At 68.6% G+C, this 113,718-nt stretch carries 102 protein-coding genes, 2 tRNA genes and 1 pseudogene (1 of these 105 only partly in view); 55 read left to right on the top strand and 50 right to left on the bottom strand.

Translation table 11 applies throughout. The annotated features are described in order from the left end of the window. Positions 1-1,320 carry the 3' portion of a serine hydrolase gene (locus E4V01_RS10865; protein WP_060772014.1) on the top strand. 165 nt of this gene lie to the left of the window's left edge, so only the last 1,320 of its 1,485 coding nucleotides appear in the window; its start codon lies off the left edge, out of view; it ends in the stop codon at positions 1,318-1,320. A gap of 127 nt (positions 1,321-1,447) precedes the next feature. Here the strand turns inward: E4V01_RS10865 and E4V01_RS10860 are convergent, their stop codons facing one another. Then, a complete protein-coding gene (locus E4V01_RS10860; protein ID WP_135298344.1) occupies positions 1,448-2,143 on the bottom strand; it encodes a DnaJ domain-containing protein in 696 nt (231 codons plus the stop codon). Positions 2,144-2,212: 69 nt separating this feature from the next. Further along, positions 2,213-3,367 carry a S1C family serine protease gene (locus E4V01_RS10855; RefSeq protein ID WP_135298343.1) on the bottom strand — a complete coding sequence of 385 codons (1,155 nt, stop codon included), beginning with the start codon at positions 3,365-3,367 and terminating at the stop codon, positions 2,213-2,215. A gap of 509 nt (positions 3,368-3,876) precedes the next feature. Here E4V01_RS10855 and E4V01_RS10850 point away from each other — a divergent pair. Continuing rightward, positions 3,877-4,092, top strand: coding sequence for a hypothetical protein (locus tag E4V01_RS10850; protein WP_003600916.1), 216 nt, complete (start codon positions 3,877-3,879; stop codon positions 4,090-4,092). 8 nt (positions 4,093-4,100) lie between these two features. Here the strand turns inward: E4V01_RS10850 and E4V01_RS10845 are convergent, their stop codons facing one another. Further along, positions 4,101-5,030 (bottom strand): DUF817 domain-containing protein, encoded by a 930-nt coding sequence (locus E4V01_RS10845; protein WP_135298342.1) that lies wholly within the window; start codon positions 5,028-5,030, stop codon positions 4,101-4,103. 115 nt (positions 5,031-5,145) lie between these two features. Here E4V01_RS10845 and E4V01_RS10840 point away from each other — a divergent pair, with 115 nt between their 5' ends. The 3 genes from E4V01_RS10840 to E4V01_RS10830 all read left to right on the top strand — a co-directional run bounded on the left by E4V01_RS10840 (position 5,146) and on the right by E4V01_RS10830 (position 9,557). Continuing rightward, positions 5,146-5,646 carry a hypothetical protein gene (locus tag E4V01_RS10840; RefSeq protein ID WP_135298341.1) on the top strand — a complete coding sequence of 167 codons (501 nt, stop codon included), beginning with the start codon at positions 5,146-5,148 and terminating at the stop codon, positions 5,644-5,646. Positions 5,647-5,751: 105 nt separating this feature from the next. Next, positions 5,752-7,917 carry a methylmalonyl-CoA mutase gene (gene scpA / locus E4V01_RS10835; protein WP_135298340.1) on the top strand — a complete coding sequence of 722 codons (2,166 nt, stop codon included), beginning with the start codon at positions 5,752-5,754 and terminating at the stop codon, positions 7,915-7,917. Positions 7,918-8,123: 206 nt separating this feature from the next. After that, positions 8,124-9,557, top strand: coding sequence for a mannose-1-phosphate guanylyltransferase/mannose-6-phosphate isomerase (locus tag E4V01_RS10830; RefSeq protein ID WP_135298339.1), 1,434 nt, complete (start codon positions 8,124-8,126; stop codon positions 9,555-9,557). Here the strand turns inward: E4V01_RS10830 and glpD are convergent. From glpD to E4V01_RS10810, 4 genes are all read right to left on the bottom strand, one after another. Beyond that, the gene (gene glpD, locus E4V01_RS10825; RefSeq protein WP_135298338.1) at positions 9,545-11,059 is read right to left on the bottom strand and encodes a glycerol-3-phosphate dehydrogenase; all 1,515 of its coding nucleotides are present in this window, start codon (positions 11,057-11,059) and stop codon (positions 9,545-9,547) included. The two genes, E4V01_RS10830 and glpD, sit on opposite strands and share 13 nt — an antisense overlap. Beyond that, positions 11,056-11,358: a hypothetical protein gene (locus tag E4V01_RS10820; RefSeq protein ID WP_135298337.1), complete on the bottom strand. Its 303-nt coding sequence runs from the start codon at positions 11,356-11,358 to the stop codon at positions 11,056-11,058. Before E4V01_RS10820 ends, glpD begins: the two co-directional genes overlap by 4 nt. Before the next feature lie 8 nt (positions 11,359-11,366). Next, a complete protein-coding gene (locus E4V01_RS10815) occupies positions 11,367-11,552 on the bottom strand; it encodes a hypothetical protein (protein ID WP_015824797.1) in 186 nt (61 codons plus the stop codon). A 99-nt stretch (positions 11,553-11,651) separates the two neighbouring features. Next, complete coding sequence (locus E4V01_RS10810) at positions 11,652-11,861, bottom strand: hypothetical protein (RefSeq protein ID WP_003600907.1); 210 nt, start codon at positions 11,859-11,861, stop codon at positions 11,652-11,654. A 327-nt stretch (positions 11,862-12,188) separates the two neighbouring features. On the opposite strand from E4V01_RS10810, the gene E4V01_RS10805 reads away from it, so the two are divergent. Then, positions 12,189-13,829, top strand: a complete 1,641-nt coding sequence (locus E4V01_RS10805) for an inorganic phosphate transporter (RefSeq protein WP_135298336.1) — start codon at positions 12,189-12,191, stop codon at positions 13,827-13,829. A 12-nt stretch (positions 13,830-13,841) separates the two neighbouring features. Here the strand turns inward: E4V01_RS10805 and glcE are convergent, their stop codons facing one another. Further along, entirely contained in the window at positions 13,842-15,032 is a 1,191-nt protein-coding gene (gene glcE, locus E4V01_RS10800) for a glycolate oxidase subunit GlcE (protein WP_135298335.1), read from the bottom strand. 100 nt (positions 15,033-15,132) lie between these two features. Further along, a complete protein-coding gene (locus E4V01_RS10795; protein ID WP_135298334.1) occupies positions 15,133-16,593 on the bottom strand; it encodes a lipopolysaccharide biosynthesis protein in 1,461 nt (486 codons plus the stop codon). 176 nt (positions 16,594-16,769) lie between these two features. On the opposite strand from E4V01_RS10795, the gene E4V01_RS10790 reads away from it, so the two are divergent. Further along, complete coding sequence (locus E4V01_RS10790; RefSeq protein ID WP_135298333.1) at positions 16,770-17,411, top strand: MarC family protein; 642 nt, start codon at positions 16,770-16,772, stop codon at positions 17,409-17,411. Positions 17,412-17,453: 42 nt separating this feature from the next. On the opposite strand, the gene E4V01_RS10785 is transcribed toward E4V01_RS10790, so the two are convergent. Beyond that, entirely contained in the window at positions 17,454-18,458 is a 1,005-nt protein-coding gene (locus E4V01_RS10785) for a magnesium transporter CorA family protein (RefSeq protein WP_135298332.1), read from the bottom strand. 214 nt (positions 18,459-18,672) lie between these two features. Here E4V01_RS10785 and groES point away from each other — a divergent pair, with 214 nt between their 5' ends. From groES to E4V01_RS26160, 3 genes are all read left to right on the top strand, one after another. Continuing rightward, positions 18,673-18,963, top strand: a complete 291-nt coding sequence (gene groES / locus E4V01_RS10780) for a co-chaperone GroES (protein ID WP_060772000.1) — start codon at positions 18,673-18,675, stop codon at positions 18,961-18,963. Positions 18,964-19,054: 91 nt separating this feature from the next. After that, positions 19,055-20,695 (top strand): chaperonin GroEL, encoded by a 1,641-nt coding sequence (gene groL, locus E4V01_RS10775; RefSeq protein WP_060771999.1) that lies wholly within the window; start codon positions 19,055-19,057, stop codon positions 20,693-20,695. Between the two features lie 260 nt (positions 20,696-20,955). Then, the gene (locus E4V01_RS26160) at positions 20,956-21,177 is read left to right on the top strand and encodes a hypothetical protein (RefSeq protein WP_245517505.1); all 222 of its coding nucleotides are present in this window, start codon (positions 20,956-20,958) and stop codon (positions 21,175-21,177) included. Between the two features lie 73 nt (positions 21,178-21,250). On the opposite strand, the gene E4V01_RS10765 is transcribed toward E4V01_RS26160, so the two are convergent. Next, entirely contained in the window at positions 21,251-21,775 is a 525-nt protein-coding gene (locus tag E4V01_RS10765; protein WP_135298330.1) for a hypothetical protein, read from the bottom strand. Continuing rightward, positions 21,765-22,670, bottom strand: coding sequence for a ParA family protein (locus E4V01_RS10760; protein ID WP_083530952.1), 906 nt, complete (start codon positions 22,668-22,670; stop codon positions 21,765-21,767). The genes E4V01_RS10765 and E4V01_RS10760 overlap by 11 nt, the downstream gene beginning before the upstream one ends. Before the next feature lie 294 nt (positions 22,671-22,964). Here E4V01_RS10760 and E4V01_RS10755 point away from each other — a divergent pair, with 294 nt between their 5' ends. Next, positions 22,965-23,363 (top strand): MAPEG family protein, encoded by a 399-nt coding sequence (locus tag E4V01_RS10755; RefSeq protein ID WP_135298329.1) that lies wholly within the window; start codon positions 22,965-22,967, stop codon positions 23,361-23,363. A gap of 18 nt (positions 23,364-23,381) precedes the next feature. On the opposite strand, the gene E4V01_RS10750 is transcribed toward E4V01_RS10755, so the two are convergent. Both E4V01_RS10750 and E4V01_RS10745 read right to left on the bottom strand, forming a co-directional pair. Then, positions 23,382-24,449, bottom strand: coding sequence for an adenylate/guanylate cyclase domain-containing protein (locus E4V01_RS10750; RefSeq protein ID WP_043767055.1), 1,068 nt, complete (start codon positions 24,447-24,449; stop codon positions 23,382-23,384). 396 nt (positions 24,450-24,845) lie between these two features. After that, positions 24,846-27,029 (bottom strand): transglycosylase domain-containing protein, encoded by a 2,184-nt coding sequence (locus E4V01_RS10745; protein ID WP_135298328.1) that lies wholly within the window; start codon positions 27,027-27,029, stop codon positions 24,846-24,848. 439 nt (positions 27,030-27,468) lie between these two features. Between E4V01_RS10745 and E4V01_RS10740 the strand changes: the two genes are divergently transcribed. Beyond that, a complete protein-coding gene (locus tag E4V01_RS10740) occupies positions 27,469-28,770 on the top strand; it encodes a PepSY domain-containing protein (RefSeq protein WP_135298327.1) in 1,302 nt (433 codons plus the stop codon). A gap of 2 nt (positions 28,771-28,772) precedes the next feature. On the opposite strand, the gene E4V01_RS10735 is transcribed toward E4V01_RS10740, so the two are convergent. The 3 genes from E4V01_RS10735 to E4V01_RS10725 form a co-directional block, all read right to left on the bottom strand. Further along, the gene (locus tag E4V01_RS10735) at positions 28,773-29,555 is read right to left on the bottom strand and encodes a restriction endonuclease (RefSeq protein ID WP_135298326.1); all 783 of its coding nucleotides are present in this window, start codon (positions 29,553-29,555) and stop codon (positions 28,773-28,775) included. Between the two features lie 301 nt (positions 29,556-29,856). Continuing rightward, positions 29,857-30,372, bottom strand: coding sequence for a MucR family transcriptional regulator (locus E4V01_RS10730; RefSeq protein ID WP_060771993.1), 516 nt, complete (start codon positions 30,370-30,372; stop codon positions 29,857-29,859). A 590-nt stretch (positions 30,373-30,962) separates the two neighbouring features. Next, positions 30,963-31,613, bottom strand: coding sequence for a class II aldolase/adducin family protein (locus E4V01_RS10725; protein WP_135298325.1), 651 nt, complete (start codon positions 31,611-31,613; stop codon positions 30,963-30,965). 339 nt (positions 31,614-31,952) lie between these two features. On the opposite strand from E4V01_RS10725, the gene E4V01_RS10720 reads away from it, so the two are divergent. Continuing rightward, positions 31,953-34,655: a bifunctional acetate--CoA ligase family protein/GNAT family N-acetyltransferase gene (locus E4V01_RS10720; protein ID WP_135298324.1), complete on the top strand. Its 2,703-nt coding sequence runs from the start codon at positions 31,953-31,955 to the stop codon at positions 34,653-34,655. Between the two features lie 109 nt (positions 34,656-34,764). Here E4V01_RS10720 and E4V01_RS10715 read toward each other — a convergent pair whose 3' ends face one another. Further along, positions 34,765-35,292, bottom strand: coding sequence for a Dps family protein (locus E4V01_RS10715; protein ID WP_003607126.1), 528 nt, complete (start codon positions 35,290-35,292; stop codon positions 34,765-34,767). 147 nt (positions 35,293-35,439) lie between these two features. Further along, positions 35,440-37,188 carry a L,D-transpeptidase family protein gene (locus tag E4V01_RS10710; protein ID WP_135298323.1) on the bottom strand — a complete coding sequence of 583 codons (1,749 nt, stop codon included), beginning with the start codon at positions 37,186-37,188 and terminating at the stop codon, positions 35,440-35,442. 437 nt (positions 37,189-37,625) lie between these two features. Here E4V01_RS10710 and ruvB point away from each other — a divergent pair, with 437 nt between their 5' ends. From ruvB to ybgC, 4 genes are all read left to right on the top strand, one after another. Continuing rightward, the gene (gene ruvB / locus E4V01_RS10705; RefSeq protein ID WP_060771989.1) at positions 37,626-38,696 is read left to right on the top strand and encodes a Holliday junction branch migration DNA helicase RuvB; all 1,071 of its coding nucleotides are present in this window, start codon (positions 37,626-37,628) and stop codon (positions 38,694-38,696) included. Then, the gene (locus E4V01_RS10700; protein WP_135298322.1) at positions 38,689-39,630 is read left to right on the top strand and encodes a metallophosphoesterase; all 942 of its coding nucleotides are present in this window, start codon (positions 38,689-38,691) and stop codon (positions 39,628-39,630) included. Before ruvB ends, E4V01_RS10700 begins: the two co-directional genes overlap by 8 nt. 305 nt (positions 39,631-39,935) lie before the next feature. Beyond that, positions 39,936-40,652, top strand: a complete 717-nt coding sequence (locus E4V01_RS10695) for a DUF4142 domain-containing protein (RefSeq protein ID WP_060771988.1) — start codon at positions 39,936-39,938, stop codon at positions 40,650-40,652. 188 nt (positions 40,653-40,840) lie between these two features. Then, entirely contained in the window at positions 40,841-41,272 is a 432-nt protein-coding gene (gene ybgC / locus E4V01_RS10690) for a tol-pal system-associated acyl-CoA thioesterase (RefSeq protein WP_135298321.1), read from the top strand. Here the strand turns inward: ybgC and E4V01_RS10685 are convergent. Continuing rightward, a complete protein-coding gene (locus E4V01_RS10685) occupies positions 41,259-42,422 on the bottom strand; it encodes a methyl-accepting chemotaxis protein (RefSeq protein WP_245517503.1) in 1,164 nt (387 codons plus the stop codon). The genes ybgC and E4V01_RS10685 overlap by 14 nt on opposite strands. A gap of 539 nt (positions 42,423-42,961) precedes the next feature. On the opposite strand from E4V01_RS10685, the gene tolQ reads away from it, so the two are divergent. The 4 genes from tolQ to tolB all read left to right on the top strand — a co-directional run bounded on the left by tolQ (position 42,962) and on the right by tolB (position 46,987). Continuing rightward, a complete protein-coding gene (tolQ, locus tag E4V01_RS10680; RefSeq protein ID WP_003602810.1) occupies positions 42,962-43,678 on the top strand; it encodes a protein TolQ in 717 nt (238 codons plus the stop codon). 34 nt (positions 43,679-43,712) lie between these two features. Further along, positions 43,713-44,162, top strand: a complete 450-nt coding sequence (locus E4V01_RS10675) for an ExbD/TolR family protein (RefSeq protein WP_060771985.1) — start codon at positions 43,713-43,715, stop codon at positions 44,160-44,162. 14 nt (positions 44,163-44,176) lie between these two features. Then, on the top strand, positions 44,177-45,568 hold the full coding sequence (gene tolA, locus E4V01_RS10670) for a cell envelope integrity protein TolA (protein ID WP_135298319.1): 1,392 nt from the start codon (positions 44,177-44,179) through the stop codon (positions 45,566-45,568). A 78-nt stretch (positions 45,569-45,646) separates the two neighbouring features. Continuing rightward, positions 45,647-46,987: a Tol-Pal system beta propeller repeat protein TolB gene (gene tolB, locus E4V01_RS10665; protein WP_003602805.1), complete on the top strand. Its 1,341-nt coding sequence runs from the start codon at positions 45,647-45,649 to the stop codon at positions 46,985-46,987. A gap of 853 nt (positions 46,988-47,840) precedes the next feature. Here the strand turns inward: tolB and E4V01_RS10660 are convergent. After that, entirely contained in the window at positions 47,841-48,476 is a 636-nt protein-coding gene (locus E4V01_RS10660; RefSeq protein WP_135298318.1) for a glutathione S-transferase N-terminal domain-containing protein, read from the bottom strand. Positions 48,477-48,848: 372 nt separating this feature from the next. Between E4V01_RS10660 and E4V01_RS10655 the strand changes: the two genes are divergently transcribed. The 7 genes from E4V01_RS10655 (at position 48,849) to E4V01_RS10625 (ending at position 54,927) form a co-directional block, all read left to right on the top strand. Next, on the top strand, positions 48,849-49,130 hold the full coding sequence (locus E4V01_RS10655; protein WP_060771983.1) for a hypothetical protein: 282 nt from the start codon (positions 48,849-48,851) through the stop codon (positions 49,128-49,130). A gap of 162 nt (positions 49,131-49,292) precedes the next feature. Further along, entirely contained in the window at positions 49,293-49,727 is a 435-nt protein-coding gene (locus E4V01_RS10650) for a DUF4345 domain-containing protein (protein ID WP_135298317.1), read from the top strand. Beyond that, positions 49,724-51,760, top strand: coding sequence for an FUSC family protein (locus E4V01_RS10645; RefSeq protein ID WP_135298316.1), 2,037 nt, complete (start codon positions 49,724-49,726; stop codon positions 51,758-51,760). Before E4V01_RS10650 ends, E4V01_RS10645 begins: the two co-directional genes overlap by 4 nt. 8 nt (positions 51,761-51,768) lie before the next feature. Next, entirely contained in the window at positions 51,769-51,963 is a 195-nt protein-coding gene (locus tag E4V01_RS10640) for a DUF1656 domain-containing protein (protein ID WP_060771980.1), read from the top strand. Then, on the top strand, positions 51,960-53,039 hold the full coding sequence (locus E4V01_RS10635; protein ID WP_135298315.1) for an HlyD family secretion protein: 1,080 nt from the start codon (positions 51,960-51,962) through the stop codon (positions 53,037-53,039). Before E4V01_RS10640 ends, E4V01_RS10635 begins: the two co-directional genes overlap by 4 nt. Positions 53,040-53,095: 56 nt before the next feature. Further along, entirely contained in the window at positions 53,096-54,445 is a 1,350-nt protein-coding gene (gltX, locus tag E4V01_RS10630) for a glutamate--tRNA ligase (protein ID WP_135298314.1), read from the top strand. A gap of 137 nt (positions 54,446-54,582) precedes the next feature. Next, entirely contained in the window at positions 54,583-54,927 is a 345-nt protein-coding gene (locus E4V01_RS10625) for an HIT family protein (protein WP_135298313.1), read from the top strand. Between the two features lie 158 nt (positions 54,928-55,085). Here the strand turns inward: E4V01_RS10625 and E4V01_RS10620 are convergent, their stop codons facing one another. The 5 genes from E4V01_RS10620 to E4V01_RS10600 form a co-directional block, all read right to left on the bottom strand. Then, positions 55,086-55,865, bottom strand: a complete 780-nt coding sequence (locus E4V01_RS10620; protein WP_135298312.1) for a class I SAM-dependent methyltransferase — start codon at positions 55,863-55,865, stop codon at positions 55,086-55,088. Next, the gene (locus E4V01_RS10615) at positions 55,862-56,353 is read right to left on the bottom strand and encodes a VOC family protein (RefSeq protein ID WP_135298311.1); all 492 of its coding nucleotides are present in this window, start codon (positions 56,351-56,353) and stop codon (positions 55,862-55,864) included. Before E4V01_RS10615 ends, E4V01_RS10620 begins: the two co-directional genes overlap by 4 nt. 79 nt (positions 56,354-56,432) lie before the next feature. After that, on the bottom strand, positions 56,433-57,647 hold the full coding sequence (locus E4V01_RS10610; RefSeq protein WP_060771975.1) for an MFS transporter: 1,215 nt from the start codon (positions 57,645-57,647) through the stop codon (positions 56,433-56,435). Between the two features lie 70 nt (positions 57,648-57,717). Beyond that, on the bottom strand, positions 57,718-59,844 hold the full coding sequence (locus tag E4V01_RS10605) for an OmpA family protein (protein WP_135298390.1): 2,127 nt from the start codon (positions 59,842-59,844) through the stop codon (positions 57,718-57,720). 163 nt (positions 59,845-60,007) lie between these two features. After that, entirely contained in the window at positions 60,008-61,108 is a 1,101-nt protein-coding gene (locus E4V01_RS10600) for a DUF2865 domain-containing protein (protein WP_135298310.1), read from the bottom strand. Between the two features lie 73 nt (positions 61,109-61,181). On the opposite strand from E4V01_RS10600, the gene E4V01_RS10595 reads away from it, so the two are divergent. Next, the gene (locus tag E4V01_RS10595) at positions 61,182-61,736 is read left to right on the top strand and encodes a CreA family protein (protein ID WP_135298309.1); all 555 of its coding nucleotides are present in this window, start codon (positions 61,182-61,184) and stop codon (positions 61,734-61,736) included. A 13-nt stretch (positions 61,737-61,749) separates the two neighbouring features. Here the strand turns inward: E4V01_RS10595 and E4V01_RS10590 are convergent, their stop codons facing one another. Beyond that, a complete protein-coding gene (locus tag E4V01_RS10590) occupies positions 61,750-62,073 on the bottom strand; it encodes a hypothetical protein (RefSeq protein WP_060771972.1) in 324 nt (107 codons plus the stop codon). A 328-nt stretch (positions 62,074-62,401) separates the two neighbouring features. On the opposite strand from E4V01_RS10590, the gene cysS reads away from it, so the two are divergent. Continuing rightward, positions 62,402-63,790, top strand: coding sequence for a cysteine--tRNA ligase (gene cysS, locus E4V01_RS10585; protein ID WP_060771971.1), 1,389 nt, complete (start codon positions 62,402-62,404; stop codon positions 63,788-63,790). A 56-nt stretch (positions 63,791-63,846) separates the two neighbouring features. On the opposite strand, the gene E4V01_RS10580 is transcribed toward cysS, so the two are convergent. Continuing rightward, entirely contained in the window at positions 63,847-64,638 is a 792-nt protein-coding gene (locus tag E4V01_RS10580; protein ID WP_135298308.1) for a class I SAM-dependent methyltransferase, read from the bottom strand. Next, positions 64,638-65,240 carry a TIGR00730 family Rossman fold protein gene (locus E4V01_RS10575; protein ID WP_135298307.1) on the bottom strand — a complete coding sequence of 201 codons (603 nt, stop codon included), beginning with the start codon at positions 65,238-65,240 and terminating at the stop codon, positions 64,638-64,640. The genes E4V01_RS10580 and E4V01_RS10575 overlap by 1 nt, the downstream gene beginning before the upstream one ends. 216 nt (positions 65,241-65,456) lie before the next feature. Between E4V01_RS10575 and E4V01_RS10570 the strand changes: the two genes are divergently transcribed. The 7 genes from E4V01_RS10570 (at position 65,457) to E4V01_RS10540 (ending at position 75,038) form a co-directional block, all read left to right on the top strand. Beyond that, positions 65,457-67,007, top strand: coding sequence for a LysM peptidoglycan-binding domain-containing protein (locus tag E4V01_RS10570; protein ID WP_135298306.1), 1,551 nt, complete (start codon positions 65,457-65,459; stop codon positions 67,005-67,007). 109 nt (positions 67,008-67,116) lie between these two features. Beyond that, positions 67,117-69,051: an ABC transporter ATP-binding protein/permease gene (locus E4V01_RS10565; protein WP_193763189.1), complete on the top strand. Its 1,935-nt coding sequence runs from the start codon at positions 67,117-67,119 to the stop codon at positions 69,049-69,051. Between the two features lie 242 nt (positions 69,052-69,293). Further along, positions 69,294-70,229 (top strand): sensor domain-containing diguanylate cyclase, encoded by a 936-nt coding sequence (locus E4V01_RS10560; RefSeq protein WP_135298304.1) that lies wholly within the window; start codon positions 69,294-69,296, stop codon positions 70,227-70,229. A 20-nt stretch (positions 70,230-70,249) separates the two neighbouring features. Then, positions 70,250-71,002, top strand: a complete 753-nt coding sequence (locus E4V01_RS10555; protein ID WP_256371252.1) for a phosphatidylserine decarboxylase — start codon at positions 70,250-70,252, stop codon at positions 71,000-71,002. A 74-nt stretch (positions 71,003-71,076) separates the two neighbouring features. After that, entirely contained in the window at positions 71,077-71,919 is an 843-nt protein-coding gene (locus E4V01_RS10550) for a phosphatidylcholine/phosphatidylserine synthase (protein ID WP_135298389.1), read from the top strand. Positions 71,920-72,205: 286 nt separating this feature from the next. Next, positions 72,206-73,822 carry a hypothetical protein gene (locus tag E4V01_RS10545; RefSeq protein WP_135298303.1) on the top strand — a complete coding sequence of 539 codons (1,617 nt, stop codon included), beginning with the start codon at positions 72,206-72,208 and terminating at the stop codon, positions 73,820-73,822. A gap of 160 nt (positions 73,823-73,982) precedes the next feature. Next, complete coding sequence (locus E4V01_RS10540; protein ID WP_135298302.1) at positions 73,983-75,038, top strand: nitronate monooxygenase family protein; 1,056 nt, start codon at positions 73,983-73,985, stop codon at positions 75,036-75,038. Positions 75,039-75,102: 64 nt separating this feature from the next. Here the strand turns inward: E4V01_RS10540 and rpsD are convergent, their stop codons facing one another. Next, positions 75,103-75,720, bottom strand: coding sequence for a 30S ribosomal protein S4 (gene rpsD, locus E4V01_RS10535; RefSeq protein ID WP_060771962.1), 618 nt, complete (start codon positions 75,718-75,720; stop codon positions 75,103-75,105). A gap of 287 nt (positions 75,721-76,007) precedes the next feature. On the opposite strand from rpsD, the gene E4V01_RS10530 reads away from it, so the two are divergent. Continuing rightward, positions 76,008-77,204 (top strand): lytic murein transglycosylase, encoded by a 1,197-nt coding sequence (locus tag E4V01_RS10530; protein ID WP_060771961.1) that lies wholly within the window; start codon positions 76,008-76,010, stop codon positions 77,202-77,204. 846 nt (positions 77,205-78,050) lie between these two features. Here E4V01_RS10530 and rplS read toward each other — a convergent pair. The 4 genes from rplS to E4V01_RS10505 form a co-directional block, all read right to left on the bottom strand. Then, entirely contained in the window at positions 78,051-78,458 is a 408-nt protein-coding gene (rplS, locus tag E4V01_RS10520; RefSeq protein WP_056198127.1) for a 50S ribosomal protein L19, read from the bottom strand. Between the two features lie 196 nt (positions 78,459-78,654). Next, positions 78,655-80,055: a L,D-transpeptidase family protein gene (locus tag E4V01_RS10515; protein ID WP_135298301.1), complete on the bottom strand. Its 1,401-nt coding sequence runs from the start codon at positions 80,053-80,055 to the stop codon at positions 78,655-78,657. Between the two features lie 147 nt (positions 80,056-80,202). Then, positions 80,203-80,916 (bottom strand): DUF1796 family putative cysteine peptidase, encoded by a 714-nt coding sequence (locus tag E4V01_RS10510; RefSeq protein WP_135298300.1) that lies wholly within the window; start codon positions 80,914-80,916, stop codon positions 80,203-80,205. After that, a complete protein-coding gene (locus E4V01_RS10505; RefSeq protein ID WP_182567907.1) occupies positions 80,913-81,866 on the bottom strand; it encodes an acetyl-CoA carboxylase carboxyltransferase subunit alpha in 954 nt (317 codons plus the stop codon). The genes E4V01_RS10510 and E4V01_RS10505 overlap by 4 nt, the downstream gene beginning before the upstream one ends. Before the next feature lie 214 nt (positions 81,867-82,080). Here E4V01_RS10505 and E4V01_RS10500 point away from each other — a divergent pair, with 214 nt between their 5' ends. Next, a complete protein-coding gene (locus tag E4V01_RS10500; protein ID WP_060771957.1) occupies positions 82,081-82,866 on the top strand; it encodes a 3-hydroxybutyrate dehydrogenase in 786 nt (261 codons plus the stop codon). A 154-nt stretch (positions 82,867-83,020) separates the two neighbouring features. Here the strand turns inward: E4V01_RS10500 and E4V01_RS10495 are convergent, their stop codons facing one another. The 3 genes from E4V01_RS10495 to E4V01_RS10485 all read right to left on the bottom strand — a co-directional run bounded on the left by E4V01_RS10495 (position 83,021) and on the right by E4V01_RS10485 (position 85,317). Then, entirely contained in the window at positions 83,021-83,377 is a 357-nt protein-coding gene (locus E4V01_RS10495; RefSeq protein ID WP_060771956.1) for a CsbD family protein, read from the bottom strand. A 135-nt stretch (positions 83,378-83,512) separates the two neighbouring features. Further along, a complete protein-coding gene (locus E4V01_RS10490; RefSeq protein WP_135298299.1) occupies positions 83,513-84,922 on the bottom strand; it encodes a malonyl-CoA decarboxylase in 1,410 nt (469 codons plus the stop codon). Positions 84,923-85,113: 191 nt separating this feature from the next. Continuing rightward, complete coding sequence (locus tag E4V01_RS10485) at positions 85,114-85,317, bottom strand: hypothetical protein (protein ID WP_060771954.1); 204 nt, start codon at positions 85,315-85,317, stop codon at positions 85,114-85,116. Positions 85,318-85,723: 406 nt separating this feature from the next. On the opposite strand from E4V01_RS10485, the gene E4V01_RS10480 reads away from it, so the two are divergent. Beyond that, positions 85,724-86,908, top strand: coding sequence for an MFS transporter (locus E4V01_RS10480; protein ID WP_135298298.1), 1,185 nt, complete (start codon positions 85,724-85,726; stop codon positions 86,906-86,908). On the opposite strand, the gene cobD is transcribed toward E4V01_RS10480, so the two are convergent. Continuing rightward, complete coding sequence (gene cobD / locus E4V01_RS10475) at positions 86,901-87,896, bottom strand: threonine-phosphate decarboxylase CobD (protein WP_135298388.1); 996 nt, start codon at positions 87,894-87,896, stop codon at positions 86,901-86,903. The genes E4V01_RS10480 and cobD overlap by 8 nt on opposite strands. 26 nt (positions 87,897-87,922) lie before the next feature. Here cobD and cbiB point away from each other — a divergent pair, with 26 nt between their 5' ends. Beyond that, positions 87,923-88,921, top strand: coding sequence for an adenosylcobinamide-phosphate synthase CbiB (cbiB, locus tag E4V01_RS10470; RefSeq protein WP_135298297.1), 999 nt, complete (start codon positions 87,923-87,925; stop codon positions 88,919-88,921). A gap of 192 nt (positions 88,922-89,113) precedes the next feature. Continuing rightward, positions 89,114-90,106: a DUF3616 domain-containing protein gene (locus E4V01_RS10465; protein ID WP_193763188.1), complete on the top strand. Its 993-nt coding sequence runs from the start codon at positions 89,114-89,116 to the stop codon at positions 90,104-90,106. A 94-nt stretch (positions 90,107-90,200) separates the two neighbouring features. On the opposite strand, the gene E4V01_RS10460 is transcribed toward E4V01_RS10465, so the two are convergent. Together E4V01_RS10460 and E4V01_RS10455 are read right to left on the bottom strand one after the other, a co-directional pair. Further along, entirely contained in the window at positions 90,201-91,658 is a 1,458-nt protein-coding gene (locus tag E4V01_RS10460; protein WP_135298295.1) for a cobyric acid synthase, read from the bottom strand. A 151-nt stretch (positions 91,659-91,809) separates the two neighbouring features. Next, a complete protein-coding gene (locus E4V01_RS10455; protein ID WP_135298294.1) occupies positions 91,810-92,631 on the bottom strand; it encodes a cobalt-precorrin-6A reductase in 822 nt (273 codons plus the stop codon). A gap of 56 nt (positions 92,632-92,687) precedes the next feature. Here E4V01_RS10455 and E4V01_RS10450 point away from each other — a divergent pair, with 56 nt between their 5' ends. Next, positions 92,688-93,965: a DNA polymerase IV gene (locus E4V01_RS10450; RefSeq protein ID WP_135298293.1), complete on the top strand. Its 1,278-nt coding sequence runs from the start codon at positions 92,688-92,690 to the stop codon at positions 93,963-93,965. Positions 93,966-93,975: 10 nt separating this feature from the next. Here the strand turns inward: E4V01_RS10450 and E4V01_RS10445 are convergent, their stop codons facing one another. Then, positions 93,976-94,842, bottom strand: a complete 867-nt coding sequence (locus E4V01_RS10445; RefSeq protein WP_135298292.1) for a cell envelope integrity EipB family protein — start codon at positions 94,840-94,842, stop codon at positions 93,976-93,978. Between the two features lie 510 nt (positions 94,843-95,352). Between E4V01_RS10445 and E4V01_RS10440 the strand changes: the two genes are divergently transcribed. Beyond that, positions 95,353-95,892 (top strand): GcrA family cell cycle regulator, encoded by a 540-nt coding sequence (locus E4V01_RS10440; RefSeq protein WP_060771947.1) that lies wholly within the window; start codon positions 95,353-95,355, stop codon positions 95,890-95,892. 228 nt (positions 95,893-96,120) lie between these two features. Here the strand turns inward: E4V01_RS10440 and phoB are convergent, their stop codons facing one another. The 6 genes from phoB to pstS form a co-directional block, all read right to left on the bottom strand. Beyond that, a complete protein-coding gene (phoB, locus tag E4V01_RS10435; RefSeq protein ID WP_003600784.1) occupies positions 96,121-96,825 on the bottom strand; it encodes a phosphate regulon transcriptional regulator PhoB in 705 nt (234 codons plus the stop codon). Positions 96,826-97,010: 185 nt separating this feature from the next. Continuing rightward, complete coding sequence (gene phoU / locus E4V01_RS10430; protein ID WP_060771946.1) at positions 97,011-97,724, bottom strand: phosphate signaling complex protein PhoU; 714 nt, start codon at positions 97,722-97,724, stop codon at positions 97,011-97,013. A 131-nt stretch (positions 97,725-97,855) separates the two neighbouring features. After that, positions 97,856-98,671, bottom strand: a complete 816-nt coding sequence (gene pstB, locus E4V01_RS10425) for a phosphate ABC transporter ATP-binding protein PstB (protein WP_060771945.1) — start codon at positions 98,669-98,671, stop codon at positions 97,856-97,858. 39 nt (positions 98,672-98,710) lie between these two features. Continuing rightward, entirely contained in the window at positions 98,711-99,604 is an 894-nt protein-coding gene (gene pstA / locus E4V01_RS10420; protein ID WP_060771944.1) for a phosphate ABC transporter permease PstA, read from the bottom strand. A gap of 37 nt (positions 99,605-99,641) precedes the next feature. Continuing rightward, positions 99,642-100,616: a phosphate ABC transporter permease subunit PstC gene (gene pstC / locus E4V01_RS10415; protein ID WP_060771943.1), complete on the bottom strand. Its 975-nt coding sequence runs from the start codon at positions 100,614-100,616 to the stop codon at positions 99,642-99,644. A 113-nt stretch (positions 100,617-100,729) separates the two neighbouring features. Beyond that, complete coding sequence (gene pstS / locus E4V01_RS10410; RefSeq protein WP_135298291.1) at positions 100,730-101,770, bottom strand: phosphate ABC transporter substrate-binding protein PstS; 1,041 nt, start codon at positions 101,768-101,770, stop codon at positions 100,730-100,732. A 425-nt stretch (positions 101,771-102,195) separates the two neighbouring features. On the opposite strand from pstS, the gene E4V01_RS10405 reads away from it, so the two are divergent. Beyond that, on the top strand, positions 102,196-102,471 hold the full coding sequence (locus E4V01_RS10405; protein ID WP_060771942.1) for a hypothetical protein: 276 nt from the start codon (positions 102,196-102,198) through the stop codon (positions 102,469-102,471). Between the two features lie 43 nt (positions 102,472-102,514). On the opposite strand, the gene E4V01_RS10400 is transcribed toward E4V01_RS10405, so the two are convergent. Both E4V01_RS10400 and E4V01_RS10395 read right to left on the bottom strand, forming a co-directional pair. Then, a complete protein-coding gene (locus E4V01_RS10400; protein ID WP_060771941.1) occupies positions 102,515-102,721 on the bottom strand; it encodes a hypothetical protein in 207 nt (68 codons plus the stop codon). A gap of 897 nt (positions 102,722-103,618) precedes the next feature. Further along, positions 103,619-103,813: a PilZ domain-containing protein gene (locus tag E4V01_RS10395; protein WP_245517499.1), complete on the bottom strand. Its 195-nt coding sequence runs from the start codon at positions 103,811-103,813 to the stop codon at positions 103,619-103,621. Between the two features lie 602 nt (positions 103,814-104,415). Here E4V01_RS10395 and E4V01_RS10390 point away from each other — a divergent pair. From E4V01_RS10390 to E4V01_RS10380, 3 genes are all read left to right on the top strand, one after another. After that, on the top strand, positions 104,416-104,670 hold the full coding sequence (locus E4V01_RS10390; RefSeq protein WP_003600804.1) for a hypothetical protein: 255 nt from the start codon (positions 104,416-104,418) through the stop codon (positions 104,668-104,670). Between the two features lie 27 nt (positions 104,671-104,697). Continuing rightward, entirely contained in the window at positions 104,698-104,973 is a 276-nt protein-coding gene (locus E4V01_RS10385) for a hypothetical protein (RefSeq protein ID WP_003600805.1), read from the top strand. A 134-nt stretch (positions 104,974-105,107) separates the two neighbouring features. After that, the gene (locus E4V01_RS10380; protein ID WP_060771939.1) at positions 105,108-105,482 is read left to right on the top strand and encodes a DUF4440 domain-containing protein; all 375 of its coding nucleotides are present in this window, start codon (positions 105,108-105,110) and stop codon (positions 105,480-105,482) included. Between the two features lie 291 nt (positions 105,483-105,773). Here E4V01_RS10380 and E4V01_RS10375 read toward each other — a convergent pair. Further along, a tRNA-Asn gene (locus tag E4V01_RS10375) sits at positions 105,774-105,849 on the bottom strand. A 243-nt stretch (positions 105,850-106,092) separates the two neighbouring features. Between E4V01_RS10375 and E4V01_RS10370 the strand changes: the two genes are divergently transcribed. The 7 genes and pseudogenes from E4V01_RS10370 to E4V01_RS10340 all read left to right on the top strand — a co-directional run. Next, positions 106,093-106,166, top strand: a tRNA-Cys gene (locus E4V01_RS10370). Positions 106,167-106,333: 167 nt separating this feature from the next. Then, positions 106,334-106,984, top strand: coding sequence for a protein-L-isoaspartate O-methyltransferase (locus E4V01_RS10365; RefSeq protein WP_060771938.1), 651 nt, complete (start codon positions 106,334-106,336; stop codon positions 106,982-106,984). A 436-nt stretch (positions 106,985-107,420) separates the two neighbouring features. Further along, complete coding sequence (locus E4V01_RS10360) at positions 107,421-108,914, top strand: TolC family outer membrane protein (RefSeq protein WP_245517498.1); 1,494 nt, start codon at positions 107,421-107,423, stop codon at positions 108,912-108,914. A 125-nt stretch (positions 108,915-109,039) separates the two neighbouring features. Further along, positions 109,040-109,636: a PopZ family protein gene (locus tag E4V01_RS26625; RefSeq protein ID WP_286161816.1), complete on the top strand. Its 597-nt coding sequence runs from the start codon at positions 109,040-109,042 to the stop codon at positions 109,634-109,636. A gap of 132 nt (positions 109,637-109,768) precedes the next feature. Beyond that, positions 109,769-112,489 carry a valine--tRNA ligase gene (locus tag E4V01_RS10350; RefSeq protein ID WP_135298290.1) on the top strand — a complete coding sequence of 907 codons (2,721 nt, stop codon included), beginning with the start codon at positions 109,769-109,771 and terminating at the stop codon, positions 112,487-112,489. Further along, positions 112,486-113,223, top strand: a complete 738-nt coding sequence (locus E4V01_RS10345; protein ID WP_135298289.1) for a DUF2459 domain-containing protein — start codon at positions 112,486-112,488, stop codon at positions 113,221-113,223. Before E4V01_RS10350 ends, E4V01_RS10345 begins: the two co-directional genes overlap by 4 nt. Positions 113,224-113,337: 114 nt before the next feature. Continuing rightward, positions 113,338-113,718: pseudogene (locus tag E4V01_RS10340) on the top strand (serine peptidase); the annotation flags it as partial.

The raw sequence follows: 113,718 nt of genomic DNA, 5'->3' as shown, positions 1-113,718 counted from the left end.
GTGGACGTGAAGTCGGGCCGCACGCTGCATGCGGTCAACGAGGACGCGCTGCGCCACCCGGCTTCCATCACCAAGGTGATGACCCTCTACATGCTGTTCGAGCAGTTGGAGAAGGGCCGCTACGACCTCGACTCACCGCTCTCGATCTCGGCCAACGCCGCCGCCCAGGCGCCGTCGAAGCTGGGGCTGCGCCCCGGCTCGACCGTCACGGTCGAGGAGGCGATCAAGGCGCTCGTCACCAAGTCGGCCAACGACGTGGCCTGCGCCATCGGCGAGAACATCGCCGGCTCCGAGCCGCGCTTCGCCGAGATGATGACGCGCAAGGCCAAGGCGCTCGGCATGAGCCGCACCCACTACGCCAACGCTTCGGGCCTGCCCGACCCCGACCAGATCACCACGGCCCACGACCTCACCCTGCTGGCCCGCGCGATCCAGGATCGCTTTCCGCGCTATTACCGCTACTTCCAGACCCGCTCCTTCGCCTTCCGCGGCCGGACCATCGGCAACCACAACCGCCTGCTCGGCAATGTCGAGGGCGTGGACGGCATCAAGACCGGCTACACCCGCGATTCCGGCTTCAACCTGATGACCGCGGCCAAGCTCGGCGACCGGCAGATCGTGGCGATCGTGCTCGGCGGCAAATCGGGCGCGAGCCGCGACCGGATCATGGCCGACCTCGTCCGCGCGAATCTGCCCCGCGCCTTTGCCGGCAGCCGTCAGACGGCACCCGTGGTCGAGGTGGCCGAGCGCGGTCGCCCGGCGGTCGTCGCCGAGGCCGATTCCCGCACCCGGACAGTCCTCGCCTCGGCGGATGACGAAGACATCGAGACGACGAGCTCCACGAGCAACGCCCCGCTCGACATCCGGCCGGCCACCACGACGCCGGGATCGCGCCGCACCACCCTCCAGGCGCTGCCGGGCGGCGCCCAGGCCTATGCCGGTCCGGCGGGGCAGGCGCCGTTCCCGGGCACGGCCGGCAAGTCGACCGCCCGCTTGCCCGCCGTGGAGGGCGTCGCCTCCCGGGCCGAGGGCCCGCCGAAGGATGCCCGCGGCGACAGCGCCAAGCCCGTGACGCCGAGCCCCTGGGTGATCCAGCTCGGCGCCATGGACGACGAGGACAAGGCGAAGTCGATCCTCGCCGATGCCCGCAGCCGTACCGGCATGCTGTCCAAGGCCGCGCCCTACACGGTCCGCGTCACCCATGGCGGCACCACGCTGTTCCGCGCCCGCTTCTCGGGATTCGCCGAACAGAGCACCGCGCAGGATGCCTGCGCCGCGCTGAAAAAGAACGGCTTCAACTGCTTCGCGACCCGGAGCTGATCGTCTCCGACAACCTTCCTCGGTGCGGCTGCCGGCGCGTTCGGCCGGCGGTCGCCCGATGACAAGAGCCGCATCAAGCGGCTTGGACGACCTTCGACATATCGACCCTGACAACGCGCGTGGAGTTCTAGCGATGTCGGTTCACCAGTCTGTCACGCGCCGCGTTCACGCGCGCCGCCCGCTCGACGCTGCCGCCCTGGTCGGGATGCAGCCGCTTCATCAGCGTGCGATGAGCCGAGCGGACGTCCTCCAGGGACGCCCCGCGCTCAAGCCCCAGGATCTGATAGGCCTCCTGCTCCGTCATAGACCCTGGCTTCGCCGGGCCGCCCGTCCGCGGGTCTCCGTCGACATCAGCGTCTACACGCCAGCCGGGCTGCCGGCGGTCGAGATACGCCTCTAGCCCGCGGGCGCCCTCGGGATCGTCGGCATTCAACAAAGCGGCAAGCTCGATGAGCACCTCCGACGGCACCGCCGACAGGCGGCGGCCGGCGAAGGGCCCGACGAGCACGGTCCCGTCCATCGGCTCACCGTCGGTGCCGAGGTCGAGTTCGAGCGCGGCCGTCCGCACTTGCCGCGGATCCCGGTATCCGCGCCACGCGCGGACCCGCCGGATCACGCCCGCCTCACCCTCCGAGAGCCAGACGCCTCCTGCACCGAGCAGCAGGGCCAGGATGAAGCTGCCGCGCAACGACAGCGCGAAGGCCGTCGCCAGCAGGGCGTAGCCGGCGAGCAGGCGCGGCGTCAGGCCGAAGGGCAGGCGTCCGTTGCGGCGGCCGAGCCACCAGAATCCGATGAGCGCCAGAAGGCCGAAGGCAATGAGCATTCCGCGGTCATCGGCCGGTTCGGTGCGCGCGTAAAGCGCTCATCCGGCGCACGCCTACGGGAAGCGGGATTACAACCGCGTCTGCGCCACGTCCGCGGTCTTCACCCGCACCGTCCGCACGCGGCCGTCGCGCTCCACCAGGAGATTCACCGGGCGGTCGAGCCCCGCTTCTTCGACCACGGCGGTCAGGTCCGACAGGCGGTGGACCGGGCGGCCGTTGGCGCCGACGATGACGTCGCCGATCGTGCCGGTGCGGGGATCGACGCCGCGCAAACCGGCCTGCGCCGCCGGCGACCCGGGCAGCACCCGCAGCACCACGACGCCGTCGATGCCGAGCCGGGCGGCGGTCGCCTCCTGGCCGGCGATGATGCCGATGCCGGGATTGCGCACCCGCCCGTTCTTGATGAGATCCGGCACCACCCGGTTCACGACATCGACCGGCACGGCAAAGCCGATACCGGCGCTGGCGCCCGAGGGCGAGAAGATCGCGGTGTTGACCCCGATCAGACGCCCGGCGGAATCGAGCAAGGGCCCACCGGAATTGCCCGGATTGATCGCCGCATCGGTCTGGATGACGCCCGACAGCTCCCGGCCCTCCTGCGTCGGCAGCCGCCGCTGGAGCGCGCTGATGACCCCGGTCGTCAGCGTGTGATCGAGGCCGAACGGGTTGCCGATGGCGAAAGCCGACTGGCCGACCTTGAGGTCGGCCGAGGTGCCCACTGCGAGGGGAGGGGGCATCTTGGCCACGCGGCCGAGCTGGAGCACGGCAAGATCGTAGCTCGGCGCCGTACCGACGACCCGCGCGCCGACCACTTCGCCGGAGGCGAGCCGCACGGAGATCGAGCCGCCGCCCTTCGTCGCGGCCTCGACAACGTGGTTGTTGGTGACGACGTGGCCCGCCGCGTCCCAGACGAAGCCGGTGCCGGTCTGCGTGCCGGAGCCCTGCTGCTCCCCCCCTCCCGGTCCTTGGCCGAACTCATCGTCCGGCTCCATCAGCGCGCGCCCCTGCGCCGCGGCCTGGGCGAAGACGTGGACGACGGAGGGCGAGGCGCGGGCGAACAGATCGACGGTGGTCTTCTCCGCCGCCGAGAGATCGCCGCGCGCCGTCACCGAGCGGGGTGCGTCCGCAGAGTAGAGAAAGGCGAGGATGTAGGGCTGCGCGACGAAGGCGATCAGCAGGCCCAGCGTCACGCCCAAGGCGACGCGCACGAAGCGATCCGGCACCGACAACCTCAGCTCTTGCCCAGCCATGACCCGCGCCGCGTCGGCGGTACGGGCTACGTTCAGGTTCTCTCCACCAAACTCCTGAAAGTCAGGTCCGTCGCGCTGCCAAGCGCGCGAGTCCGGCGATTGAGACTTAGCTGTGTCCGGTGTGGCGTCCCGTCAACAAATCCCCGCTTTCCTGCACAGGGAAGCTCCGTGCGGCACCGCACCGAGGGATGCCCCTACGAAGAGTAACCAATTGCATACTGTTTCACACGCAGTGTCGTCCTACTGATGAAAAGGCATCGGTGGGCGGGTCTGGACCAATTCTTGGCGAAACCAAGGCAAGGTTCAGGCGAGGAACTGCGACGAAACGGTGATCGTTTGGCTATCGAGCACTCGAATTGATCGCAAAGCCGCCCCAGAGATGCTTCGATCGCCCTAGAACTTTGTACATACCGGCCCAGCGACGTCAGTCGTCGCCGCGATCCTTTCGCGAACGGGACCGGTTCGAACAGGAAGAGCAAGAGATGGAAACCGAAGCTCTCGAACGTCCTGCCGACCTGACGATCTGGCGCACCCTGCCGGCCTCGTCTCCCCTGGCCCAGCCGGAGCGCTACGATACCCTGCGCGAGGCGCTCCTCGCCGCGAAGGGCGCCCTCGGCGACCCCTCGAAGCAGCCCTGGATCATCACCGAGGAGGGCGAAATCCTCTCCCCGAACTGGATCCGCACCTACGTCAACTGATCGGGGCTTCAGCGTGCGGGTCGCGGCTGCGCCGGATCGGTGGGCCGCGCAGGTGCCGCCTCGGGGCAAGGCTCCGGCCGGCTCACCAGCGTGACGAGCACGTAGGACACGATCATCAGCAGGAACCACGAGCCGAGCTTGGCCGCCGAGACCGGCGACCAGCCGGCCGCCTGGTTCGGGTAGAGCCAGACCCGGCTTGCCGTGCCGATGTTCTCGGCCAGCCAGATGAAGAGCGACACGAGAACGAAGCCGAGCAGCAGCGGCATCTGCCGGTATGCGTGCCAGACCTTGAAGTGTACGACCGTGCCGCCGAACAGCACGCCGGTCGCGATGAACAGCATCGCCCGCATGTCGGCCATGTAATGGTGGCTGAAGAAGTTGAGGTAGATCGCCCCCGCCAGCGGGAGCGTGAACACCAGCGGCGGATGCCGGGTGAAGCGGAAGTCGAACAGGCGCCAGACACGGGCGATGTAAGAGCCGATGCTGGCATACATGAAGCCGGTGAACAGCGGCACGCCCATGATGCGCAGCCAGCTCGCCTCCGGGTAGATCCACGAGCCGACGCCGGTCTTGAAGATCTCCATCGCCGTCCCGACGACGTGATAGAGCGCGATGACCTTGGCCTCCTCCCAGGTCTCCATGCCCAGCGCCAGCAGCGCGACCTGGATCAGGATCGCGGCGAGCGTCAGGAAATCGTAGCGCGAGAGCGGCGCGTCGGACGGGTAGAACAGGTGCGTGCCGATGAGCAGCGCGCAGATGAGGCCGCCGAACAGGCAGGCCCATCCCTGCTTCACCCCGAACCTCAGAAATTCGTAGGCGAAGGCCGGCAGCCGGCCCGCGGCCTGGGCGCGCTCGCCGAGCCGACGCTCGGCCACGACGAAGCCCGCCAGGAACGGCCAGATCCGCGCCGCACTCGGCGCTCTTCGCCCTGTCGCCATCCCGTCCAACCGTCCGCCTCGCGTTTCCCACGACCCGAGCCGGAGAAAGCGGCGGTTTGACGGTCACGCTCGCCTCGCCGCACATTCGGCACGGCAAGCGCAACGGGGAGAGGGCGTGCGGGCGAACGCGGTGGAGGATCGGGCGCAGGCCCGGCGGCGGACGGAGCGCGAATTGCGCCGGCTCGAAGCGCTGGTCGCGCGCAAGCGTTTCCGCAGGCGCAGTCTGCGGGCGTTACGCGGATCGGGCGGCGCGGCGGCGACCTTCGGCGCTCTCCTGAAAGTGAAGGTGGTCGGAACGCTGGCGGGCAAGGCCGCCATCGCCGTCCTCGTCGGCCTCGGCTTCGCGTGGCCGGCGCTGGTGATCGGCGTGATCGGCATCGTCGGGATCGTGTTGGCGGTGGTCAGCCTGTTTTCCGGCGAAGGCGGCCCCCACGGCTTCGACGCCGGCTGCACCTCAGACTGCGTACGCAAGGAAAAGCGGGCCGAACGGCTCAAGGCGCTGATCGCGCAACGCAGGGCGTGGCTCGCCGCGCCGTCGGGGCCGGCGCCGAACGTGCGCTGGGATGCGCGCGGGCGCCGTTACCTGACAGGAAGCCAGCGCAAGCAAGGACGGTAAGCCCGGCCTTATGGACAGTAGCCGCGTTTGGTGGCTTGCCTATAATGCTCAAAAAAAATCATCGTCTCCGCCGACGCCGAGACGGACGCCAGGAACCGACGCACGATGAGCTCCCGCATCCCCGATTTCGCCTCCGTCGCCTATGCGGCCGACGGCTTCAAGGCGCCGCCCCCGCCGGCCGGGGAGCCGTGGATGACGCCCGAGGGCATTCCGGTGAAGGGTTTCTACGGACCCGAGGACCGCGAGGGCTGCGAGGGCATCGACTCGTTCCCCGGCCTGCCGCCCTATCTGCGCGGCCCCTACCCGGCGATGTACGTGACCCAGCCCTGGACGATCCGGCAATATGCCGGCTTCTCCACCGCCGAGGATTCGAACGCCTTCTATCGGCGCAATCTCGCCGCGGGCCAGAAGGGCCTCTCGGTCGCCTTCGATCTCGCGACCCACCGCGGCTACGATTCGGACCATCCGCGCGTCTCGGGCGATGTCGGCATGGCGGGCGTCGCGATCGACTCGATCTACGACATGCGCACGCTGTTCTCCGGCATTCCGCTCGACGAGATGACGGTGTCGATGACGATGAACGGCGCGGTGCTGCCGGTTCTCGCGCTCTACATCGTCGCGGCCGAGGAGCAGGGCGTGCCGCCCGAAAAGCTCGCCGGCACGATCCAGAACGACATCCTCAAGGAGTTCATGGTCCGCAACACCTACATCTATCCCCCCAAGGGATCGATGCGGATCATCTCGGACATCTTCGGCTACACCTCGAAGAACATGCCGAAGTTCAACTCGATCTCGATCTCCGGCTACCACATGCAGGAGGCCGGGGCGACGCAGGATTTGGAGCTCGCCTACACGCTCGCCGACGGCGTCGAGTACATCAAGGCCGGCCTCGCAGCGGGCCTCACCATCGATCAGTTCGCCCCGCGCCTGTCGTTCTTCTGGGCGATCGGGATGAACTTCTTCATGGAGATCGCCAAGATGCGGGCCGCACGCCTGATCTGGGCGAAGCTCGTCAAGGAGTTCGAGCCGAAATCCGACAAGTCGCTGCCGCTGCGCACCCACTCGCAGACGAGCGGCTGGTCGCTGACCGCGCAGGACGTGTTCAACAACGTCACCCGCACCTGCATCGAGGCCATGGCGGCGACGCAGGGCGGCACCCAGTCGCTCCACACCAACGCGCTCGACGAGGCGCTGGCGCTGCCGACGGACTTCTCGGCACGGATCGCGCGCAACACCCAGCTCTTCCTGCAGCAGGAGAGCGGCACGACCCGGATCATCGATCCGTGGGGCGGTTCCTACTACGTCGAGCGGCTGACGCGGGACATCGCCGCGCGGGCCTGGGAGCATATCCGCGAGGTCGAGGCGCTCGGCGGCATGGCCAAGGCCATCGAGGCCGGCATCCCGAAGCTGCGCATCGAGGAGGCCGCCGCCCGCGCCCAGGCGCGGATCGATTCCGGGCGCCAGACCATCGTGGGCATCAACAAGTACAAGCCCGACGACGAGATGAAGATCGACCTGCTGCGCGTCGACAACGCCGACGTGCGCGCCAAGCAGATCGACAAGCTCAAGCGCCTGCGCGCCGAGCGCAACCAGGACGACGTCGATGCGGCTTTGGCCGCTCTGACGAAGGCCGCGGATGGCGAGGGCAACCTGCTCGAACTGGCGGTGAACGCCGCGCGGGCCAAGGCCACGGTCGGCGAGATCTCGGAAGCGCTGGAGAAGACCTGGGGCCGTCACCGCGCCGAGATCCGCTCGATCTCGGGCGTCTACAAGCGGGAGGTGGGCGGCATGTCGCCGGTGGTGGAGAAGGTCCGCGGCCTCGTCGAGGCCTTCGAGGAGAATGACGGGCGCCGTCCGCGCATCCTGGTCGCCAAGATGGGCCAGGACGGGCACGACCGCGGCCAGAAGGTGATCGCCTCGGCGTTCGCCGATCTCGGCTTCGACGTGGATATCGGGCCGCTCTTCGCCACGCCCGACGAGGCGGCACGCCAAGCGGTGGAGAACGACGTGCACATCGTCGGCGTCTCCTCACTGGCGGCGGGCCACCTGACGCTGGTGCCGGAACTCAAGGCCGCGCTGAAGCAGGAGGGCCGCGACGACGTGATGATCGTGGTCGGCGGCGTGATCCCGCCGGGCGACTACGATGCTCTCTACGCCGCGGGCGCCTCAGCGATCTTCCCGCCGGGCACCGTGATCGCGGACGCGGCGGTGAAGCTTCTGGGCGAACTCAACATTCGCCTGGGCTACGGCGAGCGGCAGGCGGCCGAGTAGCGTTTCCAAAGGCCGGGCGGAGGCTCATGCCTCCGCCGTTCCTCATCCGGGTTTCTCGCGGATTTACCTGAATCGCAGGCCCCATGGCCTGCATCGTGGTGGCGTGCGGGTGGATCGGCTAAGACGGCAGGGTCACTTTTCGCGCCCGCCGCTCCCGCATCTGTGTCCAACCGGCTGGCGCCTCTCGATACGCGACGGACTGGGCAATGGCCGAGGCAGACCACGAAAAGATCCTGCCCGTGATCCTGTGCGGCGGCTCGGGCACGCGGCTATGGCCGGCCTCGCGCGAGAGCATGCCGAAGCAGTTCACGCCGCTGGTCGATCCCGCGACCTCCACCTTTCAGGCCACCGTCCGCCGCGTCGCCGATGCGGCCGTGTTCGCCCGGCCGACGGTCATCGCCTCGGCCGAGTCCCGCTTCATCGTCGCCGAGCAGCTCGCGCAGAGCCGCATCAGCGCCGACATCCTGCTCGAACCCGAGCGGCGCGACTCCGCGGCGGCCGTCGCGGTGGCCGCGCTCCACGGCGCGCGGCGCGGGCCGGAGACGGTGGTGCTGGTGATGGCCGCCGACCACGTGATCGAGGACGCCGCCGCTTTCGCGAGAGCCGCGCAGGCGGCCGCCGTCGGCGCACGACTCGGCCAGATCATGACGCTGGGCATCACCCCGACCCGGCCCGCGACCGAGTACGGCTACATCCGCACCGGCGGCGCGCTTCCCGATGCGCCGGGTCTTCACCGGGTCGAGCGCTTCGTCGAGAAGCCGGACGCGGCCGGCGCCGAGCGTCTGATCGGGGAGGGCGCCCTGTGGAACTCGGGCTACTTCCTGTTCCGCGCCGACGTGATGATCGCCGAGCTGGAAGCGCACGCATCGGAAGTGCTGGAAGCCGCCCGCGGCGCCCTCGACCACGCCGCGACCGATCTCGATTTCGTGCGGCTCCAGGCCGAATCCTTCGCGCGGGCGCCGAAAACCTCGATCGACTACGCCGTGATGGAGCGCACGACCCGCGCGGGCGTGCTCGCGGTCTCCTTCGCGTGGTCCGATGTCGGCACCTGGGAGGCGGTTTGGCAGGTGCTGGAGCGCGACGCCCAGGGCAACGCCGTGCGCGGCCGCGTCGAACTGGTGGAGACCACGGGCAGCCTCGTGCACAGCGAGGGCGACGGGCTGACGACGGTGGTCGGACTCGACGACGTCGTGGTGGTCGCGACCCCCGACGCGGTGCTGGTCGCAGCAAAGGCGAAATCGGGCAAGGTCAAGGATCTCGTCACCGTGCTGCGCGAGAAGGCGCATCCGGAGGCGGATGCCCACCGCCGGATGTACCGCCCCTGGGGCTGGTATCAGCGTATCGATATCGGCGAGCGCTTCCAGGTGAAGCGGATCATGGTGACGCCGGGCGGGCGGCTCTCGCTGCAGAAGCATTTCCACCGGGCCGAACACTGGGTGGTGGTGAAGGGCACGGCCGAGGTGACGCTGAACGATTCGATCGTGCTCGTGCATGAGAACGAGGCGGTCTACCTGCCGATCGGCTCGATGCACCGGCTGACCAATCCCGGAAAGATCCCGCTCGAACTGATCGAGGTACAGGTCGGCTCCTATACGGGAGAGGACGACATCATCCGCGTCGAGGACGTTTACGGGCGCTGAGCGCCGGGATCGGCCGACCGGGCGGCGAGAATGCGCCCGAGCCGCGCGACGTCGGCCCGGCCGATCCTGAGCCCGAGCTTCGAGCGCCGCCACAGGATGTCGTCGGGGGTGAGCGCCCATTCGTGCCGCACGAGGTAATCGACCTCGCGCACGCTGAGATCGCCGCCGAAGGTCTCGCCGAGGTCGGACAGCGCCCGCGCATCGCCGAGCAGATGATCCAAGCGGGTGCCGTAGGCGCGTGCGAGCCGGCGGGCGGTCGCTTCCGGGAGGAAGGGACGCTCGGCGACCAGTCTTGCCAGGAACCTCTCGAAATCCGCGCCGTCGATGTCACCGCCGGGCAGGGGGGCGGTCCCGGTCCAGGCCGGCTTCAGGCCGGGCAGGTGCGGCCCCAGCCGGTCGAGGGCGTGCTCGGCGAGCCGGCGATAGGTCGTGATCTTGCCTCCGAACACCGAGAGGACCGGAGGACCGTCCGTATCGAGTTCGAGCACGTAATCGCGGGTGACCGCCGAGGCATTCGCTGCGGCGTCGTCGTAGAGGGGCCTGAGCCCCGAAAAGCTCCAGACCACGTCGTCCGGGCCGATCTGCCGTTCGAACGAGCGGTTGATGCAGGCGCAGAGGTAGCGTGTCTCCTCGGCCGAGATGGCGACCGGGCCAGGGCCGCCCTCATGCGCCACATCGGTGGTGCCGATCAGGGTGAAGTCGCGCTCGTAGGGGATAGCGAAGACGATGCGCCGGTCGGGCTGCTGCAGGATGTAGGCCTGATCGCCCTCATAGAGCCGCCGGACGACGATGTGGCTCCCCTTGACGAGGCGCACCTTCGGCCGGGCTTCGATGGAGAGCGTCCGCAGCAGGGTCTCGCCGACCCACGGTCCGGCGGCGTTGACGACGACCCGCGCCCGCACGCTCTCCCGCCGCCGCTTGTCGGAATCGTAGAGGGTGACGGTCCAGGCACCGTCATCGCGACGGGCGGATTCGACGGCGGTCCGGGTGCGGATCTGCGCACCGTGCTCGGCGGCGTCGAGCGCGTTCAGCACGACGAGGCGGCTGTCCTCGACCCAGCAATCGGAATAGGCGAAGCCCCGCGTCAGCCGTTTCTGGAGCGGCGCGCCGGCCGCGTCGCGATCGAGGCGCAACGATGTCGAACCCGGCAGCGTCTTGAGGCGGGTGAGGTGATCGTAGAGGAAGAGCCCGAGCCGCAGCATCCACGCCGGCCGAAGCCCCGCATCGTAGGGCAGGACGAAGCGCAAGGGCCAGACGATGTGGGGTGCCAATCGCATCAGCCGCTCGCGCTCGGCCAGTGCCTCGCGCACCAGCCGGAACTCGTACTGTTCGAGGTAGCGCAGGCCGCCATGGATCAGTTTTGTCGAGGCCGACGAAGTGTGTTCGGCCAGATCGCCCCGCTCGCACAACAGGACGCGCAAGCCCCGGCCGGCGGCATCACGGGCGATCCCGGCGCCGTTGATGCCGCCGCCGATGACGAGGAGGTCGAACGGGTCGCTCACAGGCGGCCCAGACCGCTGACGCTCACGACGATCCCGATCAGCACGATGGCCCCGAGGCAGCGGCGCCACGGATTGACCCCGCGGACGATCTCATCGACCGCCCAGACGGTGAGGCTCAGGAGCGCGACGATGCGAAGGCCCGCAAAGACCGGAGCGGGCAGGCCGGGCGTCACCGCCTCGAGCAGCCATTCCAGGGCCGAGGCCGCGGCGAAGATCCAAAGCGGGAGGTTCGGCCATTGGCCGATCACGACGGCGCCGCTACGCCGGTCGCGGAAGAACCAGTCGAAGGCTCGGCGCAAGCGGGGCCTCAGATCGCGCTCGTGCCTCGTGCGGCCCGGATCGGCTCGCAGATCTTCGGGCTGATCCGGTCGAGATGCGGGCAGGCATTGGTTTCGTACCAGCCCCGCAGTTCGGGCTGGTTCGGCGCGACATACATGGCCGTCAGCACGAAGCCGCCTGCGAGCACGATCAGAAGCAGGAGAAGGTTGCGCAAGGGACGTCTCCAATCCGACGAGCCTCGGAGCGGAGGCCGGTTCATCGCGGCAGACGCGCGAAGGCCGGGAGAGTTCCCTGGCCGCCCTCCGCAGCGCCGTCATCGGTGGCTGTCATCCAGCGTCAGAGGCCGGGTGTGAGTCAACGGGCCCTGTGAGCCGGGCAGGAGCCCGAGATCCTGCAGCCAGAGCATGGCGAGCAGGGCCGCGATCAGGCTGCCCAACCCCATGAGAAGGGTGAGGTGGCGCCGCCGGACGATGATGAGGATCACCACGACGAGGAGAGCGAGCGAGAGCGCGAGCGTCAGCATGAACGTACTTCTACGATGATCCGAACCCCGGCGTCTCATGGCTTGATGCCACCGTGAATGCCGCCATGCGCAGCGCCCGTCATCAGTCCAAGATCAGCCGATAAAGGGCAGGGAGGTCGACGACCGGAAGAGATTGCGGCCCAAATCTGCTTTTGATCCGTGTCATCGAAACTTCACGGAACCTCCCCACTGAGCGGCATTTGTAAGCCTGACGTTGTGTCGGTCGATGGGCGGGCGCCGCTGCACCACCGGCCGCGACCGGGTCCGAGACCGGATGGCCCGGTGCCCGGCATCGTCGAGGGCCGGGGTCGATTCCTTCGAGGTTCAATGTCAGACGCGCTCAGCCTGCAGGACCGGGGTCCGGCACCGATCGAAGCCCGCGCGCCACGGGGCCCCGATCTCGACGGCCAGATGCATCCGGGGGGAACCGCCCTCTTCCTGCTCGTCTTGGTGGGAGGGCTCGGCTACGCGCTCTTCAACCTGATCACGGACATGCAGGCCGCCGGCCAGCCACCGCTGGCGATCGGTGCCTTCGCCCTGCTCGGCCTCGCACTGTTCATCGCCCTCGGCTTCGAGTTCGTGAACGGCTTCCACGACACCGCCAACGCCGTCGCGACGGTGATCTACACCCACAGCCTGCCTCCGGTCGTCGCCGTGGTCTATTCCGGCGTCTTCAACTTTCTCGGCGTCCTCGTCTCGACCGGTGCCGTCGCCTACAGCGTCGTTACCTTGCTGCCCGTGGAACTGGTGCTGAAGTCCGGCTCGTCTGCCGGTTACGCGATGATCTTCGCGCTGCTCATCGCCGCAATCGTGTGGAACCTGGGGACATGGGCGCTCGGCCTGCCGAACTCGTCCTCGCACGCGCTGATCGGATCGGTCCTCGGTGTGGGCCTTGCCAACCAGCTCCTCGCCACCGAAGGCTCGGACACCTCCGGCGTCCCGTGGGATCAGGCGTGGAGCGTGCTGCGCGCCCTGCTGTTCAGCCCGCTCGTCGGCTTCGTCATGGCGGCCCTGCTGCTGCTGACGATGCGGTTCGTGATCCGCAACCGCACCCTCTACCAAGAGCCGGAGGGCGACACGCCGCCCCCGCTCTGGATCCGCGCTCTACTGATCCTCACCTGCGGTGGCGTCTCCTTCGCCCATGGCGGCAATGACGGGCAGAAGGGGATGGGCCTGATCATGCTGATCCTGATCGGCGCCGCGCCCACCGCCTACGCGCTCAACCGGACCATGTCCGAGTCGGCGACGCCGCATTTCGTGCAAGTCTCGGAGCGCGCCCGGACGGTGTTCCAGAACCGGGCGGACCAAGCCCCGATGCCGAGCCCGGCCGAGGGGCGCGCGCAGATCACCGGGGCGTTGGGGAAGAAAGACCTCGACCGGCCGGAGACCTACGCGGCCCTGGCCGCGCTCTCGGACGACATCGCCACGAAGGTGAAGGAGTACGGCGCGATCCGCCACGTTCCGGCGGCGGCGACGCCGAACTTGCGCAACGACATGTTTCTCACCTCGGACGCCATCCACAGCCTGAAGAAGCGGGAGGCCCTCTTCGTCGGCGAGGAGGCGGAGGTGCTGAAGACCTACGAGACGAGCCTGAACGATGGCACCCGCTACATCCCGACCTGGGTGAAGGTCTCGGTCGCCCTGGCGCTCGGCCTGGGCACGATGGTGGGCTGGAAGCGCATCGTCGTCACGGTCGGCAGCCGCATCGGCAAGAAGCACCTGACCTACGCGCAGGGCGCGTCCGCCGAGATCACGGCCGCAGGCACGATCGGCCTCGCGGAGGCCTACGGCTTGCCGGTCTCGACCACCCACATCCTGTCGAGCGGCGTCGCCGGCACCATGGCCGCCAACGGCTCGGGCCTGCAATGGGCCACCATGCGCAACCTCGCCGCCGCGTGGTTGCTCACCCTGCCGGCGGCGATCACCCTGGCCGGGCTGCTCTATGCCGGCCTGCGCTTCGTGTTCTGAGGCCGCATTCGGTCACACGCCCGCATACATCCGGCCGGGGTTGAAGATGCCGGCCGGATCATGCGCGGCCTTGATGCCGGCGCTGATGCGCATCAGCGGCTCGGGCAGCGGCTCGAAGACGGGGACAGCCGCGCGCAGGGTCTCGGGCGCGCGCACCAGGGTCGCGTGACCGCTGCCGGCGGCCTTCACCGCGGCGCGGATCACGGCGGCGCCGGCATCGTCGGACGCATCGGTGGCGAGCCAGATCAGGCCGCCGCCCCAATCGTAGAACCAGCGCGCCGCGCGCTCGGCCGCGATCGCCGCGGCGACCGCCGGCCCGCGGGTCGGAGCGACGGAGATGCGCCAGATCGCGGACTCGCGCGGCTCGGCGAGCGAAGTCGCGTCGCGCACGGCACGCCAGAGCGCAGCGCTCTCCTCGCCCTCGACGACCCGGGCCTCGCCGTAGCGGCGCAGCAGGCGGCGCAGCTCGCCGAGGCGGTAACCGACCGACTTGGCAAAGCCTTCGACGCGCATCAGCGTGCGCGGCTCCGGCCCGCCGACACCGGCAGGCCAGTGGGCGGCGCCGGTCAGCTCGAACGGTGAGCCGAGGGCGGTGGCGAGCGCCTCGACCGCGGCGGCATCGGCAAGGCCCGGCAGCACGAGGGTCGCGACCTGCTCCTGCACGGGCAGCACCTTGAAGGTGACCTCCGTCAGCAGGCCGAGCGTGCCCCAGGAGCCGGCCATCAGCTTCACAAGGTCGAGGCCGGTGACGTTCTTCATCACCCGCCCGCCGGACTTGATCGGCTGGCCGCGGCCGTTGACGAAGCGCACGCCGATCAGGCTGTCGCGGGCTGCGCCCGCATTGATGCGGCGGGGGCCGGAATTGTTGGCCGCCGCCACCGCGCCGAAGGTCAGCTCGCCGCTGGAGCCGAGGAGAGGGCGGTGATCCATCGGCTCGAACGGCAGCATCTGCCCGCGCCCGGCCAGCAGTGCTTCGACTTCGGCGAGCGGCGTGCCGGCACGCGCGGCGACAACCATCTCGGCCGGCTCGTAGAGCGTGATGCCGGTGAGCCCCGTCGCGGCGAGCGTCGCCTCATCCTGCGGTGGGCGGCCGAGCGCCGCCTTGGTGCCGCCGCCGACGAGACGCAGCGGTTCCGACCGGCCGGCGGCCTGCGCCACGATGGCAGCCGCCTCCTGCTCGCTCGCCGGCGCGTATGAGGTCATCGTTTCCGTCCCGTGGGATTTTTCTGGAGCTTCGAGAAGCTCCCGGACTCAAACCCCGTTTGGCCTGAGGTGGCAAGCCGAGTCTGCGCCAGGTCCGCGCCTATCGCGCGGCGGCCGGCAGCCGCTTCGGGAAACGCTGGCGCACGGCGCTGCGCAGGCCGGCGATGTCGAGGAACCAGACGAAAGCCCCGTAGACGAGCATTCCGGCCGCGATGCAGGCGGGCAGGGCAAGCGCCGGCTCCAGGCCGCGGAACGGCAGCACGGCCAGAACCATGGCGAGGCAGGCGGCGGCGGTGAGGGCCAGGTCGCGACCCGGCAGGCGTAGGCGCTCGATCCCCGTCAGTGCCCGCAGGCCGAGCACGGCGACCGCCGCGACGAGGCCCAAGGTCTGCGCGACGGCGACGCCCTGCGGTCCCATCATCCGCGGCAGCAGGACGAGGCCGACGGTGTTGACGGCCAGCCCGATGAGCGCGGCGGCGACCACCGGACTCGTCCGGCGTCGGATCTGGAAGATGGGATTGAGGGCGAAGTTCATGATCGAGAGGCAGAACAGGCCCGGGATCAGCAGGTCGGTGTAGTCCGCGAACGGCCCGCGAAACTCCTCCGGCACGATCAGTGCCTGGAGTGCCGGCGTCACGGCCCAATAGCCGGCGGCGCAGGGCAGGAGCAGCGCCACCACGATGGCGATGTTGCGCGCGACCTGGGTCTCGGCGGCCTCGCGGCCATGATGCTCCTCGGCCTGCACGGCGATCTGGAACAGCAGCAGGTCGAGCGCAGCCCCAAGCGTCGAGAAGGCCCGCGAGCCGAGATCGGCGGCGAGCGCGAAATAGCCGGCCTCGGCAAAGCCGGCGGTGCCGGCGATGGCGGCGCGGTTGAGGAAGGGCATGATCTGATAGACGGCGTTGGCCGCGATCAAGGGCAAACCGTAGGCCGCGAACAGCCGCAAGGTTTTTCGCGCCCGGTCAGGCGTGATGGCGGGCGGGTGCCCCAAGAGCCCGTCGCCCAGGATCTTGCGCATCGGCAGCACCGCCAGGAACTGGCTCAAGCCCCCCGCGATCAGCACCCAGACCGGCTGCGGAAACAGCCATGCCGTGCCGGCCATCAGCACGAAGGCCAGGACGTTCTTCCACACCACGAGCCGGAGATAGGCGCTGCCGATGAAGCGGGCGCGGGCGAGCGCCGCGTGATAGTCGAACAACCCGATGCCGATCGCCGCGACCATCGTGCCGGCGGTCATGACCAGACGTCCCTCGGGGGTCGGATTGACGGCGATCCCGAGCCCGGCGCAGAGGGCGGCGGTGGCAAACAGCGCCAGCGCGACGACCCAGTAAGCCCGGTCGAGACCCTGGCGGATCCAGGGCTCGGCCTCGCGCACCCGCGCCGAGTAGAACCGCGTCGCGGAGAGCCGCAGCCACTCGAACAGGATCGTGTTGAGCACGACCGCACCGGCCGTCGCCAGGGCGAACCGGCCGAAATCGGCCGGCCCCAGCATTCGGGCGATGGCGATGCCGAGGATGAAGTTCAGCCCGGCATTGAGGACGAAGGCGGCGATGACGGCCATGGGACGGGGTGCGCTGCTCGCTCAGCCTGGAGCCTGAGGACAAGACTCGCAGCTAGCCGCCAACAAAGCCTGAATTGTGGGGCGACGGCGTGACGACCCATCGCGGCCTGCGGGCCCGGCGCCGGGCCGAAGCCAGAGCCGTGCTATGGAGCTGGAGCTTGAAACCGGGGTGCGCGATGTCTGTCGATCTGTCCTTCGCCACGAAGGTCTTCGCCGCGCTGTTCGCCATCATGAACCCGATCGCGAATGTGCCGGTGTTCCTCTCCCTGACCGATGGCGCTTCCGACGCCGTGCGGCGGCGCGTTGCCGTCACGGCCGCTGTCGGGACCACGATCGGCTGCCTCGTCTCGATCGTGGCCGGGCAGGCCGTCCTGGATGCCTTCGGACTCAGCGTCGACGACTTCCGTCTCGCGGGCGGGCTCATCGTTCTGATGATCGCGCTCTCCATGCTGCAGGGCTCATCGAACCAGACGCACGGCCGCAGCCCCAAGGAAAAGGAAGATCGGGTCGAGGCGGAAAGCGTCGCCATCTACCCGCTGACCATCCCCCTGCTCGTCGGTCCGGGGACGATCGCGACGCTCATCGTGTTCGGCCACACCGCCAAGGCGCAGGCCAAATGGCCGGAACTCGCGCTCGGTGTCGGCGCCTTTCTCACGCTTCTGACGGTCGCGCTGATCTCCGCCCCCTGGCTGGGCCGCCACCTGTCCGCGACGGCCACCTCGATCACGCGCCGTCTGATGGGCATGATCCTGGCCGCGGTTGCGATGGAGATGATCGTGACGAGCCTGCGGAACCTGTTCCCCGGCCTCAGCCACTGAGTCGCGGAGAGCCCCCGCGACGGCGGCGCCTCTCGGCAACCGTTACAGCCAGCCCCTCGCCTTGAAATAGAGCAGCGGCACGATCGCCGAGATCACGATCAGGGCGAGGCCGTAAGGGTAGCCGTAGGCCCAATCGAGTTCGGGCATGTGCTTGAAGTTCATGCCGTAGAGCGAGGCCACCAGGGTCGGCGGCACGCCGACCACGGACACGACGGTGAGAACCCGGAAGGCGTTGTTCTGCTCGATGTTGATGAGCCCGAGCGTCGCGTCGAGCAGGAACTGGACGGTTTCGGAGAGTCGCGTCTCGAACTCGTCCAGCGAGGCGATGTCCTGCGCCAGCGTGTCGAAGCGCGGCGCGTCGCCCTCCTTGAGGGTCTGCCCGCACTCGCTCTTGGCGAAGACGATGATGCGTCCGAGCCCGAGCAGGCTGGCGCGGACCTTCGACAGGGACTTCCCGTGGCGCCCGACCGAACGGAGCAGGCGGCGGAGCGCGAGGTCGCGCCGCTTCGGCGCGGTGGTGTCACCCTTGCGGGCACCCGGCCGGGCGCCCGAATCGAAATCGAAGATGCGGGTGGAGAGCGTATCGAGGTCGCTCGACATCTCCTCCAGAAGGTCGGCGAGGTTGTCGACCAGTTCCTCGACCACGAGCAGGAACATGCCCGTGCTGGTGCTGCCGTCGCCGTCACCCTCGTCCACACGCTTCCGGACCGCCGCGAAGGCGCGCATGTCGTGGAAGCGCACGGTGACGAGATGGTCCGCGGTGAGCAGGAAGCCGAGCGGCTTCAGGCTGAAATCGGAGCGGTCGAAGGTCACCATCGGCGTCGAGAGCGAGAGGCCGTCGCGGTTGCGGCGCAAGCGGCTCGACGACTCGACCTCGCTCAGCGCCGCGCGCGATGGCACGCGGATGCCCGTCTTGCGTTCGACCTGCGCGGCCTCCTTGGCCGTCGGATCGTTCAGGTCGATCCAGACCGCGTGATCGGGCAGGCTCGCGCCACCTCCGGCGCCGCCGTGCTCGACCGCGCCGTTGGCCCCATGAAGGCTCATCATCGGGAGAATGTGTCCCCGTCCGTCCCAGCCGCGCGAGAAATTCGCGCGAAACCGCCGCAGCCGGGAAGAAGCTGCGCCTTGACTCGAAAACGCCGCGCGCCTATCTCGCCAGCGTCGTTAGCACTCACTTGCTTGGAGTGCTAACAATCAGGTGGAGCGCGGTCGTCCCGACCGCATGAAGACCAACCGCCATTCCGAAGCAAGAGGGCAGCTCATGAAGTTCCGTCCGCTGCACGACCGCGTCGTCGTCCGTCGCATCGAGAGCGAAGAGAAGACGAAAGGCGGCATCATCATCCCGGATACCGCCAAGGAGAAGCCGCAAGAGGGCGAGATCGTCGCCGTCGGCCCCGGCGCTCGTGACGAGCAGGGCCGCATCAACGCCCTCGACGTGAAGGTCGGTGACCGCGTGCTGTTCGGCAAGTGGTCCGGCACCGAGGTCAAGATCGACGGCCAGGATCTCCTCATCATGAAGGAATCCGACATCATGGGTGTCGTCGCCCTCTAAGGCGCGAAATCCCTCCACCGCCCTTCGAGGCCGCCAGGGCTCCGCCCTCGGCCGGCTTCAGGGCCCCTTCCATCATTCGAGGTAAACTCACATGGCAGCGAAAGACGTACGTTTCTCCGCCGATGCTCGCGACAAGATGCTGCGCGGCGTCGACATCCTCGCGGATGCCGTCAAGGTGACGCTGGGCCCGAAGGGCCGCAACGTCGTGATCGAGAAGAGCTTCGGCGCGCCGCGCATCACCAAGGACGGCGTCACCGTCGCCAAGGAGATCGAGCTCGCCGACCGCTTCGAGAACATGGGCGCACAGATGGTGCGCGAAGTGGCCTCGAAGACCAACGACATCGCCGGTGACGGCACCACCACCGCGACCGTGCTGGCCCAGGCCATCGTCCGCGAGGGCGCCAAGTACGTGGCCGCCGGCATCAACCCGATGGACCTGAAGCGCGGCATCGACCTCGCCACGGCCGCCGCGGTGAAGGACATCACCGCCCGCGCCAAGAAGGTCGCCTCCTCCGAAGAGGTCGCCCAGGTCGGCACGATCTCCGCCAATGGCGACAAGGAGATCGGCGAGATGATCGCCCACGCCATGCAGAAGGTGGGCAACGAGGGCGTCATCACCGTCGAGGAGGCCAAGACCGCCGAGACCGAGCTCGACGTCGTCGAGGGCATGCAGTTCGACCGCGGCTACCTCTCGCCGTACTTCGTGACCAACGCCGAGAAGATGGTCGCCGAACTCGAGGATCCCTACATCCTCATCCACGAGAAGAAGCTCTCCTCGCTGCAGCCGATGCTGCCGGTGCTCGAGGCCGTGGTGCAGACCGGCAAGCCGCTCGTCATCATCGCCGAGGACATCGAGGGCGAGGCGCTCGCCACCCTCGTCGTGAACAAGCTGCGCGGCGGCCTGAAGGTCGCGGCCGTGAAGGCTCCGGGCTTCGGCGATCGCCGCAAGGCGATGCTCGAGGACATCGCGATCCTCACCAAGGGCCAGACCATCTCCGAGGATCTCGGCATCAAGCTCGAGAACGTCGCCCTGCCGATGCTCGGCCGCGCCAAGCGCGTCCGCATCGAGAAGGAGACCACCACGATCATCGACGGTCTCGGCGAGAAGGCCGACATCGAGGCCCGCGTCGGCCAGATCAAGGCGCAGATCGAGGAGACCACCTCGGACTACGACCGCGAGAAGCTCCAGGAGCGTCTGGCCAAGCTCGCGGGCGGCGTCGCGGTGATCCGCGTCGGCGGCGCGACCGAGGTCGAGGTCAAGGAGAAGAAGGACCGCGTGGACGACGCGCTCAACGCCACCCGCGCCGCGGTGGAAGAGGGCATCGTCCCCGGCGGCGGCGTCGCACTGCTGCTCGCCAAGAAGGCGGTCGCCCAGCTGAAGTCCGACATCCCGGATGTCCAGGCCGGCATCAAGATCGTCCTCAAGGCGCTCGAAGCCCCGATCCGTCAGATCGCCAGCAACGCGGGCGTCGAGGGCTCCATCGTCGTCGGCAAGATCACCGACAACGGCGGCGAGACCTTCGGCTTCAACGCGCAGACCGAAGAGTATGTCGACATGATCCAGGCCGGTATCGTCGACCCGGCCAAGGTCGTGCGCACCGCCCTTCAGGACGCGGCCTCGGTCGCCGGCCTGCTGGTGACCACGGAAGCCATGGTCGCCGACGCGCCGAAGAAGGACAGCGGCGCCCCGGCGATGCCGGGCGGCGGCGGCATGGGCGGCATGGACTTCTAAGTCCACGCACCCGGTCGAAGAACGGAAGAGGGGTCGCCGAAAGGCGGCCCCTTTTTCGTCGGTGGAGCTCGCGGACCGCCCCTGATGAAGTGACGCTGCACGGACGTTTCCCCGGGAAAGCGGGCAGGGTTTATCCTATGCAGTGGCCGGAGGTGCCGAGCCTCGGGCAGCGTCGGAGCGTTGTCGGCCTGACCTTTGCGAGTACCGTGACGGATCGTATACCTGACCCATCGACGCCTTCGATCCACGCCCGTGAGACGATGCTGCGTCTGATGCAGGTGCTGACCGAAGGAATACGGATCGATAGCCTGATGGCCGATCAGATCTCCCAGATCTCGGATCGTGCCCGGCTCTGCGGCGAGGCCGAGATGGCCGACGGGCTGCTCGACGTCACGCGGCGCCACCGGGTCGCGGTCCTGGAAGGGCAGGGCCGGCTCGCCGCCCTCGAAACGCGTTACGCGGTGCTGTTTCCGGAAGCTTAGAGCGTATTCCGACGAAGTTATCACCGGATCGTTGAAAGAATGCGCGTCACAACAACGCTTGGACGGAAGGGCTTCAGCCCTTCTTCTTTTTTCCTTTTCGCTCCTTCTCCTTGTCCTTCTTCTCCCGGCTTTCCTTCACGGGCGGCGCATCGTGGTCCTTGCCGTCCCACACTGCGGAGAAGGGACGGCTGGCAAGGGCGCGCTCCGGGGGCGTCTCGCCCGCACGCGGCTTCGCCGGACTGCCTTCGGCACGGGTCTCGCCCTTGCGGAACGGCGCGTCGCCGGCGGCCAGAGCGCTGAGGCGGTGGCGGTGCCAGCCCGGCGTCGCGGTCTTCAGCGAGGGGTGATGCGGATCGAGGCGGGACACCACCCCCTTCACGTCGGCCTCGGACATCCCATCGGCGATCAGGGCAAGGGTCTCGCTGCCCAGCACCTCGCGGATCAGGCGCAGCGATGCCGCGCGCAAGGACCGGGCCTTGAGCTGCTTCACGACGAGGGCACGGGCGGCTTTGGGAATCTCGGTGCGGATGTCGGGAAACGCTTCCGGCGCAGAGGCCATCGCCTGCAACACGGCATAGCCATCGACATCAAGGGCCATGGAGGATTTCCTTCACTTCCGCGACCAGCGGGATCAGCACGTTGGGGACATGGGCGCCATACTTGGCGGTGAAAGTCGGGGGCGCCCCGTCGGCCGGGACCAGCGCGTCGGCGAGCGCCGCCGCCTGAGGAATGCGGGTTTCGAGCAAACGGAAGCCGGCATCCTCGGCCCGCGCCTCCGCCTGGAGCCGCGCCAGGGTTCGCTGATGCTGGCGCACCTGGGCCTGGAAGCGGGTGACGAGGACGTAGGGTGCGCTCTTCGGGGCGATATGGCTCGCCTGCCGGCTGGTGCGCCGCCAGACCGTCTCGACGAAGGCGTTGAGCCCGTAGGTCGAGAGAAAGTCCGGTATCGAGGTGACGAGGACGAGGTCGGCCGCGCGCACCGCCACCTCGGTGATCGGCGAGATACCCGGCGCGCAATCGAAGAAGACGTAGTCGTAGTTCGCCGCCAGCGGCACGAAGTCGTCGTGAAAGACCTTCCACAGCTTCTCGTCGATGGCGTGCATCGAGAATTTCCGCTCCGTCAGTTCGTAAAGAATCTCCCGCTCCACGAGCCGCAGATGCGGGCCGGACGGCAGCAGCGAGAGCGCGAGCGGCGCGTTCTTGTGGATGGTCAGGCTCACACCGGGCTGGATACGGGCGGAGAGATTCGGCTTGTGGCGGGTGATGAGCTTGAGGGCGAGATAGGCCTCCAGCGTGCGCCCGTGGACGATCATCTCGCCGAGCAGCGCATCGCCCGCGAGGCAGACCGATACGCTCGCCTGCGGATCGAGATCGACCACGAGCACCCGCGCCCCGTCGGCGGCCAGCGCCTCGGCGAGCATGACCACGGTGGTGGTCTTGCCGACCCCGCCCTTCATGTTCGCCACCGCGATCAGCTTGCCGCCCACCGACATCCTCCTGAGCGGCCCTCTCGCCAGCAACGCTCCGCCGCCGGGCCGAGCCGCATCACGCCATCCTAGCGCATCGCCTTCCGCCACAGGCCGACGACACTTTTCGGTAGAATGCTTAATGTATCCCATCGCCCGCCGCGCCGAGCGGCGTGGGGGCCCGTCGGCGACCGTCGCGTCGGGGATACGCCTTCGTGATCGCCCGTATGGGCGGAACACGGCGCCGACAATCCTATCTTGCGAAGGGCCAACGACATCCGCCACACGGCGGGTCGCCCCTCCGATCCAAGGGTTGTCCCTGTGATTTTTCCGACCACCACGGCCTTCTACGCCGCGATTCTGGGCCTGATCTATGCCGGACTGACCGGATGGGTGATCGCTGGCCGGCTCACCGGCAGCGTCCTGTTCGGCGATGGCGGGCAGGACGCGCTCCAGCGGCGCATCCGCTCGCACGGCAACTTCCAGGAATATGTGCCGCTGACCCTGCTGCTGATCGCGCTCTACGAGGGGAGTGGCGGCTCCCATGGCTGGGTTCAGGGCCTGCTGATCGTGCTGGTGATCGCGCGCATCCTGCATCCGATCGGAATGTTCGCCCCCACGAACTCGCCGCGCCAGTTCGCCTGCCGGGGCGGCGGCATTCTCGCGACGCTGGCGATCATGACGATCGCGGCGATCCTGCTGCTGCTGCGGGTCGGCTGACCGTCGGGTTCACCCGCCCTACGGCGCGGCGGCGATCCGCGGCGCCGTTTCCTCGGCAAGCGCGGCGGTCCCGTTGCGTTCGAGGGTGGCGACGGCGAGGGGCTGACCGCGCCCGCGCAGGGCGTGGGTGCCGAGCGGTCTCACCACGACGCCCTCGGGTAGCCGCGGCAGCCGCTTCAGCAGATCCTCGGAGATCAAGGTATCGACGCCGAGCGGGCGGCACAGCGCCTCGACGCGGGCGACCACATTCACCGCGTCCCCGAAATAAGCGATCTTGTGCCGGTCCACCCCGACTTCGGCCGTCACCACCGGGCCGCCATGCAGGCCCGCCCGCAGGCGCGGCACGGTGCCGAAGCGGGCTTCCCAGCCCTCCGCTTCCGCCTCGATGCGCTCGCGCACCGCGAACAGGCACTCGACGCAGCGCGCATCCTTCAGGCCGCGCTCCATCGGCCAAGTGATCATGGCCAGATCGCCGATATAGTCGTCGGTCGAGCCGTAGAACCGGCGCACCGGCTCGGCGAGGGTCGCGAAGACGGCACTGAGATATTCCTGCGCCCGCAGGTCGCCGTGGGTCTCGGCGAAGGCGGTCGATCCGACCACGTCGAGGAACAGGAAGATGCGCTCCTCCTCCACCGGGCGATGGTAACGCCCGACGAGGAAGTTGATGAAGACTTCGCCGCCGATCAGGTCGCGCATGCGGATCACGAAGACGAGCAGGGCCGAGACGGCGAGCGCGTAGGCCAGCACCCGCGGCGTGGTGCGCACCGCCTCCTCCAGGCTGTCGCCGGTCAGGCCGAGCAGCCAGACGACGAAGCCGCCGAGCGCGTTGCCAACGACGATCATCGCCACGTAGGAGAGTTCCGCCGCGACGACGTAGAGCCCGGCGGGCAGACGCCGGATGCGCGACTGGACGCCGGCCAGCAGCACGCCACGGTCGAAGGCCAGCGCCGAGACGCCGACACACAGGCCGTAGGTAAAGCCGGCCGCCGGGCTCGCACCGCCGGCGAAGATGACGTTGTAGAGCAAACCCGCGCCGCCCGCGGCGAGCAGGATGAGAAGCCAGAACCAGCGATGGTGCGGCAGCATCAGATCGGGCTCCGGCGGCCGGCGGAGAAGGATGCGTCCGGCCCGTTCGCAGAGGCCACGGGGCCATGCGGGCAACGGTCGGGCTGGCGGGTCGACACGGAGGCTCCTTCCGTCGGCAATCAGGAGGGGGGCAGAGCCCGCGATCCTCTCCAGACTGTCGGAGGGTCATGCCTGCAACGTGGCGCGAATGTGGCGCACGGCCGCATGCCCGGTTCAGACCGCGCCGGATTTTTTTTCCAGCCGCCGCTCGACGGGAGGGATTAACCGATCCCGTCGGGTGGATCAGGCAGCGGCTAGAGCCGTATCGGACCTGACTGTATCAGGTCGGAGTCTCTGGCCTGTTGTTTTGACGCGCCTTCTTTCGACGAACCGGTGACCACTTCGTCGGAATGCGCTCTAATCGCCGACCCCGAACAGCTTCTCGAGGAAGTTGCGATCGTCCCGGCTCGGACCGCGTCCTTGAGGAACCGAGCGAGGGGGGAGGGCGGAAGCCGTCTGCTCCGGCTCGCCGAGCAGCGCGCCGATCAGGCCGCCGGGTCCGGAATCGCGCTCAGGAGCGGCCTCGGGCCGGGGCGCCCGCCAGCGGTTCATGCCCGGCAGGCCCACCGGCTTCTCGCCCTTGAGCGCCGTCGTCATGTAGGCTTTCCAGATCTCCACCGGCAGGCTGCCGCCCGAGGCGCGCTTGGTCGGCTCGCCGTCGTCGTTGCCGAGCCAGACCCCGGTCACCAGGGTGGCCGAGTAGCCGACGAACCACGCATCGCGGAACTCCTGGCTGGTGCCGGTCTTTCCGGCCAGTTCCCAACCCGCGATGTCCGCCTTCTTGGCCGTGCCCATGGTGAAGACGTCGTGCATCATGGCGTTCATCATGCCGACGGCGTTGGGATCGATGACGCGGCCGAGCCCGCCCTCGCCGCGCTTGTAGAGGACCTTGCCGGTGGCGCTCTTGATGCTGGCGATGACGTAGGGAATCACACCGGTGCCGCCATTGGCGAAGGCGCAGTAGGCGCCCACCAGTTCGAGCGGCGTCACCTCCGAGGTGCCGAGCGCGATCGAGCCGTTGGCCTGGAGCGAGGACGAGATGCCGAGCCGCTGGGCGGTCTGCACCACCGCCTTCGGGCCGACCTCCTGGCCGAGTTTCACCGCCACCGTGTTGAGCGAGAGCGCCAGCGCCTCGCGCAAGGAAACCGGGCCGCGATAGTTGTGCGAGTAGTTCTCCGGCGCCCAGTTGCCGATCCGCACGGGCGCGTCCTCGCGCATCGTGTCGGGGGTCAGGCCGCGCTCGACCGCCGCGAGGTACACGAAGGGCTTGAAGGCCGAGCCCGGCTGGCGCTTGGCGGTGGTGGCGCGGTTGAACTGGCTCTGGGCGTAGTCGCGCCCGCCGACGAGGGCACGGATCGCCCCGTCCGGCCGCATCGAGACGAGGGCACCCTGGGCGACGTTGTAGCGGCCGCCCTTGGCGTTGAGTTCGTCGGTGAGCGCCTTCTCGCCCGCCGTCTGCATGCTCGCATCGACGGTGGTGGCGACGACGATGTCGTCGTCGAACTTCGGCAGGAAGTCGTCGAGCACGTCCATCACGAGGTCGGCGACGTAATTCGGCGAGCCGCCGCCACGGGTCGAGGCCGGCCGGGCCGGCTGGGCCAGCGCGACCTTCGCGTCGGCGCTCTTGGCAAAGCCCAGTTCCTCCATCGCCGCGAGCACCTGGGCGGCGCGGGCCTGCGCCGCCTTCAGGTTGCGGTTCGGCGCGAGGCGCGAGGGCGCCTGCACCAGGCCGCCGAGCATGGCAGCCTCCGCCAGCGTCACGTTCTTGGCGGGCTTGCCGAAATAGCGCTGAGCCGCGGCCTCGACGCCGTAGGCGCCGGCACCGAAATAGACCCGGTTGAGATAGAGTTCGAGGATCTCGTCCTTCGAGTATTTGTGCTCCAGCCACAGCGCCAGGATCGCCTCCTGGATCTTTCGCGAAGCCGACCGCTCCGGGGTGAGGAACAGGTTCTTGGCGAGCTGCTGGGTCAGCGTCGAGCCGCCCTGCGCCACGCCGCGGCGGGTCAGGTTCTGGGTGATCGCGCGGGCGATGCCCACGGGATCGATGCCGAAATGGTCATAGAACCGCCGGTCCTCGATCGCGACGAAGGCGCGCGGCAGGTAGGGCGGCAACTCCTTGATCGAGACGACGCGGCCGCCGGTCTCGCCGCGGTTGGCGAGCAGGCTGCCGTCGCTGGCCAGAATCGCGATGTTGGGCGGGCGCTTGGGAACCGCGAGCTGATCGATCGGCGGCAATTGCGAGGCGTGGTAGGCGATGAGGCCGGCCAGCCCGATCGCCACCCAGATGCCGAGGACGACGCCGGCATAGACCAGACGGCCGAGCCAGGAGCGCCGCCGCGGCGGGCGCCGGCCGCTGCCGCCGCCGGAGGCCTTGCGCGCACGCGCCTTCGGCGCCGAAGCGGGGCGGCCGGCCGAAGCCCGCGGCCCACCCGCCGACCGGTCGTTGCGCGACAGGCGCACGTCGAGGCGGCCCGGCTCGCTCCCCTCCGGAATGTCGAAGGTCGGTTCGCTGCGAGGTTTGCGTCCGCGAGACTGCGCCATGCGTTCCATGCGTCCGGGGCTGCCGATCCCCGAAAGGATCTCGCCTCCCGCGACCGTGCTCCCCTGTTCGGGATCCGCGCGTCGGTATTCCGCCGGATCGATCCCCTCGGACGCACCGGCTCGCCCTGCGGCACGGCGGGTCGTCCCCTTGCGTCAGAGACAGTAAATGCGGCGGGTTTAAGGGTTGTTAAGCCCGCCGGAGCACGCCCGGCCGGCCTTCACCGGATCTTCACGCGTGATCGTTTCGCGCGCGATTCAAGAGGTGCCCAAGGGGTGGCGCATCGACGTGGCAACCGTTATCGACGGTTCTGCCCTCGGCGCGCAGGCATGAGGGCCCGCACTAGGGACTGACCGGACCGGGACTTGTTCGTCCGAGGGCCGGATCGCCTTTCCTGCTCCGCCGTCGGTGGCTCCGTCGCGGAAAGAGGCTCGAGGGTTGATGGCGCGCTCCGTTTTCGTCCTTCTCCACCGCTGGGCCGGTCTGACGATCGCCGCCTTCCTGCTCGTGGCGGGGCTCACCGGCGCGGTGATCTCCTGGGACCACGAACTCGACGATTGGCTGAACCCGCATCTCCATACGGTCGAGAGCCGCGGTGCGGCGATCCCCGCCCTCGACCTTGCGCGGCAGTTCGAGGCCCGGGATCCACGCGCCCGCGTCTCCTATCTCCCGCTCGCGTCTGAAGCGGGCGAGTCGCTATCCCTGTTCGTGATGCCGCGGGTCGATGCGGCGACCGGCAGCCTGCACAAGCTCGGATACAATCAGGTCTTCCTCGACCCTGTCACCGGGGCCGAACTCGGACGGCGGGAATGGGGTCAGGTCTGGCCGATCACCCGCGAGACGCTGATCTCGTTCCTGTACAAGCTGCACTACTCCCTGCACCTGCCGGAGATGTGGGGCGAGGAGCGCTGGGGCATCTGGCTGCTCGGGATCGTCGCCGTCGTCTGGATGCTCGATTCTTTCGTCGGCTTCTATCTGACGCTGCCGGTGCGCAAACCCGCCAACCCGGAGCGCCCGGCGGCGGTCGAGCGGCAGCTCGGACGGGGCTGGTGGTCCCGCTGGAAGCCCGCCTGGAAGGTGAAGATCGCGGGCAGCCCCTACCGCGTGACCTTCGATCTGCACCGCGCCTTCAGCCTCTGGACCTTCGCGCTGCTGTTCGTGCTCGCTTTCACGGCGTTCTCGCTCAACCTCTACCGCGAGGTGTTCCTGCCGCTGATGTCGAGCGTCTCGCAGGTGACGCCCGAACCGTCGAACACCCGCCCCTTCGTCTCACCGCTCAAGCCGATCGAGCCGGGGGTGGATTATGCCCAAATCCTCGAGGCGGCGCAGGCGGAGGGGCAACGCCGCGGCTGGAAGGAGCCGGTCGGCGCGCTCGCCTACGCGCCGATGCAGGGCTTCTACACCGCCCGCTTCTTCGAGCCCGGCGACGACCACGGCGCCGCGGGCGTCGGCCCGGCGGCGATCTATTTCGACGGTGGGGACGGCCGGGTGATCGGCGACCGCCAACCCTGGGTCGGCACCGCCGCCGATATTTTCGTGCAGGCGCAGTTCCCGGTGCATTCGGGCCGCATCCTCGGCCTGCCCGGCCGCATCCTGATCTCCTTCATGGGGCTCGTCGTCGCGATGCTGTCGGTCACCGGCGTGGTGATCTGGTGGCGCAAGCGCGCGGCGCGGCTGTCGGTTCGACGCAAGGCCGTCGCGCTGCCCGCCCGGACCGTCAGTCGGCCCGTACCGGCGGAGTAGGCTCAGCGCCCGGCCGCCAGCGCACGGCGGCCGGCCCGGCGGGTCGGAGCCAGGGTCGCGAGGTCGTCGTGATGGAGGAGCAGGACGCCGGTGGTGCCGGCGAGCTTGCGGGCGGCAGGCGTGAATCCGGCATTCGAGACCACGGCCGCCATGTCGCCCGACCAATGCAAGGTGGCAGCCGCCACCTCCTGCACCGCCGCATTGCCGACCGGGCGGCCGTAGCGCTTGCACTGCACGATCAGGCGCAGGCCCGCCTTCTCGGCGATCACGTCGCATCCCTGGTCGCCGCTCGCCCCCGTAGGCCGGGCATCCCAGCCCGCCTCGCCCAGAAGTTCGGCGCAGTATCGTTCATAGGCGACCCCGTCTTCCGGTGTCTCCATTTCGTCGGGCCGTTCGTGCGTGCAGGCCACCCGCTCGACGATCTCCACCATCTCATCGAAGCGCGACTCGGCGTAATCGGAAAAGCCGCGCTGCTCGACGAGCGGCAGGACGGTGCGCTCGACGAAATATTCGCGCTCGCGCAGCCAGCCGTCCTCGATCGTATTGCCGTAGGCGTCGAGGAAGCGCTCCTGCCGACGTCGCAGGGCGAGCGTCGCGGCGTGGCGCCGGGCGATGCGACGCACGCGTGCGCGGAAGCGGCGCGGCCGGTCGAGGCGATGGAGGAGGATCGCGAGGCAGACCGCGCCCGTGGCGGCGAGAGCCGGTGCTCCATAACGAATGGCGGCGGCGCCCCCGAGGACGACGGCCCAGAACAGGCGCGTGGCGATGGTCGACCGGCCGGACATCATGTCTCCCGCGAAAGACCGGGACGACGCCCGGACTTCGCAGGGACTGTTCCCGCCGAGCGGTTGCCCGACTTCTAACGCCGAGGCCTCATCCCGCACTCGGGGAAGAGGCGCCACTGCATCGCGTGTGGATAAGTGTTTCTCACAAGACTCCCGCTGCGCCGTCCCCGCCAAAGCGAGAACAGTCGGAGATCGGGAGTTTCGTGAGGCACGCTAAACGGCACCGGCGCAAACCCGCCGCTCGGAGGCCGGGCGATCGATGACGATCCGGCCTTCGACACCGTCGGTCGGCGCGATGCGCTCAGACCGCCTCCCCGGAACGAGCCCGGCCACGGCGACGCGGCGCCGAGGCGGCGGTCTCAGGGGCCGGTTCGGCGGCGGTCTCCGTCGCCGTCTTGGAGGGCCACTTCCGGCGCTGCTGGCCGAGGCCCATGGTCCGAGCAAGGGCAGACCGGGTCGCGGCGTAGCTCGGTGCGACCATCGGATAGTCGTCCGGCAGGTTCCAGCGCGCACGGTACTCGTCGGGCGAGAGATTGTAGCGCGTCCGCAGATGCCGCTTGAGCGATTTGAATTTTTTGCCGTCTTCGAGGCAAATGAGGAAATCCTGCTGGATCGAACGCCGGATCGACACGGCCGGCGTCGGGGCCACCTCTTCAGGCTCACTTGGCTTATTCGACAATTGTGCCAGCGCACCGTGAACCGACGTGATCAACCCGGGCAATTCCCCGACCGCCAGGGAGTTATTCCCGACATAGGCCGACACGATATCGACAACCAAGGCCACGTGATCGCCAGCGGAGCTATCCTCAAGCGACATCCTCAATATCCCTTCCGATATTTGCAAACGGCGAACTGCAATAGGCGCCGCAACGGAGACGCCAGCATTGCGGAGCACGGTGCGACTGCGCTGAATGACGCAGGACTTAACCTTTGATGGGACCGGCTGCAAGATGGATTTTGAGTGTCCTCCAAAAATCACTTGAAATTTCGTCCGTTTGACAGGGCTATTGCGATAAAAGTCGTATTAGGAACTCCACAAAATTCCCCGACATCCGGTATAATTGCGAAATGCAATACGGGATGATTACGCAGATCGATTGGATAGAGCCGTGTGCGAACGTCGCCGCGGACCCGTCTGATATTGCGAAATGCCGAGATCAAAAACCCTCAAACCATCACCATCTAAAATCGATCCAATAAGATTATAGGGAAATTGCCCGATAATCGTATTTGTCGCCGTTACCGCATTATTCGATATTTTTCCTAAAATATAAGTACTTCAATCAAAAAGAATGCCAAATCAAAATGCCCATTGTGAGATATGAATTTTATTCAGAGCCCATATCAGCGACAAGAAATCCAAATCATTTCGTATCGGCGCAAATCAAAATCGCTGGACGCACGGACTCAATGCTTGGATTTCTCGCGGGGACCATAGGACTTGAATCGCTCGACCGTCTCGGCGACCTCGGCATCGGACAGCACCACCGGTGCGCCGACCTGCAAGGCGATCGCATATTGGCGGCACAGAGCCTCGACCTCGACGGCGAGCCACATCGCCTTCGAGAGGTTCGGCCCGGTCGCGATCATGCCGTGATTGGCGAGCAGGCAGGCGCTGCGGCCTTCGAGGGCATTGAGGGCGAAATCCGAGAGGCCCTGCGTGCCGTAGGGCGCGTAGGGGGCGCAACGGATGGTCGGACCGCCGGCCATCGCGATCATGTAATGCACCGCCGGGATCTCTCGGCCGCAGATCGCGAACCCGGTCGCGTAGGGTGGGTGGGCGTGGACGACGGCGCCGATCTCGGGCCGGGCCGCCAGGATGTCCCGATGGAATCGCCACTCGGAGGAGGGGGCCAGCGGATGGTCCCAACTCCCGTCGAACTCCATGGGGACGAGGTCATCGGGGCTGAGTTGCTCCGCCGGAATCCCGGAGGGCGTCACGAGGAAGCCGCTTCCGGTTCGGACGGAGAGGTTACCCGAGGTCCCCTGACTGAGGCCGAGATCGAGCATCCGACGCATCGCCTCGACCATCGCTTGACGGGTTGCGAAAGTCGGCACGGACAACTCCTCTGACGGCAGATCGATCTGCGATGCGGAGCGCGCAAGGAACGGGCCTTGTGGTGCGCGCTCGGACCGGCAATCGCCGGGATCGGTGCACGATCCTATCCGCAGGAGCGGCCAGGTGAAACCGGGGCAGGTCGAGCCGGACGGGTATTGCCGGCACGCGACGCCTGCCGCCTGAGGCGGCAGGAACGCTCGCCGAGCACGAGTATTGGAGAGAGGTGTACTCGCGGCACGCGCTTCAGGTGCGGCCCATTCCGCCGATTGCGGTCGATCTGCTCCGTCAGTCGGCGGTTTGACGCTCGGCCTCGGGCCTTGAGATGATATAGGCGGCCCATGAGCACCTATCGATTCGAGGCTCTGCTCGCCCCGCGCCGCATCGCCGTGGTCGGAGCGGGTGATCGCCCCGGCTCCGTCGGCCGGGCGATCATCGATGGCCTGCGCGCGGGCGGATTCACCGGCGATATCGTCCCGGTCCATCCGCGCGAGACCAGCGTCGATGGGTTGGCGTGCAGCCCGCGCCTCGCCGACATCCCCCAAGCCCCCGACCTCGTGATGATCGCCACCCCCCCGGCGGCGGTGCCGGGCATCGTCGAGGAGGCGGGGCAGATCGGTGCCGCCGCGGCGGTGATCCTGTCCGCCCATCTCGGCGTCGGCGAGGCGGCCCCGGCCGGCGCCGCCCAGGCGGCGGCACGGCGGCACGGATTGCGGCTAATCGGGCCCGACAGCATCGGGTTGAGCGTGCCGGCGCGCGGCCTCAACGCGAGCCTGCTCGCCCGCCCGCCGAAGCCCGGCGATCTCGCCCTCATCTCGCAATCCGGCACCGTCGCCTCGGCCATCGCCGAATGGGGCTGGCGGCACGGGGTCGGCTTCTCCGCGGTGATGACGCTCGGCCGCTCCGCCGACATCGACATCGCCGATTGCCTCGACCATTTCGCCGAGGATTTCCACACCCGCGCGATCATTCTGTCCCTGCACCACGTCGCGGATGCGCGGAAATTCCTCACCGCAGCCCGGGCGGCGGCCCGCGCCAAGCCGGTCGTGGTGCTGCGCACCGGGCGCCACGATGCGCCCGGTCGCCGGCCGGAGACGCATACGGGCGCGCTCGCCCGGCCCGGCGCCGTCTACGAGGCCGCCTTCCGCCGGGCAGGCCTGCTCGCTGTGGACGGGCTCGATGCCATGTTCTCCGCCGTCGAGACCCTGGGGCGCCAGCGGCCCTTCCCCGGCAACCGGCTGATGATCGTCTCCAACGGGCGCGGCATCGGCGCGCTCGCGGCCGACCACCTGGCCGATCTCGGCGGCACGCTGGCGGAGCCTGCACCGGCAACGCAGGACTCCCTGGCTCCCGTGCGGCAGGGCCGGCAAGCCAACCCGCTCGATCTGGGCATCGACGCGGTGCCGGGCGATTACGTCGGCGCCCTGGAACCGCTGCTTGCCGGGCGCGACAGCGACGCGATCGTCGCGATCCATGTGCCGACGGCGCGGGCGGGCAGCCGTGAGGTCGCCGAGACCGTGGCCGGTGCCGTGGCCAAGGCGCGCTCGGCGGGGCGCCGCAAGCCGGTCTTCGCGGTCTCGATCGGCGAGGACGAAGCGATCCGCACGATCTACGCCGACGCCAAGATCCCGCTCTTTGCCACCGATGCCGACGCGGTGGAGGGCTTCCTGCACCTCGTGCGCTACCGCGAGGCGCAGAACGACCTGATGCGCACGCCGGACGCCCTGCCGCGCGAGTTCACGCCGGACATCGCCGCCGCACGCCGCATCGTGGACGAGGCGCTGGCCGAAGGGCGCACCTGGCTCGACCCCTACGCGGTGACCGAGCTGTTGACCGCCTACCGGATCGTCTCGGTGCCCGTCACGCTGGCGCCCGATCCCGACGGGGCCGCGGCTGCGGCGTGGCCGCTGATCGCGGGCGGCGGCACCGTAGTGCTCAAGCTCGTCTCGCCGGACGTGGTGCACAAATCCGAGGTCGGCGGGGTACGCCTCGGCCTCACCTCGGAAGCCGACGTGCGTGAGGCGGCCCACGCCATGATCGCACGCGTCCGAGAACTCCGCCCCGACGCGCGGGTGGCGGGCTTTGCCTTGCAGCCGATGCTGCGCCGGCCGCAGGCGCGCGAGCTGATCGCAGGCCTCGCCGAAGATCCGGTCTTCGGGCCCGTGGTCGTGTTCGGGCGCGGCGGCACGGCGGTCGAGGTCATCGACGACCGGGCCCTGGCGCTGCCACCGCTCGATCTTGCCCTGGCGAGTGAGTTGATCGGCCGCACGCGCGTGGCCCGCCGTCTCGAAGCCTATCGCGACGTGCCGGCGGCGGACCTGCCGGCCATCGCCCTGTTGCTGGTGAAACTCGCGCAACTCGCCGCCGACCTGCCGGCGGTGCGCGAACTCGACATCAACCCTCTGCTGGCCGACGCCGACGGCGTGGTCGCCCTCGACGCACGCGTCCGCATCGCACCGGAGCCGAGCCCGCCGGAGCGCCGCCGCGGCAACTGGCACCCGCGCTTCGCGATCCGGCCCTATCCGTCCGATTGGGAGCGGCGGCTCAAGGTCGGAGAGCGGCGCGTGCATGTCCGGCCGGTCCGGCCGGACGACGAGGGCATGTTCCGCGCCTTCTTCGCGCAGGTGGACCCGGAAGACGTCCGCCTGCGCTTCTTCGCCCCGGTGCGGGACTTCAGCCACGCCTTCCTCGCCCGGCTGACCCAGCTCGACTACTCCCGCGCCATCGCCTTCGTCGCCCTCGACGAGGCGGCGGAGGAGGATCGGCGCATGCTCGGCGCCGTCCGCCTGCACGCCAACGCCAACCACGACACGGGCGAGTTCGCGATCCTAGTGCGTTCCGACATCAAGGGGACGGGCCTCGGCGCCACCCTCATGCGCCTGATGATCGACTGGGCCAGGGCCGAGGGCATCGCCGTGGTCGAGGGCAGCGTGCTGGCCGAGAACCGGCCGATGCGAGCGGTCTGCCGTCACCTCGGCTTCGTGGAGAAACCGGTTCCGGACGATCCGAGTCTCGTGAAGGCGACGCTGAGCGTCGGGGGATGATCATCGCGTACGGCCCCGATCGCGACGGGCCTTTTCACGCGATGCTCCGCAGCCAAAGAAAAACCGCCGACCCTTCCGGATCGGCGGTCCCTCGGCATCGGGAGAGGGCTCAGTGGCCGCTGTCGGTGGCCTCGCGGGTCGACTCGTAGAGGAACCACGTGCGCTCCTCGGACTGATCGATCCACTCTTCCAAGAGGCTCGTGGTCGAGACGTCGTTGGCTTCGTCGGTGACGCTGTGCAGCTCGCGCATGTTGGCGGTCAGCGCCTTGTTGTCGTCGCGCAGTTCCTTCAGCATCTCCAGCGGGCTCACATAGTCCGCGTTGTTGTCGGGAACGCGCTTGAGCTGCTCGGCCTGTCCGAGGGAGCGAAGGGTCGTGCCACCGATCTTGCGGGCGCGCTCGCCCACGGCGTCGATGATCGCGAAGATCTGCTCGGACTGCTCATCGAGCAGCAGGTGATAGTCGCGGAAATTCGGCCCACTGACATGCCAATGGAAATTCTTGGTCTTGATGTAGAGCGCGAAGAGATCCGACAGGAGAACGGTCAAGCCTTCGGAGATCTTCTTGACGTCGTTCGGGTCGAGATCGGTCGGGGTGTTGAGCCGATCACTGGGGACGCGCAGCTTGGCTTTGGCCATGAGGAGATATCCTTAACACTCTGCAATCGAATTCTGATGGGCGATAACCGCGCCGGTACTCGATCGGCAGAATGAGCAAGCGCGAGGCTTTGTTCCGCTCCGCATGGCAGCGCTGCTGTGGACGGGACGCGGCGCCGCCCAGGCGCTTCAGCCCCGCCCGCCGACGAGGCCGGGCGGCATCGGGACCGGCTCGTTCTCCGGCCCGCGTGTGGGCGGCGCGGCTTTCCGGGTCTGCGGCTTCGGCGGAGCGGGCAAGGCGGTCGCGGGCGCCGGCGTCGGAGCGGACCCGACCGGTGCGGGCTTGACCGGCGCCGGCCTGACGGGCGCCCCCTGCGCCGTGGACGGCAGGGGACGCGGCGCGACGCCCGGTGCGGCCGGGCGGGGTGCCGGCGCCGTGCGGGGCGTGATGGCGCCGGTGGTCGTCACATCGGGGGTGAGCGGCGTCGCCGCGGCCGGCGCGGGTGGCGTGTCGAGGCCGTAGATGTCGTCGCGGAAATGCACCCGGCCGTCCGAGGTCGCGTAGCCGGTCAGGTAGACGAAGGCGACGGGCGTCGGCTTCACGAGCTTCGCGTCGCGCCGCTCGCCGACAGCGATGGCGGTCTCGATCTCGATCGGTCCCCAGGCGGAGCCCGGCCCGTTCGGCCCCTCGGTGCCTTGGAGCAGCCAGGCGGCGAACTCCTTCACCTGACCGACGCGCACACAACCGTGTGAATGGAAGCGCACCGACCCGGCGAATAGCGACTTCGAGGGGGTGTCGTGCATGTAGATCGCGTGGCGGTTCGGCATGTCGATGCGGACTTGGCCCAGCGAATTGTCGAGGCCGGAATCCTGGCGCAGCGTGTAGTTGGTCGCCTTCTGCGTGTTCCAGTCGATCGCGGTCGGATCGACCTCGACGCCGCCGGGGCCGAGGATGCGGATGCGGTTCTTGGCGAGATAGCCCGGATTCTTGCGCATCGTCGGGATGATCTCGTTCTTGATCACCGAAACGGGCACGGTCCAGGTCGGGTTGAGATTCACGTCGGTGATGCGGGTCTCGACCGCGGGCGTCTGCTTGTCGGGCGAGCCGACCACGGCGACGTAGCGGCGGGTCACCGCACCGTTCTCCACCGCCTCCACCGTGGCGGAGGGGATGTTCACGGTCACATAGCGCTCGCCGAAGCCGAAGCTCGACCCCATCAGCCGCTGCGCCGAGGCGCGCAGTTGCCGCTGCCGCACGTCGGCCGGCACGTTGAGGGCGTTCAGCGTCAGACGGCCGAAAATGCCGGCATCCGGCAGGCCGTGGCGGGCCTGGAACGACTTCACGGCCGCCACCAGCGGCGGATCGAAGCGGTCGGAGGGGGGCGCGTCGGCCGGAAGGTCGCCGGTCAGGGTGAGGTGATGGCGCAGCGAGGGGATCGCGGCGTGGCTGTCGCCGGGCTTCGGAGCGAAGTCGGCGGGCAGCGTCTTCCAGCCGCCGGCCTCGGCATAGACCTGATAGCGCTCGGCGGCGCGCATCGTGTCGACGAAGGTCTGCGCGGTGTAGCTCGGCAGCGGATCCTCGGACACGCGGGCGTAGACGACGGGCGGCAATTCCCGCGACGCCTTCTTGACCGGAGGCATCTCGGCCGGAACCGCCACCGTGTCGGCGGTCGGGCGCTCCAGTTTCGGCGCGGTCTTCGGGTCGGGCTTCGGGTCGACTTTGGGCTCCGGCTTGGGATCGGCCCTCAGCTCGCGTTTCGGCTCCGGCGCGGCCTCGGCCTTCGGCTCGATCCGCAGGTTGATCCAGGAATCCGGCTGCGGCTCGGGGACGGACTCGGCCCGGAGCGGACCGGCGAGCAGCAGGGCGAGGGCGGCTCCCGTGCCGCCGATGAGCCGGGCGCGGCGGGGCCTGCGCGGGGCGGGGATAACATTCGGCATCGCGGATCTCATCGGGTGCACGGTCCGATCATCGGCGGGGTTGGTTACCAACTCGCTCACCGCCTCGCCCACGGGGTGTGCCGGAGCACGCAAGCCGCTCGGGAGCGGACCGCAGGGCGATCGCTCGAAGCCGATCGAGCGGCTTTGCGGCGCGGGGTTTTCGGGGCGTGAGCCCCGGAACGCTTCGAGCCGAGCGAAGCCTGAGCCCGCGGAGGCGGGCGCCGGCGATTGTGGCCAGCAACAAACCAGGGCGATCGCCTTCGAGCGATTGCCCTGGAATGGACCGTTCTGCCGCGGTGGTGCGGGCGTGCAGGATGTGCAAAACGCGGGGTCGGAATGCCTCACGAGACGCCCCTGCCGCCGGCCGTTTTCCCTTGGGGCGACGGCGCAGCGGGCGTTTTGCGGGAGCCATTCGGCCGACGCCCCGCGAGACCCCCGTGAGCGAAGACAAGACCTCCAAGCCCGGCAAGACCCTGCTGAGCCCCGAGCGCCGGCCGGACGACGCCGACCAGTCGATCCGCCCCTTGAGCCTCTCCGAGTTCATCGGGCAGCGGGCGGCGCGCGCCAACATGCAGATTTTCATCGGGGCGGCCAAGAAGACCGGCCAGGCCCTCGATCACGTCCTGTTCGTCGGCCCGCCCGGCCTCGGCAAGACGACGCTGGCGCAGATCGTCGCCCGCGAACTCGGCGTCAATTTCCGCTCGACCTCCGGCCCGGTGATCGCCAAGGCCGGCGATCTGGCGGCACAGCTCACCAATCTGGAGGAACGCGACGTCCTGTTCATCGACGAGATCCACCGTCTCAACCCGGCGGTGGAAGAAATCCTCTATCCGGCGATGGAGGATTACCAGCTCGACCTCATCATCGGCGAAGGCCCGGCCGCCCGGTCGGTGAAGATCGAGCTACCGAAATTCACCCTCGTCGGCGCCACCACGCGCGCGGGTCTGCTCACCACGCCGCTGCGCGACCGCTTCGGCATCCCGATCCGCCTCGAATTCTACGAGATCGACGAGCTCGAACTCATCGTCCGCCGCGGCGCGCGGGTGCTCGGCCTCGGCATGTCGGAGGAGGGCGCCAACGAAATCGCCAAGCGGGCCCGCGGCACCCCGCGCATCGCCGGGCGTCTGCTGCGCCGGGTGCGCGACTTCGCCATCGTCGAGGACGCGACGACGGTGAGCCGCGCCATCGCCGACCGGGCTCTTCAGATGCTCGACGTCGATCCGGTCGGCCTCGACGTGATGGACCGCAAGTATCTCACCCTGATCGCGGCCTCGTTCGGCGGCGGCCCGGTCGGGATCGAGACCATCGCCGCGGCCTTGTCCGAGCCGCGCGACGCGATCGAGGACATCATCGAGCCCTACCTGATCCAGAAGGGCTTCGTGCAGCGCACCCCGCGCGGGCGGGTGCTGACGCCGCACGCCTTCCGGCACATGGGCTTTGCCGAACCCCGGCGCGACCCCGGCTCGCAGTTCGGCCTGTTCGGCGGAAGCGACGACCCGGATGCGTGAGGGCCGCAGCCCCGTCTCCGTCACGCGCCGGACGGTGCTGATCGGGCTCGGCGCGACGGCGCTGACCGGGGCGGGGACGGGCGCCTATGCGGTCGGCGTCGAGCCGATGCGGCTCGCGGTGACGCGCTACCGCCTGAAGCCGATCGGCCCCTGGCCGGAGGGCCTGACCCTGCGGATCGTCGCGCTGGCCGACATCCATGCCTGCGAGCCCTGGATGTCGACCGCGCGCATCGCCGGCATCGTCGCGGCGGCCAACGCTCTTCAGGGCGACGTGATCGTGCTGCTCGGCGATTACGTCTCCGGCATGCGGGTCGTCACGCGCTACGTGGACGCCGCCGAATGGGCGCCCGTACTCGGACGACTCGCCGCGCCGCTCGGCACCTACGCCATCCTCGGCAATCACGATTGGTGGGAGGACAGGACGGCGCAGGCTCGTGGCGCCGGCCCGACGATCGCGGGCGAGGCGCTTCGGCGCGTCGGCATCCCCGTGCTGGAGAACGACGCGCTGCCGCTCTCGGTCGAAGGTCACACGGTCTGGCTCGCCGGCCTCGCCGATCAGCTCGCGCTCCTGCCGGGTCGCAGGCGCCACGGTCATCCGCGCATCGGCCTCGACGACCTCACCGGCACGCTGGCGAAGATCCCCGATGGCGCCCCCGCGATCCTGCTGGCACACGAGCCCGATATCTTTCCGCAGGTGCCGCCGCGCATCGCGCTCACGCTCTCGGGCCATACCCATGGCGGACAGGTGCGCCTGTTCGGCCGCTCTCCCGTCGTCCCCTCCCGCTACGGCAACCGCTACGCCTATGGCCATGTCCGCGAGCAGGCGGATCTCATCACCTCCGGCGGGCTCGGCACGAGCATCGCGCCGGTGCGTTTCGGCGTGCCACCGGAGATCGTCGTGGTCGAGCTTGATGCCGATGACACCAAGCGATGAGACATGCATGGGATACATATCATGTGCGTCATAATCGACGAAAACATCGGCATATTTTAATCATTTCAGACTGGGTCTGTAACCGTCAGCGCGACGCAAATTGACAACAAGCCATTGTCAAAAAACGAATTATTCGAACCCTATGGGTTCTTCCAGCGGCAATCCGGCGCATCTACGGCCGTCGAAGGCGGCGCCGGCGGCATGCGGAACAGGCGTGCATCGCACAAGTTGAGGGCCCGACCACGCTCTTTAGGAGCGCCGGCCCAACGAACGATTCCAGCACGACCTTCAAGGAACCCTCCGCCATGAAGACGACCGTCCTGGCCGCCCTCGGCCTGTCCGTCGCTGCCCTCGCCACGCCCGCCCTGGCTCAGGACGCCCTGCCGCTGCGCATCGGCAGCGACGCACCGATCGGGCGCGCCGGAACCGATACCCGCGACTTCCGCGCCGAGGCTCTGCGCTCGGATGCCACCAGCATCGAAGCCAGCCGGATCGCCCTGGAGCGGTCCCGCAATCCGCATGTGCGCAACTACGCCAACCGGATTCTGGTCGAGCGTCAGGCCACCACCCGGGCCTTGCTGCCCGAGGGCACGTCGCTGACCGCCAGCGGGCGCGTCGTCTCCGACCAGCAGGGTATCCCGACCCGTCTCGACAACCCGATCGGCGTGGTGCTGGCCCCGGTGACGCTGGCTGCCAATATCGGCACCGGCATCGTCGGTGGCGTGCTCGGCGGCGTCGGCCTGATCGACAACAGTCCGGGAGAGCCCGGCCGTCGCGTCGCCCTCGGCCCGAATGGCCAGCAGCGCCTGGAGCGCCTGCGCTCGGCCCGTTCGGCCCGCGAGTTCGACCGGGCCTATGTCAGCGGGCAGGCGCGCTCGGATGCCCGCACCCTCGCGCTCTACGGGAGCTACGCCCGCAACGGCGACAGTGCCGCCGGCCGCACCTTCGCCAACGAGGCGCTGCCCTACATCGCCGACGAGCACGCCCATTCGGCCACCCTCGCGAACCGCATCGGCGGCTGATCGACGCGAACCCGCCTGCTTGACAGGGCCGCCCTCGAAAGGGGCGGCTCTTGCCGTTCGAGGCACTCTTGCCGTTCGAGGCACCGTTGCCGATGTCGCGCCGGCCCGCGGGCAAGGGCGCAGCCCGACCTCTCGCCACCCATGACGAGACCCGCTAAATGACGGGATCCCCACGAACCCGGACGTCCATGGATCCGACCCCAGGCGCCGAGGCGCACCGCCTTCCGCTGCGCATCTACTACGAAGACACCGACTTCTCGGGCTTCGTCTATCACGCGAGCTACCTGCGCTTCATGGAGCGGGGCCGCACCGAACTTCTCCGTGCGCTCGCGGGCGACCAGTCCGAGATGCACGCGGAGGGCACGGGGCTCGTCTTCGTGGTGCGGAAGATGACCCTCGATTTCCTCAAGCCCGCCCGCATGGACGATTGGATCGAGGTTCACACCCGGTCGAGCGCGTTGCGCGGCGCCTCGATGCACCTCGCCCAGGAGGTCCGTCGCGGGGGCGAGGTGCTGGTGCGCGCCGACGTCGTGGTCGCCTGCGTCAGGAACGGGCGCGCGATCCGCCTGCCGGACGGACTACGCCGCGCCCTGACGCCGGCTGGTCTCAGATCCGTCTGACCTCGACCAGGAAATCCTGAACCGCCCGCGTCACCTGCTCCATCTGCTGGTCGAGGATCGTCGTCGCGGAGAGGACCGAGCGGGCCGAGCCGGCCGAGGTCTCGGCCGTCGTGGCGACCTGGGCGATGCTGCCCCCGACGAGAGACGTCCGCTCCGCCGCCTCGCGGGCGCTCCGGCTGATCTCGCCCGCCGTGGCCGATTGTTCCTCGACCGCCGCCGCGATGGTGGTGGCGCCCTCGTCCAGGCCGCGGATCACGCCCGAGATCCGCTCGATGGCCGCGACGGTCTGCGAGGTCGCCGCCTGGATCAGCCCGATCTGCTGGGCGATCTCGCCGGTGGCCTTCGCCGTCTGCCCGGCGAGCACCTTGACCTCGGTTGCCACCACGGCGAAGCCGCGGCCCGCCTCGCCGGCCCGAGCCGCCTCGATGGTGGCGTTGAGAGCGGGAAGGTTGGTCTGGCTGGCGATCGAGCTGATCAGACCGACGACCTCGCCGATGCGTTGCGACGTTTCGGAGAGCGCCTTGACGCTCTCCATGGCCGCGCCGGCCTCGGTCACGGCCTGTCCGGTCGCCGCGCTGGAGCGGTTGACCTGCCGGGTGATCTCGCCGTTCGAGGCCGTCAGTTCCTCGACGGCGGCGGCGACGGATTGGACGTTCACCGTCGTGTCGGTCGCGCCGGTGGCGGCGCTGTCGGCCGCATGGGCGGTGGCATCGGTGGCGGAGAGGACGCGCTCGGCCGCCCCGCGCATCGCGCTCGTGGCCTCGGCGGCCTCTCCGAGCGCAGCGCGGACGGAGGCATCGAAGCTGGCAATCGAATCCGTGAAGGGGGTCACGTCGGCCCAGGACAGGACGGCGGCGACGTAGTGGCCGTCCGCGTCGCGGACCGGGGAGACGTGGAGATCGAGCGTCTTCGGTCCGAGCCGGATCTTGGTGCGCCAGGGCAGGCGGGCCGGGTCGGCGACGATACTGCGCTGATGGGCCGGGTTCTTATGGAACACATCCATGGTGAGCCCGACCATGGCATCCGGGTTCACCGAGGCCGGCAAATGCGCGCGCAGGCTGTGAAGGGTCTCGACGCTGCGCTGATTGGCGAAGGTGATCGTCGCATCGGTGGGATGCAGGACGAGCACGTTGACCGGAAGCTCGTTCAAGACAGCCGCGAAATCGACGGAAAGCCGGCCCGGCTTCTCCGAACCCTGCTGCGCCGGACCGGCCGCCGGGAAGAATCTTCTTGGGAGGATCATCAAAAGCCCACATTCATCCCAGGGCTTCAGAAGCCCGCCTCGATTTGATGGACCCTAACCTATGTTCGCTTATTATTGGTAAACGACAACGATTTTTTAAGTATGTTTCAATAATGAGCATCGAGGACGCGGATGAACCCGTGGACCGAAACTGAATTCCCGCTCTTTCAAAAATTGCAGATTATATCGCTCGCCGTTGATCAACCCATTGACGGAAGATTGATGGAGGATAGTGCGGGACCAAACGTAACGGTTTCTTAACCCTGACGCGGCCTTAGACTCCGGTGTGGGACGACGTGCGCTGCGCCGCGGCACGGGCGGAGCCGGTATCGCGTCCGACCCTTACTTTCGACAGATTCCCGAGTGATCTCAAAGTCTATCGCTCAAAGGATCAGTCGGCAGTCCGGTGCGCCTCGGCGCGGCCCTGACGACGCGAGGATCGTTCGATGACTCCAGCCGATGCCATGCAGGCCGCGCCCGTCGCAGACATGAGCCTGTTCGGCCTGTTCTGGCAGGCGCACTTCGTCGTCAAGCTCGTGATGGTGGGCCTGCTCGGCGCCTCGATCTGGTGCTGGTCGATCATCGTCGACAAGACGCTGCTGTTCCGCCGCACGGAAGCCGAGATGGACGCCTTCGAGGAGGCGTTCTGGTCCGGCCGCTCGCTGGAGGAACTCTACCGCTCCTTCAACGACCGCCAGCCCACCGGCCTCGGTGCGCTGTTCGTCGCCGCCATGCGGGAGTGGAAGCGCTCCTTCGAAGGCTCGGGCCGGCAGATCCACTCGCTGTCGCAGCGCATCGACAAGGTGCTCGACGTGACGATCCAGCGCGAGGTCGAGCGGCTCGATTCCCGCCTGCTGTTCCTCGCCTCGATCGGTTCGGCCGGCCCCTATATCGGCCTGTTCGGCACGGTCTGGGGCATCATGACCGCCTTCACCTCGATCGCGGCCTCGAAGAACACCTCGCTCGCCGTGGTGGCGCCCGGCATCGCCGAGGCCCTGTTCGCCACCGCCATCGGCCTGTTCGCGGCGATTCCCGCGGTGCTCGCCTACAACAAGCTTCAGGCCACGGTGGCGAAGTCGCAGTCGCGGCTCGAAGGCTTCGCCGACGAGTTCTCGGCGATCCTGTCGCGGCAGATCGACGAGCGCCTCTCGGTCGCCGCCTGAGCGTCCGAAGCAGATCGAAAGCGGGAGCTAATCGATGGGCATGACGCACGGCGCGGCACAGGGCGGCGGCAAGCGCCGCCGCCGCGGACGGCGCGGGCACGGCGCCATCAACGAAATCAACATGACGCCGTTCATCGACGTCGTGCTGGTCCTGCTGATCGTCTTCATGGTCGCGGCACCGATGATGACGGTCGGCGTGCCCCTCGACCTGCCGCAATCGAAGGCGAGCCCGCTCAACTCCGACGTCAAGCCGATCACGATCTCTATCCGTCGCACGGGCGAGGTCTATCTCGGTGAGATCGAGCTGAAGGACGACGACATCGTGCCCCAGCTCATGCAGACCTCCAAGACCGGCACCGAGGAGCGGGTGTTCGTGCGCGGCGACAAGCGCGTCGATTACGGGCGCGTGGCCCAGGTGATGGCGATCGTGACCGGCGGCGGCTTCAAGAAGGTCGCCCTCGTCACCGAGCCGGAATCGAATTAGCGGAGCAAGGCACCGTGGCTCTGCGCTGGCCCCATTCACTCACCGAGTCATTCCGAAAGCGCGAACCCGGCGTCTGGATCTCGGCCGCGGTCCATGCTGCCGTGCTGGGCGCCGCCCTGTTCACCATCGCCGCGCCGGTCCTGCCGGAAGGGCAGGAGGGCGTGCCGGTCGAAGTGCTGACCGAGCAGCAATTCTCCGAATTGACCCGTGGCGAACTCAACGCGGAAAAGCCCGAGAACAACCCGAATCGCGCCGATCGCGTGGCGGAGAAGCACGAGCAGCGCGAGCCCGAGAACGCCAAGACCGACGCGCCGGCCGCGCCCACCCGCACCGCCGACACCCGGCTCGCCGCCGTCGATGCGATGCCGCTGCGCGCCGACACCGCCGACCCGGTGAAGGAAGAGGCGGAGGCCGCCGCGGCCAAGGCGGAAGCCGCCAAGGCCGAAGCCGAAAAGGCGGCCGCGGCCAAGGCCGCCGAGGCGAAGGCCAAGGCCGAGGTCAAAGCGAAGGCGGAGGCCGCCGCAAAGGCCGAAGCGGCGAAGGCCGCGGCGGCCGAGGCGGCCGAAGCGAAGGCCGCCGCCGCGAAGGCGGAGGCCGAGAAGCGCGAAGAATTACAGAAGCTGGTCGAGCGCGAACAGGCCGAGGCCGAGGCCGAAGCCGCGGCCAAGGCCGCTGAGGCGAAGGCAAAGGCGCGCGCCGAGGCCAAGGCGAAGGCCGACGCCAGGGCGAAAGCGGAGGCTAAGGCCGAAGCCGAAGCCAAGGCTGAAGCGAAGGCCAAGGCCGAAGCGGCCGCAAAAGCCGAGGCGGAGGCCGAGCACCGCAAGCAGGTCGCCGAAGCCAAGGCCAAGGCGGATGCCGAAGCGAGGGCAAAAGCCGAAGCCGCCGCGAAAGCCAAGGCCAAGGCGAGGGCCGACGCCAAGGCGAAGGCCGATGCCGAGGCCAAGGCGCGCCAGCAGGCGGAACTCGCCAACAGGACCAGCCCCGGCGACAGCCGCGAGATGCAGACCCGCGCCGCCTCGCAATCGACCGGCTCGACCGGCCGCGAAGTGCAACGCACGGCCTCGCTCGGCACGGCCTCCGGCACCGCCCAGCGCCTCTCGCCATCCTTGCGCGGCGCCCTCGTCGGCATGCTGCAACAGCAGATCGAGCGCTGCTACTCGGCGCCGCCCGGCGCGACGCAGGGCGTGGTGCTGCCGATGCTCGACATCCGCCTCAACCCGGACGGATCGCTCACCACCGAGCCTAGGGTCATGCGCGCGGGCAACAACTCGGTCGATCAGTCGATCGCCCAGGCGGCGCTGCGGGCGGTGCGGCGCTGCGCGCCCTTCAAGATTCCGGCCCAGTACGCGCCGTATTACAACGACTGGAAGGCCATCAACGCCGAGTTCGAGTTCTCGCCCGTGTGATCCGCCGGCTCGACCCGCCGATCCACCGCGTCATCGGCCTTTCTTTCTCGCATTCCCCGAACGACCTGGACTTGTCCCATGCCTGGAACAGCCTTCACCCGGCGCACCCTCCTGCCGGCGCTCACGGCCGCGCTCGGCGTCCTCGCCCTGGCGCTGCCCGCCGCGACTCCGGCACGGGCGCAGCTGCAGCTCCGCATCGGCAGCGGCGCCTTCCAGCCGATGCCGATCGCCGTCGCCGACTTCGCGGGCGACGCCAGCCTCGGCACGCTGGTGGCCAGCGTCATCACGAACAACCTGCGCCGCTCCGGCTACTTCACGCCGCTGGAGAAGGGGCGCTTCCCCGAGAACCCGAGCTTCGACGCGGCACCGAACTTCGAGGCGTGGAAGGGCGCGGGCGTTCAGGCGCTGGTGACCGGACGGGTCGGGCGCGACGCCTCGGGCCGGCTCACCGTCGCCTTCCGCCTGTGGGATGTCGCCTCGGGCCAGCAGATCACAGGCCAGCAATACGGCACCGACGTCGCCAACGCGCGCCGCACCGGGCATCTCGTGTCGGATGCGGTCTACACCAAGGTCACCGGCCTCGGGCCGTGGTTCGACAGCCGCGTCGCCTTTGTCGATGAGTCCGGCCCGAAGGAGAACCGTCGCAAGCGCCTGATGGTGATGGATCAGGACGGCGCCAATGTCCGCGCGCTCACAGGCGGCGGCGACGTCTCGGTGGTGGCGCCGCGCTACTCGCCGGCGGGGCAGGACATCGCCTTCATGACCCAGGCGCCGGGCCAGCAGCCCAAGGTCCAGATGATCGATCTGGAAACCGGCAAGCGTCAAACGGTCGGCAACTTCGCGTCGATGAGCGCGAGCCCGCGCTTCTCGCCGGACGGGCGCCGCCTCGTGATGAGCGTGCAGCAGGGCGGCAACGCCGACATCGTCACCGTCGACATCGCCTCGAAGGCGCAGACGCCGGTGACGCAGGGGCTGGCGATCGACACCTCGCCGAGCTACGCGCCGGACGGCAGCCAGATCGTGTTCGAATCCGACCGCGGCGGTTCGCAGCAGATCTACGTGATGGGGGCCGACGGCTCGAACCCGCGCCGGCTCTCCTTCGGCGAGGGATCGGCCTCGCAGCCGGCTTGGTCGCCCCGCGGTGACCTCATCGCCTTCACCCGGCAACGCAAGGGCGGCTTTGCCATCTGCGTGATGAAGCCCGACGGCTCGGGCGAGCGGGTGCTGACCGAGGGCTTTCACAACGAGAGCCCGACCTTCGCGCCGAACGGCCAGTACGTGATGTTCTTCCGCGATCCCGGCGGGCAGGGCGGCGGCAAGCTCTACATGGTCGACATCACCGGCAAGGTGGAGCAGCCGGTGCCGACCCCGTCCTTCGCCTCGGACCCGACCTGGTCGCCGCTGTTGTCGGGCAAGTAAGCCGGCCGGAAGCGCACAGAGCGCGGTCAGAGGCTTGCCTTCAACGGCACGGTCCGTACTGAAATCCGCGCGAGCCTCGACGGCTGGCACGGTGAAAACCTTCGCACTGACAATAGAAACCGCGGCGGAAGCGGTCCGCAGGTGGGGCTGATGCGTGTTCGAAGTCGTGCCGTGTCGGCCGCTTCTGCGCCCCTAAGGATCCGCTTCCGTCCGGTGTTCGTGGCGGGCCACTCAGTCCGAGACCGAACGGGTTCTCAGACTATCGTTGCGGCTTCATGCTGCGGTGGAGTCATCCTTGTCTCCTCCAGCTTTCGCCAACAAACCACGCGAAGATCACGCGGTTAATGGCCGATGTGCTTCCGAGTGCGAAGCACGAATGTAGACTGCGTCCGTATTGGCAGGCCGTCAAGCGGGAATTTGCCGCCAAGCCTTCCGATTCTTGTGCCGATGAATGCTTGATGAGTAAAATCTTTTGTCGGCAACGGCTTACGAGCGGCGATGCGAGAGAGCCGTCCGCATCGGGCGAGACATCAGCGCCGGATCCGATGCGACCGCGAATTGCGCCTCTCCGAGGTCGGTTTCCGACGCCGCGCATGTCCCGGTGGAGCCGACACCTCAGCGCATCGACGAGGACACCGCACGAAGCGGCAGGCGCCCCCATCGCGGGGGACCGCTGCCGCCGGCGGACACAAAGCAGCATCAATCGTCGGCGAGACTGGGGAGCCTGTCCTCGCCTCTACCCTCGGCGCCGGGACGGGCCCGCGGGCCGGCCTGAAGCTCCCCGGCAGGTGTGCCGGCCCGCGGACAAACACGCCTTGCACGTCGAGCTTCCGACCTATCGGATGGCCCCGCGTCAGATCGCGTTGAGGCCGCGCTGCACCGCCGGCCGGGCGAGCAGTGCGTCGAGCCAGCGGCGGACGTTCGGCAACGCCTCGATCGCGATGCCCTGCTTGCCGTGGAACTTCGCCCAGGTCAGCGCGGCGATGTCGGCGATCGAGTACGCGTCGGCGAGATATTCATGGTCGGCAAGCCGCCGGTCAAGGACGCCGTAGAGGCGTTTGGCTTCCTCCGTGAACCGATCGATGGCGTAGGGGATCTTCTCCTGCGCGTAGATGCGGAAATGATGGGCCTGCCCCAGCATGGGTCCGAGGCCGCCGACTTGCCAGAACAGCCACTCGTCCACCGCGGTGCGGGCGCGCTCGTCGCTCGGATAGAGGCAGCCGGTCTTGCGTCCGAGATATTGCAGGATCGCGCCCGACTCGAACACCGAGATCGGCGTGCCGCCCGGTCCGTCGGGATCGACGATGGCCGGGATCTTATTGTTGGGGGAGATGCTGAGAAAGTCGGGCGCCATCTGCTCGCCCTTGCCGATGTTCACCGGCACGACCCGGTACGGCAGCCCGCACTCTTCGAGCATGATCGGGATCTTCCACCCGTTCGGCGTGCTCCAGGTGTAGAGTTCGATCGGCTGCGCCGTCGTGACCGCCATGCTGGCATCCCGGAAAAGCGGGCCCGCGCCCATCCTCGGTTCACGAGGTAGCGCGGAACGGCCCGGCGGCTCAAGCCGAAGGCCAAGTTCCGGGGAAGGCCATTGCTCGAAGCCGCATGGCGGCTTTGCGGCGCGAAGAGCGCCGCGCGCAGCGGGGTCTTTCCGGAACCTCTGTTCTGGACGCCCCTCGAGCGGAGCGGAAGCCCAGGGGACCGAGACGATCCGCGGAGGCCGGCGCCGGCGATTGAGGCCCGCGCGTGACCAGGGCAATCGTGCGCAAGTTGTAGAGGACGCTTGCTCTTTGGGCCCCGATGCGGCTGTGATGCGGCGTGGACGGCCAAGCCGCCGAATCCAACCCACCGGAGTCGCCCGATGCTCTCTCGTCTCCTCGCCGCCGCCCTGATGGCCGCGCCGCTCCTCCTGGCCCAAGCCGCGACGGCCAGGGAAGCCTGGAACGCGCCGAGCGCCAGGGAGACGACGAAGGAGCAGACCGCGAAGGAGCCGAGCGTAGCTCAATCCGCCGCGCGCGAGCGGCAGAAGAAGTGCGGCGCCGAGTGGCGCGCGCTCTCCGCCACCGAGAAGGCGGCCCAGGGACCGAAATGGCCGCAATATTACAGCAAGTGCGTCAAGCGCCTGAAGGAACAGAAGGCCTGACGGGGGCGGGGATCACCCGCGCCGACGATCGAACCGGCGCCGGATGAACCCAAATGCGGCGAGCGTGTTGCCCCGCCGATCTGGTCCGACGGGCTCCCGCGCCGAAGCGGATGCCGGCTCCGCGCGGGAGCGCATGAAAGCGAAGACGAAAGCCTCACCGATATGGAGCGTGAACGCCGCATCCTGCAGCGCACGGTGGCGGTCGCCGCCATCGTCCCCGTTCTGGCGGGCCTCTACGGCGTGCTGTTCGGCATCGACGGCATCGGCGGCGGTACGCCGGTCAACATCTCGGCCGACAGCCATTTCCGCTATCTGTCGGGCCTGCTGACCGGGATCGGCATCCTGTTCTTCACCTGCGTGCCGGGAATCGAGGACAAGTCGCGGCTGTTCCGCTTCCTCACCCTCGTCGTGGTCCTCGGCGGGCTGGCGCGACTGCTCGGGCTTTCGCTGACCGGCGTGCCGTCGCTGACCATGCTCGCGGCGCTCGCCCTCGAACTCGTCGTCACGCCGTTGCTGTGCCTGTGGCAGATGCGGGTCGCGCGCCAAGCCCGGGATCGGCGGCAAGAGTTGGCGTCCGGCCTCGAGACGATGCGGTGAGCGGGGCGGCGCAGCGGACCGGCGGCGCCGGCCTCGGCGAGCGCCTGATCGACACCCTCGACCGTTGGGTGCCCCAACCCGCCGCCTGGGCCTTCGCCATCCGGATCTGGCTGGCGATGATGCTGGCGCTCTATGCCGCGTTCTGGCTCCAGCTCGACAGCGCCTCGTCGGCGGCGGTCTGCGTCGCCATCCTCGCCCAGCCTAAGCGCGGCCAAGCCCTGTCGAAGGCGGGCTACCGCTTCCTCGGCACGGTCGTCGGCGGCATCGTCGGCATCGTGCTGATCGCCCTGTTCGGGCAGGACCGGGTGCTCCTGCTCGTCAGCTTCGCCTGCTGGCTCGGTCTCTGCGTCTTCGTCTCACAATTCCTGCAGGATACCCGCGCCTACGGGGCGATGCTCTCCGGCTACACGGTGGCGATCATCGCGGTCGCGCATATCGATGCACCGCAGACGGTGTTCGATGCCGCCATCGGCCGCGTCGCGGCGATGGCCGTCGGCATCGTTGCGATCACCTTCATCAACGATGCGCTCGCCTCGCCGAGCACGTGGAAAGCCCTGCTTCCGCGCCTGGCCGCGGCCCATGCGGCGGCCAAGGCCTTTGCCCGCGAGAGCCTGACGCAGGGCGATCCCGGCCCCGAGCGCACCGCCGCCCTGATCCGGCAGATCGCGCCGCTGCGGGGTGATGCCAGTGCCATCGCGGGCGAACTCGACGACGGCGTGCATCGGGCCGCAGGGGCCCGCAGCGCCATCGCCGCGCTCTACGTCCTGGCCGCGGCGAGCCGGGCGCTCACGGCCGCGACGAGCCGCATCCCCGAACCCGGCAAGCGGGTGCGGGACGCGCAGGCGCTCGCCCTGCGCGCGGTCTCGGAGGGGGACGGAACGCGCCCCGAAGCGCTTGCCCGCGACGGCGCGCGGCTGCGCGACCTCGTGGATGCCGGCATGTGCGATGCCGGTGCGACCCTCGACGAGACCGTGGCGCTCCAGCGCGCCCTGGACGTCGTCAACGCCGCGACCTTCGCCGAGGACGGGGTGCGCGCCCTCTCGGACGGCCATGAGCCCCTGCGCGACATCGCGTTGCCGACCCATCGCGACTTTCAGGTCGCCCTGCGGGCGGCGTTGCGCGTGATGATCGCGTTCGGCCTCGCGGCCGGGCTGTTCATCCTGCTCGGGCTGCCGCAATCCTCCTTCGCCCTGGTTCAGGTCGCGGCGACCTGCTCTCTGTCCTCGGTCACGCCCGATCCGCGCAAGTTCGCGCAAGGCGTCCTGATCGGGATGCCGCTCGCCGCCCTCTGCGCCGGGTCCATCCTGTTCGTGATGCTCAACGGCAACCAGGGCTTTCCCCTGCTCGCCATCGCCATGGCGCCGCCGGTCTTCTTCGGCTGCCTCGTCTCGCTGCACCCGCCGAGCTTCACCATCGGCTTCATCACCCTCGTGTTCACGCCGGTGCTGCTGGCGCCGGAGAACCCGCAATCCTACGATCCGCAGACCTTCCTCGTGAACGCGCTGCTGGTCGTCTTCGCGGCGGTGATCCTGTTCCTGACGATCCGCCTCGTCCTGCCGATCTCCGCCTCGCAGCACCGTGCCTTCGCCCTCGAAGAGGCCCGTGAAGACCTTGCCGAAGCGCTCGCGGGGGAGGGCGGCGACGCCACGACGCGCACCAGCCTCAATGCCGACCGGCTGTTCCAATTCTCGGCCTGGAATTCCGGCAGCGGCGCGGTGCGCCGGGCGAGCCTGCAGCATGCCTTCGCCGTGGCGCAGTTGGAGGCCGCCGCGGCGCGGGCCCACGCGCAACTGCGCCCGTTGAGCGAGGTCCGCGGCCTCGCCCCGCTGATCGGTCGGGCGCGCGAAGCGCTCGCCTGCGCCAGCTCGGACGATCTCGACCGGGCGGCGCGCGCACTGATCGGCGAGGCGCGCGTGCAGGACCGCACCGTGCGCCTGCAGCTCGCGCGTGCCGTCACAGACCTCGCGACGGCCTCGCGCGTTATCCGGCGGCACGGGCGCTTCTTCCGGCGCCTCTCCCTTCCCAGCTCCTGACGTCCTCCATGCAGCACGACCTCACCATCGGCGGGATCCTGGTTTCGCCCTTCGTCGCCTACGCGCTGATCGCCTTCGCGCTCTTGGTGGCACTCCGGGTCGTGTTCCGCTGGATCCGGTTCGGGCGCTTCGTCGCCAACCCGCCTCTGGCGGAAGCGGGAATCTACGTCTGCCTTCTCGCGCTCGTGGTGGTGCTTCTGTGAAACGCGACGACGACGGGCCGGGCGAGAGCCGGCACCAGGATCATAGAGCGGCCGACGCGACGCATTCCGACGAGCCGCGCAAGGCGCAAGGCCCGGCCGAGGCGCCCCCCGTCGCGCGGCGCCGGCGAGGGGCCCGTCTGCTGCGGCTGGCCGCGACCGGCCTCGTCCTCGCCTTCGCGGCGGTGGCGGCCACCATCGTCTGGCAGTTCTACGTGACCGCGCCCTGGACGCGTGACGGACGGGTCCGCGTGCAGGTGGTCAACATCGCCCCGCAGGTGGCCGGCACCATCGTCGAGCTGAGGGTCACCGACAACCAGGAGGTGAAGAAGGGCGACGTTCTCTACGTCATCGACCCGTTCGACTATCAGGAGGCGGTGGTCTCGGCCGAGGCCGAGATCAAGAACCGCGAGGCCGACCTCTCGGTCAAGCAGGCGCAATCGGCCCGGCGTGCCGCGCTTTCGACGATCTCGACCTCGGTCGAGGAGAAGCAGCAATTCGCGGGCACCGCCAAGATCGCCGAGGCGGCGCTGGAGACCGCCAAGTCGCAGCTCTCGCAGGCGAAGAAGAACCTCGAGCGTACGCAGGTGCGCTCGACCGTGAACGGGCGCGTCACCAACCTGCTCCTGCGGGTCGGCGACTACGCCCAGACCGGCACCGCCAACGCGCGGGTGATCGACACCGATTCCTTCTGGATCGACGGCTATTTCGAAGAGACCAAGATGGCGCATATCCGCGTCGGCGCCCCCGCCGAGATGGCGCTGATGGGCTACGGCGCCCCGCTGAAGGGCACGGTTGAGAGCCTGACGCTCGGCATCTCGACGGCCAACGCCGCGACGAGCACGCAAGGGCTGCCGAACGTCGATCCGGTCTATACCTGGGTGCGGCTCGCCCAGCGGGTGCCGGTGCGCATTCGCATCGACCACGTTCCGCCGGAAGTGACCCTGGTGGCGGGCATGACCGCGACGGTGGTGGTCGGCGACGGCCGCGAAGGCCAGCCGGCCTGGGTCAAGGCAACACGCGAATGGATCTTCGGTCGTTCCGACCGGACCGAGCCCGGCGCGGAGCCGAAGAACTGACGCCGGAACCGCGCGTGGACGGTGCGATATCCAAAAAAATTGGATAGAGCGGCTTCATGGCCGCTTCCCCCCTCGTCCGCTTCGCTCCCTCGCCGACCGGCTTCCTGCATATCGGCAATGCTCGGCCCGCGCTGCTGAACGCGCTGTACGCGCGCCGCCAGGGCGGACGCTTCCTGCTGCGCCTCGACGACACCGACCGCGAGCGCTCGACCGAAGCGTTCGCCACCGCCGTGGCCGAGGATCTCGGCTGGCTCGGCATTGAGCCGGATCTTTTCTTCCGCCAGAGCGATCGCACCGCCCTCTACGACACGGCGGCCGAGCGGCTGAAGGCGGCCGGACGGCTCTATCCCTGCTACGAGACACCGGAGGAGCTGGACCGCCGCCGCAAACGCCAGCTCGGCCGCGGCCTACCGCCGATCTACGACCGCGCGGCGCTCTCGCTGACCGAGGCCGAGCGCGCTGGGTTCGAGGCCGAGGGCCGGCAGCCGCATTGGCGGTTCAAGCTCGACCACCGCGTCGTGGCCTGGACCGACCTCGTGCGGGGCGAGAGCCACGTCGATTGCGCCTCGCTCTCCGACCCCGTGCTGGTGCGCGCGGACGGGAGCTACCTCTACACGCTGCCCTCGGTGGTGGACGACGCGGAGGTCGGCGTGACCCACGTGATCCGCGGCGAGGATCACGTGACGAATACCGGCGTGCAGGTGCAGCTCTTCGAAGCGCTCGCCGCCGCCATACCCGCCTTCGGCCACCACAACCTGCTGACGACGGCGGACGGGGAGGGGCTATCGAAGCGCCTCGGCCACCTGTCGCTGCGTTCGCTGCGCGAGGCCGGCTACGAGCCCGCTGCCGTGCGCTCGCTCGCGGTGCTGACCGGCTCGGCCGAGGCCGTCCGCCCGATCGCCTCGCTCGACGAACTGGCTGGTCTCGTCGATCTCGCTCACCTGTCCCGCGCCCCGGCCCGGTTCGACCCGGCCGAACTCGACGGGATGAACGCGCGCCTCGTCCACGACATGCCGCTCGATGCGGTGCACGAGCGGCTCACAGCCCTCGGTATCCCCGCGGAGGCGGCCGAGCCGTTCTGGCACGCGGTGCGGGCCAATCTCGGCCGCGTCTCGGACGCCGCCGCATGGTGGCAGGTGGTGAACGGGCTGGTGACGCCCGTAATCGCCGAGCCCGACTTCATCGCGAGGGCCGCCCGCCTGCTGCCGGAGGCGCCGTTCGGCCCCGGTACGTGGAAGGCCTGGACCGACGCGGTGAAGGCGGAGACCGGCGCCAAGGGCCGCGCCCTCTTCATGCCGCTGCGCCTCGCGCTCACCGGCCTCGACCACGGGCCGGACCTCGCGGCGCTGCTGCCGCTGATCGGGCGCGACCGCGCCGTGCGACGGCTTGCCGGCGAGGCGGCCTAAGGTGAAACCCAATCCGGTCGAGCATGGGAATGGCTGCTTAGGGTGAATTCGTGACAGCCTCCCTACGGACGGGAATTCAGCGTAGCCGATGACGCCGTACCGTCCACTGGCGGCGTATCGAACTAGGAGCCCGTTGAATGACAGGCTGCATCTTCTGCGATCGTGTGTCGCTTCAGATCCTCGCAGAGAACGAGCTTGCGTTCGCGATCCGAGATAAATGCCCAGTTCGACCGCTGCATACATTGGTTCTACCGAAGAGACATGAGCCCAATGGGCTCGATCTCACGAACGCGGAACTAGCGGCAGTGTTCGCCCTTTCACGCACTGTTCGCGCCCAGATCCTGGAAGAGGACCCAAATGTGGGTGGGTTCAACTTCGGACTGAACAAGGGCGTCGTGGCAGGGCAGAAGATCGACCATGCCCATTTCCATGTAATCCCCAGACGTGCCGGAGAAGCACCGCCCCCGGCAGCGCAGCCCTGACCACAGCTTCTCGAACGGCAAGAATGCTTCCCACCTCCGATCCACTTCTGAACGGTGATCGGCACATGCCCGCTTTCGAGATGCCCGGACCCATGCCCGCATAGCCGGCTCGGGTCGAGAGCAGCCCTTCGCATAGCGAAGCTGGGTGAATCCTGACCCTAGTCTAGGACACCGTCGGGCTCGGCTTCGATCATCATCACGTCCAGGGTGAAGCTGCCATCGTCTTCGAGCGCGAAATGGGATCGCACCGGCTCGGGCGCGCCTTGCTGCAGCGCGCGGATCGCCGCGATGCTCGCTTCCGGCGTGCCCATCCGGGCGACCCACGACGAAAATTCCATGCGCACGCGCCAGCGCCGGACGGCGCCGGGCACAAAGCCGGCCTCCGCCAGCATCCGGCGCCACTCCGCCTCGCCGTAATCGCGCACATGCGAAGGGTCGCGCAGCAGCTCCCAGGCCTGGAGATGGGTATCGAGCAGGGGCGGCCCGGGATGCACGACATCGACGAGGCCGAAGCGCCCCCCGGGCGCCAGCACGCGGTGCGCCTCCCGCAGGGCGGTGGGCACGTCGCCCCAATGGTGGGCGCTGTAGCGCGAGAGCACGCCGTCGAAGCTCGCATCGGCAAAGGGTAGCGCCTCGACGCTGGCCTGCCGCGTGGCGACGTTCGCCAAGCCGCGCCGCTGCGCTTCCCCCGCCACCGCGTCGAGCATGGCCTGCGACAGGTCGAGAGCGGTAACGGAGCGGACTTGCGGCGCCACCGCGTAAGTGACGTGGCCGCCGCCGCAGCCGAGATCGAGCACGGCCGCATGGGGGAGGGCGGCGAAGCGCGCCAAAGCCGCAAGATCCTCGCCCGCGACATGAACGGCGCTCGCGACGTAATCGGCGGCGCGGCTGCCGAACTGGCTCGCGGTGTGGGCGTCGTGGCTCAGCGGCTGGCTCATGGCGTCTGCTCTGCCCCGGCCGCAGCCTGTTCGAGAGCCGCGACGTCGAGCTTCACCATTCCCTGCATGGCCGTGAAGACGCGGGCGGCCCGATTCGGATCGGGATCGGCGAGGAGGCGCGGCAGTATCTCAGGCACGATCTGCCAGGGCACGCCCCAGCGGTCGCGAAGCCAGCCGCAGGCGATCTCCGCGCCGCCCTCGGCGGTGAGCACCGACCACAGGCGGTCGACCTCGGCCTGATCCCGGCACGAGACCGAGACGGAGGCGGCGGTCCCGTAATCGATGGGCGTCCCGCCGTTCAGCGCCTGGAAGCTCTGCCCGCCGAGGGTAAAGGCGATCAGAATCGGCTCGCCGGTCTCGCCGCCCGGCCAGGGGCCGGGTGCGTGCTGGATGTGATCGATCTGCGAGTCGGGCACGAGTGAAACGTAGAGGCGGACGGCCGCTTCCGCGTCCTTGCCGAACCAGAGGCAGGTGCTGATAGCAGCCATGTCGGGCTCTCCCTCTCCGCCGCCAGGATAGCGAGCCCAACGCCGGACTTTCAACCGGGATCGCCACAGCCTCGCGGGATCAACCGCCTGTCGCCGGGAGCGGCGCCAGCCGCGTCAGGCGAAGCGCGACGAGCAAAGCCGCCACGTAGAGGCTGCCGAAAAAGCCCGCGACGCCGGGCCAGCCGTAATGCAGGAAGAACCAGCCGCCCGCCGTGCCGAGCAGGGACGAGCCGAGATAGTACATGCAGAGATAGATCGCGGAGGCCTGCGCCCGGTCGCTCGAGGCCCGGCGCCCGACCCAGCTCGACGCCACCGAATGTGCGCCGAAGAAGCTGACCGTGACGACGACGATGCCACCGATGATGAGGACGAGGTTGTCCGCCAACGTCAGGGCGATGCCGCCGATCCCGAGCAGGATCGCCAGCCACAGCACCTTGCGCCGCCCGAGCACCCCGGCGACGTGGCCGGTGATGGCCGAACTCGCCGTGCCCGCGAGGTAGACGACGAAGATCAGGCCGATCACCGTCTGGCTCAACGAGAAAGGCGGTTCGAGCAGGCGGAAGCCGATGTAATTGTAGACGCAGACGAATCCGCCCATCAGCAGGAATGGTTCGAGGAACAGCCAGGGCAGGCCCGCATCCCGGAAATGGTGGGTGAAAGTGCCCGGCACCTCGCGCCAGCGCATGCGGTGGGCGAGGAAATGCCGCGAGGGCGGCAGGGCGAACTGGAAGGCCAGAGCCGCGAACAGTGCCAGAACCCCGATGATGCCGAGGCCCCAGCGCCAGGAGGCGTGGTCGGCGATCACCCCCGCCAGCAACCGCCCGACCATGCCGCCGAGCGCGTTGCCGCCGATGAGCAGCCCCATCGACAGGCCGATGGCGCGGCCGTGCATCTCCTCGCTGAGATAAGCCATGGCGACGGCAGGCAGGCCGCTCGCGGCGATGCCGGTGAGCGCCCGCAGCACGAGGAATCCATGCCAGCTCGGCATCAGGACGGCGCCGATGGTGAGCAGGGCCGAGGCAAACAGCGAGACCGCCATCACCCGCTTGCGCCCCCACACTTCGGACAGCGGGCTGACGATCAGCAGCGAGATCGCGAGCGTGGCACAGGGCAGCGACAGCGCGAGGCTGCTCTCGGCCGGGGAGACCGCAAAGGTATCGTGAAAGATCGGCATCAGCGGCTGGACGCCGTAGAGCACCGCGAAGGTGGAAAAACCCGCCGCGAACAGGGCGAGCGTCGCCCGGCGAAAGGTCGGCGTCCCGGCCTCGATGAACCGGTCGCTGTCGTCCGCCATCGCCGTCCCGTGTTGCTCGCGTAACCCTCTCCCACCTGCGCCGCAGGTGGGGGAGGGTCAAGATCTTCGATTAACGCGGCGCCGGGGGTTGTTGCCCTTCCGCCTGCTGCTGGAGCAGCGGCGTGATGCGGCGGACGGTGACGCGGCGGTTCTCGCGGTTGGCCTCCTGCGTGTTCACCTTCAGGTACTGCTCGCCGTAGCCCTGCGTGGTGAGGTTCTCCGGCGGCACCTGAAAGTTCTGCGTCAGCACCGCGGCGACCGACTGCGCCCGGCGATCGGAGAGCGAGAGGTTGTCGATGTCCGAACCGACCGCATCGGTGTAGCCCTCGATCAGGAACACCTCCTGCGGATTGTCCTTGATCGTCCGGTTGATCGCCTCGGCAATGGTCGAGAGGCGCTTGGCCTGATCGGGTGTGACGGTGAAGGAGCCGGTGTCGAAGGTGATCGTATTGATGTCCACCGACGGCATCCGCGCACGGAGCTGCGGGCTGTAACGCACCTGATCGAGCGTGTAGCGCCGATCGAGCTTCTGCACCGGCGGGGCGGAGAGCGCCTCGTAGACGGCGCGCGGGTCGGCCTGCTCGTAATCCACCACGTAGCGGTCGCGCGGGATGCGGATATCCGGCGGCGGCAGCTCCACCACGTCCTCGTAGATCGGCCGGGGTGCGCCGCCATAGGCGTTGTTGATGATCACCACCTCGCGGCCGTCGCGGTAGCGGCGGGAACGGCGCAGGAGCCGGCCGTCATCGTCCACGACAGTGATGATCTGGCCACCCGCCGGGCTGTCGACGTAGCTGTAGATCTCGCCGCCGCGCCGCTCGCTGCGATAGCCGCGGTCGCCGTAGATGGTGCGGAAGCGTTCGTTCTCGTCGTGGCGGATGAAGGTGGTGTCGCGGTCGCGCACGATGATGCGGCCGGGCTCCCGGTAATAGGTTCGGCCATCGACATCGTACTCGCGGCGGTCGCGGCGGATCGTGTCGTAGTCACGGCCGCGATAATCGTCCTCGCGGAAGCCACCGGGGACGTAGGCCGGCGTGCCGGGCACGTTGAAGCGGTCACGACGGTCGCCACGGCGGTCGTCGAAACGGTTTTCGTCGCGTCGGTCGCCGTCACGGCGGTCATCGAGGCTGCGCGAATCCGGCCGACCGCCGGGCTGGCCGGGTTGGCGCAGGTCCGGCTGCGCGCCGGGAGCCGGCGCCGTCTGGCCGGGCGCGACAGCGCCGGGCTGGGTCGGGGGCGCAGCCTCGGGGGGCGTACCGGGAGGCTGAACCGGGCGGCCGGGAACACCGGGTTGCTGGTTCGGCGCCACCGGGCGGCCGGGGACGCCCGGCTGCTGGTTCGGCGGCGTGCGACCGCCGGGCGCCTCTCGCACGCCGTCGGGCTGCGTCGCGGAGGGTACGGCCGGCTGATCCGGTCGGGTGGGCTGCTGCACATTCGGCGCCGCCGGACGGCCCGGAACGCCGGGCCGCTCGCTCGGCGGGGTTTTGGGCTGGGCCGGATTCGGGACCGATGGCGGCGTCGGCTGGTTCGGGCGTTCCGCATTGGGCGGCGTCGGCGCGTTCGGAGCCCGGCGCTGGTTCGGAGCGCTGTCGGGACGATCGGCTTCGCGACCGGCTGGACGGCCCGGACGGTCCTGGCCATCACGATCGGGCCGCTCCGGGCTTTCGCGCCGGACCGGCGCCTCGCGCTCGGGCGCTTCGCGCCGTGCGGGTGCGTCGCGGTCCGGAATCCGCTCGCGGGACGCGGGCGCGGCCGGCCGCTCTTCGGAGCGATCGGGACGCGGGGGCGGTGTCGCGCGTTCGGGCCGGTCCGGACGCTCTGGACGTTCCTGGCGTTCGGGCCGCTCCTGCGCCGCCGGACGTTCGGGACGCGCCGGCCGCTCCGCGGGTTCGGGCCGCTCACGGGCGGCGGGCGCTTGGCGCGGTTCGGGCCGCTCCGGACGCTCGGATCGGTCCGGCCTCTCCCTTGCCGGCGGGCCACCGCGCTCGACGCCGCCACGCTCCGCCGGGCCGGCACCCGCGGGTCCGCCCGGACCACCCGGTCCGCGTCCGCCACCGCGCGGTCCCTCGCCGGAATCCTCGCGCTGCGCCAGTTCGATCCGCCCTCCATCGCCGAGAGACCGTGCTGCGGACAGATCGGACAGGACGAGCGCGGGCAGCATGGTGCCGGCAAGGAGCAGCGAGCGGGTCATCCGCATGAAGTCGGCCTCGAGAAACACAATCGGCGGTTCCGAACACGGTCCGGCCGGATTGGTTCCCGATCGCTCCGCGTCGACATCCGACGGCGACCGGTCGAGGCAGGTGCTTCGTCTGCGGCTCTTCGCGCGACGAAACCGGGCTTTGCGCCCGACGGCGTGGATCTCAGGGGATGGGTGTCAGGTCCGGGGGCGGAAGGAGGCTCGGCACGATGACGCGGATGGCGCTGCGGCTCTCGCCGGTCGAGCCGGTCTGCTGAGCTTGCTCGGCGGCGTCCGTCTCGGCCGCCCCCACGGCGCCCTCGCGGTTGGCGGCGTCGGCCGCGAGGCCTGCCGCGGTCCGATCGGCTCGGCCGACCAGGGTCAGGCGCACCTTGGGCGCGCGGGAGAGCTTCTCCGCCGTCATCGGGGTGACGAAGATGTCGCCCTTGTGCCGCACCAGCATGCTCTCGGCCTTCACGAGCGACTGCGCCCAGGTCTGGCCCTCCTGCTTGCAGGAGCAGTCGGCGGTGAAGCTCTTACGGAACTTGAAGGCGGTCGGCAGCGCCGTGTAGGCGCGGCTGCCCTTGAGCGTGGCGGCGTACTTCAAGGCGTCGTCGCCATGCGGCATCGAGTAGGCGACCGCTTCCGTGCCGGGGCAGAGCGCCTGGCACATCTCATCGGCACCGCCGCGCCCGTCCGGCAGGTTGCCCATCGGGAAGTAGGACCCGTCGCAGGTCTTTACGCAGATGACCTTCGGCCCCCCTCTGGCGGTCTGGCCGCCGAAAACGCCCTCCTGTCCTTCGCCGGGGATCAGGCCGGTGCAGGCGTTCGACACGGCGGAGACGAGTTGCCGACGGCGGGCGGCGACGACCTCGCCATCTCCACCGCCATAGGTGGCGTTCAACGAACGGATCCGCGCTTCGACGGCGCCGCATTGCGGCGGCCGCGTATCGAAAAACAGGAACTTGCCGCCCTCGCAGTTGAGGCTGCGATAGTAGGACTCGAGACGCGCGACCTCGCTCTGGAGCGCCGACGCGGTCGAGGCGCTGGCGTTGAGGTTGGCGAGTTCCGTGCGGTAGCGCTGGCAGGCCCAGACATCCGGCGCGGCCGCAGCCGGCCACGCTCCAGCGAGGACAAGCGCGGCGAGCGCGGCGCCGATCACGCGGCGAAACTGCGGTCCGATCATCGGCATGGTGCGGATGCTGGGAATCTCGAGCAGGAGGTCGCGGGGAAGGACGCGAGAGGATGCCGAGCCGCACGAAGCGGCACAAGCGATCACCGACATGTGTTAAAGCCCCTCGCCCTTTCGGGACAGAGACACCATGTCTCTGCGGCCAAGCTTTGAGGGGATTGCGTCGATGATGTGGCTCACGGGCACCAATGGGAGCGGCCGCTCGGCGGCGGTTGGCCTCGTCGGGGGCGTCGCCGCCCTCGTCGCCTCTTGTCTCGCCGCGTCCGCTCCGGCCCGGGCCCAAGAGCCCGACCGGATCTTCGACAAGTCGACGGTCTGGCGCCCATTGACCCCCAACGACAAGCTCGTGGTCTACGGCATCGACGATCCGGCCGTGGCCGGCATCGCCTGCTGGTACACCCAGCCCGAGAAGGGCGGCATCAAGGGCACGTTCGGGCTCGCGGAGGACGTCTCGGACATCTCGCTGGCCTGCCGGCAGGTCGGCCCGGTCCAGTTCAAGGACAAGGTGAAACAGGGCGAGGTGGTGTTCAGCGAGCGCCGCTCGCTGATCTTCAAGTCGATGCAGATCGTGCGCGGCTGCGACGTCAAGCGCAACGCGCTGATCTATATGGTCTATTCCGATAAGGTGGTTCAGGGTTCGCCCAAGAACTCCACCTCGGCCGTGCCGCTCGCTCCCTGGGGAACCGAGCCGCCGCCGAAATGCGCGGATTTCGTGAAGTAGGGCGTCCGCCGAATCAATCCTGGCAGGTGATGCGCAGCGGGCGCGGCGCGCTCTTCACCGGAGCAGCGTCGCCGATGGCGCCGGTATACTCGTCCTGCGCGGCGACGCCGTAATCGGCGGCGCTGGCAAAGCCCTGCGACTCGCACCACGCGTTGGCGACGACCTGTCCGCACTCGCTCGGGCCGCCGCTGAGGCACTCGCCCACGCCGTAACCGTCTTCGGCCGGAATCAGGAACGTCTTCTCGACAGGCTTGGGCGCAAGCGCGGGCTCACTGCCAGCGATGGCCGGGAGGGCGGCGGTGGCGAGGACGAAGAGGGCGGCGACCGTGCGGCGCATGGTGAAAACCTTGTGAACGGGTTCGTTCGAGTGCGGAGTGTTCGGACGGCGCGGTAAACAAATCCTTGCCGGCCCGCCTTCGGTCGGTTGCGGGAGGGCAGATCCGCCGCCCCGCTCGAATTCATCACCGTTTTGCGGTAGCCCAACCCTGGCGCGGCGACCGTCGCGGCAGCGCAACAGCGGCGGCCGGCGGCTCCGGCGACACTGTGGCAGCGGTGCCGTCCGGCGGCGCGTGACGGCCAGCGGAAGATGCTGGGCCGCAACGACAAACGACGAGGGCGGCACAGGCCGCAGGGGAGGCCGGGAAAGCCCGGCAGGAACGCAGTCGATGACGCCGATGTTGCGCCTCTACAACACGCTGACCCGCGAGAAGGCAGCCTTCGTCCCGATCGATCCGACGAACGTGCGGATGTATGCCTGCGGGCCGACGGTGTACGACGCGGCGCATATCGGCAACGCGCGGCCGATCATCGTCTTCGACCTGCTGTTCCGGCTGCTGCGTCACCTCTACGGGCCGGCGCACGTCACCTATGCCCGCAACGTCACGGACGTGGACGACAAGATCAACGCCCGCGCGCTCGAACGCGGCATCACCATCCGCGAACTGACCGACGGCACGCTGGCACAGTTCCACCGCGACATCCGCGACCTCGGCGTGCTCATGGCCGACGACGTGAACCGCGCGGGCGATCCGGCGCGGTTCATCGAGCCGCGGGCGACCGACCACATCGCCGAGATGCACCGGCTGATCGAGGGACTGGTCGCAGCCGGCCACGCCTACGTGGCGGAAGGACACGTTCTGTTCGACGTGCCTTCCATGCCCGATTACGGCGCGCTCTCGAAGCGCCCGCTCGACGAGATGGAATCGGGCGCCCGGGTCGAGGTCGCGCCCTACAAGCGCTCGCCGCTCGACTTCGTGCTGTGGAAGCCCTCGAAGGCGGGCGAACCGTCCTGGCCCTCACCCTGCGGGATCGACCGAGCCGGCCGGCCCGGCTGGCACATCGAGTGCTCGGCCATGTCGTGGAAGCATCTGGGCGAAACCTTCGACATCCATGCCGGCGGCCTCGACCTGATCTTCCCCCACCACGAGAACGAGGTGGCCCAGTCGCGCTGCTGCTTCGGCACCGACGTGATGGCCCGTGTCTGGCTCCACAACGGCTTCCTGCAGGTCGAGGGGGAGAAGATGTCGAAGTCGCTCGGCAACTTCATCACCATCCGCCAGGTGCTGGACGACTGGCCGGGCGAAGTCGTGCGCCTCAACATGCTCAAGACCCACTACCGGCAGCCGATCGACTGGACCCTGCGCGGCCTGGAGGAATCGAGCCGGATGCTGGATCGCTGGTACGAGGCCGCCGGCGAAGCGGCGCCCGACGCGGAGCCGCCCGTCGGCGTGGTCGAGGCGCTCTGCGACGACCTGAACACGCCGGCGGCCCTCGGCGAACTGCATCGCCTTGCCGGCACCAACGCATCGGCGCTCAAGGCCGGCGCGGGCCTGATGGGCTTCCTGGCCGTCACGCAGGCGCAGCGCGAGGCGGAGCGGGTCGGCGCGGCCGGCATCGACGTGGCACGGGTCGCGGCGCTGATCGCCGAGCGCAAGGCAGCCCGCGCCGCGAAGGACTGGGCGGCCTCCGACCGGGTGCGCGACGCGCTCACCGCCATGGGCGTGAGCGTGAAGGACAACAAGGACGGCACCACCACTTGGACGGTGGCGGGCTGAAGGGTTGCCCGAACCCGCGGGTGAGGGCCGGGCAAGGTGCGCGGCCCGGCTGCGTATCAGCCCTTCAGCCGCTGCAACCAACCGCCACGATGGGCGTAGGAACGTCCGCTCAGGCGGCGCAAAGCCTCGGTCGTCGGCACGATCGGGTGCTCGGCATAGACCTGCGCGATCTCGGCGGCCGTGTTGGGCAGCCGCGAGAACTCCTCGATGATCGCGTCGTAGTTCGTCTTGAGCGTGCGCGAGGACGGATCGAGGCCGGTGACGATCACGAGGCCCGTGGGCGCGGCGTCCACGAGCATCACGTCGAGATCCGGCCGGTAGCGCTTCAGGATCGGCACGATCTTCCAGACGTCGCCGGTCCACCAGTTCTCGAACGGGGTGCCGCGCCCGCGAATGCCGGCCTGCATCGGGTCGCGGTCGGCCATCGGCTCAGCCACCGGCAGGCAGTCGTGCATCACGATGATCGAATCCCGCCGGCAGATCGCCTCCGTGTTGAAGAAATCCCGCAGCAGGAACTCGAACAGGTGCATGCCGTCGAGGAAGGCGAGATCGATCCGGCCGCCGACGTGACGGCGCAGGCTCAGGTTCGCGAAGAACACATCGCTCATCACCTGAAACAGCGAGACCCGGGCTTTGTTGGCCGCGATGTTGGTCTTGAGCTGGAACTCCGGATCGACGGCGATGCCATGACGGCAGGCGATGCCTGAAAAGATGTCGCCGAAGGCAACGCCGATTTCGAGGTACCGCTGGACGGCGGCATTGCGCGAGAGGCGGGCCAGCACCGTCCCGTAATGCTCGCCCTGGTGCTCGCCGGCGATGGTCTGGCCGGGCTCGATCGTGGCTGCCATCAGAAGCGCTTCTCGATCAGTTCATCCACCATCGGCGCCGGCTCGACCCGGGCCAAAACCTCGCGCAGCGTATCCACGACAAGGTCGGGATCCTCGCCGACGAGGTAGTTCAGATCGAGCCCCTCACGGATGAAGCCGTGGGCACGCATGTGGTCGATCAGGGTGATCAGCGGGTCCCAGAAGCCATTCACCGAGAGCAGCAGGATCGGCTTGCGGTGCTGGCCGAGCTGGGCCCAGGTGAGCTGCTCGACCAGTTCCTCCAGCGTGCCGATGCCGCCGGGCAGGGCAACGAAGGCGTCGGCGTGGTCGAACATCAGCCGCTTGCGGGTGTGCATGTCGGGGACGACGATCGTCTCCTGCACCGCATCGAGCATCCGCTCGCGCGACTTCAGGAAATCCGGGATGATGCCGGTGACGTAGCCGCCCGCCTCGAGCGTCGCACTCGCGACGGCGCCCATCAGGCCGACATTGCCGCCACCATAGACGAGCTTGATCCCCTGACGGGCCAGCGCCGTGCCGAGCCGCTGGGCAGCGTCGGCGAAGGCCGGATCGCCGCCGAAGCCGGAACCGCAATAGACGCAGACGGAGGTGAGCGGCACCATCACGCGCCTCCCCGATCGCGACGGCGGGACACGGCCGGGCCATTCTCCAAGCAACAGATTGCTGAGTTTGCCGAGGAAACGACGGCGCGGCCGTGTTCGAGCTTTGGTGTTCTTCTCATGTTCGTTAATATGTCACCGGATTTAGACGGGTTTTCGACACGCGGCGGCACATCGTGCGCATCCGCGGCGGCCCGTAGCGTACGGGAGTAGACGGCCATGACGGCTGAGGTTCGGCGAAGCATCGTCCTCGCGATTGCGGGCCTGCTCGGCGGCTTCGCCATGGTGGTCGCGTTGTTCGGGACCGGAGAGCTTCTCAAGCGCAACGCGGCGGTCAATCCTTCTGCCGAAACACCGGCCACGCCGGACAAGCCTTCGGCCGGGACGCAGATCGGCGACCGGGCGGGTAAGGCGCCCTCGACGGACTCCTCTCATGCCGCCCTCGGAGCCCTCTCGCAAGAGGGGATCGGGCAAGAGGGGATCGGGCAGCGAGAGCCGACCGCGGCCGATGCAAGGCCGCGCGCGGATGATGGCACGCCGACCTTCGACATCGTGCGCGTCGAACCCGACGGAGCGAGCATGATCGCCGGGCGCGCAGCACCGAATAGCCGCATCGAGCTGCTGCGCGACGGACAACCCTTCGCCAGCGCTCAGGCCGACGCCTCCGGGCAGTTCGCCCTGACGCCGCCGGACCTGCCGCCGGGCTCGAGCGACATCGCCCTGCGCGCCACGGGCGCCGACGGAAAGCCGCTGCCGGGGCGCGAGAGCGTGACCGTCGTGGTGGCCGAGACGCGCAACACCAAGCCGCTGATCGCCCTGACGGCCCCGGACGCGCCGACGCGGGTTCTGTCTCAACCCGGCGCGCCTGACGCCTCCGGCAAGGCGCCGGCCACGGTTGCCGCCGAAACGCCCGGCCGCGCCGGGCCCGAGTCGAGAGCAGCCGAGGGAACGCGAGAAGCCGGCAAGGCGGCCTCCGAGGCGGGCGCTCTTCGCATCGTCAGCGTGGATGCGCAGGAGGGCGGGCGCCTGCACGTCACCGGCCAGACGACGGCGTGGAGCAGCCTGCGCCTCTATCTCAACGATACCATGGTCGCCTCGGGACAATCCGGAGCCGACGGGCGGGTGGCGTTCACGATCGGGCGCGGGGTGAAGCCGGGCGCCTACCGCATCCGCGTCGATTCCGTCGATTCGGGGGGCGGCAAGGTCAAGGCTCGCGCCGAAGTCGCCTTCGCCTATCCCGACAGCGTGCCGCCGACGCGCTACGCCGACAACAGCCCGGCCGAGAAAACGGCAGCGGCTGCGACGGGCAAGCCTGCTGCGACGGCGCCGCCTGCGCCGAAGCTCAAATCCGGGGAAGTGGGGGCCGCGCCGAGCCCCACGGCTCCCCCGCCCAAGGCAAGCAGCGCGGCGGGGACCGGGCCGGAGCGTCCGGCTGCGTCCGGCACCGCGTCGCTGGCTGCATCGGCACCGACGCCGGGTGCGGATGGCAAAGCCGCCGCGCTCTCGCCGCGCCGTCCGGACGGCACCGAGGGGGGCTCTGTGTTCGTGCCGGAAGTCGCCACCGCCCGGATCACGCGCGGTGACAGCCTGTGGCAGATCAGCCGGCGCATCTATGGCCGCGGCAACCGCTACACCGTGATCTACGACGCCAATCAAGACCAGATCCGCGACCCGAACCGGATCTATCCCGGCCAGATGTTCGTGCTGCCGAAGAACGAGTCCACGCCGAGCGCGCCGTCCGCCAGAAGCGGCTCGGACCGCCGGACCTGACGGAACGCGCGGAGGTCCGAGGCGCGAACAGGATGCGCGATCCGGTGCGAGCGCCTATATGCGCCTCGCGACGGCCGCCTGGCGCCGAAAGATCTCTTCGAACCTCATCATGGCAAATGCACCCGTGCCGGCGGGGGAGGGCGCGTCCGCGCCCCTCGAACGCCCTGGCCTCCTGACGACCTATCGCCGGCTCTGGCCCTATCTCTGGCCACACGGCCGCATCGATCTTCAGCGCCGGGTCTTCCTCGCCTTCGGCCTCCTGTTCGTTGCCAAGGCGGCGACGATGGTGATGCCCTTCACCTTCAAATGGGCCACCGACGCGCTGGTCGCGGCGATCGGCTCCAAGGACGGCACCGGAGAGGCCGCCGCGGCTGCCGTGCCGGCCGGGCTCCTGTCGGCGCCCTTCCTCCTGATCGCCCTCTATGGTCTGTCGCGGATCGCCATGGCCGGGCTGACGCAGGTCCGCGACGGGCTGTTCGCCAAGGTCGCGATGCACGCCGTGCGCAAGCTCGCGCTCCAGACCTTCGAGCACATGCATCGCCTGTCCCTGCGCTTCCACCTGGAGCGCAAGACCGGCGGCCTCACCCGTGTGCTGGAACGCGGCCGCTCAGGCATCGAGGAATTGTCGCGCCTGATGGTGCTGACGCTGGTGCCGACCATCGTCGAGCTGGTCCTCGTGCTCGGCATCCTCGCCTACGAGTTCGACTGGCTCTACTCGGCGGTCGTGGCGGCGATGATCGCGAGCTATCTCGGCTTCACCTGGAAGGCGACCGAGTGGCGCATCGGCATCCGCCGCCGAATGAACAACTCGGACACCGAAGCCAACACCAAGGCGGTCGATTCACTGCTGAACTTCGAGACGGTGAAGTATTTCGGCGCGGAAGCGCGCGAGACCGACCGCTACGACGCGTCGATGAAGCGCTACGAGAAGGCCTCGACGCAAACCTACGTCTCGCTCGCCGTGCTCAATGCCGGCCAGGCGGTGATCTTCACCCTCGGCATGACGGCGGTGATGCTCCTGGCCGCCCGCGACATCATGGCGGGCAACACCACCATCGGCGGCTTCGTGCTCGTCAACACGATGCTGATTCAGCTCTCGATGCCCCTGAACTTCATGGGCATGATCTACCGCGAGATCAAACAGGCCCTGATCGACATCGACGACATGTTCCTGATCCTCCACCGCAACCCGGAGATCGCCGACCGCGCGGGCGCGCCCCCGCTGAAGGTCGAGGCCGGCACGGTGCGCTTCGAGGACGTGCGCTTCGCCTACATCCCGGAGCGGCCGATCCTGCGCGGGGTCTCGTTCGAGGTGCCGGCCGGGAAGACCGTGGCCATCGTCGGCCCCTCGGGGGCGGGCAAATCCACGCTGTCGCGCCTCCTCTTCCGCTTCTACGAGCCGGGGGCGGGCCGCATCACCATCGACGGCCAGGACATCACCGCCGTCCGCCAGGATTCGCTGCGCGCGGCGATCGGCATGGTCCCGCAGGACACGGTGCTGTTCAACGACACGATCGGCTACAACATCCGCTACGGCCGCTGGGACGCGACCGAGGCCGAAGTGCGTGAGGCCGCCCGCCTCGCCCAGATCGACCGCTTCGTCGAGAGCCTGCCGGAGGGCTACGACACGCCGGTGGGCGAGCGCGGGCTCAAGCTCTCGGGCGGCGAGAAACAGCGCGTCGCGATCGCCCGCACCATCCTCAAAGGTCCGCCGATCCTCGTGCTCGACGAGGCCACCTCGGCGCTCGACTCGTTCACCGAGCGCGAGATCCAGACGGCCCTCGACCGAGTCAGCCAGGGCCGCACCACCTTGGTCATCGCGCACCGCCTGTCGACGGTCATCAACGCCGACGAGATTCTCGTGCTGGACAAGGGCCGCGTGGTCGAGCGAGGCAATCACGCCGAACTGCTCGCCCGCGGGGGCGTCTATGCCGCGCTCTGGAACCGCCAGCGCGAGGCGGATGCCGCCCGCGAGGCGCTCAAGCGGGCCGAGGACGAGCGCCTGCTGCTGGAAGAGGCGCGGCGCTCGGAGCCGGTTGCCTGAGTGTCGCTCACGAAACGCCCGACGCGCCGCCGTCCCCAGAGGTCAGACGATCGGTGGTCGGGCGTTTTGTGAGGTCCTTCAGGGCGATCCGGCCCGGCCTTTACCTTGCGGAAAGCCGTATTTGCGAAAGATATCAGTACACTCAACCGTCACGAGGCCTCACGATTCGCGCAACCGACGATAGGCACCCCGATCTGCCGCGAGCGCGATCGGGCGAGAGCGCCGAACTCGAGCGCCTGCGGATGCAGTTGCGCATCCAGGCGGCGATCATCAGCGCGCAGCGGGCGGCCCTGACGCGGGCCGAGGCACCGTTCGAACCAGCCCTGCGGGTCGCCGGTATGGGATTATGGACCTGCAGCCTGCCGGACGAGCGGCTGACCTGGAGCGACGGCGTCTACGACCTGTTCGGCCTGCCCCGCGGCCTCGCGATCGGGCGACCCGGAACGCTCGCTCTCTATACCGACGCGTCGCGGCGCCGGCTGACGGCTTTGCGCGATCGGGCGATCGCGGAGGCAGGGGGGTTCAGCCTCGATGCGGAACTCTTGCCAGCCGGTGGCGGGCACCGCTGGATCCGCATCACCGCCACGGTCGAGAGTCGGAACGGCCGGCCGATGCGGCTCTACGGGCTGAAGCAGGATATCACGGAGGAGCGCCGCCGACTTGAGGAAATGCGTCTCCAAGCCGAGACCGATGCGCTGACGGGTCTTGCCAACCGCGCCTGCTTCGACGCCCGCCTGCGGGCCCCTCTGAGCGCGTTGATCCTGATCGACCTCGACGACTTCAAAGCGATCAACGATACCCACGGGCATCCGGCCGGCGACCGCTGCCTTCGCGAAGCCGCCCGGCGAATCAGCCTGACCTGCCCGCGCGCCGAGCTCGTGGCGCGCATCGGCGGCGACGAGTTCGCCGTGATTCTCGACGCCGACGCGACCGAGGCCGCGGCCTGCGCCGAACGGCTCGTCGACGTTCTCGGTCGCCCGTTCGACCATGGCGGGCGGCGCTACCGGCTCGGCGCCTCTGTCGGTGCGGCGCTGTGCCGAGACGTGCAGGACCCGTTCGCGCTGGCGGATACCGCCCTCTACGCCGCCAAGGCGGAGGGACGGCGCACCTATCGCCTGTTCGGCGCGGGCTGCCTTGCCGCGGCATCCCGGGCCGGGGGTCCGCCACCGGGCGGTTGACGGATGCCGAGGCCCCTGCCATCCGGCAGCGGAGCGCCCCGCGCGAAAAGCTTCAAGAGACCATGACCGACCTCATCGAGACGATCCGCCGGACGCTCGTGCCGATCCACAAGGAGGGCTACCCCTTCATCCTGATCGGCATCGTGCTGACCGTGGTGCTCGGCTACTTCTCACAGTTCTTCGGCTGGATCTTCCTGATCCTGACGCTCTGGGTCTGCTACTTCTTCCGCGATCCCGAGCGGGTGGTGCCGGTCGGCGACGGCCTCATCGTCTCCCCCGCGGACGGGCGCGTGAACCTGATCTCGACCGTGCTGCCGCCGGCCGAACTCGACCTCTCGCACGAGCCGATGCTGCGGATCTCGGTGTTCATGAACGTGTTCGACTGCCACGTGAACCGCGTGCCGGTCTCCGGCAAGATCGGGCAGATCCACTACACCCCGGGCCTGTTCCTCAACGCCGAGCTCGACAAGGCGAGCGAGGACAACGAGCGCAACGGCCTCGTCATGGAGACGACGCATCGCGGCCAGCCGGTGCGCATCGGCGTGGTGCAGATCGCCGGCCTCGTGGCCCGGCGCATCGTCGGTTTCGTGTCGGCCGGCGAGTCCCGCCAAGTCGGCGAGCGCTTCGGCCTCATCCGCTTCGGCTCGCGGGTCGATGTCTACCTGCCGGTCGGCACCCGCGTGCTCGTCGGCCTCGGCCAGAAGGCGGTGGCCGGCGAGACCGTGCTGGCCGATCTCGGCGGCGGCTCGGAGCGGGCCTTCCGCCGCATCTGATCTCTGTGCAGAAGAGCGACATGGCGAGAAGCGACGAGCCGAAAGACACGTCGAGAGACGAGTCGAGCGACGACATGGACGATCTGTTCCCGCCCTTCGCGCCGGACCCGAACGATCGGCCGCGCCGGTTCCGGCCGGTGCCGTTCCGGATGATCGCGCCGAACATGATCACCCTGCTCGCGCTCTGCCTCGGGCTGACCGCGATCCGGCTGGCCTTCGAGGGCCGGTTCGAGCCGGCGGTGATCGCGGTGATCGTCGCCGCCGTCCTCGACGGGATCGACGGCCGCGTGGCGCGCCTGCTCAAGGGCACGTCACGCTTCGGCGCCGAACTCGACTCGCTCGCCGACTTCGTCAATTTCGGCTGCGCCCCGGCGCTGATCCTCTACAGCTTCACCCTGCACAACCTGAAATCGGTCGGCTGGATCGTGGCCCTGGTCTTCGCCATCGCCATGTGCCTGCGGCTCGCGCGCTTCAACGCGATGCTCGACGATCCCAACCGCCCCGAGTGGAAGAAGGACTACTTCGTCGGCATGCCGGCGCCGGCCGGCGCGATCACGGGCATGCTGCCGCTCTACCTGCACTTCCTCGGCCTCGACTTCAGTGCCTGGGGCAGGCCGGTGATCCTCGTCTACGTGCTCGCCATCGCGCTCCTCGTCGTCTCCACCGTGCCGACCTTCTCGGGCAAGACCTGGGGCAAGCGCGTGCCGCGCGACCTCGTGGTGCCGATCTTCCTCGTGGTCGTGGTCGGCTTCGGCCTCCTCATCAGCTTCCCGTTCGAGGCGATGGCGGCGGTGAGCGTGGCCTATCTCGCGATGATCCCCTTCGGCACCGCCCAGTACCGCAAGCGGGTGCGACAGGAGGGTGCGAACGCGGCCTCCAGCGAGGCGACGGAACACCCGGCCGCTCCCAAGGCGTAGCGCACCGCAAGAGCCGATCCCTGGCCGGATGAGGTGACGGCAAGGCAGCCTCGTGCCGACATCGATGCCGGGCGCGGTCGAAGCCGACAGGCCCCGGCCCTTGTCATCGAACAGGCTGCCGGTGTGCTCTCGCACCGCCAGACGGCTTGCTTTGGTCGATCAGGCTCAAAGCCTGCATTCTGTCACAGGCATGCCCGGAGAAACTGTATTCGGCGGCGTAAACCGCTCGTAAAAACCGAGGGGTGAAGCGCAGGCACGCCGATTCTGCTGCGACGCGGGGTGCCGGATGTCGTCGGAACCGATCGTGGAGCACTTCCGCCACATCCTGCTCTGGCCGCTGCAACTCGTACCGACCGGCAAAGAGCCGATGGCCTGCCATTGGCAGAAGCTCGGACCGCCCTGGCACCATCTCGAGGACAAGTTCCCGAGCGATGGCCGGTTGTTTCAGGAGCGCCATTACCGCGAGTTCGTCTCGTTCCTCACGCACGTCCAGCATTTCCTCTACGGCGAGGCGCATCAGCGCGAGGCCGGCCGGGGCTACGGCGTGTCACCGATCCATGTCGTGCGCCGCGACGACGTGAAAGCCGCCCGCGTCACGCTCGGCGAGGAGGGGCCGACGATCGAATTCGATGTCGTTCACATCGACCTATATTTTTTCCACGACCTGGACGTGGCCCTACTCGGCGTCGAGCTCGCGGCCGATCGTCTCCCACTCGCGACCGCGCAGGATCTCATGTTCCGCATCGGCCGCACCTTTCCGTCCGGCTGGGACGATCAGGGGCGACCGCTCCATTGCCTGACGCGCATGGAATGGCTCGGAGCCGGCAGCGTCGTTCTCGCCGCCTCCGACTTCGAGGATCGCGACCGCTACGTCACCGCCGTCTGCCGCAACCGCTCGGCCCAGGTTGCGGCCCATTGGAATTTCCTGCTCGCACCGATGGTGCCCCACCACTCGGAGGTCGCCGGGGCACTCCGCTACCGGCACCTGGAGGACTACCGGATCCCCGGCATGGGCTTCCTCGCCCTGCCCGATCCCTCGACGATCACGCGCACCGACTATGTCCGCCTCGGCCTCAATACCGGGCCGGGGCACGCGAACGAGCTTCCCTATTCCGACGCGTATCTGGCGCATTTCGAGAACGAGTATTGTCACGACCGGTTCTATGACCCGGGGCGCGGCGGCGCGTCGGGCATGCGGCTGACCTGCAGCGGGTGGGGTCTGACGATGGTAACCGGTGTCTCCCCCGCCTCGGTCGATCCCGAGCGCGGGCTGCTCGGCGAGTTCCGGCACCGTTATTTCCAGCTGTTTCTCATCGCCCGGTTCCACAAGGCCGCGCTCTTGATGATGGCCGATCGGCTGGCCGTCTCGGTGAATGCCCTCGACATCACCGACCGTCGCAGCGTCGGGCGCTTCGCGCAGGATATGCGACTTTCGATGGAGAGATTCCTGCGCTTCAACCACCGCTACTGGTTCCACCAAGCCTCGAACCAGACGCAGTCGAGCGAGATTTTCTCGCTGCTCACGGGCAAGCTCGGCACGGAGCGTCTCTACGAGGACCTCCGGCAGTCTCTGGGGGCGATGTCGGCCTATCTCGACAGCGAGTCGCTGCGGCGGCAATCACGGTTCTTTCTCAAACTCACCGTCGTCACGATCTGCTTCATGGTGGGCGCGATCACCGCAACCGTGCTGGGCATGAACGTGCTCGATTTCGCGCACGCGACACGCCTCGAAAAGCTGGCCGCCGTCATCGTCGTGTTTGCAGGGGTGTTGCTGCTCACGACCTATACGGTCGTGAAATCGCGGCGTCTGGCGAACTTCGTCGATGCCCTCTCGGACGAGCGCATGCCTCTGCGGGCGAAGGCGCTGTCGTTCATCGAGATCTGGCGCAGGGCAGAGCGCTGATGATCTGCGCGACCTGTCCGCGGATGGGTCACGCTACTGGATGGCACGCCGAGACGGGCACGGACGGAGCCGTGAGCGTTGACGAGGTTGGGGCGGCGGCGTGACGGCTGCGGGCCTTGGCCTCATGATTCGTGCCGCCACCGGAATCGGGATGATCGCAATGACGGGAACGAGGGAGTTCGTGCGGCGGCTCGGGATCGGCGTCCCGATCATCCAGGCGCCGATGGTGGGCCCGAAGGCGCCGCTCGCGGCCGCGGTCAGTGCGGCCGGCGGTCTGGGATCGCTCGCCTGCGCCGCGCTGACACCCGAACAGATCCGCAGCGAGATCGCCGCGATCCGCCGTGAGACGGGCGCGCCGTTCAATCTGAATTTCTTCTGCCACACGCCATCGGCGCCCGATCCGACCCGGGAGGCGGCGTGGCGCGCAGCCCTCGTCCCGTACTACGAAGAACTCGGGCTCGACCCGGCGGCGCCCGTGACGATGGCGAACCGCGCGCCATTCGATGCGGCGATGGCGGATGTCGTCTGCGACCTGCGCCCGGCCGTCGTCAGTTTCCATTTCGGGCTGCCGGAGGAACCGCTGCTGCGGCGGGTGCGGGACGCCGGCTGCCTGATCCTGTCCTCGGCCACCACCGTGCGTGAGGCGCGCTGGCTCGCCGAGCGCGGGGTCGATGCGGTCATCGCGCAAGGCGCCGAGGCCGGCGGTCACCGCGGGATGTTCCTCACCGACGCGGCCGCCTCGCAGATCGGCACCATCGCCCTCGTGCCGCAGATCGTGGACGCCGTGGATGTGCCGGTGATCGCAGCGGGCGGCATCGGTGATCCCCGCGGCGTCGCGGCGGCCTTCGCCCTCGGTGCCAGCGCCGTGCAGGTCGGCACCGCCTATCTGCGCTGTCCCGAGGCCGGCATTTCCGCGCCCTATCGTGCGGCGCTGGCCGCGGCCCGCGACGAGGACACGGCGCTCACCAACGTGCTGACCGGGCGCCCGGCCCGCGGCCTGCTCACCCGTGCCGTGCGCGAGCTCGGACCCGTCAGCCCGCTCGCTCCGGCTTTTCCCGGCGCGGCGGTGGCGCTCCAGCCCCTGCGCATGGCTGCTGAGGCGGCGGGTTCGGGCGAGTTCTCGCCGCTCTGGTCCGGGCAGGCGGTCGGCCTCTCGCGGGAACAGCCGGCGGCTGAACTGACTCGCCTGCTGGCGAGCGGCGTGCCGCAGCAATAGGCCGAAACGAGAAAGGGCCGCCCTGAGGGGCGGCCCTTCCGGATTTCGAGACGATCTCGAAAAATCAGCGCGAGTAGAACTCGATGACGAGGTTCGGTTCCATCTGCACGGGGTAGGGCACCTCGGTGAGGCCCGGGATCCGGGTGACGCGGGCGGTCATCTTGTGATGATCGACCTCGATGTAGTCCGGCACGTCGCGCTCGGCGAGCTGCGAAGCCACGACCACGATCTCGAGCTGGCGGGAGGCTTCCTTCACCTCGATCACGTCGCCGGCCTTGACCTGGTAGCTCGGGATGTTGACCCGGCGGCCGTTGACCTTGATGTGCCCGTGGTTGACGAACTGGCGCGCCGCGAACGGGGTCGCCACGAACTTCGAACGGTAGACCACGGCGTCGAGGCGGCGCTCGAGCAGGCCGATCAGGTTCTCACCGGAATCGCCGCGCAGGCGGATCGCCTCGGCGTAGTAGCGGCGGAACTGCTTCTCGGTGATGTTGCCGTAGTAGCCCTTGAGCTTCTGCTTGGCGCGCAGCTGCGTGCCGAAGTCGCTCATCTTGCCCTTACGGCGCTGGCCGTGCTGGCCGGGGCCGTATTCACGGCGGTTCACGGGGCTCTTCGGGCGGCCCCAGATGTTCTGGCCCATGCGGCGATCGAGCTTGTGCTTCGCCTGGATGCGTTTTGACATCGCTGTTCCTCTGGAACAAATTTTTGAGGAACGCGCCCTCCTCTCCCTCTTCGCCGGAGCGGTGAGGGCGACAGGGCGGCTGTTACCGCCCACGGGTGCGCATGAAATGCGACGGGGCCCCAAACCGGAGCCCCGAACACGAGCGGGTGCCTAGACGAGAACGCCGGCACGGTCAATGCCGCGCCCCGTGCCGTGACTCCGTCGCACCCCGGTCCTCACCTTTCGTTAACCCTCGTATCGCCTGAATCGCGCGAGAGACTCCCCGAACTCTGACGGAGCGCCGACCCATGCCGACGCCAGCCACCCGCGCCAGCCTGATCGGGCTTGCCCTTGCCAGCGGCCTTCTCGCCGGCCCCGCGCGAGCCGACTTCCAATCCTGCCTTGCCGGCATCCAGGCGCAGGCCGCCGGGGCCGGCGTCTCGGCCCAGACCTTCCGCGCCGCGACGGCCAACATCGCCTACGACGACAAGGTGATCGAGCTGTCCCAGGCGCAGCCGGAATTCAAGACGCCGATCTGGGACTACATGTCGGCGCTGGTCGACGAAGAGCGGGTCGAGGACGGGCGCGCGGCCATGCGCCAGCATGCCCAGGCGTTGGCGAACGCGGAGGCACGCTACGGCGTCGATCGTCACACCATCGCCGCGGTGTGGGGCGTCGAGTCCAATTTCGGCAAGAACCTCGGCAAGATGCCGCTGGTGCAGTCCCTCGCCACGCTCGCCTGTTCGAGCAACCGCCGTCGCGACTTCTTCCGCAGCGAACTGATCGCGACGCTGAAGATCATCGAGCGCGGTGACATCGAGGCCTCGCGGCTGACCGGCTCCTGGGCCGGCGCCTTCGGCCAGACGCAGTTCATGCCGACCACCTACCAGCGTCTCGCCGTGGACGGCGATGGCGACGGGCGGCGCGACGTGGTCGATTCGGTGGCCGACGCGGTCGCCTCCACCGCCAACTTCCTGCGCGTCGCCAAGTGGTCGAACGGGCAGCCCTGGGGCTACGAGGTGCGGCTGCCGCGCGGCTTCAACGTCGCCGCTGCGGGCCGCAAGAACAAGCACGCCGTCGGCCATTGGGCCTCGCTCGGCGTCACCCGCGTCGATGGCAAGGCGCTGACGGGGGAGGGGCCCGCCGGCATCATCGCGCCGGCCGGCATCAATGGCCCGGCCTTCCTCGTGACGAAGAACTTCGACGCGATCTATTCCTACAACGCCGCCGAGTCCTACGGGCTGGCCATCGCCGTCCTCTCGGACCGCCTGCGGGGCCGCCCCGGCGTCCAGGCCGACTGGCCGACCGACGATCCGCCGCTCTCGCGTGCCGAGCGCCGCGACCTCCAGACCCGCCTGACCGCCCGCGGCTACGATGTCGGCGAGCCGGACGGGAAGGTCGGCTCCAAGACCCGCGAGGCGATCAAGGAGATCGAGCGCCAACTCGGCATGCCGGCCACCGGGCGACCGGGCGGAAAGGTGCTGGAGGCGTTGCGGCGGGGGTAACGGTACCCCGGCGCGCCGGATCGTCGGCCTTGGCTGCGCATACGATCCGGCGTCAATCCGGGAGGAACCGTTCTCGCATCGTCCGGACGAACCCCTCGGCCTGAGCGAGAGCCCAATCGGCTTCCTCGGCCAAGGGTGCTCCGGCCATGTCATCGGCGCGGATGCGAACGTCCTGAAGTCGATTGAAAGCGCCATCCAACGCGGACATCGACTTGACCGGTTTGCATCAACGCTTGGCCGAAGGCGGCAACCACTCCGGCCTGCGTCTTGATCGTCATCCCGCCGCGAAGATGACTGGTCGCCATCAACGAAGCTCACGCGACGTCAAACATGGCGTGATAGGCCCGGCTGCAACTGCCTTCGGTATCGCCGACTTCGAGAAGGAGCCGAGCCGCCGGCGCTCGCTTGGCCTCGCCGATGAAGGCAATGGCGATGGCGCCATTCGCGCTCCCAGAGTGGCACGGCCTGAACGAGCAGCCCGGTTTCCATCAGAATGTCGAAGGCGATCTCGCCCGAGATACGGCTGCGCTCGGCGTCGCTGTCAGCGTGATACGTTCCTCGGGCTCGGCTTCCGAGTGGGAAGATCTCGCGGGTGGGGTAATGCCCCCCGATCCGCGTGAGAACAGCGCGCAGGCCGCGCTCCGTCGCATCGTCCGGAAACGGCGATCGACAAGCGTCCGTGCTCGGCTCCGGATCGGAGATCGACCTGTGATGGACGCCACACCGGCTGCCCGTACCGGTTCTCTCCATAGGTGCATGGAAACACAAAACAAAAAACCCGCCCCGATCTTCTCGGGACGGGCGCATCGGTAAAAGCGGCCCCGTAGGACCACTCTTAGAGGGGATTTACTCCGCGGCAGTCGCGGCAGCGGCCTTCTGGGCCTTGGCGGCCTTCTCGGAGCGGTCCGAACGCTCGACGATACGGGCCGACTTACCGCGGCGATCGCGCAGGTAGTAGAGCTTGGCGCGACGGACCTTACCGCGGCGGACCACCTTGATCGAATCGATCATCGGGGAGTGCACGGGGAAGACGCGCTCCACGCCCTCGCCGTAGGAGATCTTGCGGACGGTGAAGCTCTCGTTGAGCCCGCCGCCGTTCCGGGCGATGCAGACGCCCTCATAGGCCTGGACGCGGGTACGCTCGCCTTCCTTGACGCGGACGTTGACGATGACCGTGTCGCCCGGCTCGAAATCCGGAATGGTCTTGGCGAGGCGGGCAACTTCTTCCCGCTCAAGCTGCTCGATGATGTTCATGAAAGGCTCCGGCCGTTAGCGCCCGTCCGGTAAAGTCCGGGCGTCAGGATTTCGGCATCCTGTTGTGAGTTGGGCGGGGCTGTACAGGATGCCCGCCGCCTTGTCGATGGGGATCGTGCCCGGCTGCCGCGATCACCCGAGCGGGAGCGTCACGATACGATCACGCTCCCGGTCGCCGGCGATCCGTCAGGGGCGATCAGTTCCGGAGGGAACCGGTGGTCGTGACCGCGGCCTGCGGCTTCGCCTTAGGGGCCTCGGACTTGTGTGTCTCGGGCTTGGAGACCTCGGCGGCCTTCTCGTCCTTGCCGGGCTTCTTGCCCAGGACCTTGCTGAAGGCGCTCACATCGCCGTCCGCGTCGGCCACGGTGACGCGGGGCGGCTTGGCCGAGCCGGGCTTGGCGTGACCCGCTTTGCTCTCAGCCGCTTTGGCCGGCTCCTGCACGGCGACCACCGTCGTCGGCTTCGCCGATTCCTTGGCCTGCTCCTTACGGGCGGCGGCGGCCTTGGTCGGGCCGGGGGCGTCGGCGGCGGCGATCAGGACGGGCTTGCCCTTGGCATCGACCTCGAACTCGTTCGGTCCGAGCGCGAGGCTCTCCGGCCGGCTGACGTCACCGAGGTGATAGCGGCCGTATTCCTTGGCCGTGTAGGCGAGCTCCTTCTCCTTCTCCTTTTCCTTCTCGTTCTCGATCAGGCTGGCGAAGGTCGGCCCTTCCGGCTTCTGGGGGCGGAAGACCGGGTTCTGTCCGCCGTCATCGTAGACGACGCGGGTCGCGGGCGTGCCCTTGGCGATCAGCTCGGCAACCTCGTGGCTGTCCCGGTCGCGCTTCTCGGCGACCAGCGGATCGACCCGCGGCGTGCAGTTGCCCGCCGCCACGTCGGCCCCGCCGAACACGTATTTGGTGCCGCAGGCCGCGACCCGCGGCTCCTCCTTGAGGGTCTCGAAATAATCCGAGCCCTCCTTGAGGTTCTTCCAGAACGGCGCGTTGGGGTCGCTGCGGAACTTGGCGATGTTCGAGGCCGTCATCCGGAAGGGGTAGGATTGGAACTGGAAGGCGCGCTGGCCGCCGTTGAAGGCCTCGCGGGCGATGGCGTAGATCTCCGACATCGAGGCGTCGGTCATCGCGAAACAGCCCGACGACGAGCAGGTGCCGTGCACCATGATGTAGTTGCCGGTGCCGCCCTTGGCCCGGTCGATGGCGTTGGGGTAGCCGACATCGAAGGAGAGGTAGTAGCTGGAGTTCGGGTTCATCTGCCCCGGCGTGATCGCATAGAACCCTTCCGGCGCCTGCCGGTCGCCCTGCTTCAGCTTGGGGCCGAGCTGGCCCGACCAGCGGCAGATCGGGAAGGTCTTGAGCAGCGCGTACTGGCCGTTGGCGCCGCGCTTCCACACCTCCATCTCCGCTTCCTTCTTGAAGGCGCGGATCAGGATCGGGTCGGTCTGGCTCATGCCCTTGGTCTGCATGAGTGCGAGCGTCTGCGGGGGAATCGGTGTCAGGCTGCGGGTCGAAGCGCCGCCGAGCATGGCGCTGTCCTGGCAGGCACCGAGGGTCATCGCCAGAGCGACGGCAGCAGCCGCCACAAACGGACGCACAGCCATGGGGAACCCGTCCTTACGTGTCCTCGCCCGCAGGGCAATTCCTGCCCTTTTGCGGACGTCACTCCCCGAACCCTATAGCCTCGCTAAGCTTACCCAGAACTTACCGCAAGGCAGCAATCCACATTGTGGACAGGCGTTGCAAATCCGTCACGGTTCCGCGGGAAATGGGCTGTGCTCCCGCATGACAACCTTCACGAAGGCGTCATCGGCGGAATCGGCGAAGCGAACACCGACCGATGGCGAACGAATCTCGATCCGGAGCCAGTCGAGATGCGGCTCCTGCGCGAGCACGCTCACTGTCCGGCTCTCCCCCTGGTGCAGCTGAAGCATCAGGAGGTGATTGTCCGCACCCCGCGCCGTCAGCGCATCGCGGATCGCCCGAACCGTCGCCGCCTCGGTGGGGAGGGCGGTCATCAGGTAGAAGCGGTTGCGGGCACCGGGCCGGTCCAGTGCCGCACGCAGCCGCCGCACGCCGGCTTGCAGGAAGCGGTAATCCTCGTCGCTGGCCGCCGGGTCGTGGTGGTTGAACACGAACGGAATCGCGTGCCGATCCCGGTAGAGGAGATGGCGGCAACGCGTCTCGTTCGGCGCCTGCCGCTCATGCAGGGGCGTGCTCTCGTAGTGGCGCCGGTCGAGCAGATCGGAAAAGTCGTCGGCGAGGCAATCGCGGACCATTCCCGGCGACGAGAAGATCCAGTCGAAGGGCGCCGACCATGTGCGCAGATCGAGCCCCTTCAGGATCTGCGCGGTATGGCAGTGGCTGCCGAGCGAAATGTGGTTGACGGCGCCGGGCTCGCGGAGGTCGCGCCGGCCGAGGCGGCGCAGGCCGTTCAGCAGGCCCGCGCCGAGCCCCCGTTTCACAGCTTGCGGCCGATCTCGAGAAACTTCTGCGCGCGCCGGTCGCGGACCTCGTCCGGGCTCAAGCCTTCGAACTCGGCCAGCGCGCGGGCGATGGCGTCACCGGTGGCGTTGAGCGCCGCCTGACGGTCGCGGTGGGCGCCGCCGGTGGCTTCGGGGACGATGGAATCGATGATGCCGAGGCGCAGCAAATCCTGCGCGGTGATCTTCATGGCGGTGGCGGCGTCGTGCGCCCGGCCCTGGTCGCGCCAGAGGATCGAGGCGGCGCCCTCCGGGGAGATCACGCTGTAGATGGCGTGTTCCAGCATCATCACCGTGTTGGCGGTGGCGATGGCGATGGCCCCGCCCGAGCCGCCTTCGCCGATAACGACGGCGACGTTCGGCACGCCGAGCGCCAGACAGGCTTCCGTGGAACGGGCGATCGCCTCGGCCTGGCCGCGCTCCTCGGCCTCGATGCCGGGGAAGGCGCCGGCGGTGTCGACGAAGGCGAGGACCGGTAGGCCGAAGCGGTCGGCGGTCTCCATCAGGCGCACGGCCTTTCGGTAGCCCTCCGGCCGGGCCATCCCGAAATTGTGCCGCAGCCGCGCCTCGGTGGTCGCGCCCTTCTCCTGGCCGAGGACGCAGACCGGGCGGCCGCGAAAGCGCCCGAAGCCGCCGATGATCGCCTCGTCCTCGCCGAAGGTGCGGTCGCCGGCCAGCGGCGTGAACTCCTCGATCAGCCCGGCGCAGTAATCGACGAAATGCGGCCGCTGCGGATGGCGCGCGACCTGCGTCTTCTGCCAGGGGGTGAGGGCAGCGTAGATTTCGGCGAGCGCCTGGGCCGCCTTGCCCTCCAGGCGCCCGACCTCCTCGCTGATCGAGACCGCGCCGTCGCGCTGGCCCAGGGCCTTGAGTTCCTCGAGCTTCGCCTCGAGTTCCGCCACGGGCTTCTCGAAGTCGAGATAGGAGCGCATCACCGCCATCGATCGTCGGTCCAACTTTTTGCTCGGCAGCCGTGCACACGCCCGGCGCCCTGCGACCGGCGCGAGGTGTTCAGGGAAGCGGGCATAGGTGTCAACCGCCGCTTAGCGTCAGCGCGTGCGGCGCAGCAAGATCGACTTCGCCGAACCATTGGGGCAAGTCGTGGGGCGTGAGGGGCCGCGCGGCCCGTGAAGCGGAGGGAATTTCATGAGCCTGCAAGGGAAATCCGCCGTCGTCACCGGCTCGACGAGCGGCATCGGCCTCGCCATCGCCAAGAGCTTCGCCAAGGACGGCGCGAACATCGTCCTCAACGGCTTCGGCAAGCCCGAGGAGATCGAGCGCACGCGAACCGGCATCGAGAGCGAGTTCGGCGTGAAGGCGGTCTACTCGCCCGCCGACCTCACCAAGCCCGACGAGATCGGCGGGCTGATCGCACTCTCGGTCGAGACGTTCGGCGGCATCGACATCCTCGTGAACAATGCGGGCATCCAGTACGTCTCGCCGATCGAGGACTTTCCGGTCGAGAAGTGGGACCAGATCATCGCGCTCAATCTCAGCTCGGCCTTTCACACCCTGCGCGCGGCCGTGCCGCACATGAAGGCGAAAGGCTGGGGCCGGGTCATCAATACGGCCTCGGCGCACTCGATGGTCGCCTCGCCCTACAAGTCGGCCTATGTCGCGGCCAAGCACGGCGTCGTCGGCCTCACCAAGACGGCGGCGCTCGAGCTTGCCACCCACGGGATCACCGTGAACTGCATCTCACCGGGCTATGTCTGGACCCCGCTGGTGGAGAGCCAGATCCCGGACACGATGAAGGCGCGCGGGCTCACCAAGGAGCAGGTGATCGAGGACGTTCTGCTCAAGGCGCAGCCGACCAAGGAATTCGTGACGATCGATCAGGTGGCCGCGCTCGCCCTGTTCCTGTGCACGGACAGCGCCAGCCAGATCACCGGCGCCAACATCGCGATGGATGGCGGGTGGACGGCGCAGTAGCACCGACGAACGGGAGAGCGCGACGCGACAGCATCGTCCCGAAAGGTGGTTGCCGGCTTTCGGAAAAAGATGATGCAAAAGCGAGAGCCTCGATCATCGTCCTGGATCAGGTGTCCAGGACGATGATCGAGCGCCGCGCTCCGAACTGTTTCGCTCAGCGGCGCGAATGCAGCAGCAGGGCGAGGCCGTAGCCGACCGCGCCGGCGATCAGGAGAGCGAGGAACGGGTTCTCCCCAACCTGCGTCTCGACCCGCTCGCGCCCATCGCGCAGATACGTGCCGCCGTTACGGCTGACGCGGTCATAGGCGTCCTCCGCATAGCCGCCGACATCGTCGGCGATGTCGCGCACGGTGTCCTTGGCCTGCCCGTAGATGCGCTGCGCGCGGCCCTCGGCTTCCCGGTAACGGCCTTCCAGCGAATCCCGGTCCGAGCCGAGCGCATCGCCCACCACGCCTTGCGCCCGCCCGCCGAGATCCTTCGCGGTGCCGACGATGCGATCCGTATCAACCATGGCGGAACTCCTGCTTTTGTCAGGCCCGCCGCCTTGAGAGTTCGGGCGGGCATCGGACAGGAGAACGTTCGAGGAAGGAATCGGTCCCGCGCCGCAGCGAAAAAGCGGCGTCCCCCGTCCCGCTGAGGAAACGACTCAGCCCGCCTCCGCCAGCACCACCGCCCGCGGCGGCGGCAGGTTGGAGCGCAGCTCGCGGCCGACCGCCGAGGAGGTCGCGACGGTGCCGAGATTGACGTAGGTCTCGTGGTTCTTCTCGATCGCCGACAGGTCGTAGAGGTAGTTCACCATCAGCCCGTAGGACTGACGCAGGCCCTTCTTCGAGGTGTCGCCGAGGAAATTCATCCGCTCCAGCCGCGCGCCGTTGCCGAGATGGAAGCGGGCCACCGGATCGAGCGGGCGGCCCTTCTCGTTCTTGGCGCGCAGGAAATAGGCGGCCGCCGCGGGCAGCATGGCGCGCCGCACCGCCTCGCACTTCGTCTTGTCGCTGCGCCAATCTTCGGTATCGAGCAGGCGCAGCGCCTCCACATCCTCCCGCGTCAGGCCCTGCGGCGCGTCGGCGCCACGCTCCCGGTCGAGCCAAGTGCGGAAGCCGGGCACGGGCGAGAGGGTGACGAAGGTCTTCAGCGAGGGAATCTCACGGGCGAGATCCTCGACCACCTGCTTGATGAGGAAGTTGCCGAAGGTGACGCCGGCCAAACCCTTCTGGCAGTTCGAGATCGAGTAGAAGATCGCGGTCGTGGCGCTCCGCGCGGGCACCGGTTCGCGCCCGTCGGCCAGGATCGGCTGGATCGCCGGGGCGATGGCGTTGGTGAGCGCCACCTCGACGAAAATCAGCGGCTCGTCGAGCAGGGCCGGGTGGAAGAAGGCGAAGCAGCGCCGGTCCGTCGGCTGGATGCGGCGGCGCAACTCGTCCCAATCGGCGATCTCGTGGACCGCCTCATAGCGGATGATCTTCTCGAGGATGTCGGCCGGCGTCGACCAATCGATCGGGCGCAGAACGAGGAAGCCCCGGTTGAACCAAGAGGCGAACAGGTGCTCGAAATCGCTATCGAGGCTCACCGCCGCATCGATCGTCTCCGGGGCGGCTTCCCGATCCTTCAGGCGCTTGCGTAGCGTGAACAGATCCTCGCGCATCCGCACCAGCGCCAGGGTGCCACCGCGGGCGAGATTGAGCCGCCGGATCAGTTCCTGAGAGCGCGGCTCGGCCGCCACGTGCAACAGACCGAGTCGGGCCCGCGTCGGGTCAGCGCGGTAAGCGGCGATGGCCGCGTCGACCGCATCATGGTCGGCGCCGAATTCGGTGGCGATGAGTTCGAGGAAGGCGAGCCGGTCCTCAAGGGGAAAGGCGGCGTAGCGATCGAGGATCAAGCGGGCGAGCGCGACACCCGAGGCTTCGCCGCGACGGGAAATCAGGTCTTCGCAGAATCGGGTCAGGTCGGCCGCGCTCGCCGTCCGCGCCAGATCGGAGCGGGCCAAGCCGATGAGATCCCGGCCCCGGTCGCTGATGGTCTGGATGAGATCGCCGAGGAACGAGATCGCCGCCATGACCGAACAAGCCCTTGGATCCGCCGAGCCGACGCAGACAAGGCTCGGCCGTTACCGGAACCTAGAGCCTACACCGCCTCGGCGCCAGATATGGGAAGCATGCGGGGGCTCCGCCGGGAACACCATTCCCCTGAGCGAATCGCGCTGCGCCGGCAGGCCATGGTCGACCGAGGCCGACCCGTCGGCCGCCCTTAGAACTGCGCTTCCGCATGCGGCGCGAGATCCACCGTATCGGCGCGCTCGCGCCAGTCGTTCACGCCGCGTGAGCGGGCAAAGCGGATCTCCGCGGCCTTCAGGGCGCGCTCCGGATCGCGCGCGCGAGAAATCTCGACGAAGCCGACCGTGAAGGGCACTCCGAGGATCTGCTTCGCGAAGTGGACGCGGTAATTCGGCATACACGACTCCTCATCTTGAAGCGGCGGCCGGCCACCCGGGGAAAATGTGCGCCATCACGCGCCCATCTGTAAATGGTTGCCCGGCCAAGCTGCTGCAAAGGCTGTGTGTTTTTCTTACAATTGTTCATATAGGCCGTCTTTTGAGGGATGCTACCATCACGCGTCGGTATGTCCTCGGCACGACGTCCGTTCCGCATTCGACCGTGGCGAGGGTACGGTCTTCGACCGTGCGTTTCGGCAGGCCGTCGGAGCGAAACAGGACATTCTGCCGCGCGACGGCTACGCCTCGTTGTGTCGTCAGGGCTGGCGGTTCGGCTGCGGCCTGCCGTATGGGGCGGTCCATGCCGTTTGTCCTGCCCCTCGATGCCTCTCCGTCCCAGCCCTCCGAGATGCGGGCAGCGCACCGATGAGCCGTGAAGCGGGCGGCGACCGCGCCTTATCCCCCACGACGCGCGTCGGGCTCACCCTGATTGCGGGTGGGGCCGTCGCCAACATCTACTACAATCAGCCTCTCCTCGCGGTCCTCGTTGCCGAGTTCGGCGAGCGGGCGGCCCTGCTCGTGCCTACGGCCAGCCTCGTCGGCTACGGCCTGGGCATCCTGTTCCTCGTGCCCCTCGGCGATGCCCTGCCGCGGCGCGACCTCATCGTGTGGCAGTTGCTGGGGCTGGCGGTCGCCCTGGTCGTCGCCGCGCTCAGCCCGAATCTCACCGTGCTCGCGACGGCCAGCCTCGTCATCGGCGTACTCGCCTGCGCCGCGCAGCAGGCGGTGCCCTTCGCCGCCGAGCTTGCGCCCGATGCGAGCCGGGGACGGATCGTCGGCGGCGTCATGACCGGCCTGCTCTCCGGCATCCTGCTCGCCCGCACCGCGAGCGGCTTCGTCGGCGCGCAGTTCGGCTGGCGCGCGGTGTTCTTCGCCGCAGCCGGCCTCGCTGTCGCCATGGCGGCGGTCGCGTGGCGCACGCTGCCGCGCAGCGCACCGAAGCAGCGCCTGCGTTATCGCGCGCTGATGATCTCGCTGCTGCATCTCGTGCGCAGCCAGCCGATCTTGCGCAACGCCAGCCTGTCCCAGGCCCTGCTGTTTGCCAGCTTCAACGCGTTCTGGGCGACGCTGGCCCTCCTCGTCGAGGCGCCCCCCTTCGATCTCACCGCGGCGGGCGCGGGCTTGTTCGGCGTCATCGGCGTCGCAGGCGCGCTGATCGCTCCCTATTCCGGCCGCTACAGCGACCGGCGTGGCGCCCGGCCAGTGGTGATCGTCGGCAGCGCCCTGGTCGCGGCGGCCTTCGCGGTGCTGGCGCTGGCCGGTGAGGTGTCGCTCCTCGCCATCGCGGCAGGCGTGCTGCTCCTCGACATCGGCATCAACGGCGCGCTGATCGCCAACCAGACCCGCGCCTACGCCCTGGCGCCGGGCGCCCGCGGGCGCGTCAACACCGTGCTGTTCACCGCCGTCTTCATCGGCGGGGCGGCCGGCGCCTTCCTCGGCTCGCGCGCCTTCCTCCTCGCGGGCTGGCCCGGCGTCTGCGCCGTCGGCGGCGCCTTCGCGCTCGCCGCGTTGGCCGTCTCCTGGCTGGGCGGCCGATCCCAGCCTACTTGAGCACCCGCGAGAGGCGGCACCACGCCGCCTTATCCGGGGGCAGGCCGAAGCGCAGCCGCTCCGGCGCTTCGGCAAAGCGCCGCACGTAGATCCCGGCCTCGCCGAGTGCCCGGAACAGGCCAGGCCCGTCCGGGAAATCCGCCGTACGGAACAGGGCCGTCCCGCCGACGATTCGTCCGCCGGCCCGCCCGATCATCCGGTCGAGGCGGCCTGCGTCTTTCGCCCGGGCGGCGGCGGCTTCGCGGCGCCACGCGGCATCCGGCAGCGCCGCGCAGCCTGCGGCGATGGCGGGGCCCGAGACCGCCCACGGACCGAGGGCGGATTCGATGCGCCGCGCCAGCGCCGGCTCGGTGAGCGCGAAGCCGAGCCGGAGGCCCGCGAGTCCGTAGGTCTTGCCGAACGAGCGCAGGATCACGAGGCCGGGCCCCGGCCGCGCGGCCTCCACGGGTTCCAGATCGGCGAAGGCCTGATCGAGCACGACGAGACCTCCCCCGGCGACGCGCGCCAGCGCCTCAGCCGAGAGCACGCGCCCGTCGGGATTGTTGGGGCTGACCGCCACCACGACCTCAGCACCCTCGACCTCGCGCGCGTCGGTCACCATCCGCACCGTATGGCCGGAGCGGGTCCAGGCGGCGGCGTGCTCGGCATAGGTCGGGCCGACCACCGCAACGCGGGAGGGCGGCAGGAGCCGCGGCAGGGTCTCGATCAGGATCTGCGTGCCGGGCGCGGCGACGACATGGTCCGGACCCGGCGCGCCGTAGGCCGCCACTGCCGCGGATTTGAGCCGGGCAAGGTCGGCGGGGGAGGGCAGGCGGTAAAGGGCACTGGCTATGAGGGGCGGCAGCGGATAGGGCACCGGGTTGATACCGGTGGAAAGGTCGATCCACGGCTCGGGCGCCCCCGGAAACAGCCGGCGGGCCGCGTCGAGATCGCCGCCATGCGCAATCCCGTCGCGCGAACCGTCCGTCAGCACCTCGCGTCCGCCCATCCCGCCCTGCACCGACCCTGCCAACGATGTCCTGGATCGCCCTGACCCATCCGCCCGATACCCTCGGCATCCTGGCCCTCGCCCTGCTGATCGAGGCCGTGGCGGGTTATCCGGACCGCCTCTACAGGGCGCTCGGCCATCCTGTCACCTGGATCGGCGGGCTGATCGCCGCGCTCGAACGCGGGCTCAACCGGGGCACGCCGCGAACGCGCCGGCTCGGCGGCCTCCTGGCTCTCATCGTACTGCTCGCCACGGTGGCCGCCGTCACCCTGGGGCTGACGGCGCTCGCCGCGCTCACGGGCCATGGGTTCGGCCTGATGGTCCTCGCGATTCTCGCCGCGAGCCTGCCGGCGCAGCGCAGCCTGTTCGTCCATGTCCGGCGTGTCTCCGCCGCCCTGCGGACGGAGGGGCTGGCCGGGGGGCGCACCGCCGTGTCGATGATCGTCGGCCGAAACCCTGAAAGCCTCGACGAGGCGGCCGTGTGCCGGGCCGCGATCGAGAGCCTCGCCGAGAACTTTTCCGACGGTATCGTCGCGCCGGCCTTCTGGATCGGCGCCGGCGGGCTCACGGGCGGCGCGCTCTACAAGGCGATCAACACCGCCGACAGCATGGTCGGCCACCGGACCCCCCGTTACGAGGCGTTCGGCTGGGCTTCCGCCCGTCTCGACGACCTCGTGAACCTGCCCGCTTCGCGGCTCACCGCCCTCCTGCTGATCGCGGCGGCGGCCCTGAGCCGGGATGTCTCCGCGACGGGTGCGTGGCGGGCAATCCGCCGCGACGCGGGCCGCCACCGCTCGCCCAATGCCGGCTGGCCCGAGGCGGCCATGGCCGGCGCATTGGGGTTACGGCTCGCGGGCCCACGCATCTACGGCGACACCCGCGTCGAGGATGCCTGGATGGGCGACGGGCGGGCCGAGGCCAACCCCGACGACATCGTGCGCGCGCTGAAGCTCTATCGGACGGCCTGCGCGCTTCAATTCACGCTGGTCATTGCCGGCGCTGGGATTTGGTTTTACATTGTCTGACGAGCACTCACTATTAAAATTGCGGCGACAGAGTATCGAATACAGACCATCCGAAATAGATAGGAGATTGCGGCCATGCGCCTTGCAAGCGGCATCTATCTTGCTTTTTCTTTCGGATTGGGCGTCATCTCGGCACGCGCCGGAGACGGAATTCTGGAACCTGAGAGCAAGCCATATACCTTCAAAGATGACTTGAAAGGCGCGAGCAAAAAGGATGACGAGGCCGCAGCGGCCTACGACATCAGCGGTATCGCCTGCATGCTGCGGGATTCGGGCAAGCGGCGCTGCCTCGTCATCAACGACGAGGGCCGCAAGGCGCAGTTCCTGACCATCGACGACCGCAGCATCGACCCCAAGAAGACGATCAATCTCATCGGTAAGTCACCCGACGCGGCAACCCGCGGGACGATGCCTGCCGGCAGGCAATGCCCGGACAAGAGCGCCGCGAAATTCAAGGAGTTCGACGGGGAGGGGGTGGCCTACAGGAAGCCGTATTTCTACGTCGTCGGCTCGCACGGCTGCGGTCGCAAGAAGGACACGCTCAACACCTCGGCGATGATCCTCGCCCGCCTCCGCGTCGATGAGGACGGCAAGCCCGACGTCGAGGACGAGGACAAGCCGGAGGCGGCCGTCGAGACCACCTATCGCCTCGCCGAGGCTCTGGCCGGTGCGGACCGGGTCAAGCCCTTCTTCCTCCAGAGCCTGACTGAGGCGAACGGCCTCAACATCGAGGGCATCGCCGTGGTGAAGGACCGCCTCTACGCCGGCTTGCGCGCACCGACGATCGATGAGGAGGCCTTTATCGTCGAGGCCGAGATCGATGCCCTATTCGCGGACGGACGTGAAGCCTATCAGGGCAAGACGCGGACGATCCCAATCAAAGTCGGCAAGGATGCCGGGATCCGCGATCTCGCGGCCCTCGAAGACGGGCGCCTGCTAGTGCTCACCGGGCCGGCCCAGGAGCAGCCCAAGGTTGCCTACAAGCTCTTCCTGTTCGACCCGGGCAAGGGTGGTCCGCCTCAGCTTCTCGGACAATTGGACGAGATGGACGATGCCGAGCGCTGCGGGAAGGCCGAGGCGGTGACCGTGATCGGGCCCAACCGCGTGCTGGTTTTCTTCGACAGCCTCCGGAACGGCGGGCCGCGCGTCTACAAGGTGCCCGCCACGCTGATGTCGGCGCCGTAGCGGACGTGCCTCTCAGCGTGCCTCACAAAACTCCCGGTCTCTGACCGTTCGCGCTGTGGCGATGACAGCGCGGCGGGAGCTTCGTGAGAGACACTCAGCGCAGGCGCAGCAGTCCGTCGCAGTCGAGATGCGCTTCGAGGTGGTCGGCGAAGCGGTCGAGCACCTCTTCGATGCCGGCCTCGTAGCGGGTGAGGCCGGGCGCGGCGCCGAGCCGGGCGAGCCAGGCCGCGCGTTGGCGGTCGTCGGCGAACAGGCCGTGGACATAGGTGCCGGTCACGAGCCCATCGCCTGAGACGGCACCGTCGACCCGCCCGTCGGCCAGGCGCAGCAGGGGTCGGGCGGTGTCCGGCCCGGTCGTATCGCCGACATGCATCTCGTAGCCGGAGAACGGCGCGCCATCCGCGAGCGTCGTGCCGGTGGCGGCGACGAGGCGCTTCTCGCCCGTCATCACCGTCTCGACGTCGAGGAGACCGAGACCCGGCACGTCACGCGGCGCACCCTCGATTCCCTGCGGATCGGCGATGGAGCGGCCGAGCATCTGGTAGCCGCCGCAGAGCCCGAGCACGCGACGGCCGCGGCGCAGATGGGCGCGGATATCGATGTCCCATTCTTCCGCGCGCAGACATTCGAGATCGTCGATCGTGGTCTTGGAGCCCGGAAGGATGATGAGATCGGCGTCCGCCGGGACGGGCTCGCCGGGCGGCACGAAGGTCACGGCGACGCCAGGCTCCTGCCGCAGCGGGTCGAGGTCGTCGAAATTGGCGATGTGCGGAAAGCGCAGCACCGCGATCAGCGGCAAGGCGCCGTCGCGGCGCGCTTGAGGGGCATCGAGCGCCACCGCATCCTCCGGCGGCAGGCGGCCGGCATCGGCAAAGAACGGCACGAGGCCGAGCGGGGACCAGCCGGTGCGCGCGGCGATCAGGGCCATGCCGTCGGCAAACAGCGTCGGGTCGCCGCGAAAGCGGTTGACGATGAAGCCGCGGATCATCGCCGCATCGTCGGGCTCCAGCACCGCCTGCGTGCCGACGAGGCTGGCGATGACGCCGCCCCGATCGATGTCGCCGACGAGCACCACCGGCGTTCCCGTCGCCCGGGCAAAGCCCATATTGGCGATGTCGCCCTGCCGCAGGTTCACCTCGGCCGGCGAGCCCGCGCCCTCCACGAGCACGATGTCCGCCTCGCTGCGCAGCCGCTCGAAGCTCTCGAGCACGGAGGCCATCAGGCGCGGCTTCCAGGCTTGGTACTCCCGTGCCCGCGCGGTGCCGATCATCCGCCCCTGCACCACCACCTGCGCGCCGACCTCGCTCTGCGGCTTCAGGAGCACCGGGTTCATGTGGACCGAGGGCGCGACCCGCGCGGCGCGGGCCTGGAGCGCCTGGGCCCGGCCGATCTCGCCGCCATCGGCGGTGACGGCGGCGTTGTTCGACATGTTCTGCGGCTTGAACGGACGCACCGTCAGGCCGCGCCGGGTGAAGGCACGGGCGAGGCCGGCCACCAGCAGCGACTTGCCGACATCGGATCCGGTCCCCTGGAGCATCAGGGCGCGGGTCATCGGTGGTTCTTCGGTCGAGGCGCGGGCATCCCGCTGCATGGCATCGGGGCCGGGCGGCGTCGAGCCGATTGCGTGTCTCTCACAAAACTTCCGCTGCGCCGCCGTGCCCAGAACGGAGACGATCGGTGATCGGGCGTTTCGTGAGGCACTCTTACGGCGCTTTGCGCTCGCTGCGCCGTGCCATCAGCCAGGCAAGCGCACCCGCGGCATCGGGGATGGCGGGCACATCCGGCAGGGCGGGGCGGTCGACGATCACCACGGGAAGGCCGAGCCGGCGCGCCGCCTCGATTTTCGGATAGGTCGCCGCGCCGCCAGAATTCTTCGTCACCAGCACCTCGATTCGCGCCTCGCGCATGAAGCGGATCTCGTCCGCCAGCGTGAAGGGGCCGCGGGCGCTGACGGTGACGAGGTTCGGCACCGGCAGCGCGTCGCCGACCGGCTCGATGGTGCGCACGACATAAGCGTGCTGCGGCGCGCGGGCGAAGGCGGCGAGTTCCTGTCGGCCGATGGTGAGGAACACCGTTCTCGGTGTGGCCCCGAGCGCGTCAAGACAGGCCGGCACGTTCGCGGCCGCGATCCAGTCGTCGCCGGGCGCGCGCTCCCAGGCCGGGCGACGCACCGCGAGCAGAGGCACCGCGACGGCTCTGCACGCCTCGGCCGCATTGGCCGAGATCTGCGCGGCGAACGGGTGGGTCGCGTCGATCACCACCTCAATGCCGTTCCCGACAAGCCACCGCGCCAACCCCTCCGCACCGCCGAACCCGCCGATCCGGGTCGGCACCGGTTCGGGCCGCGGCGCGGCGGTGCGGCCGGCCAGCGACAGCGTCACCGAGACGTCCGGCTCCCGCGCCAGCCCGGCGACGAGCGCGCTGGCCTCGGTGGTGCCGCCGAGGACGAGGATGCGCAGGGGCGCTGCATCGGGATTCGGCGTGGGATGACGCGCGGCAGAACCCTGGTCGGCGGCTCCGGACATTCGTACAACCTGACTCGCCCGGATCAGCCCGGCAAAGGTCGGGCGAGGTTTTCGACGTGAGACCCTTCTGCCGCGATTGTCTGACGATGCAAGCCGCCGGCGCACTGCGCTGCCGCGGATGCGGCTCGCCGCGCCTGCTGTCGCACGCGGCCCGCGACACCTTGAGCATCGCCCACGTCGATTGCGACGCCTTCTACGCGGGGATCGAGAAGCGCGACGACCCGTCCTTGCGCGACAAGCCGCTCATCATCGGCGGGGGCAAGCGCGGCGTCGTCTCCACCGCCTGCTATCTCGCCCGGATCTCCGGCGTGCGCTCGGCGATGCCGATGTTCGAGGCGTTGAAGCGCTGCCCCGACGCCACGGTGCTGCGGCCGGATATGGAGAAGTACGCCCGCGTCGGGCGCGAGGTGCGGGCGATGATGCTGGCGCTCACGCCGCTGGTGGAACCCGTCTCCATCGACGAGGCGTTCCTCGATCTCTCCGGCACCGAGCGCCTGCACGGGACGAGCCCGGCACTCACGCTCGCCCGCTTCGCCGCACGGGTCGAGGCGGAGGTCGGCATCACCGTGTCGGTGGGTCTGTCCGACAACAAGTTCCTGGCCAAGATCGCCTCGGACCTCGACAAGCCGCGCGGCTTCTCGATCATCGCAGGCGAGGACGCCGCGACGTTCCTCGCCGACAAGCCGGTCGGTATCCTGCCCGGCATCGGCGAGAGCGCGCGAAACCGCCTCGCTTCACTCAACATCCACCGCGTCGGCGACATCGCACGCACCGACTCGGTGCGTCTCCAAGCTTCTCTCGGACGGGATGCGCTGCGTCTCATCGATCTCGCCGCCGGCCGGGACCGGCGGCCGGTGCGCCCGACCCGGGAAGCCAAGAGCGTCTCGTCCGAGACGACCTTTTCGACCGATCTCACCCGGTTCGAGGATCTGCGGCCGATCCTCTGGCAGCTCTGCGAAAAGGTGTCGGCACGGCTCAAGCGGGCGGAACTCGCCGCCGGCAGCGTCACGCTGAAGCTGAAGGACGCCCGCTTCCGGCTGCGCACCCGCACCCGCGGCGGCCTGAAACCCACCCAACTCGCCGACCGGCTCTTCCGGGAGGGCGAGCCGATGCTGCGGGCGGCCTGCGACGGCACGGCCTTCCGGCTGATCGGCATCGGCGGCGGCGATCTCTGCGGCGCGATCCACGCCGACCGCGGCGATCTCGCCGATCAGGGCATCGAGCGCGTCGCCCGCCGCGAGGCGGCGCTCGACCGGTTGCGGGAAAAGTTCGGCAATGCCGCGATCCAGCGCGGCCTCGTCTTCACCGGCGAGCCGGAGCGGCGGCGCACCTGAAGCGCGGCGGCTACTTCTTGCAGCCGGCCTCGGCCTTCGGGTCGGCTTTGGCGAGGTCGAGCCGCGTCAGATTCCCGTCGATGGCGAAATCCCCGTAATCGAGGTGCAGCCGCCCGCTGACGCCGTCCTCGTAGAGGTCGAAGGTAAGGGTGTAGATCGGCGTGCGCTCACCCACGCCGGCGGTGAAGTAGCTCAGCGTGACCGGCCACCGGCGCAGGGTGCCGTGAACGCCCTCGCGCAGCGGCTTGTCGCGCTCGGTGTCGGCGGCGGGCGCGGCATTCGGGCGGCCGATGATGGCCAGCGTGTCGTAGACCTTGCGCCCGTCATCCGAGCCGTCGAACACCTTGGCCGAGACCGTCGTCTCACCCGCCTTGGCCGCCTCGATCAGGCGGATCATGTGGTGGATCGGAAACAGGACCGGACCCTCGGCCTGGAACTGGTCGCGCTTGGGCTCCTTGAGCTTCACCTTGAGCGCATCGGCCGCCTCCGCCGTCCCGTCGACGGCCGGGGAGGGCGCATTGTTGAGGATGGTCGTGGTGCGGAAGCGGAAGCTCTTGCCGTCGCCGTTCTCGAAGGTGGTGCTGCGCAGATCCGAGGTGCGGTCGCCGGACTCGCCGGAATCGAGCATCGTCACCTGACGCGTCTGCATGGTGTAGCCGCGGCAGGCGTCGCCCGAGAAATCGATGACGATGCGCCCGCGAACGCCCTCGACGGCTCGCGTCCCCTCCGAGCGCGCCAGCGACAGATCGTAGACCGCGCGGTGGTTGGCAAGCCGGATGGCGGCCTCGCTCGGAACCGGCGCAGCGGGCCCCGCGGCCATCGCGCTTCCCGGCATCGCGGCAAGGAGGAAAAGGGCCGGCGCGAGGCGCAGTCGCATGCGATCTCCCAAAATCCGCTGACGGTCGGTTGTCCACCGGCGGCAGGCCGGCGGATGACGTCCGTCACATAGTCATCCCGTCCGTCCGGACAATCTTTTTCGATCGCGCTCCCGACGCGACAGCGAACATCTCGTCCGTCCGCGCAACCGCCCGGCAGCCCGGCAAGGCAGCCCTCGCCCCATCCGCATGCGCGAAAAAGACCAAGTTTACGCAACGCGTTAACGGGTGCCGAAGGATTCGCTCGTGGGACCATCAGGTCCGATCGGTTCAGGCGTCTCACGGTCTGATTGCCGGGGGAAACCGGACCGTGAGACGCGCGGACCCTTGCTCCGCGGTCGAGCTGTCCTGTAGTCTCCACAGCGTCGCCAACGGCATCTTTGGCGTCTGTTAACCGACATGTGCAGGGCCGGATCGCGGGCCCTGGCCATGCCTGTTGTCGCCATGCGCGGCTGCAGCGCCGCGCTGTCGCCCGGTCTCGCGCTCAAGGATGTTTCGACGTGGAGGGGACAATGACGGAAGCGGTCCCGAGCTGGACGGATGAGCGCGTGGAGCTGCTTCGTCGCCTGTGGGACGACGGCCTGAGCGCCAGCCAGATCGCCCTCCAGATCGGTGGCGTCTCGCGCAACGCGGTCATCGGCAAGGTGCATCGCCTCGGCCTCTCCGGTCGCGTCAAATCGATGGGGGCGGCGTCGCAGGGACGTCGCCGGGAGGGATTGGCCGCCGAGGTCGAGATGGAGGTCTTGGTCGTCGAGGAGCCGACGCTGCCGGAACCGCCCGCGATCGTGGCGCACAGGCCCGTACCGGACTTCCCGCTGCCGTCGAAGCCTGCTCCGGAGCCGGTGGCCCTCGCGGTTTCCGAGCGGGTCACCATCATGGACCTGCGCGAGTCGATGTGCCGCTGGCCGATGGGCGACCCGACCTCTCCGGACTTCCGTTTCTGCGGCGGCCGCGCGATCACGGGCCTCCCGTACTGCACCCAGCACGCGCAGATCGCCTATCAGCCGGCCGCCGAGCGCAAGCGCGACCGCCGCGTCGCCGGCTTCCGCTAGAAACGTCGAGGAGCACGTCCGGGCACGCCCGCGATGACGGGCGTTTGCCGAGCGGTGACGGGCGTTGCCCGACCCGCAAAACCGCGCCTCATACCAAATCCGGTTGATCCCTTCGGGATGGCGGATTTGGACTTCGGCGGGATCCCACCGCGCTGGCGCGAGGGGTGCCCTCCTCAAACGCCGCACGCTGGGCGATAGAGCTCACCCGGTCATGGGACGGAAACCGTTTCACTCCGCTCCGGCGAACATCTCGTCGAACGAGTAGCCGGAGCCGCGCACGGTGCGGATCGGGTCGCTCTGGCGCGGGCGGTTGATCGCCTTGCGCAGGCGGCCGACATGAACATCGACCGTGCGCTCGTCGATGTAGACGTCGTGGCCCCACACACCGTCGAGCAACTGCTCCCGCGAGAAGACCCGGCCGGGGCTCTGCATCAGGTATTCGAGCAGCTTGAATTCGGTCGGTCCGAGATGGATCTCGCGGCCCTGCCGGCGGATGCGATGGCTGACGCGGTCGAGCTCGATGTCTCCGGCCACGAGCATGTCGGAGACGTGGGTGGGCTTGGCGCGGCGCAGGAGCGCACGGACGCGGGCGAGCAGTTCCGGCACGGAGAACGGCTTGACGACGTAGTCGTCGGCGCCGGTCGAGAGGCCGCGCACGCGGTCGGTCTCCTCGCCCCGGGCGGTCAGCATGATGACCGGCAAGCGTTCGGTCTCACGGCGGGCCCGGATGCGCCGGCACAGCTCGATCCCCGAGAGTCCCGGCACCATCCAGTCGAGGAGGACGAGGTCGGGCGTCGTCTCGTGCAGGCGAAGGTCGGCCTCGTCGCCCCGAACCGCGACATCGACTTGAAACCCCTCCGCTTCGAGATTGTAGCGCAGCAGGGTCGTCAGCGATTCCTCGTCCTCGACGATCAGGATGTGCGCACTCGTCATCGCCCGTCTTTCCATCCGTCACGCCCGGCCCTCGAACGAGGGGCGGGAAACGTCTCTTGATCGCCGCGCCTGCCCGGAAACCCTCGAACATCGTCCTGGATACCTGATCCCGGACGATGCTCGAGGCTCTTGTTTTCGCATCATCTTTTTTGCGAAAGCCGGCAACCACCTTTCGGGACGATACGCTAGGCGCCCGGCGTAATCGTCGCGTAGTTCGAAGCGTCGTTCTTGGGCCGCTCAGCCGTCGGCGGCTCGCCGGTGACGAGGTATTCGATGGTTTCGGCAACGTTGGTGGTGTGATCGCCGATCCGCTCGACATTCTTGGCGCAGAACAGCAGATGCGTACAGAACGAGATGTTGCGCGGATCCTCCATCATGTAGGTGAGGAGTTCCCGGAACAGTGAATTGTAGAGCGCGTCGATGGCGCTGTCCCGCTCCCAAACCTCGCGGGCGGCGGTCACGTCGCGGCTCGCATAGGCATCGAGCACGTCCTTGAGCTGTTCCTGAACGAGGTCGCTCATGTGCTGGACGCCGAGCACGATCTTCTGCGGCTGGGCCTGATCGCTGATCGCCACGACGCGCTTGGCGATGTTCTTGGCGAGATCGCCGATCCGTTCCAGGTCGCCCGAGACACGGATGCCGGAGATCGTCTCGCGCAGGTCGATGGCCAGCGGCTGACGCCGGGCGATGAGGAGAACCGAACGCTCCTCGATCTCCCGCTGCAGCAGGTCGAGGCGCTTGTCGGCGACGATCACCGCCTGGGCGAGGGTGGTATCCCGCCGCACCAGCGCGTCGGTGGCATCCGTCATCATCTTCTCGGCCACGCCGCCCATCTCGGCGATCGTGCGGCGCAGGTTCTCAAGGTCGGTGTCGTAGGACGAGACGATATGGTCGGCCATGTCGCGAATTTCCCGATCAGGCGGTCGGACGAGAGCGCTCTCAAGCTGCGATGGACACGGGTCCGGCCGAAGAGGATGCATCTCAACGAGGGCACAGGGGGGCTGCGGCTGTGGTGCAGTCGCAGCCGATCTCAGCCGAAGCGGCCGGTGATATAGTCCTGGGTCTGCCGCTTGGACGGATTCATGAAAATCTTCGTGGTCGCGTCGAACTCGATCAGCTCGCCGAGATACATGAACGCCGTGAACTGCGAGATGCGCGCGGCCTGCTGCATGTTGTGGGTCACGATGACGATCGTGAACTCGGTCCGCAACTGCTCGATCAGCTCCTCGATGCGGCCGGTGGAGATCGGGTCGAGGGCCGAGGTCGGCTCGTCGAACAGGATCACCTCGGGGCGCTGTGCCACGGTGCGGGCGATGCACAGGCGCTGCTGCTGGCCGCCGGACAGGCCGGTGCCGGACTGCTTGAGCTTGTCCTTCACCTCGTCCCACAACGCGGCCTTGCGCAGGGATTCCTCAACGCGCACGTCGAGCTCGGCTTTCGGCAGCTTCTCGTAGAGGCGCAGGCCGAAGGCGACGTTGTCGTAGATCGACATCGGGAAGGGGGTCGGCTTCTGGAACACCATGCCGACGCGCGAGCGCAGCTCGTTGAGATCGATCTTCGGGTCCAGAACGTTCTGCCCGTCGAGGAGGATCTCACCTTCCGCGCGCTGCTCGGGATAGAGGCTGTAGATCCGGTTGAAGGTGCGCAGCAGCGTCGACTTCCCGCAGCCCGAGGGACCGATCAGCGCGGTCACCTGCCGGTCGCGGAAATTGAGGTTGATGTCCTTCAGGCCATGGAAGCTGCCATAGTAGAAGTTGAGGTCCTTGCAGGCGATGCGCACGGGAGCCTTGACGTCGGCCGGGCTTCGGCCTTCGAACTGGCTGCGGATCGCGGGGGAGGCGCTCATCGAATTGTCTCGCTGGTAGGAGGTCTGTCCGGGGCCGCCTCAGCGCGCCCGCTGGTCCTTGATCACGAGGCGGGCCACCACCGACAGGGCCAGGATGGTGACGGTGATGAGAAGCGCGCCGGCCCAGGCGAGGCTCTGCCAGTTCGGGTAGGGCGACAGCGCGAACTGGTAGATCATCACCGGAAGGTTGGGCACGCCGCCGAGCAGGTTGGCGTTGAACCAGCTGTTGTTGTTGAGCGCCGTGAACAGGAGCGGCGCGGTCTCGCCAGCGATGCGGGCGAGCGCCAGGATGATGCCGGTGACGATACCCGCGCTCGCCGCCCGCCACGTGATCGCGCGGATGACGAGGGAACGGGGCGCGCCGAGCGCGGCGCCGGCCTCGCGCATCTGGCCCGGCACGAGGCGCAGCATGTCCTCGGTGGTGCGCACGATCACGGGGGTGGCGATGATGGCGAGCGCCACCGCGCCGGCCCAGCCGGAATAGGTGCCCATCGGGCGCACCATCAGCGTGTAGACGAACAGGCCGATCAGGATCGAGGGCGCCGAGAGCAGGACGTCGTTCAGGAAGCGGATGATGTCCGCGATCTTCGAGGTGCGGCCGTACTCGGCGAGGAAGGTGCCGGCCATCAGCCCGACCGGCGTGGCGATGACGATGCCGATGAACGTCATCACGAGGCTGCCGAGGATGGCGTTGGCGATGCCGCCGCCCTCGGAGCCCGGCCCCGGCGTCGGCGCCGTGAGCAGGGTGGGGGTGAAGCCCTTCACGCCCTCGACGATGAGCATCAGCAGGATCGAGCCGAGCACGACGATGCCGAGCAGCGTCGCGAGCGTGCTTGCCAGGATCAGGATGCGGTCGGCGATCCGGCGGCCGGAGCGCACCCGGCTCGCCCGCGGGGAGTGGTCGGCCGTCGCGAAGGGAGTGCTGGCGTCCATGGCTCGACTTTCCGAGGCTGACGGCGGTTCGATCGGTTCAGGCGACCTTGGCGCGCCGCACGAGGAGGCGCGCGATGATCAGCACGATGAACGTGATGATGAAGAGCAGGCAACCGAGCGCCATCAGCGAGGAGAGCTGGAGCCCGTCTGCCTCGTTGAACTCGTTGGCGATGCGCGAGGCGATGGTCGAACCCGGATCGAAGATCGAGGCCGAGAGCCGGTTGGCGTTGCCGATGACGAAGGTGACCGCCATGGTCTCGCCCAGCGCCCGGCCGAGGCCGAGCATGATCGCGCCGATGATGGAGACCGAGGCCTGGGGCACGAGGACGTGGCGCACGACCTCCCAGGTGGTGCAGCCAATGCCGTAGGCGCTCTCGCGCAGGACGGTCGGGATCTGGTCGAGCATGTCGCGGGTGATCGAGGCCACGAACGGCACGATCATGATCGCGAGGATGATGCCGGCGGTGAGCACGCCGACGCCCGAGGGGATGCGGGCGTAGAGGATGGTGCCGACGATCGGGATCCCCTCGACGAGGTTCGAGACCGGCACCTGCACGAAGCGGGCAAAGAGCGGGGCGAACACGAACAGGCCCCACATGCCGTAGATGATGCTCGGCACGGATGCGAGCAGCTCGATGGTCATGGCGACGGGCTTGCGCGCCCAGCCGGGGCAGAGCTGCGTGAGGTAGATCGCGATGCCGAGCGAAACCGGCACGCCGATGACGAGGGCGAGCATCGCGGCGGCGACGGTGCCGATCACCGCCGGCAAAGCGCCGAACTGCTCGGTGCCGATATTCCAGGCGCTGGAGGTGAGGAAGCCGAAGCCGAACTCCGAGAAAGCCGGCCAAGCCCCGTAGACGATCGAGCCGAGGATGCCGGCGAGAACCAGCAGCACGAGCAGAGCCGAACCGTAGGCCGCCCCCTGGAACAGGCGGTCGCTGGTCTTGCTCGGGGCGGTGCGGGGCACGCCGCTCTCGCTGGCCACGGCGATGGACTGGGTCAAAGCGGTCATCCGCGGAAGGGCTCTCGAATGGGTGGCGTTTAGCGCGCCGTGGCGCGCGAGGCGAGCCGGACACTCGGAGAAAGGCCCCCTCCCGGTTTCGGGAGAGGGCCTGAGAGGATCGCTTACATGCCGAAGACGGGCTTGCCGTCCTTGCCCTTGATGCCCTTCCACTCCTCGTGGATCAGGCCGACGACGGCGTCGGGGAGCGGGACGTAGTCGAGTTCGGTGGCGAGCTTGTCACCGTTCTTGTAGGCCCAATCGAAGAACTTCAGCACGTCGCCGGCCTTGGCCGCATCCGCCGCGTCCTTGTGGACGAGGATGAAGGTGGCGGCGGTGATCGGCCAAGCGTCGTCGCCGGCCTGGTTGGTCAGGGTGATGCCGAAGCCCGGGGTCGACTTCCAGTCGGCGCTGGCGGCGGCGGCCTGGAACGCCGTGTCGTCCGGCTGCGGATACTTGCCGGCCTTGTTCCCGATCAGCGCGTAGGCGAGCTTGTTCTGCTTGGCGTAGGCCGACTCGACGTAGCCGATCGAGTTCGGGACCTGCTTGACGGTGGCGGTCACGCCCTCGTTGCCCTTGCCGCCCTGGCCGACCGGCCAGCTCACGGTGGTGGCGGCGCCGAACTCCTTCTTCCACGGCTCGGAGACCGACGAGAGGTAGGTCGTGAAGATGTTGGTCGTGCCGGACGCGTCCGAGCGGTAGACCGGGGTGATGTTGGCGTCGGGCAGCTTCACGCCGTCATTGAGCTTGGCGATCTTCGGGTCGGACCATTTCAGGATCTTGCCGGCGTAGATGTCGGCCAGAAGCTCGCCGGTCAGCTTGATCTTGCCGGCCTCGATGCCCGGAACGTTGATGACCGGCACCACGCCGCCCATCACGGTGGGGAACTGCACAAGGCCGTCCTTCTCGAGCTGCGCGGGCTTGAGCGGCGCGTCGGTGGCGCCGAAATCGACGGTCTTGGCCTGGATCTGCTTGATGCCGCCGCCCGAACCGATGGACTGGTAGTTCAGGCCCGTGCCGGTTTCCTTGCGGTAGGCTTCCGCCCACTTCGAGTAGACGGGGAAGGGGAAGGTGGCGCCGGCGCCGGTGATGTCGGCCGCGAGAGCCGAAGTCGCGAGCTGGGCGGCCGCGAGGCCGACGGCCAGAGCGTAAGTGAAAGGTTTCACGATCATCTCCGTAAGGTGTCGGGCGCATTGTCGGGGCCGGCTCCGTCCGGAGCCGGTCTCGCTGCGACGCTGCTGCCATCTAGTGCACCGACGCGCCGCCTCTATGACGGCGACATGACGGTGACATGACAGGCCCCGTGAAGGTCTTGGAAAGCCCTGGGAGAAGACGGAATTTCGCTGGGGATGGAACCGCGATGGGGACCACGCGGCCCCCTGGGAGCGTTTTGGGCCCTGAGAGCGTTAGCAGCACAGGTAGGTGGGCCAGTGTCTCTCAGAAAACGCCCGCGGCACCATCGCAGCCAATACGGCGGTGATCGGCGCCCGGGCGTTTCGTGGGGCATTGTAAGCCGCGCCACGAGAGCGATCTTCGCGAGATCCAGAGTGGTACCGGGCCTACACTTGAAACGTCCGAGGAGACCGTCATCGTGACGGAGCCACATTCATCCCACGAGGAAGAGCCCCTCCTCGATCCGGCCGATCCTCAGGAGGCGGCCTACCTCGCGCTCCATGCGGAGCGGGCGGCCCTTGAGGACGAGCTGACCCTGCAGCAGCAGCGTCAACGCTTCGGCAGCGATGACAGGGAAATCGCCGCGGCGCGCGCGACCGAGTCGTCTCTGCTCAAAGATCTCGATCGGGTTCTGACCATGATCCGTGCCGCCGAGGTCCGGCGCCAGCAGCCGATGGCCCGGCGCTGGCAGTAATCGATCTCAAGCCAAGGTCGCTTGAGACCGAAAGACCCGATCCTCAGGCGCTGCGGCGGCGATCACGCTCTTTCTGCCGCAGTTGCAGCAGCAGTTCGACTTGCGCGTCGGTGATCGGCTGCGCGTCGCAGCGCTCGACATAGGCGTCACGCAGGCCCTGTCCGATCCGATCGCGACTCTCGCCGTTCAGAGCGGGCATGGCGGCTTCGACGATCAATCCGCTGGGGTAGTCCGTCGCGAGATGTACCATGAATCGACCAGGCCGAATCTGAAGGAACCGTGTCGCAACCGGCAAGGGAGAGCGATGGTGCTGAGGATTGCATCGAGATGGTTAACAAAAACTTACCGTTGACGAACAGGCCGGAAATTGGTGGGCGATGATAGGCGGCCTCGGTCGGGAACCGTGGTGGGACAACAATTGCCTACGCTCCGGTCGTACGCATCGACGTAAAGCCGGAATATTCGAGCGCCCACGCATCATTTGATGGAAACGACTCGTTCCGCTGCCCAAGTCGTGGAGAGCAGACTTCGTGTGATGGCGCACATGATGGCGATGTAATTTTTCTGCGCAGCCACCACTTTGCGAAAAACATGCACGTTGACAACAAGTTGGCGATCTCGGCGACGTCACGCCAATCTTCACGGTTCGGGATGATCTGCGACGCCGGGTTCGTTTGAATCAGTGTCGTCGGGCTACCAGCCCCCAATGCGGTACGCAGGCGACAGGCGGGTCGGTCTTCTCTTCGAGAAGCCGGCCCGTCACGCGTTTCAGCGATTACGGCTCGCCTTCCGCTTTGTCGCCTTGCCCTTGCTTTGCGCCGCCTTGGGAATCGGTACTGTCCTCCCCGGAAGTCGGGCCGCTGCTATGGCCCTTGGGGCGTCAGGCGGGGTCGATCCGGGGCTTCGACTGTGTCCGGCTGTTTGGTCTCGGCCATGCGGCACTACCGGCACGATCAACCCGGCAAGAGCCCGCGCGGTTCGTTGAACGCGGACCGGCTCACGCATTTCGTCGAATTGTGAAGACACTCCCCGCATCATTGGATCGGGTGGAGGGATAGCCAGCCGATGCGCTTTCGGAGGCACGGCTCCCATTCACGATTGCCGTCGCATTTTTTCGAAAGCCGACGGCCACCGTCCGGACGACGACCTAAAGCTGCCGTGCGCCGATCATCTCGTCGGTTCGCCACAGGGTGCGGCACACCTTGATGGATTCCTTGGCCGACGATGTCAGCATGAACACATCCGGGACCAGGGAGGCGTCCGGAACGACGATCTCGACGTCCTGCGCGGAGATGTCGTGGACCCAGCACCCGATCGAGGTGTGTTCATCGACCGCGATCAACCCGACCTCACCGGGCGTCGGAGGGGTGTCGATCGGAAATCCTGCATGACTGGACATCGATGTCCTCACGTGAGCATCGAAGCGTGCCACACGCCCGATAAGATGCCGTTGCACCATCCGGTAAAGTTGGAACGATCGCGCATCGATTCGTGCCGGGAGGGCGTTTGAAGCGTGCCGACCGGGTCACGCCGCCGCGGCCATGTCAGGATCGCGCGATCGCGGCGTTCCGCCTGAACAGCGCATTAGCCACACGACGAGCCCGATCGCCCGGGCTGCCACCACTTTGGCCCGGAATAAGCCGGCATGACCCAAAGGTTGGCGCCGTGCCCGCTCTGCATTCGGCTGGCTGGAACGGAAGCGGGCAGATCGAAGCCGAGAGCTGCCCGGACTGAAACGGCACGGGCAAAGTGATCGCCGGTATCGGTGGCGGCTGATCGTTATCCCCGCAGACCGTCGCCCACCAAGCGTGTCGGCGCTGCAAAACGGGCTCACGCAGCGCCATCTTTCATGCTAGAACGAAAATAGAACAAGCGGGCGGCCGATATCCGGCTTGCCCGATGCGTGAATGGCGGCTGATTCGGCCCTGGTGCGGGAGAACGACGGTGACGATGCGGACGACCTACCTCGTGCAGACCTTCATTCTGAAGCGCAAACGCCTGTGCCCCGGCGACCAACAGGTGTCGCCGACGGTGAACGGTGCGCTGAAGCGGGCCGAGGCGATGGCCACACGGCTGCCGGGCACCGCCGCGATCCAGATCGTGGCGGACGACGAAACGGGGGAGTTGGAAAGCGCGACGATTCTCGGCCGGTTCGGCGAGGTGCCGGAAGACTTCGCCGAGACGCTGCAGGCCGCCTGACGAAAGCATCGAGAGAAGAGGCATCACATGGCTTTCAAGCCGAAATCGGCCGCAGAGACGAAGGCTCGCGACCTGGGTTTGGCGCTCGCACGGATCGCCGAAAACGAGGGCATGCCGGCCCATGTCGGCGTGGATGCCCTGCGCCGGTCGAGCCCGCGCCTGACGCCGCTGGCGATCGGGCAGATGGTGCGCAAGCACCGCGACATCCTCGAAGAGACACTGATCGAGCGGGGATTGACGCTCGTGGATTATGCCGACCAGGGGCCGGGACGCGGCATGGAGTTCGAGGTCGCCAGCGCCTGAGGGTGCATCGGCTCTGAGCCGAGGCATGCCATCCGTAGGGCGGGACGCACGCGACCATCGGGGCGGGTGCTTTCCAGGAACGATCACGGCGCGCAGGTCTTGTCCCGGCACTTCGAGAACCCGAGGAGGACCCCGTGGACGATGATCGTGTTTGGTCGTTCGAAAAGAGCCTTTGGACCGGTGACCCGGATCATTACCGCGAACTCATCGATGACGAGTGCTTGATGGCATTGCCGCAGCCGCCCTACGTCTTCGGCGGCGCTCAGGCGATCGAAGCAGTCGCGGACACACCGCGTTGGTCGAGCGTCGCGTTCGACGATGGTCGGATCGCACGCCCACAGGAAGGCCTGATCGTCATCGCCTACTCCGTGAAGGCGTCACGCGGCGAAGAGACCTACGAGGCCCATTGCACCTCGACATACCGCCGACTGTCGCACGAGGAGTGGCGAGTCGTACAACACCAGCAAACCCCGCGCATTCTCGCCCCCGCCGTTGACGCAGAGCACTAACGCACCGGTCGCGCAGAGACTTGCTCGCCTCGTGATAGGGCCGAGCACATCGCGAAATAGAGCCGCCTTTGAAGACCGGGCGGCTCTACCGCTCGTAGAGGCGGCGCGCGGCCGATGCGCATAACGCCTGTCAAGCGAATGGAGCGAGCGCACCAGCGATGCGGGGGGAATTCAGCAAAGCCCGTCAGGCGTCTCACATGCGATCAGCGCTGCGCAGCCGTCGTTCTCGCGGTCATTGCAGTGCAATGCGAAGCGCGGAAACCGCAGGCTTCCTGATTGCCTTGAAGAGCTTGGCTCCCCGAGCAGGACTCGAACCTGCGACAAAGCGATTAACAGTCGCTTGCTCTACCAACTGAGCTATCGGGGATCACCGGGCCGCCTCAGCGGCGGTGGCGGGTCATTAGCCTTCGGCGGTTTCGGACGCAAGGGTCCTATCGCCGCTTTTTGCACCTTCTGAGCCGACGCCGCACTTTTTCCACCGGGTCGCGGTGCAGCGGCGGCGATTGTGTCGATCGAGCGACAAGACCGTTGCCGAGCGGGTCAAGCCTCTGCTAGAGACGCCTCGCCCCGGACCGGCCGCTCGGTCCGGAGTGTCGCGCATCCGCGACGAGGCCTCGTGGCGGAGTGGTTACGCAGAGGACTGCAAATCCTTGCACCCCGGTTCGATTCCGGGCGAGGCCTCCAAGCTTTCCGACAACCCTGACAATCTGCTCGTTTCTGGCCATGCAAGGCGCTCGTGCGAGCCTTGCAATTCCGGGAACGATCCACGACAACCCGACCCGCTCGGGCCGGCGCCGCTCGACGGGCGGGCGGAGAAACGGTCTGGCGCGGCGGCGAGGGATGGACGGCTCATGCTCGATTATGCTCAGGCGCGGCGCCTCATGGTCGATTGTCAGCTCCGGACCTTCGATGTGAACGACGTCGCGGTGCTCGATGCCTTCGACACTGTGCCCCGCGAGCGCTTCGTCCCGCCGGGTCGCGAAGATTTCGCCTATATCGACCAGACGCTGACCTTCGATGCGGGCGAGGACGGGGTTCGCGCCATGCCGGCCCCGATGCTGCTGGCGCGCCTGATTCAGGCGCTCAAGATCCGTCCCGGCACCCGCGCCCTCGATGTCGGCACCGGCTACGGCTACGGTGCGGCCATGCTCCGACAGCTCGGCGCCGAGGTCGTCGCCCTGGAATCCGACCCGGATCTCATCGGCGCCGCCCGCGAGCGCCTCGGCGACGCCGTCGACCTCGTCCAGGGCGCCTTGAGCGCTCCGGCCAAGGGCGGGCCTTTCGATGCCATCCTCGTCGAGGGACGGGTCGAAGTCCGGCCGCAGGCCCTGCTCGACCAATTGCGCGACGACGGGCGTTTGGTCTGCGTGCTCGGTCCGCACCGCAACGCCAAGGCGACCCTGTTCGTGCGGGCGGGCGACGCCTTCGGGTCCCGCCCGCTCTTCGATGCCTCGCTGCCGGCCCTGAAGAGCTTCGCGACCGAGCCCGGCTTCGCGTTCTGAGAGCACGCATTGCGCCCCCGGCCACCGCTCGTCTCCCCTTCGGACACGGCGGCGCAGCAAACGCTTTGCGAGAGGCACGAACCTGCGCCGGGGCAGCTGTCAGGCCCCCTGGCACCCTCACAATCCGGGCGCGTCGCGCCCGGCCGACAACCCCGATCCATTCCATCTCATGCTGACGGCCGTGACGGGTACGGCGAACGCCGAAAATCGCGCGCAAGCATTCCCCCGTGCCTGCACGTGGCCATGCGGGATTAGTCCGCTGGGGTGTCGCTTTTTTGAGGCACACGCCGGCAATCCGTCGACGCGGTGCGGTAAGCCCTGTCGTCGGCAGCGCAAGCTCGGCTACTCTCCGGCACGAGGCGGGCTGGCCGTTCCAACGCATGGGCGTGCATGCGGCACCCCTGCCGCGACCCTCACGGTGCGGGTCGTCCGGTCGATGTCCCCCGGGGCATTTGCCGGGGCGACGCACCGGAGCGGACACGGCGGTGCGGCGGAACGGCATATCGAGAAACCGCAAGGGCTGATCGACGTGAAAGAACGGAACCCTGCGGCGCGGTCCGCGCTTCGGCTGGCTGGCGCCGTCGTCTCGGCACTCGCCGTCGCAAGTCCGGCGGCTGCCGAGACCCTTGAGAGCGCGTTGTCCCGCGCCTATCAGGCCAACCCGGCGCTGAACGCGGCGCGTGCGAACCTGCGCGCCACCGACGAGGACGTGAATCGCTTCCAGTCCGGCTACCGACCGAACGCCGCGCTTTCGGCCGATATCGGCCTCCAACAATTCCAAGGTAAGATCGGCGGCATCGGCGCCAGCGGGCCGATCAATCTCACGACCCGCCCGGGCGGCGCGGGCCTGACCATCAACCAGAACGTCTTCGACGGCTTTCAGACCGACAACCGGGTGCGCGCGGCCGAATCGACGGTGCTCAGCACGCGGGAAGGCCTGCGCCAGACCGAGATGAACACGCTGTTCAACGCCGCTCAGGCCTACATGAACGTCCTGAGCGACACGGCGACGCTGGAGCTTCAGCGCAACAACGTCGAGGTGCTCGAAGAGCAGCTCCGTCAGACCCGCGATCGCTTCAATGTCGGCGAGGTGACCCGCACCGACGTCGCCCAGGCCGAAGCACGCCTCGCCGGCGCCCGCTCCCAGGTGAGCGCGGCGGAGGCGGCCCTGCGTGCCTCGATCGGCATCTTCCGTCAGGTCGTCGGCGTCGAGCCCCGCCAGCTCGCCCCCGGGCGCCCGCTCGACCGCTACGTGCCGGCCTCGCTCGATCAGGCGATTCTCATCGGCCTGAAGGAGCACCCGCAGATCCTCGCCTCGCTGCACGCCGTGGACGTGGCGGAGCTGCAGGTGAAGGTCAACGAAGGCGCGCTCTATCCGCAGGCGCAGATCACCGGAGCGGTGCAGCAGCGGTACGATCAGCAGTTCCCCGGCGACAACGGCGTCACCGCCTCGATCGTCGGACGGGTCAACATTCCGCTTTATCAGGGCGGTGCCGAATACGCCGCGATCCGGCAGGCCAAGGAGAATGTCGGGCGCGCCCGCCTCGTCGCCGACCAGGACCGCGACACCATCCGCGCCTCGATCGTGCGGACCTGGGGCAATCTCGAAGCCTCGAAGGCGCAGGTGATCGCCTCGCAGGCGCAGGTTCAGGCCAACGAAGTGGCGCTGAACGGCGTGCGTGAGGAGGCGCGCGTCGGCCAGCGAACCACCCTCGACGTGCTGAACGCGCAGCAGGAACTGCTCTCCGCGCGCGTCGCCCTGATCCGCGCCCAGCGCGACCGCGTGGTGAACTCCTACGATGTCGTCCAGGCCGTCGGCCGGCTCACCGTCCGCTTCACCAGCCTGCCGGTCACGCCGTACTCTGCCCGCGAACATCTCGATCAGGTGCGCGACCTCTGGTTCGGCCTGCGCACCCCCGACGGGCGCTGACGGCCTCGCCGCGGACGACGGTTTCCTGTTGGCCGGCGGCGGATCATGGTTGATGCCGGGCAAGGCGATGCAATAGTTCGTTAACCAAGTCATCGTCTTGTCAATCGTCACCGAGTATCGTCCCGATGAGCGCAGCGAGCCCTAAGGTTCAGGACAAGACGCAGGAACCCTCCATGGAGGAGATCCTGGCTTCGATCCGCCGCATCATTGCCGACGACCAAGCTCCCAAGCCCGCCGAGGTCGAGGCGCCGCCTGCGCCGCCGCCCCCGCCGCAGGACGACGACGTGCTCGATCTCGCCGAGGTCGCGGAGCCGGTGCGCAAGCCGGAGCCCGTCGCCTTCGACATCCCCGAGATCGACTTCCGCATGCCGGATTTCGACCCGGAACCGGAGCCCGACTTCGAGCCCCTGGCGGCGGAAAAGCCGGACCCCTTCGACTTCACCCCCGAGCCGCCTCCCGCTCCGCGCGTAACCGAGCGCGTCCGCGCGGCGGTCGAGGAGGAGGTGACGGAGCGGCTCGTCTCGTCCGGCACCGGCGAGAGCGTCGGTCAGCACTTCCAGCTTCTCGCCCACACGGTGCTGTCGCAGAATGCGCGCACGCTGGAGGATCTCGTCAAGGAGATGCTGCGGCCGATGCTGAAGAGCTGGCTCGACGAGAACCTTCCGCACATGGTCGAGCGGCTGGTGCGCATCGAGATCGAGCGGGTCGCCCGCGGGCGGTGAGCCGTTCGGACCTCGATCACGGGGTGATTGCACCGCAGCACCGGCGGGTCGACGGTTGACGACGGCCCCGCGGCGGGCCGATAGCGGCGGCGACATCTTTTAGAACGCTGCCTCGAAAAGCCCGCCCCGCCCATGATGGACAAGACCTTCGACCCCGGCGCCGTCGAGGCGCGCGTCTCCGCGGCCTGGGAAGAGGGCCAGGCCTTCCGCGCCGGACGCCCCGAGCGGGCCGGCGCCGAGCCCTTCAGCATCGTGATCCCGCCGCCGAACGTGACGGGGTCGCTGCATATGGGCCACGCGCTCAACAACACGATCCAGGACATCCTCGTCCGCTTCGAGCGGATGCGGGGCAAGGACGTGCTGTGGCAGCCGGGCTTGGATCACGCCGGCATCGCCACGCAGATGGTGGTCGAGCGCCGGCTCATGGAGACGGGAGCGCCCGGCCGCCGCGAGCTGGGACGCGAGGAATTCCTGCGCCGGGTCTGGACCTGGAAGGAAGAGTCCGGCGGCACGATCATCGGCCAGCTCAAGCGGCTCGGCGCATCCTGCGACTGGTCGCGGGAGCGCTTCACCATGGACGAGGGCCTGAGCCGCGCCGTGCTCAAGACCTTCGTCGATCTGCACGCGCAGGGGCTGATCTACCGCGACAAGCGCCTCGTGAACTGGGACCCGAAGTTCCAGACCGCGATCTCGGATCTCGAAGTCCAGCAGATCGAAGTGAAGGGCCATCTCTGGCACTTCGACTATCCCGTCGTGGACGAGGCCGGCACGCCGACCGGCGCGATCATCACCGTGGCGACCACGCGCCCCGAGACGATGCTCGGCGACACGGCGGTCGCCGTCCATCCGGACGACGAGCGCTACCGCGACCTTGTCGGACAGCGCGTGCGTCTGCCCCTGGTCAACCGGCTGATCCCGATCGTCGCCGACGCCTATTCCGATCCGGAGAAGGGCACCGGCGCGGTCAAGATCACCCCCGCCCACGACTTCAACGACTTCGAGGTCGGGCGCCGCAACGGTTGCCGGCCGATCAACGTGCTCGATCCGGAAGCGCGCATCCAGATCGCGGGCAACGCCGATTTCCTCGACGGCGCCGAGCCGGAGGACGCCGCGCTGGCGCTCGACGGGCTCGACCGGTTCGCGGCGCGCAAAGCGGTCGTCGCCCTGATGGAGGAGCGTGGCCTGCTGCGTCTGGTCGAGCCCAACACCCACGCGGTGCCGCATGGTGACCGTTCGGGCGTGGTGATCGAGCCGTACCTCACCGACCAGTGGTATGTGAACGTGAAGCCGCTGGCCGAGCGCGCACTCCAGGCGGTGCGCGACAGGCAGACTCGATTCGTCCCGGACAACTACGAAAAGATCTTCTTCCAGTGGCTCGAGAACATCGAGCCGTGGTGCGTCTCGCGCCAGCTCTGGTGGGGCCACCAGATCCCGGTCTGGTACGATGCCGAGGGCGGGATCTTCGTCGCCGCGAGCGAGGCGGAGGCGGTCGCGCAGGCCAAGGCCAAGCACGGCCGTGAGGTCGCACTGAGCCGCGATCCCGACGTGCTCGACACGTGGTTCTCCTCCGCGCTCTGGCCGTTCTCGACGCTCGGCTGGCCGGACAAGACGCCGGAGTTGGCCCGTTTCTACCCCACCAGCACCCTGGTGACGGGCAAGGACATCATCTTCTTCTGGGTCGCCCGGATGATGATGATGGGCCTGCACCTGACCGATCAGGCGCCGTTCGAGACTGTCTACCTGCACACCCTCGTCCGCGACGAGAAGGGTGCCAAGATGTCGAAGTCGAAGGGCAACGTGGTCGATCCGGTCGATCTGATCGACCGCTTCGGTGCCGACGCGCTGCGCTTCACGCTCGCCGCGCTCGCCGCCCCGGGCCGCGACATCAAGCTCGGGCCGCAACGGGTCGAGGGCTACCGCAACTTCGCGACCAAGCTCTGGAACGCGGCGCGCTTTGCCGAGATGAACGGCTGTGAACTCAAGGCCGATTTCCGGCCCGAGGCCGCGCGCGAGACGCTCAACGCCTGGGCGTTGACCGAGGCCGCCAAGGCGGTGGCGGAGGTGGCGCAGGGCATCACGGTCTATCGCTTCAACGATGCGGCGGCGGCCGCCTACCGCTTCGTCTGGAACGTGTTCTGCGACTGGTATCTCGAACTCGCCAAGCCCGTGCTTCAGGGCGAGGGCGTCGATCCGGCGGCGCGCGCCGAGACGCAAGCCACGGTCGCCTTCCTCATCGACCAGATCGCCAAGCTGCTGCACCCGTTCATGCCCTTCCTCACGGAGGAGCTCTGGGCGATCAAGGGGCAGGTGCTGCCGACACCCCGCGGCCTGCTCGCGCTCGAATCCTGGCCCGAACTCTCGGCCTACACGAACAGACAGGCCGAGGAAGAGATTGGCTGGCTGGTCGATCTGATCTCCGAGGTCCGCTCGGCCCGCTCCGAGACGAACGTGCCCGCCGGCGCCCAGGTGCCGCTGGTGCTGGTGGGCGCGGACGAGGGCGTCCGCGCCCGGGTCGAGCGCTGGAGCGAGACACTGACCCGCCTCGCCCGCCTCTCCGAGATCGGTTTCGCCGACGCTGCACCGAAGAACGCCGTCCAGCTCCTCGTGCGGGGCAGCGTGGCCGCGCTTCCGCTCGAGGGTATCGTCGATCTCGCGGCGGAGGTCGCGCGGCTGAAGAAGGAGGCCGGCAAGGCGCGGGCCGAGATCGGCAAGATCGACGGCAAGCTCGGCAATGCCGACTTCCTCGCCCGCGCGCCGGAAGAGGTGGTGGACGAGCAGCGCGAGCGCCGCGACGGCGAGGCCGCGCGGCTGGCCAAGATCGAGGAAGCGCTGGTCCGGCTCAGCGAGGCATGAAACCGCTGCGGCGGCTCGGTCTGGCCCTGGCCGGGCTGGCCGCCGCGCTTCTCGCGCTCACGCTCTGGACGGCCCGGCCCGGCGACCCGAGCCTCTACCCGCCGGCTGAGCCGGATACGCAGACCGTGCTCCTCGTCAGCCACGGCTGGCACTCCGGTCTCGTCCTGCCGCGCGACAGCCTGACGGGGGAGGGGGCGGGCATCGCCCTGCGCAATCTCGCCACGCGCTTTGCCGCCTACGACGCCCTGGAATTCGGCTGGGGCGAGGCCCGTTTCTACCGGGCGACGCCGACGCTCGCCGCCTTTGATTGGCGGCTGGCCTTCTCGGCCCTGTTCACGCCCGGCGGGAGCGACGGCGTGATCCAGGTCGTCGGCCTCGCGCGCCCGGCCCGCACGAGCTTTCCGCAGGCCGACATCGTCCGGGTGCCGCTCTCGCGCAGAGGCTTGGCCCAGCTCCTCGCACGGTTGGAGGCGAGCTTTCGCCTTATCGACGGCCAGCCGGCCGCTCTCGGCCCGGGGCTCTACGGCCCGAGCCTGTTCTATGAGGCGCATGGGCGTTTCTCCTACAGCAACGTCTGCAATCACTGGGCGGCGGGTCTCCTCAATGCGGCAGGGTTGCCGATCACGCCGGTGCTCGACACGCATCCGTCGGGTCTCCTTGCCGACATGCGCTGGCGATCCGGCCTGACGGCCTCGGCGCCCGGCGAGGCGGAGCCGGACCTGTCCAAACCGTAATCTTCGCGCCATCCGGCGGTCAGGCTCGGACCTCTAGGAGTCTCCTCACGGATCGCCGCCCCGCCGTTCGAACGGAAGGGCGGCCGACCGACCCATTTCCCGTCGGAGACCTCCATGACCATGACTGTCCGCCGCCGCGCCTTCGCCTCCGTCGCCGCAGCCGCCCTCGTCGCGGGCGGCGCGGCCGGGTTCGGCCTGACCGAGCCCACGACCCAGGCCTACGCCCAGGCCCTGCCCAAGACCCCGATCGAAGCGCCCGAGCATCCGCCGGGCTCGTTCGCCAACGTCGTCGACAAGGTGAAACCGGGTGTCGTCGCCGTGAAGGTGAAGCTCGACAGCAATGCCGACGATGACGACGACAGCCCCGGCGGCCCCAACATGCAGCAGGTGCCGCCGCAACTGCGCGAGTTCTTCAAGCGCTTCGGCCAGGGCGGTCCAGGTGCTCCGGGCGGGCGCGGCATGCCGCAGCGCGGCGAGCGCGGCGCGGTCGGCTCG

Origin of the sequence: Methylorubrum sp. Q1, assembly GCF_004683995.1 — a bacterium.
GTDB lineage: Bacteria > Pseudomonadota > Alphaproteobacteria > Rhizobiales > Beijerinckiaceae > Methylobacterium.
This window is presented reverse-complemented; position numbering and strand designations above follow the sequence as displayed.

Bases quoted from the DNA above. Each gene is read 5' to 3' on its own strand.
- E4V01_RS10860 (WP_135298344.1), bottom strand. From the start codon at position 2,143: ATGCTCATTGCCTTCGGCCTTCTGGCGCTCATCGGATTCTGGTGGCTC.
- E4V01_RS10850 (WP_003600916.1), top strand. From the start codon at position 3,877: ATGGAAACCGAAGCTCTCGAACGTCCTGCCGACCTGACGATCTGGCGC.
- E4V01_RS10845 (WP_135298342.1), bottom strand. From the start codon at position 5,030: ATGGCGACAGGGCGAAGAGCGCCGAGTGCGGCGCGGATCTGGCCGTTC.
- scpA (WP_135298340.1), top strand. From the start codon at position 5,752: ATGAGCTCCCGCATCCCCGATTTCGCCTCCGTCGCCTATGCGGCCGAC.
- E4V01_RS10830 (WP_135298339.1), top strand. From the start codon at position 8,124: ATGGCCGAGGCAGACCACGAAAAGATCCTGCCCGTGATCCTGTGCGGC.
- E4V01_RS10810 (WP_003600907.1), bottom strand. From the start codon at position 11,861: ATGCTGACGCTCGCGCTCTCGCTCGCTCTCCTCGTCGTGGTGATCCTC.
- E4V01_RS10805 (WP_135298336.1), top strand. From the start codon at position 12,189: ATGTCAGACGCGCTCAGCCTGCAGGACCGGGGTCCGGCACCGATCGAA.
- glcE (WP_135298335.1), bottom strand. From the start codon at position 15,032: ATGACCTCATACGCGCCGGCGAGCGAGCAGGAGGCGGCTGCCATCGTG.
- E4V01_RS10795 (WP_135298334.1), bottom strand. From the start codon at position 16,593: ATGGCCGTCATCGCCGCCTTCGTCCTCAATGCCGGGCTGAACTTCATC.
- E4V01_RS10790 (WP_135298333.1), top strand. From the start codon at position 16,770: ATGTCTGTCGATCTGTCCTTCGCCACGAAGGTCTTCGCCGCGCTGTTC.
- E4V01_RS10785 (WP_135298332.1), bottom strand. From the start codon at position 18,458: ATGATGAGCCTTCATGGGGCCAACGGCGCGGTCGAGCACGGCGGCGCC.
- groES (WP_060772000.1), top strand. From the start codon at position 18,673: ATGAAGTTCCGTCCGCTGCACGACCGCGTCGTCGTCCGTCGCATCGAG.
- groL (WP_060771999.1), top strand. From the start codon at position 19,055: ATGGCAGCGAAAGACGTACGTTTCTCCGCCGATGCTCGCGACAAGATG.
- E4V01_RS26160 (WP_245517505.1), top strand. From the start codon at position 20,956: ATGCTGCGTCTGATGCAGGTGCTGACCGAAGGAATACGGATCGATAGC.
- E4V01_RS10765 (WP_135298330.1), bottom strand. From the start codon at position 21,775: ATGGCCCTTGATGTCGATGGCTATGCCGTGTTGCAGGCGATGGCCTCT.
- E4V01_RS10760 (WP_083530952.1), bottom strand. From the start codon at position 22,670: ATGTCGGTGGGCGGCAAGCTGATCGCGGTGGCGAACATGAAGGGCGGG.
- E4V01_RS10750 (WP_043767055.1), bottom strand. From the start codon at position 24,449: ATGCTGCCGCACCATCGCTGGTTCTGGCTTCTCATCCTGCTCGCCGCG.
- E4V01_RS10745 (WP_135298328.1), bottom strand. From the start codon at position 27,029: ATGGCGCAGTCTCGCGGACGCAAACCTCGCAGCGAACCGACCTTCGAC.
- E4V01_RS10740 (WP_135298327.1), top strand. From the start codon at position 27,469: ATGGCGCGCTCCGTTTTCGTCCTTCTCCACCGCTGGGCCGGTCTGACG.
- E4V01_RS10735 (WP_135298326.1), bottom strand. From the start codon at position 29,555: ATGTCCGGCCGGTCGACCATCGCCACGCGCCTGTTCTGGGCCGTCGTC.
- E4V01_RS10730 (WP_060771993.1), bottom strand. From the start codon at position 30,372: ATGTCGCTTGAGGATAGCTCCGCTGGCGATCACGTGGCCTTGGTTGTC.
- E4V01_RS10720 (WP_135298324.1), top strand. From the start codon at position 31,953: ATGAGCACCTATCGATTCGAGGCTCTGCTCGCCCCGCGCCGCATCGCC.
- E4V01_RS10715 (WP_003607126.1), bottom strand. From the start codon at position 35,292: ATGGCCAAAGCCAAGCTGCGCGTCCCCAGTGATCGGCTCAACACCCCG.
- E4V01_RS10710 (WP_135298323.1), bottom strand. From the start codon at position 37,188: ATGCCGAATGTTATCCCCGCCCCGCGCAGGCCCCGCCGCGCCCGGCTC.
- E4V01_RS10700 (WP_135298322.1), top strand. From the start codon at position 38,689: ATGCGTGAGGGCCGCAGCCCCGTCTCCGTCACGCGCCGGACGGTGCTG.
- E4V01_RS10695 (WP_060771988.1), top strand. From the start codon at position 39,936: ATGAAGACGACCGTCCTGGCCGCCCTCGGCCTGTCCGTCGCTGCCCTC.
- ybgC (WP_135298321.1), top strand. From the start codon at position 40,841: ATGGATCCGACCCCAGGCGCCGAGGCGCACCGCCTTCCGCTGCGCATC.
- tolQ (WP_003602810.1), top strand. From the start codon at position 42,962: ATGACTCCAGCCGATGCCATGCAGGCCGCGCCCGTCGCAGACATGAGC.
- E4V01_RS10675 (WP_060771985.1), top strand. From the start codon at position 43,713: ATGGGCATGACGCACGGCGCGGCACAGGGCGGCGGCAAGCGCCGCCGC.
- tolB (WP_003602805.1), top strand. From the start codon at position 45,647: ATGCCTGGAACAGCCTTCACCCGGCGCACCCTCCTGCCGGCGCTCACG.
- E4V01_RS10660 (WP_135298318.1), bottom strand. From the start codon at position 48,476: ATGGCGGTCACGACGGCGCAGCCGATCGAACTCTACACCTGGAGCACG.
- E4V01_RS10655 (WP_060771983.1), top strand. From the start codon at position 48,849: ATGCTCTCTCGTCTCCTCGCCGCCGCCCTGATGGCCGCGCCGCTCCTC.
- E4V01_RS10650 (WP_135298317.1), top strand. From the start codon at position 49,293: ATGGAGCGTGAACGCCGCATCCTGCAGCGCACGGTGGCGGTCGCCGCC.
- E4V01_RS10640 (WP_060771980.1), top strand. From the start codon at position 51,769: ATGCAGCACGACCTCACCATCGGCGGGATCCTGGTTTCGCCCTTCGTC.
- gltX (WP_135298314.1), top strand. From the start codon at position 53,096: ATGGCCGCTTCCCCCCTCGTCCGCTTCGCTCCCTCGCCGACCGGCTTC.
- E4V01_RS10625 (WP_135298313.1), top strand. From the start codon at position 54,583: ATGACAGGCTGCATCTTCTGCGATCGTGTGTCGCTTCAGATCCTCGCA.
- E4V01_RS10620 (WP_135298312.1), bottom strand. From the start codon at position 55,865: ATGAGCCAGCCGCTGAGCCACGACGCCCACACCGCGAGCCAGTTCGGC.
- E4V01_RS10615 (WP_135298311.1), bottom strand. From the start codon at position 56,353: ATGGCTGCTATCAGCACCTGCCTCTGGTTCGGCAAGGACGCGGAAGCG.
- E4V01_RS10610 (WP_060771975.1), bottom strand. From the start codon at position 57,647: ATGGCGGACGACAGCGACCGGTTCATCGAGGCCGGGACGCCGACCTTT.
- E4V01_RS10605 (WP_135298390.1), bottom strand. From the start codon at position 59,844: ATGCGGATGACCCGCTCGCTGCTCCTTGCCGGCACCATGCTGCCCGCG.
- E4V01_RS10600 (WP_135298310.1), bottom strand. From the start codon at position 61,108: ATGTCGGTGATCGCTTGTGCCGCTTCGTGCGGCTCGGCATCCTCTCGC.
- E4V01_RS10595 (WP_135298309.1), top strand. From the start codon at position 61,182: ATGATGTGGCTCACGGGCACCAATGGGAGCGGCCGCTCGGCGGCGGTT.
- E4V01_RS10590 (WP_060771972.1), bottom strand. From the start codon at position 62,073: ATGCGCCGCACGGTCGCCGCCCTCTTCGTCCTCGCCACCGCCGCCCTC.
- cysS (WP_060771971.1), top strand. From the start codon at position 62,402: ATGACGCCGATGTTGCGCCTCTACAACACGCTGACCCGCGAGAAGGCA.
- E4V01_RS10580 (WP_135298308.1), bottom strand. From the start codon at position 64,638: ATGGCAGCCACGATCGAGCCCGGCCAGACCATCGCCGGCGAGCACCAG.
- E4V01_RS10575 (WP_135298307.1), bottom strand. From the start codon at position 65,240: ATGGTGCCGCTCACCTCCGTCTGCGTCTATTGCGGTTCCGGCTTCGGC.
- E4V01_RS10570 (WP_135298306.1), top strand. From the start codon at position 65,457: ATGACGGCTGAGGTTCGGCGAAGCATCGTCCTCGCGATTGCGGGCCTG.
- E4V01_RS10565 (WP_193763189.1), top strand. From the start codon at position 67,117: ATGGCAAATGCACCCGTGCCGGCGGGGGAGGGCGCGTCCGCGCCCCTC.
- E4V01_RS10560 (WP_135298304.1), top strand. From the start codon at position 69,294: ATGCAGTTGCGCATCCAGGCGGCGATCATCAGCGCGCAGCGGGCGGCC.
- E4V01_RS10550 (WP_135298389.1), top strand. From the start codon at position 71,077: ATGGACGATCTGTTCCCGCCCTTCGCGCCGGACCCGAACGATCGGCCG.
- E4V01_RS10545 (WP_135298303.1), top strand. From the start codon at position 72,206: ATGTCGTCGGAACCGATCGTGGAGCACTTCCGCCACATCCTGCTCTGG.
- E4V01_RS10540 (WP_135298302.1), top strand. From the start codon at position 73,983: ATGACGGGAACGAGGGAGTTCGTGCGGCGGCTCGGGATCGGCGTCCCG.
- rpsD (WP_060771962.1), bottom strand. From the start codon at position 75,720: ATGTCAAAACGCATCCAGGCGAAGCACAAGCTCGATCGCCGCATGGGC.
- E4V01_RS10530 (WP_060771961.1), top strand. From the start codon at position 76,008: ATGCCGACGCCAGCCACCCGCGCCAGCCTGATCGGGCTTGCCCTTGCC.
- rplS (WP_056198127.1), bottom strand. From the start codon at position 78,458: ATGAACATCATCGAGCAGCTTGAGCGGGAAGAAGTTGCCCGCCTCGCC.
- E4V01_RS10515 (WP_135298301.1), bottom strand. From the start codon at position 80,055: ATGGCTGTGCGTCCGTTTGTGGCGGCTGCTGCCGTCGCTCTGGCGATG.
- E4V01_RS10505 (WP_182567907.1), bottom strand. From the start codon at position 81,866: ATGCGCTCCTATCTCGACTTCGAGAAGCCCGTGGCGGAACTCGAGGCG.
- E4V01_RS10500 (WP_060771957.1), top strand. From the start codon at position 82,081: ATGAGCCTGCAAGGGAAATCCGCCGTCGTCACCGGCTCGACGAGCGGC.
- E4V01_RS10495 (WP_060771956.1), bottom strand. From the start codon at position 83,377: ATGGTTGATACGGATCGCATCGTCGGCACCGCGAAGGATCTCGGCGGG.
- E4V01_RS10490 (WP_135298299.1), bottom strand. From the start codon at position 84,922: ATGGCGGCGATCTCGTTCCTCGGCGATCTCATCCAGACCATCAGCGAC.
- E4V01_RS10485 (WP_060771954.1), bottom strand. From the start codon at position 85,317: ATGCCGAATTACCGCGTCCACTTCGCGAAGCAGATCCTCGGAGTGCCC.
- E4V01_RS10480 (WP_135298298.1), top strand. From the start codon at position 85,724: ATGAGCCGTGAAGCGGGCGGCGACCGCGCCTTATCCCCCACGACGCGC.
- cobD (WP_135298388.1), bottom strand. From the start codon at position 87,896: ATGGGCGGACGCGAGGTGCTGACGGACGGTTCGCGCGACGGGATTGCG.
- cbiB (WP_135298297.1), top strand. From the start codon at position 87,923: ATGTCCTGGATCGCCCTGACCCATCCGCCCGATACCCTCGGCATCCTG.
- E4V01_RS10460 (WP_135298295.1), bottom strand. From the start codon at position 91,658: ATGACCCGCGCCCTGATGCTCCAGGGGACCGGATCCGATGTCGGCAAG.
- E4V01_RS10455 (WP_135298294.1), bottom strand. From the start codon at position 92,631: ATGTCCGGAGCCGCCGACCAGGGTTCTGCCGCGCGTCATCCCACGCCG.
- E4V01_RS10445 (WP_135298292.1), bottom strand. From the start codon at position 94,842: ATGCGACTGCGCCTCGCGCCGGCCCTTTTCCTCCTTGCCGCGATGCCG.
- E4V01_RS10440 (WP_060771947.1), top strand. From the start codon at position 95,353: ATGACGGAAGCGGTCCCGAGCTGGACGGATGAGCGCGTGGAGCTGCTT.
- phoB (WP_003600784.1), bottom strand. From the start codon at position 96,825: ATGACGAGTGCGCACATCCTGATCGTCGAGGACGAGGAATCGCTGACG.
- phoU (WP_060771946.1), bottom strand. From the start codon at position 97,724: ATGGCCGACCATATCGTCTCGTCCTACGACACCGACCTTGAGAACCTG.
- pstB (WP_060771945.1), bottom strand. From the start codon at position 98,671: ATGAGCGCCTCCCCCGCGATCCGCAGCCAGTTCGAAGGCCGAAGCCCG.
- pstA (WP_060771944.1), bottom strand. From the start codon at position 99,604: ATGGACGCCAGCACTCCCTTCGCGACGGCCGACCACTCCCCGCGGGCG.
- pstC (WP_060771943.1), bottom strand. From the start codon at position 100,616: ATGACCGCTTTGACCCAGTCCATCGCCGTGGCCAGCGAGAGCGGCGTG.
- E4V01_RS10400 (WP_060771941.1), bottom strand. From the start codon at position 102,721: ATGGTACATCTCGCGACGGACTACCCCAGCGGATTGATCGTCGAAGCC.
- E4V01_RS10385 (WP_003600805.1), top strand. From the start codon at position 104,698: ATGGCTTTCAAGCCGAAATCGGCCGCAGAGACGAAGGCTCGCGACCTG.
- E4V01_RS10365 (WP_060771938.1), top strand. From the start codon at position 106,334: ATGCTCGATTATGCTCAGGCGCGGCGCCTCATGGTCGATTGTCAGCTC.
- E4V01_RS10360 (WP_245517498.1), top strand. From the start codon at position 107,421: ATGTCCCCCGGGGCATTTGCCGGGGCGACGCACCGGAGCGGACACGGC.
- E4V01_RS26625 (WP_286161816.1), top strand. From the start codon at position 109,040: ATGAGCGCAGCGAGCCCTAAGGTTCAGGACAAGACGCAGGAACCCTCC.
- E4V01_RS10350 (WP_135298290.1), top strand. From the start codon at position 109,769: ATGATGGACAAGACCTTCGACCCCGGCGCCGTCGAGGCGCGCGTCTCC.
- E4V01_RS10345 (WP_135298289.1), top strand. From the start codon at position 112,486: ATGAAACCGCTGCGGCGGCTCGGTCTGGCCCTGGCCGGGCTGGCCGCC.